Genomic DNA, 115,343 nt, shown 5'->3' with positions numbered 1-115,343 from the left:
TCCCCGCTACTAGTCGTCGTCGCCGTCAGTTATACGGCGCAACAGCCGATCGAGCCCGTCGACCGAGGTACCGGGTCCATGTCCCCGCAGGTCGCCGGGCAGCCACCCGACGCCGGAAGCCGCGTCCGGGCGGGTGGCGTCCGGGCGCGGCTGTTCTGCTAGTTCCCGGCTGGGCGCCGGGTAAACCGCGCTCAGGCGGTTCGGGCGGCGACGTAGGCGCGGAAGGCCTCGAGGATGTACGCGGCGGTGCCGTCGCCGTGCACGTCGTAGTTCTCGCGGAAGCGCGGGTCGGCGACGTACATCTCGCCGAGACCGAGCAGGTATTCGTCGGTCACGGGGCGGCTCTGGGTGCCGACGCCGAGCCAGGCGCGGTGCCTGGCGACGATCGCCTGGACGGTCTCGCCCTCGACGGGCAGGCCCGCGCCGTAGGCCTTGCCGAAGTCGGCGGCGATGTCGAGCTGGGTCTGCTGGAACGCCTTCTTCTCGGCGTCGCTCAGCGAGCGCCACCAGCGGTCGCCGCTCTCGTAGGCCTGCTTGCCCCAGCGTTCGGTGACCTCGTCCTTGTACTGGGTGTGGTCGAAGCCGTCGAAAACCTCTGCGGCCATGAGTGGTTCACCTCTTTCGGTCTTGTGCAACGTGGTCGACACCGACTCGATCTGGCGCGCGATCCGATCCTGTTGCTGCCGAAGCAGTTCCAGGTGGGTCCGCAGTGCGTCCGCGGTGTCCTGTTCCCCGGCGAGTACCTCGGCGATCACCGGAAGGCCGAGGCCGAGTTCGCGCAGCAGCAGGATGCGCTGCAGGCGGATCAGGGAGTTCTGGTCGTAGTAGCGGTAGCCGTTGGCGCCGATCCGGCTCGGTTCCAGCAGGCCGAGCTGCCCGTAGTGGCGCAGCGTGCGGCTGGTGGTGCCCGCGGCTTTCGCGAGGTCCTGGATGGCCCATTCACCCGCCATGACCTGCCCCTTTCTCGTCGGTGTCGCCAGTCTGCAAGTTGACGCTACGTCAAGGTCAACCCGGAAAGTCAGAACCCGATCTCGACCTCGACCAGTTGACGCAGGCGATGCGCGGCTGAGGTTCGCGCTGGACTCAGTGGGCCACCGGAACCCGTTGCGGCGCGGGAAGAACCGTGACCTCGGTGATGACTCCGGCCCGCGCGGGTGCCTCGGTCGGCGCGGCCACCACCGATTCCGGCGCGGGCTTCGGCGGAATCTGACCGAGCACGGTGCCGCCGAGCGCGACGGCCAGGCCGAGGATCTGCAGCGGAGTCAGCGCCTGACCGAGGGCGATCCAGCCGATCACCGCGGCCGACATCGGGCTCAGCAGACCGAGGAAGGCCACCGAGGTCGCCGGCACCCGCGAGATCCCGCGGAACCACAACCAGTAGGCCAGCGCCGTGCCGATGACACCGAGGTACAGGTAGCCACCGACGGCCTGCGCGTCCATGGCCGGCGGCGCGCCCTCGATCAGCACGGCGAGCGGCAGGATGAACAGGCCGCCCGCGGTCAGCTGCCAGCCGGTCATCGCGAGCGGACCGACACCCTCGGGACGTCCCCACTTCTTGGTCAGCACCGTGCCCGCCGACATCGATGCCGCACCGGCCAGCCCGGCGATGACTCCGATCGTGTCCAGCTCGGCATTGCCGCGCAGCACCACCAGCGACACGCCGACGACGCCGATCAGCCCGGCGATCACCTTGCGCCGGGTCGGCGCCTCGGACAGCAGGACCGCGGCGAAGCCGAGCGCGAACATCGGCGCTACCGCGCCGAGCACCCCGACGACACCGCCCGGCAGCCGGTAGGCCGCCAGGAACAGCAGCGGGAAGAACGCGCCGATATTGAGGATGCCGAGGATCGCGGCGCGACCGAGCCAGCTGCCGCGCGGCAGCACTCCGGTCAGTGCCAGCAGGACCAGACCGGCGGGCAGCGCGCGCATCAGCGCGGTGAACAGCGGCCGATCCGGGGGCAGGAATTCGGTGGTGACAGCGTAGGTGGAACCCCACACGATCGGGGTGAGAGCGGTGAGCGCGAGGGTGCCCGCGTAGCCGGTCGGGCGAGTTGCCGTCGTCATGTTCACTCCTGATTGATAATCTCAATGTTGAAATATCTACCCGGCGGGATGTCTCATCGTCAAGTAGATGAACGTTAAGATTTTCAATAGAGAGGGATACGCATGCGGGACGCCGTCGATCTGATCACCGAGCACTGGGGGGTCGAACGACCCGATGTCGACGTGTCACCGATGGCGATCGTCGGCCGGATCACCCGGCTCTCGCGTGTCCTCGAACAGGACCTCAAGCGCTTCTTCGCCGGTCACGGCCTGGAATTCTGGGAGTTCGACGTGCTCGCCACGCTGCGCCGCTCCGGCGGCGACACCGGCCTGACCGCGGGCTCGCTCAACCGGGCCGCGATGGTCACCTCCGGCGCGATCACCAACCGCATCGACCGGCTGGCGGCCAAGAATCTGGTCCGGCGGGTGCCCTCGGCCGACGACCGCCGCTCGGTCTTCGTCCAGCTCACCGACGAGGGCAGGGAGCTGGTCGACCGCCTCCTGCCCCTGCACATGGACAACGAGCAGCGCCTGCTCGCGGCACTCGGCGCCGAGGACCGCGAACAGCTCGCGGGGCTCCTGCGCACCCTGGCCATCGGCCTGGACGACATCACCCTCGACTGATTCCGGGCCGCTACTCGCCGTCGTAGATCCCCGGCGTGGTAGCCGGATCTTGCGGCCCGGCAGCGGGATTCGCCGGACCGTGCACCTGCCCGGGCGACACACCGGCTACCGGCCCTCCACCTGCGGCCGCCTGCGTCGGCGCACCCGCGGCCGCCTGCGTGCCCGGCGCGACACCCGTCGGCGCCGTACCCTCCGGCGTCGTCACCTTCGGCTGACCCGACGCCGACGGCGGCAGCTGATCCCCCACGTCCGGCACCAGCTGCAACAGCGTCGAGAAGTCGACCACCTGGGCGCCGAGCGTCTTGGTCGCCACGATGACACCGTTCGCGTACAGCCGGTACGTACCCGCCCGCTGCGGCAGCATCATCTCCGGCCCGATCGGCGCGCCGATGTTGCTGTCCGGACCGCCGATCCGCCGGTACTCGGTGTCGATCGCGGTCTCGCCGGCCAGCGCCTCGATGGTCGGATCGGGGCGAGTCGGGGCGGTGGGCGCCGTCGGCGCGGGCGCGGTTTCGACGAGGTCGCCGGGCGCGGGGCCGACGGCGAAGGTCTCGATATCGGCCGGGCGACCGCCGTCGGGCGCGGCCGAGTACTCCGTGCGCAGGATCAGGCCGTCGCGCAGCAACACGGTGCCCGCGGTCGCCGTGACGGCCTCGGTGGTGCGCGAATCCTCTTTCACCGTCCCGGGATACACCTGGCAATCGGTGGTGTCGCAGGTCTGCGCGTAGTCGTAGCGGCTCTCGGCGAGCGCGTAGGAACGGGCCGCGATCGCCTGCGCGCGCAGCGCTTCGAACGCGCCCTGGTCGGCCCAGTTCGCCTGCATCTCGGCGGGCAGCAGACCGGCGAGGTAGTCGTCGAGGTCGACCTGGTTGACGGTGCGGTACGCGCCGCCCTCCAGCGCGACACCGAGCGCGCCGCGATAGGCGGTGCCGCCGCACAGCGTCAGGTGTTCGGCGGCGGGCCTGCCCGGTCCCGGGTCGAGCGGATAGACGAACGGATCGTCGGTCGCGGCCTGCCACAGCACTTCGCCGTCGCAGCCGGTGGTCACCACGACGTTCGCGCCGCCGTCCGGCAGCGGGGTGAGGTGAGCGGCCTCGCCCGGCCCGATCATCCGGCCGGCGACCTGCGCGCCCGCGGCGGCGAAGGTGTCGAGGGTGGCGTCGTCCTGCGCCTGCAGCCGGACGCCGATGGTGGTCGGCCCGATCTGCCCGAGCTCGGCGCCCGGGTAGTAGTGGCCGAGGATCTCCTCGGCGGACCAGCCCTCCCTGGCACTGTCGAACGCGCCGACCTGGCTCATCCCGCGCCCGTGGCCCGCGCCGACGGTCGGGGTGACCTGGCCGGGCAGGATCTGCCACAGCCCGAACGCCCCGGTCAGCGCCAGTGCGGTGCCACCGACCAGCACCGGCAGCGGGGCGGTCTTGATCATCGGCACGGCGCGGCGCCGGGTGCCGCGGCGGGTACTGCGGTTGATCTTGGTGTCCGCTCTCATACTGCGCTCCCACGGTGTCGCGATTCGACCGGCGGAGCTCGCGTCGGCATGTCGTCATCGCCGAGCGGGTTCCGAAGGCTACATTCGAGCAATCACATAATCCTCAAGTTGAGGTTTAGATGTGTGACGTATGTTAACTAGTGTGGTGTGTGAGACAAGAGGAAGCAAGCATCACTTGCCGGTGATGGCCTCGACGCCGCCAAGGTTTACGAGCTCGACCCTGATTGGAGAAGGCACGTGCGATATCGAAAGCCGAAACGTTCCTACGTGCTCCCGGTGGTCACCACGCTCGCCGTCGCCGCACCCGTCGGCGCGTTCGCGCTGAGCGATTCGACCGACTACCGCAGCACCAACGAATCCCAGCTCGCGGCGGTCCCGACCCAGCTGGCCGAGGTCGCGCTGACCGCCGTCCCCGACATCACGGTCCCGCTGCGCGAACTGACCGGTCTCGACCTGCCCGATCTGCATCTGGCGGATCTGCAGATGCTGCCGCTGCCGACCTCGATTCCGGTGCCGCCGGGATTGCCCGTTCCGCCGGGCGTGGCGCTACCCACCGAGATCCCGCTCCCGGCAATCCCGACGAAGGCGCAGCCCACCACGACGACCGCCGCGCCCGCGCCCGCTCAGCAGGGCAACGCGCCGCCGCGCGCCCGCCGGTCCCGAGCACCGCGGTCCCGACGGCCCCACCCGCCGCGCCCACCACCACGACCTCGGCGGCTCCGGCCCCGATCGCCCCCGCTGCTCCGGCCGCACCCGCGACCCCAGCCCCTGCCGCACCGGCGACCACGACCCCGGCCGCACCCGCGACCACTGCCCCGGCGGGCGCACCGGTCTCCCAGAACCGCCCGGCCGGGACGAAGTTCATCGCCGATCCGGCCAATCTGGAACCCGGCACCACCCCCGAGACCCCCGCGCTGTCCCCCGGCGCGGTCGGGCCCGACCTGATCGACCAGGTCGGCGCGCAGGTCAAGGAGCTCACCCAGGACACCCCGTTCAGCATGGTCGCGGTCACCGCGCGCGACCTGGTGAACACCACCACCAAGCTGCGGGCGCGTCAGCTGGACGGCAACTGGGGCCCCTGGTACGACGCCGATCCGGTCGACACCAGGGCCACCGACCAGACCCCCGCCGACGCGCCGACCGGCACCGAGCCGATCTACGTCGGCGAGACCACCGCCGTGCAGATGCTCGTGACCCGCAAGCCGGCCGCCGGCCCCGACCACGGCGACCCGGCCCATCTCACCGAGGCCGCGCTCAAGGCCATCCTGATCAACCCCGGCCGGGCCGCGATCGACGCCGGGCTCACCGACGTCGCCGCCGCGCTGCCCGGTGGTGGCCCGAAGGTCATCACCCGCGCGCAGTGGGGTGCCGACGAGTCGATCCGCTGCGAGGAACCCACCTACGACGACGGCGTCGGCGGCATCACCGTGCACCACACGGCCGGTCGCAACGACTACAGCCGCGCGGAGTCGGCGGGCATCGTCCGCGCGATCTACGCCTACCACGCCGAGACCCTCGGCTGGTGCGACATCGGCTACAACGCCCTGGTCGACCAGTACGGCCAGATCTTCGAGGGTCGCTACGGCGGCCTGGACCGGGCGGTGCAGGGCGCGCACGCGGGCGGTTTCAACGAGAACACCGCAGGCGTGGCGCTGATGGGCAACTACGAGACCGAGACGCCGAGCAACGAGTCGATCAACGCGATCGGCAGGTTCGTCGGCTGGCGGTCCAAGATCGCGGGGATCGACCCCGAGGGCCACACCACGATGTACTCCGAGGGCACCGAGTTCACCCCGTACGCCCAGGACGAGGCGGTCGACCTGCCGACGGTGTTCGCGCACCGCGATGTCGGCAACACCGACTGCCCCGGCGACGCGGCCTACGCGCTGATGGACCGCATCCGTAGCATCGCCGCGGGCAACAGCGGCACCTACTCCTCCCCCGCGACGCCGGAACGTCCGCCGAGCCAGCAGGCCCGCGCGCCGCAGGAGCAGGGCAACATGGCCGAACTGGGCGCGCTGGTCGACAAGCTGCTCGGCCTGTCCGGCTCGAACGAGATCGCCCGGCACTGGGTGAGCCGTGGCGGCGTCGACGGTCCGCTCGGCGCGCCGCAGTCGGATCTGCTGTCCGGCGCGCAGGGCCGCCAGTACGCGAAGTTCGCCAACGGTTACATCTTCTCGGGCGAGAACGGCGCGGTCTTCGAGGTGGTCGGGGCGATCCTGGACCGCTACCTCAGCCTGGGCGGCGACTCGGGCGTGCTCGGTCTGCCGACCGGCAGCGCCTACCTCGTGCCGGATGGTCTGCGCACGGATTTCCAGAACGGATCGCTGGTGCTCAACGAGCTCACCGGCATCGTCACCACGTTCTGGAAGACCTACAACGAGACCTACAAGGCCGAGATGGAGGGCATGAACGGCACCAAGCCCGAGCAGGCGCCCGCCACCACCGCCCCGACCTCGACGGTCCCCGCGGCCCCCGGTACCCCGGCGCCGACCGAGCCGGTCGCCCCGCAGGTCCCGGCCGAACCGCAGTCCGTCCCGGTCGACCCGGCACCGGCGCAACCGCCGGTCGCCACCGAACCCGCCCCGGCCGGCTAACCCCCGGTCACGGCGAAGAACAGCCGGTGCGCCTCCACGTGAGGGCACCGGCTGTTTACGTCCGTCAGCCCCACCAGCGTTCGAGCACCATGGCGACGCCGTGGTCGACATTGCTGCCGGTGACCTCGTCGGCGGCCGCCCTGGCCTCGGGATGCGCGTTGCCCATGGCGACGCCGTGCCCGGCCATCGACAGCATCGGCACGTCGTTGGGCATGTCACCGAACGCCACGATCGAGCCCTCGTCGATGCCGACCCGCCGCGCCACCTCGACCAGCCCGGACGCCTTGGTCACCCGCGGCACCGCGATCTCGATCAGTCCGTTCTCGGTGGAGTAGGTGATCTCGGCGCGGTCGCCGACCAGCGGGGCCAGCGCGGCGCGCATGTCCGAACTGCGGGCCGAGCTGAGCCGGATCAGCATCTTGATCGCGGGCGAGTCGATGACCTCGGCATGCGAGACGACGGTGTCGTCGGGATTGAGCCAGGCGTGCTCGTAGGTCGGCGAGCTGACGAACTGCGGGGTGGCCGCGTCGTGCGCGCTGGCGCCGACCCGCTCGGTGGCCAGCCCGCAGCCGGGTAGCGCGTGCTCGGCGAGCTCGGCCAGCCAGCTGAGGGTGTCCACGTCGAGGGTGTGGCTGGACAGGACCCGATCGGTCGCGCTGTCGTAGATGACCGCGCCGTTCCCGCACACCGCGAGCGGGGCGTACCCCAATTCGCTGACCACCGGATCGATCCAGCGCGGCGGCCTGCCGGTCGCGAGCACGAAGGTGACACCGTCGGCGACCAGCGCGGCGACGGCGTCCTTGGTGCGGGCCGAGACCTTGTCGACGTCGTCGATCAGCGTGCCGTCGACGTCGGTGGCCACCAGCTTCGGTTTCGGGTGCAGGGGCGTCATCCGTTCCATCCTGCCGCACGTCGCCACGCGGGGACGGCGGACTGTCCTTATGATCAGGGCCTGATTACCCGATCCAGAGGGGACTGATGACCGGCTTCTTGTTGCGGCGCACGCTCAACTACATCGTGCTCCTGTTGCTGGCCTCGTTCCTGACGTTCAGCCTCGCATCACTGACGTTCAATCCGCTCGACAGCCTCGAGCAGCGCAATCCGCGCCCGCCGCAGTCGGTAATCGATGCCAAGGCCGAGCAACTGCACCTCGACGAGCCGATCCCCCAGCGCTATCTCAGCTGGCTCGGCGGCGTTGTGCAAGGGGATTTCGGGACGACGCTGGCCGGTCAGCCGGTGAGCGAGGAGCTGGGCAGGCGGGTGGCGGTGAGCCTGCGGCTGCTGATCCTCGGTTCGGTCATCGGCACCGTCCTCGGCGTGCTGATCGGCGCGGCGAGCGCGATCCGGCAGTACAAGTTCAGCGACTACTTCGCGACGGTGGTCTCGCTGCTGATCATCTCCACCCCGATCTTCCTGCTCGCGACCCTGCTGAAGTACGGCGCGCTGCAGATCAATACCGCCACCGGCACCCAGGTGTTCCTCTACACCGGGGAGACCTCGGCTACGCAGGTCGTCGGCCTGTGGAACCAATTCGTCGACCGCGCACAGCATCTGGTGCTGCCGACGCTGGCCCTGGTGCTCGGCGCCGCCGCCGGATACAGCCGCTACCAGCGCAACGCCATGCTCGACGTACTGCAGAGCGATTTCATCCGCACCGCCCGCGCCAAGGGCCTCTCACGCAACCACGCGCTCTACAAACACGGGCTACGGACCGCGCTGATCCCGATGGCCACCCTGTTCGCCTACAGCCTGGGCGGCCTGATCACCGGCGCCACCTTCGTGGAGAAGATCTTCGGCTGGCACGGCGTCGGTGAGTGGTTCGTCGACGGCGTCAATGCCCAGGACCTCTACATCGTCGTCACGGTCGCGACCTTCGCCGGCCTGGTCGTCCTGGTGTCGGGTCTGCTCTCCGACATCGTGCTTGCCCTGCTCGACCCGAGGGTGCGTGTCTCATGACCGAAACCGAACTCATCGCCGTCGGCGCGCCCGAGGTCGCCGCGGCGGGCCGCCGCAAGCTGGTCTGGCGCCGCTTCCTGCGCAACAAGCCCGCCGTGGTCGGCGCGGTGATCCTGCTCCTGCTGCTGATCGCCAGTTTCGCGCTGCCGCCGCTGCTGGCCTGGGACTACCAGGAGATGGACTACAAGGCGCTGCTGAAGCCGCCGAGTGCCGAGCATCCGTTCGGCACCACCCAGATCGGCCAGGACGTGCTCGCCCAGACCATGCGCGGGCTGCAGAAGTCGCTGATCATCGGCTTCTGCGTGGCGATCTTCTCCAGCCTCATCGCCTCCACCGCGGGCGCGGTGGCCGGGTTGCTCGGCGGCTGGACCGACCGGGCCATCATGTGGCTGGTCGATCTGCTGCTGGTGGTCCCCGCCTTCATCATCATCGCGATCTTCGCCCCGCGCACCAAGGGGTCCGGCTCGATCGCCATCCTGATCGTCCTGCTCAGTGTGTTCGGCTGGATGATCGCGGCGCGCATCATCCGCGGCCTGACGATGAGCCTGCGCGAGCGCGAATTCGTCCGCGCCGCACGCTATATGGGCGCGCCGACGCACAAGGTGATCATCAGCCACATCATCCCGAACATCGCCTCGATCCTGATCATCGACACCACACTGGCGGTCGGCGCGGCGATCAGCGCCGAAACCGGGCTCAGCTTCCTCGGTTTCGGTGTGCAGCCGCCCGATGTGTCGCTGGGTTCGCTGATCGCGACGGGCACCAAGTCGGCGCTGACCTATCCGTGGCTGTTCCTGTTCTCCGGTGGCCTGCTGGTCACGATCGTGCTGTGCGCCAACCTCGTCGGCGACGGCCTGCGCGACGCCTTCGACCCGGGCGCTCGCGGCGCCCGCAAGGCGCGCAAGGACATCGCGGAGCAGCAGGACGAGGCGCAGGTGGAGTCGAAGAAAGCCGAGAAGCGATGACCGCCAACACGTCTACCGCACCGCTGCTCGAGGTCACCGATCTGCGGGTCTCCTTCCCCGGTGAGGAAGGCCGCGTCGACGCGGTGCGCGGGGTGAACTACACCGTCGCCGACGGCGAGGTGCTGGCCATCGTCGGCGAGTCCGGTTCCGGCAAGTCGGTGTCCTCGCTGGCCGTGATCGGCCTGCTGCCCGAACAGGCGCGGGTGCAGGGTTCGATCCGGTTGCGCGGGCGCGAACTGCTCGGCCTCGGCGACAAGCAGATGTCGAAACTGCGCGGCTCCTCGATCAGCATGGTCTTCCAGGACCCGCTCTCGGCGCTGACCCCGGTCTACCGGGTGGGCGATCAGGTCGCCGAGGCGCTGCTCGCACACGGCACGATGCACCGCAAGGAAGCCGCCGAGCGCGCGATCGAACTGCTCGAGCTCGTCGGCATCCCCGACGCGCGGGCGCGGGCGCGGGCGTTCCCGCACGAGTTCTCCGGCGGCATGCGCCAGCGCGTGGTGATCGCCATGGCCATAGCCAACGACCCGGCGCTGATCATCTGCGACGAGCCGACCACCGCGCTCGACGTCACCGTGCAGCGGCAGATCCTCGACCTGCTGCGCAAGGCGCGCGACATCACCGGCGCGGGCGTCATCATGATCACCCACGACATGGGCATCGCCGCGACGATCGCCGACCGGGTCGCGGTCATGTACGCGGGCAAGGTCGTCGAAACCGCCCCCGTCGCCGAGCTTTTCACCGCGCCCCGGATGCCGTACACGGTGGGTCTGCTCGGTTCCATCCCGCGCATGGACGGCCCGCCGCGCCGCCCGCTGATCCCGATCGTCGGCGCGCCGCCCGCCATGCACGACCTGCCGCGCGGCTGCTCGTTCGCCCCGCGCTGCCCGGTCTCGATCGACGACTGCACCGCCGCCGAGCCGCCGCTGGAGAAGGTCGCGCCCCGGCATTCGGTCGCCTGCATCCGCACCGCCGAGATCGGCTCGGCGCAGCTGTTCGACGCCTACCGCCAGGAGATCGCCGAACCGCCGAAACCGGACGTCGCCGAGTCCGACGTCGTCCTGCGGGTCACCGACCTGGTGAAGACCTTCCCGCTCACCTCCGGTGTGGTGCTGCGCCGCAAGACCGGCGAGGTCCGCGCGGTCGACGGCATCAGCTTCGAGGTGCGCGCGGGCCGCACGCTGGCCCTGGTCGGCGAATCGGGCTCGGGCAAGTCGACCACTCTGTCGCAGATCATGGACCTGGTGCGGCCGCAGTCGGGCAGCATCGAGGTGCTCGGCAACGACGTCGCGACGCTGACCAAAGCCCGCACCCGCGAGATCCGCCGCAAGATGCAGATCGTCTTCCAGGACCCCAGCGCCTCGCTCGACCCCCGCCTGCCGATCTTCGACGCGCTGGCCGAACCGCTGCGCATCGACGGCCGCTCACGCGAGGAGGTCAACCGCCGGGTGCCCGAACTGCTGCGCCAGGTCGGCCTGCGTCCCGAGCACGCCGACCGCTACCCGGCCGACTTCTCCGGCGGCCAGAAGCAGCGCATCAGCATCGCGCGCGCCCTGGCCCTGGACCCGCAGCTGCTCGTCCTCGACGAGCCGGTCTCCTCGCTGGACGTGTCGATCCAGGCCGGTGTCCTGAATCTGCTGCGTGACCTGCAGGCCGAGCGCGGGCTGTCGTATCTGTTCGTCTCGCACGATCTGTCGGTGGTGCGCAATCTCGCCCACGACATCGCCGTCATGCTGCGCGGCAAGATCGTCGAATCCGGCCCGGCCGAACAGATCTTCGCCGATCCTCGGCACGAGTACACCCGCTCGCTGATCGCGGCCGTTCCGGAACCCGTCGTCAGCGGCTGAGCAACGCCAGGAGGCCCGCCATGAGATCCCGAGGAATGCAAGCCCGCCGTCGTGCCCGGCTGCGCTGCGCGGCCGTGGTGGTGGCGGCCGGAATGATCGTGGCGGGGTGTGGGTACGGCGACGAATCCGCGACCGGTCTCACCGACGCGCTCGGGACCACCAGCGATATCAACCCGATGGATCGGGCAGCGCTGCGCGAGGGCGGGAATCTGCGGCTGGCTACGACCAGCTACCCCGCGAACTGGAACACGCTGTCCAACGACGGCAACGACGGCGAGATCGCCGACATCCTGCGCCCGGCGATGCCGCGCTCGTTCGCGATCGACGCGGCGGGCAAGCTCACCATCGACACCGACTACTTCACCGATATCGCGCTGACCGGCACCGACCCGATGCGGGTGACGTACACGATCAACCCGAAGGCGGTGTGGTCGGACGGTTCCCCGATCACCTGGGAGGACATCGCCGCGCAGGCCAACGCGCTCAGCGGCCGGGACAAGCGCTACCTGATCGCCATCACCAACGGTTTCGAGTTCGTCGACAAGGTCGAACGCGGCGTCGACGACCGGCAGGCGATTCTCACCTTCAGCACTCCGTTCGCCGACTGGCGCGGCCAGTTCGCGGGCAACAGCTCGCTGTACCCGAAGTCGGTGACCAGCACCCCCGAGGCCTTCAACACCAGCCAGGTCGACGCGATCGGGCTCACCGCGGGCCCGTTCACGGTCACCGCCACCGACCGCGCCCAGGGCCGGATCACCCTGGGCCGCAACCCGAAATGGTGGGGCGAGCAGCCCGTCCTCGACACCATCACCTACAGCGTGCTCGATCACACGGCCTGGGTGCAGGCGCTGCAGAACAACGAACTCGACCTGGTCCGCCTGACCACCATCGACGAGGTGAAGACCGTCCGCGGCACCGAAGGACTGGTCGTCCGGCGCGCGCCCGGCAATCGCTGGCGCCACATCACCTTCAACGGCGCACCCGGCTCGATCCTCGCCGATCCCGGTGTCCGCGTGGCCATCTCGAAGGCGATCGATCGGCAGGGCATCGTCACCGCGCTGCAGAACGGCCTGGTCGAGGACCCGAAGCCGCTGAACAACCACATCTTCCTGCAGGGCCAGCAGGGCTACCAGGACAACAGCCTCGGCTTCGACCCCGAGGCCGCGGCACGGGAACTCGACGCGCTCGGCTGGGTCCGCACCGGTGACGTCCGCGAGAAGGACGGCCGCAAGCTCGTCATCCGCGACGTCATGTACAACGACCCGACCTGGGTGCAGATCGCCCAGATCATCCAGCAGAACCTCGCCGCGATCGGCGTCGGCCTGACCATCGACACCAAGCCCTCCGCCGGCTACTTCACCGACGTCATCCAGCCCGGCGATTTCGACGCCGCCCAGTTCATCTTCCAGGGCGACCCGTTCCCCCTCGCCAGCATCCGCCAGATCTACTACTACGACCCCGACGACCTGCAGGGCAACTTCGGCCGCATCGGCTCCCCCGAACTCAACGCCCTCATCGAGCGCACCATCACCGAACTCGACCCGCAGAAGTCCATCGACCTGGCCAACCAGGTGGACCGCGCGGTGTTCGAGGAGGGCCACTCCCTGCCCCTCATGCAGTCCGACGGCAGCGTCGGCGCCCGCACCACCCTTGCCAACATCGGTTCGCCGGGCTTGGCATCGTATGACTACACGAAGATCGGATTCACGAAATGACCACTGCCACCTATGCCTCCCGGCTACGCCGGTTCGGTTTTCGCGTCGCGGCGCCCGCTGTCGCATTGACCCTGGTTCTCGGTGGCTGTGGGTCCAATTCCACGGTGGAGTCACAATCGAGTTCGATCGGGGCGATCAACGACATCAACCCGCAGGAGCGCGACGCACTGCGTGACGGCGGCAATCTGCGCCTGGCGCTGACCGGCTTCCCGGAGACCTTCAACAGCCTGCACGTCGATTCCGACGGCGAGGTCAGCGATCTCACCGGATGGGCCCTGCCCGGCTCGATCAACGCCGATGCCGCAGGCAATCTGACGATCGACCACAACTACTACACCGATGTCCAGCTGACCAATACCAATCCGCAGCAGATCGTCTACACGATCAATCCCAAGGCTGTGTGGTCGGATGGATCGCCGATCACCTGGGAAGATCTGCGCGCACAGGCCGCGGTGATGAGCGGCCGCGACCCGGCGTTCAAGATCAGCCACGACCAGGGATACAGCAGCGTCGAGAAGGTCGAACGCGGCGTCGACGACCGGCAGGCGATCGTGACCTTCGCCGAGCACTACGCGGAATGGAAGGGCCTGTTCAATCCGCTGTACCCGCGTCAGCTGTTCACCTCGACCCAATCCTTCGACGACCTGTACCGCAACGAGATGCCGCTGTCGTCGGGGCCGTTCATCATCACCTCGATCGACCGCGCTCAGCAGCGAATCGTGCTGAGCCGCAATCCGAAGTGGTGGGGCGACGCCCCCAAGCTGGACACGGTCACCTTCAGTGTCCTCGCTGATGAGGCTCGCTTGACCGCCCTGCAGAACAATGAACTCGACGCCACCGGCCTGAGCGGGATCGAAGAGGTCACGACCGCGACCGGTACGCCGGGTGTCAAGGTCAGGCGCGCGCCGGCGAACAGGTACTCCCACTTCACCTTCAATGGTGCGCCGGGGTCGATCCTGTCGGATCCGAAGCTGCGGATCGCGATCTCCAAGGGCATCGACCGTCAGGCCATCGCCACGGCGACCCAGCAGGGCATCGTGACCGATCCGAGGCCGCTGAACAACCATCTGTACCTCGTCGGCCAGAAGGGCTATCAGGACAACGCGCAGTCGGTGTCCTACGACCCCGCCGAGGCCGCCCGCATGCTGGACGAACTCGGTTGGAAGCTCAACGGCGACGTGCGTGAGAAGGACGGCCGCAAGCTCGAGATCCGGGACGTGATGTACCAGGCCGACACCTGGACCCAGATGGCCCAGATCGCCCAGCAGAACCTGGCGGCGATCGGCGTGAAGCTGAAAATCGAGACCTACCCTGGCAGTGGCCTGTTCACCGAGGTGATCGACCCCGGCAATTTCGATATCGCCCAATTCGTCTGGTCCAAGAGCATTTTCCCGCTCGGCGCGCTCCCACAGATCTATGCCTACGACCCGGCCAACCCGCTGAGCAACAAGGGTCGCATCGGCTCCCCCGAATTGAATGCCCTGATCGAAGAGGTGATCGCCGAACTCGATCCGGAGAAGGCCATCGAACTGGCCAACAAGGCCGACCGGATGATCTTCGAGGAAGGCTTCTCCCTGCCCATCGTGCAGTCCGCGGGTACGGTCGCGGTGCGGGACACCCTCGCGAACTACGGTTCGCCGGGACTGGCGTCGTACGACTACACCAAGGTCGGCTTCGTCAAGTAATCACCACAGTGCCGCACTCGTGCAGCGAACATTTGGAAAGGAGCGGACCATGCGGATTCGTGCAATGACCACGCGCTTGGCCATACCCCTGGTCATCGTCAGTGTGCTCGCTGCCGGGTGCACCTCGGAGGAACCGGCGGCGGACGGGCAGGCCACGCTCGGCACGACCAACGACATCAATCCGAAGGATGTCAGTGAGCTGCGCGACGGGGGCAACCTGCGGCTGGCCATCACCTCGCTGCCGCAGAACTGGAATTCCCTGCACACCGACGGCAACGACGGTGACACCGCCTCGATTCTGCGTCCGGTGATGCCGCGCGCGTTCAAGACCGATGCCGCGGCGGAACTCTCGGTCAACACCGACTTCTTCACCGATGTCGCCTTGACCAACACCGAGCCGCAGCAGGTGACGTACACGATCAATCCCGAAGCGGTCTGGTCGGACGGTTCGCCGATCACCTGGGAGGACTTCCAGTCCCAGGCCAACGCGCTCAGTGGCAAGGACAAGTCGTTCCTGATCGCCAACAGCAGTGGCTTCGACCGGATCGAGAAGGTCGAGCGTGGCGTCGACGACCGACAGGCCGTCATCACCTTCAACAAGCACTACGCCGACTGGCGTGGCCAGTTCGCCGGCAACTCCTTCCTGCTCCCCAAGTCCGCCACGGCGACTCCGGAGGCCTTCAACAACAGCCAGGTCGACGGGCTGGGCCTGTCGTCTGGTCCGTTCGTCGTCCAGTCCGTCGACCGCGGGCAGGGTCGTGTCGTGCTCGGACGCAACCCCAAGTGGTGGGGTGCGACGCCGAAGCTGGACACGATCACCTTCAGCGTGCTCGACAGCGCGGCCTTCGTTCCCGCGCTGCTGAACAACGAGATCGACGCGGTCGGCGTGGCCAGCCTCGACAACCTGAAGTCGGTGCGCAACGCTCCCGGTGTGGCGGTCCGCCGCGCACCCGGTAACAGCTGGGGTCACTTCACCTTCAACGGCGCGCCCGGTTCGCTCCTCGCCGAGCAGGGCGTGCGGGTCGCGATTTCCAAGGCGGTCGATCGTCAGGGCATCGCGACCGCCATCCAGAACGGTCTCGTCCAGGATCCGAAGCCGCTGAACAACCACGTCTACCTGAGCGGCCAGGACGGCTACCAGGACAACAGTCTCGGTTTCGACCCGACGGCGGCGGCGAACGAGCTCGATGCCCTCGGCTGGAAACTCAACGGCGATGTGCGCGAGAAGGACGGGCGCAAGCTCGAGATCCGCGACGTGATGTACAACGACCCGACCAACATCCAGATCGGCCAGATCATCCAGCAGAATCTCGCGCAGATCGGCGTCAAGCTGAGCATCGAGACGAAGCCGGGCGCCGGCCTGTTCTCGGATGTCCTGCAGCCGGGCAACTTCGATGTGGGGCAATGGTTCTGGGCCGGTGACCCGTTCCCGCTGAGCAGCCTGACCCAGATCTACGGCTACTACCCGGACGATATCCAGGGCAACTACGGCCGGATCGGCTCGCCCGAGCTCAACGCCCTCATCGAGCAGACCATCTCCGAACTCGATCCGGTGAAGGCCAAGCAACTGGCCAATCAGGTCGACCGGAAGGTCTTCGAAGAGGGCCACTCGCTGCCGCTGTTCCAGTCCGCGGGCAATGTCGGAGTGCGCGACAACCTCGCCAACTTCGGCGCGGCGGGCCTGGCCTCCCTCGACTACACCAAGATCGGCTTCGTGAAGTAACCCGTGACCGGCCCGGCGCGCGCACTCACCTACCCCCTGCTGGTCACGTCCGGCACCATCGCGGTCATCGCCGCGCTGGTGCCGTTCGCCGATCTCGATCAGCTGAGTGCGCTCGCCGTGGTCGTGCTGGTGATTCTCGCGGTCACCACCTATCAGCTGGCGCTGGCGTTGGGCGTCCTGCCGACCGGGCTCGTCGCGACGGGGACGGTCGGGGGGCGCCGGGTCCGGCAGCAGCATCGGCTGGTCAGCCGGTCGTGGCTGGAGATCACCAGTGGGGATCGGATGGTGTGGCAGCCGGTGTTCTACGAGCCCAGCCTGTCCGCGCTGACGCCGACCGACCTGGAGTTGGCCGGCCGCACGATCCGGACCGGCGACAACCGCTTCTACCCGTCGGGCCGGGTCAGGAACACCGAGCCCGCGGGCAAGCTCATCGACAATCCCAGCCGCCCGTCCGAGGTCCCCTCATACGGCATCGCCCGCCGTCTGGTCCTCGACGTCCAGCCCGCCGTCGCCGCGCCCATCGCCGGCCTCCTGTGGGTCTACGTCATGGACGGCGGCATCCCCGCCTTCGCCGGCGCCACTGTCGCCGCCGCGGCCACCTTCACCTGGTTCTCCGCCATCCGCGGCTCCGACCCCAGCTGATCGATCACAGTGTCCCGCGATGGTCCATTCGGCCGGTCATACCGGCTGTCAGCGCATCGAGCTGTTGCAGCGACCTAACGAAGACACCCTGCATATCGCCCGCAAGCCGCACCCACAGTTGCCTGTCTGCCAGTAGCTTGCTGACTTGAACGAGTGCAGGTCGGTCGAGCAAGCTCCTGATGACCTTCCCGATGCTATGGGCACCGGCCAGTGCGACGTCGTAGTCGTACAGTTCGACAAGGTCGGCGTTGTCCTCGTACAGCTGCTCCAGCAGTGGCCCGGTACTGGTCCAATCGAGCATCGTACGAAGATCGATCGCGTCTTTCGTGCTGTCCCAATGCCGGTCGTACCACGCAACCAGCTTCAAGAGCACCTGAGCTGCGATCGACGGGATACGCACAGCAAGTCGGCCTGGTAGCAACACCGGTTGGGAGGACTGGAAAGCTTCACGAAACCCCAGGGTGTGCATGGTGAAATCGTTGGGCCAGGCGACTGTGCGGGCGGGACTCTCGATCGCACCGCACGGAATAATGTCAACCGGAACACCACCGATCTCGAAGCGATGCGCAAGCCTATCCGTACCTCTGAACGCCGCTCCGAGTCGACCGACCTCGCTCCAGTCCGCAACGACAATGGCGATATCCACGTCGCGGGTAGCACGCTCCGGCGTGGCCCCTGCGATACTGCGCGCCACCATGTTTCGTGCTGTCGCCCCGACGACGAGAAACTCGATCCCGACCCGCGTTGCCGCGGAGTCCAGTTCAAGCAAGACTGTGGTAGCAAGCGCGATCTCAGGATCGGTCGATTTCGACAAGTCGAGGGTCACTCTTCCTGATCCTTTCGGCGTGAGCGCGCTGGCGTGAATCACCGGATGTCCACATGTCGGCATAGATCAGGGTGCTCGGAACCAGTGGCTCCAGCGGCTCCGGCGGAGTCCAGAATCGCTGCCGGATCAGGACATTCGGCTGCCCGGAAGACCGGCGCCATCGCCGTTGAGCAGCCAATCTTCTCGGCAGCACACCCGAATAGAGAATGGCAGTCCTCGAGTGCAGGTCTGAATCCAGTTGCGAACCAGCTGCTTCGCCACCCAGTTGGACTTCTTCGGCTGCGAGGTCTGCCCAGGAGTCCAGCCACCACCCCGCCGCGTTATCGGTGAACTCACTCGATGCGAGCTTCGGCACAACCGTGGTAGCGAAGGACTCGGTCCAACGGTCGAGAAGCTCTCGGCCCCGCATCAACCTTCGTGCACCGTCGACCGAGACGACGTAGCCAGCGTCTTCCAGCTCGTTCACGACATTGTGCGCGGTACCCAGCGAGACCCCGCTGCGTTCCGCAACTGCGCGCAGCGGCAACTGCACGGCATCGCTCCAACTGAGGAGTGTAAACAGCACCTTCGCACCAGCCGAGCCGAAAGCACGAGGCGCACGAGCCGGCATCGGCTTCGTCGTCGGCGGCCTGGACTGGCCGACGACGAGGATGCGCATCGCCGGCCAGACAAGTGCCATGTTGCCAGCCAGGTCTACGAAATCAATATGTCGATCCCGAAGCGCCTCCGCGGCCTCGCGCGATACGTATGGAGTAACCAGGAGCAATGGCAGGTCGGTGTGCGGCAGTGCATCGGCGATCGTCGCGGTCATTCGATGGCGGATTTCGACGGCATATGTCCGGTTCCCGTAGGAACCGGCATCCAACCTCGCGATCAGGTCTGCGGCCGCGTCCGGCCGTTCGGTGAATTCCAGGACTTCGAACGCGACGCCATGCTCGTCGAGTCGCCGCATGCACTCGTCGAGGATGTTCATACCTAGGTCACGTTCATTCGGCGTGAACATGCATCAATAATGAACGCACCACGCACTCGAGGCAAGGCAACGTGCTCGAGTAACTGGTATGACCACTTGACCTCATGACCTGTTGGGTGGAGTATCTAGGCATGGCGTGGACTCCTGTTGTGAAGCGGTCGGTATCGGGTGATGTGTTCGAGCAGATCGCCGCCGAGGTGCTGGGTGGGGAGCTGGCGGCGGGGAGCACGTTGCCGAGTGAGCGGCAGCTGGCCGAGGCGCTGGGGGTTTCGCGGCCCGCTGTTCGGGAGGCGTTGCAGCGGCTGGCGGCGGCGGGGCTGGTGTCGGTGCGGCAGGGGGAAGCCACCACCGTGCTCGACTATCGGCGCAGCGCGGGGCTGGAAGTGCTGCCCCGGCTACTCCTGCGGGGCGACACCATCGATCCCGCCGTAGCGCGCAGCATTCTCGAGGCGCGGCTGCACAACGGTCCGAAGATCGCGGAGCTCGCGGCCGGTCGGGTTCGGCGAGCCCGCGCGGGCGGCACCGACCCGCTCGCCGCCGAACTGGACCTACTCCACGAATCCGTGAACGCCCTTGTCGCCGAGGCGGACCCGCTCGCCCAGCAGCGCATCGCCCTCGAATTCTGGGACCACGTCCTCGATCTGGCCGATTCGATCGCGTTCCGGCTGATGTATTCCATGCTTCGCGCCGCCTACGAACCCGCGCTGGCGGCGCTCGCGCCGATCATGTCCGCCGAGGTGGGCAATGGTGGCGCGTATCGAGACCTGGCCGCCGCGATCACCGCGGGCGAGCCGGAACGGGCCGCCGAATCCGCGCGAGCACTGCTCGGGCCGGCGACCACCGCTCTCATCCACGCCCTCGACGGGGCGTGATCCACCCGAGGAATCGCCATGAAGAATGACCGTCCGACAACGACGTCGCACGACACCGCCACGGCCGACCGGGGCCGTGATCCCGACCGCCCCACCGGATCCGGCGCGCCCCGCGCGATCCGCCGCAGCGCCACGCTGAGCGAGATGGCCCGCGAATTCGTCCGGCATCCCTCACCCTGGATGATCGCCGCGGTCTTCGTGACCGTCCTGGTGGCGCGGATCGCCGTCGGCGGCTGGCAGTTCACCGACGCGCTCGTCCCGCTGATCGTCATCGGCACGTTCCCGCTGACGGAGTGGATCATCCACGTCACGGTGCTGCACTGGCGCCCACGGCGCCTCGGTCCGCTCACCATCGACAGCGAGCTGGCCCGCAAACACCGTGCGCACCACACGGATCCGCGTGACACCCCGCTGGTGTTCATCCCGCCCAAGTCGCTGACGCTCACCATCGTCGCGCTGGTCGCGATCGGCTTGCTGGCCTTCCCCCGCCTGGGCCTCGGCCTGACCTTCCTGCTCACGATCACCACGCTGGGCCTGCTCTACGAGTGGACGCACTACCTCATCCACACCGACTACAAGCCCAAGCACGCTCCCTACCGGGCCGTGTGGCGCAACCACCGCCACCACCACTACAAGAACGAGCACTACTGGTTCACCGTCACCACCTCCGGCACCGCCGACCGCCTACTCGGCACCGCCCCGGACCCGGCGACAGTGGCCACCTCCCCAACCGCCCGTCACCTGCACGCGGGGCAACGCTAGGGACCATTCGGCGCCTGCTCACCACACCGAAGAACCCGACGCTGCGGACGGTCACAGAAGCCGCCGCAGCGTTGGGCTTTCGATTGACGCTCGAACCGCTCGACGAGCCGGGCCGAGACGCGCTGACCGCGGCCCTGACCTCTGGGCGGGTACGCGACCTCGCCGGACTGGAAGCAGCAGTCGAACAATTCGACCGCGCCGCCTGCTAGCCGACCGACCGCGGGTTGCTCGTGGCATCGCGCCGCAATCAAGACAGAAGTTTGGCGGCGATCGAGGCTGCGCGGTCGGCGGCGACCGGCGAGTTCTCACGCACCGCGGTGACGATGGCGCCGTCGATGAGCAATGCCAGCTCGGGGGCGAGGAGCTCCGGGTCGGGTTGGCCTGCGGCGGTGAGTAGTTCGGTGAGATAGGCGATGACGCGGCGCTTGTGGCGGTCGGCTACCCGGTGGGCGGGGGCGGTGGGGTCGGCGACTTCGATCATCGTGTTGATGAAGGCGCAGCCGCGGAAGTCGTTGCGGGCGAAGCGTTGCGCGAGTGCGGCGAAGACGGCCATGGGGCGCGCGGCCGGGTCGTCGACGGCTTCGACCGAGGTGCGCAGCCAGTCCAGCCAGCGGCGGTCACGGTCTTCGAGCACGGCGACGACCAGGTCGTCCTTGCTCGCGAAGTGGCGGTAGAAGGAGGCCCGGCCGACCCCGGACTCCTGGAGCAGCCGGTCGATGCCGACGGCGCGAATGCCCTCGGCGTAGAACAGCTCCTCGGCGGTGGTGAGCAACCGCTGCTTGGCCTGTGTCGCCATGCACTCACCGTACCAGAACGGAAACGATCGGTACCGAATTGGTTGACCGAGACGGAACCAGTCAGTACCGTCGCAACTCGGTACCGATCAGTACCGTTGTCGAAACGCCACTGGAGCACACCATGTCCCGACTGCCACTCCTCTCCGCCGACACCGCCGATGCCGAGCAGGGCGAACTGCTCACCGAAGTCCAGCGGCAACTGGGCCGGGTGCCGAATCTCTACGCCGCCATGGCGAACAGCCCGGCCACCCTACGGGGGTATCTGCGCCTGCGGGACGCGCTGACCGCCGGCAAGCTCGGGGCCCGGACCCGCGAGCAGCTCGCCCTGCTGATCGCCGCCGACAACGGCTGCGAATACTGCGTCTCGGCGCACACGATGCGCGCGGCGAAGATGGGTTTCACGCCCGAGGCGATCACGGCGACGCGGGCAGCAAGGGCCGAGAACCCGCACGCCGAGGCGGTGCTGCGCTTCGCGCGCGAGGTGCTGCGCACCGGCGGCCGGGTGGACGACGAGCAGTTGGCCGAGGCCAGGAACAGCGGCGTCAGCGATGCCGAACTGACCGAGGCGGTGGGCCATGTGGCATTGAACGTGCTGTCGAACTATTTCAACCATGTCGCCCGTCCCGAGCTGGACTTTCCGCTCGCCCCCACCGCACCGAAGGAGTCCCCGATGGCACCGAAATGGCGCGCCGCCGACACCGTCAGCCTGGTCGCCGGCTACACCCTGACCGACGCCGACGGGCAGCAGACCGCGACGGTGCGCGACGTGCGTGTCGCCATCGAGGGCGGCTTCGCGCACATCTCGATCAGCGGCAGCGACCTGGTGCAGGTGGTGTCGGCGCCGGCCGTCGCGCTGATCACCTACCGTCCCGAATCCTGATCCGCCGCAGCACGACATGCCCGGTCCACCACGGTGTAGGCCGGGCATTCGGCTGTCGAAATCCTTTCGGCCGAAGTCTTGACATGTTAATACCCTAGGGGGGTATGGTACCGAGCACGAGACGCTCTCCGCTCGAAAGGACGAAAGTCGTGACTACGCAATCGCAATCCACCCGGAAGTGGTGGGCGCTGGCGGTGATCGCCGCAGCGCAGTTCATGGTCATCATGGACACCTCGATCATCGGGATCGCGCTGCCGAAGATGCAGGCCGAACTCGGCTTCACCCCCGGCAATCTGACCTGGGTGTTCAACGCCTACGTGATCGCCTTCGGCGGCCTGCTGCTGCTCGGCGGCCGGCTCTCCGACCTGCTCGGCGCGCGCCGGGTCTTCGGGGCGGGCTGGCTGGTGCTGGCCGTCGGTTCGGTGATCGCCGGTGCCGCGGGCAATGTCGGCATCGAGCTGGCGGGCCGGGCGATCCAAGGTGCGGGCGCGGCGCTGATCGCGCCCTCGGCACTGACCCTGCTGATGATGTTGTTCGGCGGCTCGCCACAGGAACTCACCAAGGCGCTGGCCGTCTACGGCGCAGCGGCTCCCGCCGGTGGCACCGCGGGCGTGTTCCTGGGTGGCGTGATCACCGAATACATCAGCTGGCCTTGGGTTTTCTACATCAACGTCCCGATCGCGGTGCTCGCGCTGATCGCGGTTCCGCTGCTGATGCCCGCCGCCCCGGCGCGTAAGGGATCCATCGATATCGCCGGGTCCGTCACTGTGACAGCCGGTTTGGCGGCTGCCGTGTACGCGATCGTGCAGGCTCCCGAAGTCGGCTGGGCGTCCGGTGAGACCCTGGGCGTGCTGGCGCTGGCCGCCGCGCTGCTGGCCGGTTTCGTCGCCATCCAGTCGCGCCGCAGCGAACCGCTGATGCGGCTGAGCATCTTCCGCGCGCCGAACCTGGCCGCCGCCAACTTCGCCCAGTTCGCGCTGGCCGCCGCGTGGGTGCCGATGTGGTTCTTCCTGAACCTGTACCTGCAGCAGGTGCTCGGCTACAGCGCGTTCCCGTCGGGCGCCGCGCTGCTGCCGATGACCACCCTGATCATGCTCGGCATGGTGGTGCTGGCGCCGAAGGCCATGCAGCGCTTCGGCGCCAAGCCGATGATCGTCACCGGCCTGATCGTGCTTGGTCTCGGCCTGGGCATCATGTCGCTGGTGCGGCCGACCGGCAACTTCTGGGTCGACGTGCTGCCCGCCTCGCTGGTGGCCGCCGGCGGTATGTCGCTGGCCTTCATCCCCTCGCTCGGCACCGCCATCTCGGCGGCGCGACCGGAGGAGGGCGGCCTGGCCTCGGGCATCGTCAACGTCAGCTACCAGGTGGGCTCAGCGCTCGGCCTGGCCGCGATGACGGCGGTCGCCGCCGCGTTCGGCGCGGGCGAACTGGGCGACGCCACGGCACTGACGGACGGCTACTCGGCGGCCTTCCTCGGCGCGGGCCTACTGGCCCTGGCCGGTGCGGGCATCACCGCCGCGGTCATGCGCAGCCCGGCCCCGGCCACCGCCGACGCGACCGTTTGACAAAATACCCTAGGGGGGTATGGTAATGATTGAGATCGAGAACGAGGAGACCACCATGAGCACCACCACTGTCACCGTCACCGGCATGACCTGCGGCTGCTGCACCAACAAGGTGCGCGACAAGGTCGGCGCGCTGCCCGGCGTCACCGGCGTCGAGGTCGACCTGGCCACCGGCACGGTGGCGATCGACGGCACCGCACCCGACCGCACCGCCCTCGCCGACGCCGTCACCGCGGCCGGCTTCCAGCTCGCCGACTGAACCCGAAACGGAGCATCCCGATGAACGCAACAGGCAAGTTCGCCGGTTTCACCCTCGGCCTCGCGGCGGTCTTCGGGATCGCTCTGGCCGCCGGCGCCCTGGTCGGTCCGGAACCTTCCGAACCGGCCGGGCACGGCGAACACTCGACCGCGGCGGCGCCGTCCGCCGACCTGCCCGGCGGCCTCCTCGCCACCGATCAGGGCTACACGCTGGCCATCGACAAGCCCAACACCACGACCGCGGCGCAGGCGCCGGTGAGCTTCCGCATCCTCGACGCCACCGGCGAGCCGGTCACGAAGTACGTGACCAGCCACGACAAGGACCTGCACCTGATCGTGGTTCGGCGCGACATGGTGGGTTTCCAGCACGTGCACCCGGTGCTGGATCCGGCAGGCACCTGGTCGGTGCCGCTGAACCTGAGCCGGGGCGGTGACTACCGGGTGTTCGCCGACTTCACCCCGGCGGGCGGGTCGAACCTGACCCTCGGCGCCGACCTGCGCGTCGCGGGCAACTACGACGTGCAGGCCCTCCCGGCCCCCGCGGCCACCGCCCAGGTCGGCGAGTACACCGTGGCGCTCGATGGCACGGTCACCCCGGGTACGGCCTCGAACGTGACGCTCTCGGTGAGCCGCAACGGCACCCCGGTCACCGACCTGCAGCCCTACCTCGGCGCCTACGGCCACCTGGTGGCCCTGCGCGCCGCCGACCTCGCCTACCTGCACGTGCACCCCGAGGGCGCACCCGGCGACGGGGTCACCCCGGCCGGTCCCGGCATCGACTTCGTGGTGAACGCGCCGAGCGCGGGCGACTACCGCCTGTTCCTCGACTTCCAGCACCAAGGCGTGGTCCGCACGGCCGAGTTCACGGTGCGGGTCGCCCAGCCGGACGCCACCGGCGCGAGCAACCCGGCGCCGACGAACGCACCGGCCGAGCCCGGCCACGGGCACTGACGTAGCCCGCCGGCAATTACTCAGCAAGAATCGATACCAGGAACGAAACGGAGCACCCCATGACCACCGTGACGCAACCACCGGGCACCGGCCAGGTAGAACTGGTGATCGGTGGCATGACCTGCGCGTCCTGCGCGAACCGGATCGAGAAGAAGCTCAACAAGCTCGACGGGGTCACCGCGACGGTCAACTACGCGACCGAGAAGGCCAGGGTCGACTTCACCGGTGACGTCTCCCCGGAGGAGCTGATCGCCACCGTCGAGCAGGCCGGCTACACCGCGGCACTGCCCGCGCCGAAGCAGGCCGAGCCCACCGCGGACGAGGCCGCCGAGCCCGACCCGACCGCCTCGCTGCGAACCCGCCTGCTGGTCTCGCTGGTGCTCACCGTCCCGGTCATCGCGATGGCGATGATCCCGGCCCTGCAGTTCACCAACTGGCAGTGGCTCTCGCTCACGCTGGCCGCGCCGGTCGTCGTGTGGGGCGCGCTGCCCTTCCACCGGGCGGCGTGGACCAACCTGAAGCACGGCACCGCCACCATGGACACGCTGGTGTCGATCGGCACGCTCGCCGCCTTCGGCTGGTCGCTGTACGCCCTGTTCTGGGGTACCGCGGGCACGCCGGGGATGAAGCACCCGTTCGAGTTGACCATCGCGCGGATGGACGGCACCGGCAGCATCTACCTGGAGGCCGCGGCGGGCGTCACCACGTTCATCCTGGCCGGGCGCTACTTCGAGGCGCGGTCGAAGCGACGGGCGGGCGCTGCTCTCAAGGCGCTGCTCGAACTGGGCGCCAAGGATGTCGCGGTGTTGCGCGACGGCGTGGAGACCCGGATTCCGGTGGAGCAGCTGGCCGTCGGTGACGTGTTCATCGTGCGGCCCGGCGAGAAGATCGCCACCGACGGTGTGGTGACCGAGGGCAGCTCGGCGGTCGACGCCGCCATGCTGACCGGCGAATCGGTGCCGGTCGAGGTCGGCGCGGGCGACGCGGTGACCGGCGCGACCGTCAACGTCGGCGGGCGGCTGCTGGTGCGCGCCACCAGGATCGGCGCCGACACCCAGCTGGCCCAGATGGCCCAGCTGGTCGAGGACGCGCAGACCGGCAAGGCCAAGGCCCAGCGCCTGGCCGACAAGATCTCCGGCATCTTCGTCCCGATCGTCATCGCGCTGGCCGTGGCCACCCTCGGCTTCTGGCTCGGCACCGGCGGCGCGATCGCGGCGGCCTTCACCGCCGGCGTGGCGGTGCTGATCATCGCCTGCCCGTGCGCCCTCGGCCTGGCCACCCCGACCGCGCTGATGGTCGGCACCGGGCGCGGCGCCCAGCTCGGCATCCTGATCAAGGGACCCGAGGTGCTGGAATCGACCCGCAAGGTCGACACCATCGTGCTGGACAAGACCGGCACCGTCACCACCGGCAAGATGACCCTGCTCGACGTGCTCCCCGCCGAGGGTGAGGTCGGCAGCCGGGTACTGGAACTGGCCGGTGCGCTGGAGGATTCGTCGGAGCACCCGATCGCCCAGGCGATCGCCAAGGGCGCGCGCGACGAGTTCGGCACGCTGCGGGCGGTCGAGGGCTTCGCCAATGTCGAGGGTCTGGGTGTGCAGGGCGTCGTCGACGGGCACGCGGTGATCGTCGGCCGGGCCCGGCTGCTGGCCGACTGGTCGCAGCCGCTGCCCGAGGCGCTGGAAACCGCCATGGCGGAGGCGGAGTCGGCGGGTAAGACCGCGGTGGCGGTCGGCTGGGACGGTAAGGCGCGCGGCGTGCTCGTGGTCGCCGATGCGGTGAAATCGACCTCGGCACAGGCCATCTCGCAGTTCCGCGCGCTCGGCCTGACCCCGATCCTGCTCACCGGTGACAATGCCCGCGCGGCCCGCACCATTGGTGACGAGGTCGGCATCGACGAGGTGATCGCCGAGGTGCTGCCGCAGGACAAGGTCGACACGGTCAAGCGGTTGCAGGCCGAGGGCAAGGTCGTCGCCATGGTCGGTGACGGCGTCAACGACGCGGCCGCCCTGGCCCAGGCCGACCTCGGTCTGTCGATGGGCACCGGCACCGATGTCGCCATCGAGGCCAGCGATCTGACCCTGGTCCGCGGCGACCTGCGCGCCGCCGCCGACGCGATCCGCCTGTCCCGGCGCACCCTGGCCACCATCAAGGGCAACCTGTTCTGGGCCTTCGCCTACAACGTGGCGGCCATCCCGCTGGCGATGGCGGGTCTGCTCAACCCGATGCTGGCCGGCGCCGCCATGGCGTTCAGCTCGGTGTTCGTGGTGAGCAACAGCCTGCGGCTGCGGCGGTTCACGTCGACGGCGCGGTAGCGCGCGGTCGCGAAGAGGGGCGTCATCCGGGTTTCCGGGACGCCCCTTTCGCGGGCGAACCACCCGTCTCGGGTGAGATCGCGGGTCAGAAGATGGTCTGGCTGTTGCACAGGAACTCCGACGTGCCGCCGACGGTGTGCACGGCGACCTTGCGGTGGGGCGCGTCGTCGCAGTCGGGCAGTTGCGGCGGGATGACATTCGCGGTGGCCAGCTGGCAGCCGACGCCGAAGGAGGCGTCGACGGTGGCGTCGTCGCACGACGGCAAACCGGTGGGCGCCTGGCTGGTGCTCGAGTCCTCCCGACCCGTCGAAGGAAGAATCGATGGTAGAAGCGCATTCGTTTCCTCCGCTCAGGAAACCGTGACCCACCCGAGGTGAGCCCGTGACCACAGCTCAGTACGTCTGGTACGCCGCGTACGGCTCCAACATGCACGCCGCGCGGTTCGCCTACTACCTCGACGGTGGCACCCCGCCGGGGACGGCGCACCGCTATCCGGGCTTCCGCGATCGCACCCCACCGGCGGCGATCGCGCCGCTCACCCTGCCGGGCAGCCGGTATTTCGCCTGGCAGAGCCAGGTGTGGACCGGCGGTGTCGCCTTCTACACCGACCGCCCGGCCACCGGCTGGCCGACCGGTGTCGCGGCGCGGGGGTACCTGCTCACCGTCGGCCAGTTCGGTGATCTCCTCGCCCAGGAGATGCACCGGACGCCGAACGCCGACTTCGACCTCGCGCCCGTGCTCGCCGAGGGCTCCGTACGGCTCGGACCCGGCCGCTACGAGACCGTGCTGTGCGCCGGGGCCTTCGACGGCATACCGATTCTCACCTGCACCGCGCCCTGGCTGCCGGAAACCGTTGACCTGCGACGACCATCGGCCCGCTATGTCGCCATGATCGCCGCCGGTCTGCGCGAATCACACGGGTGGGACAGCGACCGCATCGTGGACCATCTGACCGTGCTGCCCGGCATCGCCGCCCGCTGGCACCAGCCCGACCTGCGCGCCGTTGTGCACGCCGGACCCGGCCTCGACCTGCCGGAATGACGGTCGGCGTTTCGCCGAACGGCCATCGGGTAGACAATCGAATCAGGGGAGCATGACCGTCCGGGAGCGGGTGCATGGACTGGTTCACGGCGCCGGAGTACTGGCAGGGCAGGCTGATCTTCCAGCGTGGCCTGGCGGTGATCTACGCTCTAGCGTTCCTCGGCGCCGCACTGCAATTCCGCGCGCTGCTCGGCGAGCGCGGGATGCTGCCCGTGCCGCGCTACCTGGCGCGGACCCGGTTCCGCCGGGCGCCGAGCCTGTTCCAGCTGCACTATTCGGATCGCGCCTACGCCGCCGTGGCCTGGTCAGGGGTGGTGGTGGCGATCGCGGTCGCCGTGGGGGCCGCCGATCTGGTGCCGCTGTGGGGCTCGATGGCGCTGTGGTTCGTGCTGTGGGTGCTGTATCTGTCGATCGTCAACGTCGGGCAGGCCTGGTACGCCTTCGGCTGGGAATCCCTGCTGCTCGAGGCTGGTTTTCTGGCGATCTTCCTGGGCAACGACACCGTCGCGCCGCCGCTGCTCGTGCTGTTCGCCGCGCGCTGGCTGCTGTTCCGGGTGGAGTTCGGCGCCGGGCTGATCAAGATGCGCGGCGACCGTTGCTGGCGTGACCTGACCTGCCTGTACTACCACCACGAGACCCAGCCGATGCCCGGCCCGCTGAGCTGGTTCTTCCACCATCTGCCGCGACCACTGCACCGGGTGGAGGTCGCGGCCAATCACTTCGCGCAGCTGGTGGTGCCGTTCGGGTTGTTCGCGCCGCAGCCGGTGGCGAGCGTGGCGGCGGGCATCGTCATCGTCACCCAGCTGTGGCTGGTGCTGTCCGGAAATTTCGCCTGGCTGAACTGGGTGACGCTGTTGCTGGCCACGACGGTGGTCGACGGGCGGTTCTACGCGATGCTGCCCGACGCGCCCGAGGCGCAGCCGCCACCGGCGTGGTTCACCGGCGCGGTGTTCGCCTATGTCGGGCTGGTCGTGGTGCTGAGTTATCAGCCGGTCGCCAACCTGCTCTCGTCGCGGCAGGCCATGAACGCGTCGTTCGAGCCATTGCACCTGGTCAACACCTATGGCGCGTTCGGCGACATCACCCGGGTCCGGCACGAGATCGTGCTCGAGGGCACCGATGCCACCGAGCTCACCGCGGACACGCAGTGGCGCGAGTACGAGTTCAAGGGCAAACCGGGCGACCCGCGCTGCCTGCCCCGCCAGTGGGCGCCGTACCACCTGCGCCTGGACTGGCTGATGTGGTTCGCCGCGCTGTCACCCGCCTATGCCAGAGGGTGGGCGCTGCCGCTGGCCCTGCGCCTGCTCCGCAACGACCCCGACACCCTGCGCCTGCTGCGGCACTGCCCCTTCCCCGACGCGCCGCCGCACTACCTGCGCGCCCGGCTCTACGAGTACCACTTCAGCTCACCCACGGAACTGTTCCGGCAGCGGATCTGGTGGCGGCGCAGACTGATCGGCGACTACCTGCCGCCGGTGACCTACGAGCGGATCATGCGGCGCTGAGAACGAGAAAAGCCCGGTGCGACAGTGTCGACCGGGCTCTTCGTGGAGCGGATGACGAGATTCGAACTCGCGACCCTCACCTTGGCAAGGTGATGCGCTACCAGCTGCGCTACATCCGCACGCCGTGCGAGGCCCGTTCCGGGATCACCGGGGGCTTCGTCGTGCGAGAAGGAACTCTAGCGCGTCGGCCGCGAAAAACGAAATCCGTGCGCACAGCCGACGAGCGGTAGCGGTGAGGTCAGCGCGGGGCGCGGCGGATACCGATCAGCGGCAGGACCGACGCGGCCTCGGCCAGGACCCAGGGCGCCGGTTCGAGGGTCAGCGCGCAGACGGCGGTCCAGAGCAGCGACGACCAGGCCAGATAGGTCGGTGGCGCGATCGCGCGCCGGTCGAGCCGGCCCCGCCCGGACTGCGGCACGGACAACTGCGGACCGCGCCGGTGCGGCGAGCCACTCCCCCGGTGACGACCACGGTCGCGCCACCGCCCGCGACGACCACACCGCCGACAACGACCGCCACGGCCACAACCAGCCGCGCTCCCAGCCGCGCACCCGCCTGACCCCGCCGTTAAGCGCTCACCAAGGTTCCGGAATCCCTTGCCGGGAAAGCTCTTTCCCAGTCCGGTGGTCGCCACCGGCACTGGAGAGGAACGGGATGAAGACTCTGGGACTGGTCGCGGCGGGCGTCGCCGCGACCACCGTGACCATCATGGGCGCAGGCCCGGCGCACGCGGACTTCACCGACGCGGTGGAGTTCACCGACAGCGGTGAGAACGTCGACGAGGGCGAGTTCGGCGAGTACGCGATCGATCGGAACAACCCGGGATCATGCCTGGCGGTGCAGAACCACACCGGCGGGCGGGTGACGGTGCGGCTGAATTACCCGACCAGTCAGGGCAAGTGGACCTTCGCCCACGACGACGTGGGCGTGCTGACCCGCAACAACCGCGTGGTGACCTCGCCGTCCGGACGCTGGAGCGTGCGGACCAACCCGCCGATCGTGTTCCACTGGGTCTACGACGGCAACCTGAACAACCGTAAGGGCTGCAACGGATCCTGGGTGCTGACCATGAACTGATCCGGGACTCGTCACGGCCGCGCGAAGGCGCTCCGATGATCGGCGGCCCACTCGGCGTAGCTGCGGGGCGCGCGGCCGCGGACCTCGGCGAGGTCGGCGGCCTGGTCGCGGCCGGTCTGCGGGGTGGGGCCGGTGCGGGTGTACGTGTGGCCGTGGTGTCCGGGCCACGGCCGATCACGGCCGAGGGTTGTCGGGCCGCGCGTCGAAGATCGCGGTCGTGAGTGCCCTGACCAGGGCGGTGGCTTCCGGTGGTGGCACGTCCCCGGTGATGAGGTGCCGACGTACGACGGCGAGCGGAAGGTCGAACATCGCGAACTGTGCCTGCTCGGCCGGCAGGCCCGCGTCGGTCGAAACACGTCCGACCAGGCGCTTGATTTCCCCGGCCTGCGTGTCGTGCAGCGATTCCAGCTCCCGACGCGATTCGGCCGACCACAGGTCCGGAGCGAACGCCTGCACCCCGGCGTGTAACACCGCCGCCGAGGCCGGACGCTCGCGACACCAGTCGACGATCCACTCGCCGGCTCGAATGGCGGCGGCCGATGTCGGCTCACCGCCGATGGTTCGCAGATAGCCGGCCTGGAAGTCGCGCACCGTGTGCAGCCAGACCGCGGCCAGCAGAGCGGGCCGATCGGGGAAGCGGTGGTAGACGGAGCCACTCGGCGCACCGAGCGCGCGGGCGACGGCGCTCATGGTGAGCGCGCGAGCTCCGCCTGCCGCGAACAACTCGGCGGCGGCGGCCACGAGGGCATCGACGGAATAGGTGGCGGGTCTTCCCATTGTTCTGGAGATTATGCTCTACTTCTCTTTTAGAGGGTAGTCCCTAGAAAAGGTGGTGGCAGGTGACGGAGATCAGCTTGGCTGTGGCTCAACAGGTTTTGGCGGCACAGCCCTTCAACCAGGTGGTGGGCGCCGAGTTGGCGGCGTTCGGAGACGGTGCGGCGATCCTCGAGCTGGACATCGCCGACCATCACCGCCAGCAGTTCGGATTCGTCCACGGCGGCGTTCTGGCGTATTGCGCGGACAACGCGCTCACCTTCGCCGCTGGAACGGTGTTGGGCGCGAACATCCTGACCACGGATGTGCGCATCAAGTATCTGCGCGCGGCTCGCCATGGGCGGCTCCGCACGACAGCCGTGGTGAAGACCCACAGCCGGCGGGACGCCGAGTGCACTGCGCGGATCGAGATCGTCGAGGACGACGGGACCGTGACGCTGTGCGCGACGGCTGAGGGTGCGGCACGGATTCCCGAACGCAAGGTGCTCGCCTGATCCGCGGCGTGCCACCAGACTCCGAGTCCGGCTACCGTCTCGGAGCCTGGTGACCGATCCTCCGATCAGGAGGGCGGATCGTTGCGGGCCCGCTCCGCCTTGCGGGCGAGGCGCTCGGCGGCCTCGGCGTCGTCGAGCGCGGTGGCCTCCTCCAGGGTCGGGGCGCTGCCGCCGAGGCGACGCGGGACCCAGTAGGCGCCGGGCTCGTGTTCGTAGGATTCCTGCAGGTCGGCCAGCATCTCCTGCATCGTGCTCCGGAGCTGGGCGGTCAGCTCGGCGGCCGGTTCGTGCGGCTTGATCGGGGCGCCCACGGCGATCGAGATGGGGGTGTTGGTGCGGCCGAGACGCTTCGGGAAGCCCTTGGTCCAGACGCGCTGGGCGCCCCAGATGACGATCGGGATGATCGGGACGTCGGCCTCCAGCGCCATCCGGGCGGCGCCGGACTTGAACTCCTTGATCTCGAAGCTGCGGCTGATGGTGGCCTCGGGGTAGACGCCGACCAGTTCGCCGGCGCGCAGGTATTTCACCGCCGACTTGTAGGAGTCGGCGCCCGCGGTGCGGTCCACCGGGATGTGCTTGAGGGCGCGCATGATCGGGCCGGAGACGCGGTTGTCGAACACCTCCTGCTTGGCCATGAACCTGATGTAGCGACCAGGGGTGCGCGCGGGCAGTCCCGCGTAGGTGAAGTCCATGTAGCCGGTGTGGTTGATCGCCACCACGGCACCACCGGACGCGGGGATGTTCTCCGCGCCCTTGACGGTGAACTTCAGACCTTCGAGGAAGAAGACGGTACGGGCCAGGCCGATGATCGACCGGTAGACGGGTTCCACAATTCAGCTAGCGTAGTCGCAGATCGTGCCACGGCCCAGGAATGAGGAACGTCGTAGTGGAACGCGCGCAGCCGACCCCGCCTGCTCTGCCCCGTCCCCGCCCGCACCGCGCCGTCGCGCTGGCCGCGGGACTCACCGTCACCGTGGCGTTGATCGCCGGGTGCGATTCGGTCTCGGGTATCCCCGGCGACGATCCCGCGCCGGCGGACACCAGCACCGCGACGACGACCGCACCGCCGTCGACCACCGCCGCCCAGGCGATCGCCCCCGGCGAACCCGCGCCGACCAAGGCCACCACCCCGCTGCCCGCCGACGCGCCGCAGGTCGGCGCGGTCCCCGGCAACGCCGAAGCCGTGACCGCGGTCCGCCGCTGGGCCGCCGACCTGCAGACGAGCACGCCCGCCGAACTCCAGGCCAAGTGCTGGACCATCCCGCCGCGCACGGTCACCGACATGTACGCCGACCCGCAGTCGATCCTCGCCGCGTTGAGACAGCCCGGTACCGCGACCGCCGACACCGTCACCTGGCGCAACCGCGGCACCACCGTCACCGTGGAGCGCGACGCCGTCGCGACGGGTTACGCCTGCGGCCGGGTGTTCGCGGCCGGCGTCGAGCCCGGTTACGACGAGGCCGACGCCCGCCACACCGTCCGCCGCTACCTCGCGCGCGCCACCGGCAAACCGCTCGATCCGGCCGACATCGAATCCACCCATCCGCTGACCTGCAAGGCAAGCCTCACCACCTGGGACCCCCAGGGCACCGGCAACCCCTCAGCACCCCCGCTGACCGGCGACTCGGGCAAAGTAGGCAATGTCACCTCCTATGCCGATGACGAGCTACGATCCGACCAGGTTCGCGGCGACTACCTGGCAGTTCATGTCCCGGTGACCACCTCGCCGGGGGGCACGCGGATGCGGACTTTCACCGTCGTACCGACCGCCGAGGGCTACTGCATCGGTGACGTAACGGTTTAGCCACTACCCTGGTTGGCTGGTCCGCCGGAGCAGTCAGGGCCCCAAGGCGGCAGCTTGCGTAACCACGCAGGGCCCCTGATCCGGCGAATCAGATACTGGTAGGAGGAAACAGCTCGTGCAGATCACCAGCGTCGGACACGCAGGCTTCCACATCCGAACCACGGCCGGGACGATCCTGTGCGATCCCTGGGTCAATCCCGCGTATTTCGCCTCGTGGTTCCCGTTCCCGGACAACTCCCAGCTCGATTGGGAGTCGCTCGGCGATGTCGACTACCTGTATGTCTCGCACCTGCATCGCGACCACTTCGACGCCGCGCTGCTGCGCAAGTATGTCAACAAGGACGCGACCATCCTGCTCCCCGACTACCCGGTGCCGGATCTGCGCCGGGAGCTCGAGGCGCTGGGCTTCACCAAGTTCTTCGAGACCGAGAACTCGGTCAAGCACACCGTCACCGGGCCCAAGGGTTCGCTCGACATCATGATCGTGGCGCTGCGCGCGCCCGCCGACGGCCCGATCGGCGACTCCGGCATTCTCATCTCCGACGGTGAGACCACCTGTTTCAACATGAACGACGCGCGCCCGGTGGACATGGACGTGATCCACGAGGCGTTCGGCGACATCGACGTCCATCTGCTGCAGTATTCGGGCGCCATCTGGTACCCGGCCGTGTACGACATCCCGGCCCGCACCAAGGCCAACTTCGGCAAGCAGAAGCGTCAGCGCGGCATGGACCGCGCCCGTTCCTACATCGAGCAGGTCGGCGCGACCTGGGTGGTGCCCTCGGCCGGCCCGCCGGTGTTCCTCGACGACGAGCTGCGCTTCCTCAACGACGATCGCGGCGACGAGGGCAACATCTTCCCCGACCAGATGGTGTTCCTCGAGCAGATGGAGATCCACGGCAACGCCGGCGGCATCCTGATGATCCCTGGCTCGGTCGCTGACGTGCGGGGCAAGGAACTCGACCTCGCGCACCCCTTCGATCCGGACCGGATCTTCGGCGACAAGGCCGCCTACATCGCGGAGATGGCCGAGCGGTTCGCACCGGTGCTCGCCGCCGAGAAGGCGTCCTGGGAGATCGGCGAGGGCTCGCTGCTCGAGCCGCTGCGTGAGCTATTCGAGCCGATCATGAAGCAGTCGGCGCTGATCAGCGACGGCATCGGTTACCCGGTCGGTCTGGTCATCGGCGACGAGACCGTGGTGCTGGACTTCCCGCACCGCACGGTCCGCGCGCCGATCGAGGGCGAAGGCCGCTACCGCTACGGCTTCCGGATCGCCCCCGAGCTGGTCCGCACCGTGCTGCGCGACAACGAGCCGGACTGGGTCAACACGATCTTTCTGTCGACCCGCTTCCAGGCGTGGCGCATCGGCGGCTACAACGAGTTCCTCTACACCTTCTTCAAGTGCCTCACCGACGAGCGCATCGCCTACGCCGACGGCTGGTTCTCCGAGGCCCACGACGACTCCGCCGTCACCGAACTCGACGGCTGGGAAGTCCAGCGCCGCTGCCCCCACCTCAAGGCCGACCTCTCCACATTCGGTGTGGTGGAAGGCAACAACCTCACCTGCAACCTGCACGGCTGGCAGTGGGACCTGGAATCGGGCCGCTGCAAGACCTCCAAGGGCCACGAACTGCGCTCGCGCAAGCTCTGATCAGGGCTCGGCTGCTTCCTGGCGGGCGTATTCGAGGATGCGGAGGGTTTCCACGGCGTCGCGGGGGTCGACGGGGACCGGGGTGCCGTCGAGGAGGGTCGCGGCCATGCCCGCGTAGAAGGCTGGGTAGTCGCCGGGGCGGGTAGGGAGGGGGCGGAGGTCGTCACCGGCGCCGAAGGTGCCCCACTTCTCGGGTGGGACTGTGCCCCAGGGTTTTCCGTCGCCGGGGCGGCGGCCGGCGCGCAGGTCGTCTTCCTGGGGGTCGAGGCCGTGCACGGTGTAGCCGTTCATCGAACCGAGGACTCGCAGGCGTGGCCCCAGCTGCGGGGTGACGGCGCTCATCCACAGCTGGGAACGCGTTCCGCGGGCGTGGGTGAGGGCGAGGAAGACGTCGTCGTCGGCGTTGACGCCGGGGCGGCGGCGGTCGATCTCGGCGTAGAGCTCGGTGACCGGGCCGAACAGGGTCAGCGCCTGGTCGACCAGGTGACTGCCCAGATCGAACAGGATGCCCGCGCCTTCGGCGGCGTCACCCACCTCGCGCCAGCCACCCCTGGTGACCGGACGCCAGCGTTCGAATCGCGACTCGAACCGGCGCACCTCGCCGAGTTCACCCGCCGCCAGCAGCGCGCGCACGGTCAGGAAGTCGTTGTCCCAGCGGCGATTCTGGAACACGCTCAACGCCAGTCCCGCCTCCTCGGCGGCCGTCACCACGGCGTCGGCCTCGGTGGATGTCACCGCGAACGGCTTGTCGACCACCACGGGCAGACCAGCGGCCAGCGCCCGCAGCGCCAAGGGCGCGTGGCTGCGATTGGGCGTGGCGATCACCGCCAGGTCGATCCCCGCCGGATCGGCGAACAGCGCGTCGGTGCTCGGCAGCACCCGCACGCCGGGATGCTCGGCCCGCGCCCGCGCCGCCCGTTCCTCGGACGAGGTGACCACCACCGCCACCCGCAACCGCGGATCGGCCGCGATCAGCGGCGCGTGGAACACCGACCCGGCCAGGCCGTACCCGACTACCGCTACCCCGAGCTGGTCCATCGCTGTCCCTTTCGTGGTGGGTTTCCGGGATCGAGTATGCCCCGGCGCCCGGCCTCGGGCGGGGATCTCAGCGCTTGGGCAACCTGTCCACCACGTGGCGCAGGACCTGGGTGGCGAGCCCGCAGTACTCGTCGCGGTTGCCGTCGCCGCCGTGCACGGACACCTCGACGGTTTCCTCCTCGGACTTCGGCGCGAGGTAGGCCCGGGTGCAGATCGCCTTCGAATTGCCCTGGTCGACATACATCTGGAGCCCGTCGGCAGAAATCGTGACCACCTCCTTGCCCGAGGTGTACGTGCTGGTGCGCGTCAATTTCACGCTGAGCTCCACGCGGGCATCCCACTGGCAGGTGTGCGCGTCGGCGATGGTGGGCTCGGGCGGGAGCTCGCCGATCTTCGCGGTCACGAAGTCGCGATCGAGCAGGGTGCACGGGTCGAGCAGTGCCAGCGACGACTCCGGGTACGTGGCGCGCGGCGCGTCCGTGAGGGAGCGGGCGATATTGGCGGCGACGTAATCGATGCCGTCGCACCCCTTCACCTCGCTCGGCTGCATCAGGGTGATGACGATGCCCGCCTCGTGCTCGGCGCCAGGGCTCGCGATCGCCCGCGTGCAGGCCGCCGCGCTGCCGTCGATGATCGGAACACCCTCCACGACAGTCACATTCGGCGTCAGGTACTCGTCTTCCGCACCGAGCGCCAGGCCGATGGTGTATTTGCCACCACTGGCCCGGCAACCCCACGACATCGAGGGCTGGAGCTTCAACGAGCTCGTGGCCAGCGGGGTGGGCGCGACCGGTACCGCGTCACCGAGGGCGGTGGCGAGCCACGGGCAGGCGTCGATCTGCCGCAGCTGGGCGAGCGTCAGGCCGGTGACCGGCGCCGGTGGCGTTTGCGGCCTGGTGACGACATACGTGATCCCCGCGAGGGCGAGCAGTAGCACGGCCAGCCCGCCCGCCAGTCCCCGCCGGATACGCGGAGTCGCTTCGTGCCAGCGCTGCTGGCCGGAACGCAGTGCACGCCCGCCGGTTTCGAGTGCGGCCCGGCCGAAACCCGCGAGCACCTCGGGCAGCGGCCTGGCCGATACCGGCTCCGGTGCGGCGGCGGGCGGCAGCGCGGCGAGCAAGGCCGAGACCTGATCCTGCTGGCGGCCGATGTCGTCGAGCACCGGGGCGGGCCAGGGCGCGGGTGCGGTCGACGGGCCACCGAGGTAGTCCAGGATCTGGGCGGGCGTCGGCCTGGCGGCCGGATCCTTGCGCAGGCACGCGGCGATCATCTCGAAGAGCTGTTCGGGCACCCGGCTCAGGTCGGGTTCGCGCTGGGTGATGTTGAACAGCGTGTACGGCACCGACGGCGCGGCGAACGGCGCGTTACCGGACGCGGCGAACGCGAGCACCGAGCCGAGCGCGAAGACATCCGCGGCCGGGGTGGGTGTCAGGCCGAGAGCCTGTTCGGGCGACAGGTAATCGGGGGTGCCCAGCGTGGTCACCGAGCCGGTCGACGGCGCTCCGGACCCGGGGGTGATGCCGATTTCGCCGAGCCGCCCACCGTCCCTGGCCAGCAGGACCGAATCCGACCGCAGCCGCTGGTGCACCAGCCCCGCGGCGTGCACGGTCCGCAGGGCCGCGGCCAGGGCCGCGGCCAGCGCGCGGACGGCGGGCACCGGCAGCGGACCGTGCTCGGCGACGGCGCTGTCCAGCCGGACCCCGGGCACGAACACCGAGGCGAGCCAAGGCTTCTCGGCATCGGCGTCGACATCGATCACCGTCGTATTACCGGGACCGGACACCCGCATGGCGGCAACGGCGCTGTGTCGCAGCCTGACCCGGAACTCCGGCTCGTCGACGAGTTCCGCCTGCGCCTGCTGCACCACGACCAGTGCGTTGTCCGGCCCCGCAGCGAGCACCGAGCGGAAGCCCGCCGTGGATTCGAGGGAACCGAGCACCCGGTAGCGGCCGATGGTGTCGGGTTCGCCGGGACCGCGGGGATGAATCGTCATGAGGTCGGCAACTTCGCGAGAACGGGAGCGAACAGGGTGGCGGCGGTACCGCAGAGATCGGGCGGCTGGGGCAGGAAGGACTGGAACATCGCGCGTACCTGCTCGGCCTGATCGTCTCGGGTCGGCCGGATCATGACGGTGAGCTCGCAGTAGTTCGAACCCTGGTTCTGGACGTAGATCGGGCGACCGGCGATCGTCGTGGTCGACTTGACCTTGGCACCGGCGACGTTGTCCGGCCGGATCCGATCGGTGAGGTCGAGCGAGAAGTAGCCGTCGGGTCCCGTCACGCCACAACCGTGGGTGAACCGGTTGCGTACCAGGTCACCGGTCACCGCCCGGACTGCGCCGACATCGATCAGCGCGCAGGCGTCGAGCAGCAGCACCGAGTTCGCCGGGTCGTCCCGCAGCGGCGGGTTGACAGCCAACCGCCGCACCACCGCGCTAAGCGCGCGCTCGGCCGCCGGGCAGCCGTCGCCGTCGGGCGGCTGCGCGGTCATGGTCAGCGCCATCGGCAGGCCGCTCTGGGTGATCACCGTCCGGTCGCAGATGCGGGCCTCCTTGTTGCGGCCCAGGACCGGCATCCAGTTGATGGTGGTGCCCATCCGCTGCTTGCCTCTGCGGACCTCGGAGACCGGCAGACCCGTCTCGAGGGTGAAGTACACCTTGGTGCCGGCCTGGTCGCGGTAGGAGATGCTGCATCCCGAGATCCCGTTGGGCACGAGTTCGCCCACCGCCGTGCCCACTTCGCCCAGCACCGGCGGCTTCATCAGCTCGCAGATGTCGAGCCCGCGCGTTTCCGCGTCGGTCAGCGCCAGCGGCGCGTCGTCCATCGCCACCGCGGTGCCGTCGACGCCGATCCCCCACATCGTGATCGCGCCGAGCACCAGCGCCGACACCACCGCGGCGACCAGGACCAGCCGCGACCACGACCGCTGCGGCGCGGCTTCGGACACCTGCTCGACCACGGCCGTGCCCGACGCCCAGCGCGCCGCCTCGGCCTGGCACTCGCCGATCCGCCTGCGGATGCGGACCGGCCAGACCGGTTCGGCCTCGATCGCGCTCGCCGCGTCGAGCAGCTGCTCCGGCGTCGGGCGGGCGGCCGGGTCTTTCGCCAGGCACGCGTCGACCAGCGAGCGGATCGGCTCGGGGATACCGCGGGTGTCCGGTGCGGTGTAGAGGACGTTGTAGAGGACCTGCGGGGTCGACGCCGCGTCGAACGGGCTGGCGCCGGTGGCGGCCATCGCCAGGATCGCGCCGACGGCGAATACATCGGAAGCCGGTGTGAGCGAACGACATTCGGCCTGCTCGGGCGACATGTAGGCGGGTGAACCGAGCACCGTGCCGGTCGCGGTGAGGGTGACGTCGTCCTCGAGCGCCCTGGCGATGCCGAAATCGATCACGCGCGGACCGTCGCTGGTGAGCAGCACGTTGCCCGGCTTCAGATCGCGATGTACCAGGCCGGTGCGGTGGATCTCGAGCAGCGCCATCGCCAGCCCGGTGGCCAGCAGCTTCAGCCCGCTGACCGTCAGCCTGCCGAACTCGGCGACCATGTCCTGCAGCGAGGGACCGGCGATGTACTCCGAGGCCAGCCACGGGATTTCGGCGTCGGCGTCGTGATCGACGACACCGGCGGTGTAGGCACCGGTGACCTGCTGTGAGGCGAGCACCTCGCGGCGGAATCTGGCCCGGAACTCCGGGCTGCCGGTGAACTGCCGGTGGATCTTCTTCACCGCGACCAACCGGCCGTCGGGCACCTGCCCCAGCAGCACCTGGCCCATCCCGCCCCGCCCGATCACCGCCAGCAACCGATGCCAAGCCCAGCTGTGCGGGATCGTGCGGACCCAGAGGCTTCATCGCCTGGCCTCCCGTAGTCACCGGGCGCCGCTCAGCAGCGCGTACTGCGCGACCGCCAGCTGCCGGACGTCGATCTCCTGGTTGCTGTACACGCGAACGACGAACTCGTCATGACGGATCAGGCAGGCGAATCGCCGCGCCTCGATCACCTCGAGGCTCGGGCGTGCCGCGCGGTAGCACGCGAAACCGGCGATCCCCGCGCCGTTCGGCATGGCCGTGTAATCGGCGTCGAGCAGCAGTTCCTCCTCCGACTCCGCGAAGGTGCGCGCGGCGTGCTCGTCACCGGCGCGATGCAGGAACTTGTTGTACGACACCGCGACCGCGCCGACCGAGCCCGCGGCCAGTTCACGCAGCCGCGTGGTCGGCTTGTCGAGCATGAGCGCGTAGGCCCGGGGCCCGTAGACCGCGAAATCCATCCGGTCGGGCCAGTAGTCGCCGGTCTTCACGATCCGGGTCAGCAGCTGACCGCTGTCGAGTTTCACCGCCGCGAGGTCGGTGGCAGGGGTCGGCACGAAGCTGTCGAGTTCGGCGAGCTGGGCCCGATAGGTGCGGGTGAGCAGATCGACCAGTACCTCGGGCAGCGGATCGATGACCTTCGCGAAGACCCGGATCACCAGGTTCTTCCACACCAGCCAGCTGCCGACCGTCGGCACGCCAGGGCGCCAATGGCTCAGCGCCGTGGGGAAGTCGGGGAGCGGCAGCGGCGCGTTCTCGGTGTTGGCGCCGAAGTCGGCCGCGGCCATCGCCTGCGCGGCGGCCATCGCCTGGTCCGCGTCGGGCAGCGACAGGACCGCGATCGACAGGTACTTCTCTTTCTGCTCGTTGTCCGGCTGGCCGTTGCTGCCGGTCGCACCGAAACCGGCCAGCACGTCGAACGGTTCCAGCGCGAAACGCTGCACACCGGAGAGCATGTCGAAGACGCCGCCCACCCCGACGATGACGCCGCCACCGTCGCCGACCGTCAGATCGGGGTCGACGAGATCGGCGTAGAGCACCCGCTCGCCGATGCGCACCGATTCCGCCAGCGATCCGCGCAGCCGATCCGGGGCGTCGTCGTAGTCGCCCGGCACCGGCGCCAGGGCGTAGTCACCGTGATCGGGCACGACGGCATCGTCACCGCACGCGGCGGTGAACAGGGTGAGCGACAGCAATGCCGCGAGACAACGCGACCGGTAACGCACGAACATTCCCCTCCGACCGGCGGTTACCGCCGGACCCCTCCCGAACTCTGCCGTGAAACTATCACCCGCCCCCGCGGGCCGCTACCGCGCGGGCAACCGGCCGACAGCCTGCTTCACGAGCGTATCTGCGAGAGCGCACAGCCCGGTGCTGTTCTGCTTCGGGTCGGCGGCGAGCACTTCGACCACCTCGGTGAAGGTCTGGCCGACCTTGCGGAATCGGTACAGCCGACGGCATTCGGTCGTCGAGTTCATCGACGATGTGGAGTCCTCGACCAGGATGCCGTCACCGATATCGATCAGCTCGTCTTCGGCCGAGGTCTGCTGCTGGCGTGGCTGCGAGAGCGTGATCCGCACCGGGGTGGCTCCCGGCCACTCACAGCTGTGCGCCGACTTCGCGACCGGTGTTCCGAGTGCGGCGAAGGCCGAATTGTCCACCAGTGCACAGGGATCGACCGTGGCCAGCGACTTCGCCGCGGCCGGATCGGCGCGCAGGGTCCCGAGCGAGGCGGTGAGCCGGTCGACGACGTGGTCGGCGAGGGCGCACTCGTCGCGCGCGAAGGTGTCCACCGTGATGCCCCAGCGCTCGCCCTCGATCGCGAAGGCGCAGTCGTCGCCTCGGCGGGCCACCGCGTAGCCGTTCATCACCGCCGCGCCGGAGGTGAATCCGTCGAGTGGGGCGCCGATCTCGACCGCGACCCGCGCGCCGCCGGAGCTGCCGTCACAGCCCCAGCTCGACGTCGGCTGCCAGCGCCAGGACGAGACATCGGTGGACGCTTTGACCGCCGCCGAGGCGGGCAGGATCGGGCCGAGGGCCTGCGGCAGCCAGGCGCACGTGTCGACGCCGCGCAGCTGATCGATGCTGGGGAGAGTGGCCGTCGGCGTGGCGATCGGGGGTGCCGATTCGCCACCGCGCAACACCACCGCCGTGAGCCCGGCGACAAGCACCGCGGCCACCGCCACGGCGAGGCCGAGTCGCAGTGCGGTGCGGCGTTTCCGGGGTGGTTCGGCGGCCGGTGTCGCGGTGGGTGGCCGGGGGCTCGCGAGGTCGGCCGGAATGATCTGGGTTGCTTCGGGATCCGAGGTCAGCGCCACCAGATTCCGGGTCTGATCGGCGATTTCGGTGTGGACCGGCGCGGGCCACGGGTGCGCCTGGACCGGGAGGACGCCGAGGTAGTCCAGGATCTGCGCGGGGGTGGGCCTGGCCTGGGGATCCTTGTTCAGGCAACCCGCGATCAGCTCGCGCAGCGGCGCGGGGACCTGATCGAGCTGGGGCTCGCTGTGGACGATGTTGAACAGGGTGTACGGCGCGGAGGTGGCGGCGAACGGACTCTGGCCGGTGGCCGCCATGCACAGCAGCGAACCGAGGGAGAAGACGTCGCCGGCCGAGGTCACCGGTTCGCTCATGGCCTGCTCCGGTGACATGTACGCGGGCGAGCCGACGACCGCGCCGACCTCGGTGAGCGCCCCGGCACCCACGGCCTGGGCGATGCCGAAATCGATCACCCGTGGCCCGTCGGCGGCCAGGATCACATTGGCGGGCTTGAGATCCCGGTGCACCAGGCCGGTCGCGTGGATGGAGTGCAGGGCCGAAGCGAGACCGGAGGTGAGAGTGCGCAGCGCCGGGACCGGCAGCGGGCCGAGTTCGCGGACAGCGCGGTCCAGCGGCACACCGGCGATGAATACCGAGGCCAGCCACGGTGTTTCGCCGCTGGTGTCGAAATCGACGACCGCCGCGGTGAAGGCGCCGGAGACGCGGGCGGAGATGGCGACCTCGCGTTCGAAGCGGGCCCGGAATTCGCGGTCGTCGAGCAGGTGCGCGTGGATCTGCTTGATCGCGACGAATCGTCCATCCGGGCCCGTGGCCAGCAGGACCCGCCCCATGCCGCCCGCACCGAGCACACCCCGGATCCGATATCGGCCGATCATCGCTTGCTCGCCCGGCGCCAACGGTTCGATCACTTCGGCACTCCCCCACTTCACTCCCGCCACGGCGGGCGAGCCCACCTCGATCAGGCGGCCCGGTTCGTTCGCGAGCAACCTAACACCCGCGCCGATCGGGCAGCCGTCGTGACGGCGGGCCGGTGCCGACGACGCCGCGGGCGCAGCTCGACGTCGAGTCTGGGCCGAGGCACGACCGGCGGCCCAGGCCGACCGGCCCGTCAGCGATCGGCCGAGGCCTGGGCGCGGCTGGCTACGAGTACGGCGGCAAGGACGACGAGGCAGCCGAGAACGGCTGCGGTGGAAAGTCTTCCGTCGACGGCGTCGAGGATCAGTGCGGCGACGAGCTGGCCCGCGACGGAGGTCAGGCCGAGCAGCAGGACGCCGATCAGGCCGACGGTGTAAGCGGCCAGGGCGATGAAGGCCACGCCGATCAGGCCGCCGAGATACATCCAGGGGGAGGTGGGAAATCGCTCCGGCAGACCGGTCGTGATCAGGGTGAACACGTCGAACAGGCACAGGGCCACCAGGCCGACGGCGAAGTTCACCAGGGTCGCCGAGAACGGGCCGCCCACGGCGCCGACCCGGCCGTTCACGGCCTGCTGCCAGGCCAGGCCGATTCCCGCGAGCGCGGGTATGGCGATGAGTAGCAGCGGGATGTCGGGGAGGCCGGTCACCGCGGTCGCGGTCGCGGAATGACCGCCCGCGCCGAGGAGTACGCCGCCGATGCCCAGGATCGCGCCGACTACCCGCCATCGGGTGATCGGGGTGCGGCCGACGGGGGCGAGGCCGAGCCGGTCTACGACGAGGCTGCTGAGCAGCTGGCCCGCGACCACCGCGACGGTGAACGCGGTGACGCCGATCGCGGCGATCGTGAGGCCCTGACCGGCGACGAAGAACGCTCCACACAGCCCGCCGAGCAGCTGCCACGGCCGTAACTCCCCGGCGGACACGGCAGTCCGCACCTGTGTCAGACCCACGCGCAGGTGGGGACTGACCGCGAGGGCGATCAGGAGGGCGACGAGACCGGTCGCGAAGCTGATGGTGGCGGCCGCGACGCCGTCGCCCAGCTCGGCGCCGAGTGCGCCGTTGATCCGGCCCTGCACGGCGACACCGGCGCCGATGCAGAATCCGAAGACCAATCCCAGTCCGTTGCGCCCGACCACCGTGCCCTTTCGCCAGCTCCGCCGTAGCCTTCGACAGTAGACCCGGCCCGGTGCCGTCGTCCGGAATCGTCAGGGGTGGCAACGATGTCAGAGGTCGCGGTGGTGTCGCATCCGGTGATCGGGGTGGTGCTGCGACGGCACCGGGCGGCGCTCGTCGACGGTTTCGCCGCCGAACTCGGGATCGCGGAACCGGATATGGCGCGCACGATGGTGCTCGACCATCACGGCGTGCGGCCGCGCACCGACCGGCTGGTGGAGACGTTCCGGATCGCCGATCGGGTCGATGTCAGCCACGGTCTGCTCCGCAGCGGGCTCGACTCGGCATTCGTCCGCGCGGTGGTCGGGCGGTTCCCCTATCGCGGGTTCCACGGGTTTCTGGTGCGCAGCGCGTTGCGGCACGGAGTGCGGCATCCGGCGCGACCGCTGCCGATGCTGCGGTGGTAACTAGTCCTCGACGCGCGGCGGCAACCAGCTCGGGGTGAGCAGGGCGGTCACCAGCAGCACCGTGCCGAGCAGGGCGATCGTGGTCGACATCGGCAGCCACTGGGTGGCCGCTGCGACGAAGCCGAACACCAACAGCGCCACGATCTCCGAGAGCAGCCCGGAGAACGACAGTACGGTCGCGCGAGCCGGGCCCGCGATGGCCGCCTGCAACCGCGCCCCCGCCACCACCTCGACGGCGAAGTCCACACCATAGGCGACGCCGATCCCGACGAACCCCGCCCACAACAGCACCGGCCCCACCGTGAGCGCGGCGCCCACCGCCAGCGATCCCGCGATGAAGAGCAGGCCAGCGGCGAACAGCGCCACGGCGAGCCAGCGCGCCGGGACGAGTTCGGTCCGACCGGCCAGCAGCGATCCGGCGAGCGAGCCCACCACCGTCACGCCGACCAGCAGCGCGGACGCACTGGTCGACGCGCCGCCGGACACGGCGAGCAGACCGAAGTACTCGTCGAAGGCGGTGACGCCGTACAGCAGGGCGCCCAGCAGCACGCCCCGGCGCACCCGGCGAACCCGGAACGCCTCGGCGGTGCCGGTGCGCAGCATGGTCAGGTATCGCGCCGGGCCGGTGGGCGTCTCAGCCGCAACCGCGGTGTCCGGGAGGGTGTCGTCCGGCGCGACCCCGTGGTCGGCGGGGTCGTCTGTCTCGGTGCGGGCCGCGTCTTCGATGTGGGCCGCTGCGCTACCGGCGCGGGCCGCTTCGCCGGGGGCTGTCGAGCGTGGGTGCCCGGGAGCCGCACCCGGGACCTGGTGCGGGCCGGGGGCCGGGGGTTCGTCGTCGAGGTCGTCGACGGCGGTCGCGGAGATGGCGACCGGCGCGCTCGGCAACGCCACCGCGGTCAGCGTGTGCAGCAGGGCGATGCCCACGCTGACCCAGCCGACCAGCGGATAGCCGCCGAGCGTGAAGAGCGGGGCGGCCACCAGGATCGCCACCAGCACCGTGGTTTCCTGGGCACCGCGCGCCCAGCCGATGATCGAGGCATAGGCCGACGGCTCGCCGCGGGCGACGAGGTCGTCGTAGATCAGTGCCTCGAACGTGCCCGATTCCAGCGACGACGCGACGCTCCAGATCACGAAGCCCAGGGCGAAACCGAGGAACGACGGGGCCAGCATCCACAGCGCGAAGCAGGATGCCTGCAGCAGACAGCTCAGGACAAGTAGCGCCCGGCGGGAGACGGTGTCGGCCCACGCACCCGAGGGCACCTCCAGCACGAACGCGGTCACCGACCAGAGGGCGAGCAGCAGCGAGATCTGCGCGGTGCTCAGGCCGTGATCGGCGAACAGCACGCCGTAGAGCGCGTAGATCGGCAGCAGATCGCGCGTGCCCTTGAACAGGACCGCCCGAACCGCGACACCACGCACGCCGACCGGTTCACCGGTCAAGCGCGCCACCACCGCCGCGACGCGCCGGTAGCGCTCCGAAGGTCAACAGCGGTAGATGAGCATTCGCATGCGTCCATGGTTCGCCGCGCGCGGGCGGTCCGTCAAGCGATTAGCCGAGAGGGATCCAGCCGCTCGCCGAGAGCGAATCGTCGTCGTCGGTGGTGCCGGGGCGCGCCTGAGCGTCGTTGAGGTCGTTGATCAGTTCCGAGACCGGATGCGAGTCGCTGTAGTGGTAGCCCTGGGCCAGCGCGAAGCCGAGCTCGGTGAGCACCGCCGCCTGGTATTCGGTCTCCACACCCTCGGCGATGACCTGCAGATCCAGCGACTTGCTGAGCGCGGCGATCACGCCGAGCAGCGGCGGCGCCGGTGAGTCGGAGCGGATCGCGGCGACGAAGGACTGGTCGACCTTGAGGATGTCGCTGGGGATGGTGGCCAGGCGGCTCAGCGAGGAGTAGCCGGTGCCGAAATCGTCGATGGCGATGCGCACGCCACGGTCGCGCAGGGTGTGCAGGTTGGTGATCGCGGTCTGCGATTCGGCGGCCAGCTCGCTCTCGGTGACCTCGAGGACCAGCTGGTCGGCGGGCCAGCCGCTGTCGTTGAGGATGGTCGCGACCCGCTCGGCGTAATCGGGTTCGGCCAGCTCCAGGCCGGAGACGTTGACGTTCAGGGTCAGATCCAGCGAGGCGAAGCTCTCCTGCAGGCGGGCGGCGTCGGCGCAGGCGCGGCGCAGGACCAGCTCGTCCAGGTCGGAGATGAGGTCGTACTCCTCGGCCACCCGGATCAGGCCCTCGGTGGTGACCTCCGGCTGGGCGTTGGACGACCAGCGCAGCAGCGCCTCGACACCGACGGCTTGCCCGCCGTCCTCGGACAGGCTGACGATCGGCTGATAGTGCACGTCGAGCGCGCCGCGGTCGATCGCCTCGCGCAGCTCCACCGCCAGCGGCAGCTGCCGCGACGACTCGAGCACCGTACGGTTGCGGCCGGCCTGCTTGGCCCGGTACAGGCCGACATCGGCCCGGCTGATCAGCAGCGAGCCGGACTCGCCGGGCTGCCAGGAGGTGACACCGGCCGAACAGCCCATGGTCACCGCGGCGCGCAGCTTCTCGGTGAGCAGGATCGCGGACTGCTCGGTGGTGCCGGGCAGCAGCAGCGCGAAGACGTCGCCACCGAAGCGGGCCAGTACCTGATCGGGGGCGAGCAGGTCGAGCCAGGTGTCGGCGACCCGCTGCAGCACCGCGTCCCCGGCGCGGTGGCCGAGGTGATCGTTGATCTTCTGGAAGCGGTCCAGGTCGACCAGGACCAGGGCCAGGCCCTGACCGCCGCGGCCCGCCGCATCGATCGCGGGGTTGAGCTGCTTCTCGAAACCCCGGCGGTTCAGCAGACCGGTGAGCACATCGATATCGGCGTCCGAGGCCATCCTGGTCAGGATGCCGACGACGACGCCCGCGCCGAAGGTGACACCGGCCGGGATCATGCCCGACCACCAGGGCAGCCCACGGTCGGGCAGTACCCACAGGCACAGCGCCATCGCGAAGCCGATGTGCGCCGCGGCCTGCGGCCACGCGAAGAACAGCGCGGCGTCACAGGCGACGAACACGTAGAACGAGGCCAGCGTGATGCCGCCGACCAGGTTCGGGAAGGAGTGCACCGCGATCGTCACCAGGACGGTCGCGGTCGCCAGGTAGAGGTGGTGCAGGGAGTGCGGCATCCGCGGACCCCACGCCAGCAGCGTCAGGCCGAGCACCAGCGCGACCGCCGCCGCCGTACCGACCAGCAGCCGACTACCGTCGTCACCCGGTGCGATGGCAGTGATCGTCAGGCCGAGGACACCACCGAGGACGTAGAACGCCCCCGTTGTCCTGGCCATGACCTTTGCCGTCGCCAACGCCGATGCCGCCCGCACCCGGGTTCGGGTATCGCCGCGCGCCCCGATTCCTCGCACGAGCACCAGCCTAGATGTTGTTCGGTCAGGGCGTTTGCCACATCCACCAAATGGGAGTCCAGCAAACAGTGAAGCACTCTACGGTTTGAGCACTTCGGTGCCGACGAAGGGCACCAGCGCCGCGGGCACGCGCACCGAACCGTCGGCCTGCTGGTGGTTCTCCAGGATCGCCACGATCCAGCGCGTGGTCGCCAGCGTGCCGTTCAGCGTGGCAGCGACCTGCGCTTTTCCGTTCTCGTCGCGGTAGCGGACCGAGAGTCTGCGGGCCTGGAAGGTGGTGCAGTTCGAGGTGGAGGTGAGCTCGCGGTAGGTCTGCTGGGTGGGCACCCAGGCCTCGCAGTCGAACTTGCGCGCGGCCGAGCTGCCCAGGTCGCCCGCGGCCACATCGATGACCCGGTAGGGCACATCGATCGCGGCCAGCATCTCGCGCTCCCACGCGAGCAGCCGCTGATGCTCGGCATCGGCCTGCTCGGGGGTGGTGTAGACGAACATCTCCACCTTGTCGAACTGGTGTACGCGGATGATGCCGCGGGTGTCCTTGCCGTAACTACCGGCCTCGCGGCGGAAACACGACGACCAGCCCGCGTAGCGCTTCGGGCCCGCGCTCAGGTCGAGGATCTCCTCGGCGTGGTAGCCCGCCAGCGGCACCTCCGAGGTGCCGACGAGGTACAGATCGTCGTCGGCCAGGTGGTAGACCTCCGCCGAGTGCTGACCGAGGAAGCCGGTACCGGCCATGATCTCCGGGCGCACCAGCACCGGCGGGATCATCATGGTGAAGCCGTTGGCGACGGCCTTCTGCGCGGCCAGCTGCAGCAGACCCAGCTGCAGCAGCGCGCCCGCGCCGGTGAGGAAGTAGAACCGCGAGCCCGACACCTTGGCGCCGCGCTCCATATCGATCAAGCCGAGCGACTCGCCGAGCTCGAGGTGATCCTTCGGCTCGAAGTCGAACTCCGGTGGGGTGCCGACCGTTTCGAGGACGATGTAGTCGTCCTCGCCGCCCGCGGGCGCGCCGTCCTGCACCACGTTGGAGATGGCGCGGTGCGCGGCGTCGAGGTCGGCGTCGGCCGCGTTCTGGGCGACCTCGGCTTCCTTGACCTTGGCGGACATGTCGGTCGCGGCGGCCAGCAGCGCCGGGCGCTCGTCCTTGCTCGCCTTGCCGATGACCTTGCCCATCGCCTTGTGCTCGGCCCGCAGCGTGTCGGCGGTGGCCACGGCGGCCCGGCGCGCGGCGTCGGCTTCGAGCAGGGTGTCGACGAGTGCGGGGTCCTCACCGCGGGCCCGCTGCGAGGCTCGGACGGCTTCCGGGTTCTCGCGCAGGAATCGGAGGTCGATCATGAGAAAACAGCCTAGTAGTTTACGCAACTCTTAATCCCACGGCCTATGCCTTCCGGGCCGAACAGGAGCATAGTTGCGGTGTGAGTACTACTTTCGACACCGCCGTCATCGACAACGCGCTCGCTGATCTCACACAGGGAGAAAAGACCTGGGCCGCGACCGACCTGCGCCGTCGCCGCGAGCTGCTCGAGGAACTCCATACGCTCACCGCCGCCAACGCCGAGGCGTGGGTCGCGGCGGCCCGCACCATCAAACAGCTCGCCGCCGACAGCCCGCTCGTCGGTGAGGAGTGGATGTCGGGACCGATGACGATGCTGGCGGGCGCGCAGGCGCTGGCCGAGTCGGTCGGCGCGCTCGAGCGTGGCGCGAGCCCGCTCGACGGTGTCGACCTGGGCACCGCCCCCGGCGGGCGGGTCTCGGTGCCCGCGCTGCCGCACGGCGTCTACGACAAGTTGCTGCTCAGCGGCTTCAGCGCCGACGTCTGGCTGCGCCCCGGCGTCGACGCGGCCACCGCGCGGCGCAAGGCCGGGCTGGCCCAGCTCGAACCGGCCGCGACCGGCGGCGTCGGCGCGGTGCTCGGCGCGGGCAACATCATGTCGATCGCGCCGCTGGACACCCTCTACGAGCTCTACGCCAACAATCGGGTCGTCGCGCTCAAGCTCAACCCGATCACCGATCCGCTGCTGCCGGTGTTCCAGGCGATCTTCGCGCCGTTCATCGAGCTCGGCGTGGTCCGCATCCTCACCGGCGGCGCGCCCGAGGGCGGCTACCTGGTGACCCATCCGCAGGTCGCGCACGTGCACATGACCGGCGGGGCGCCCACCCACGACGCGATCGTGTGGGGGCCGGGCGAGGCCGGCGCCGAGCGCAAGAAGACCGGCGAGCCCGCGCTGGACAAGCCGATTACCAGCGAACTCGGCGGGGTCGCGCCGTGCATCGTGGTGCCGGGCGACTGGTCGGCCGCCGACCTGAAGTTCCAGGCCGAGCATGTGGCGACCCAACGGCTGCACAACGGCGGCTACAACTGCGTCGCCGCCCAGACCGTGGTGCTCAGCGCGGACTGGCCGCTCAAGGAGGCGTTCCTCACCGAACTGCGCACGGCGATCGACAGCGCGCCCGCGCGGCCCGCCTACTACCCGGGCAGCGACGGCCGGGTGGCGGGCGCTGTGTCGGCGTACCCGGGCTCGGAGCGGGCCAACGGCCGCGTGCTGGTCGAGCACTTGCCGACCAGTGACACCCCGCTGCTGCGCACCGAGTACTTCTCCCCCGTCCTCGGGGTGGTCGAGCTGACCGGTACCGGTAACGAATTCCTCCGCAACGCGGTCGATTTCGCCAACGACGAACTGATGGGCACGCTCGGCGCCAACATCATCGCGCACCCGGCGACGATCAAGGAGCTCGGCGGCGCGCTGGACACCGCGATCGAGGACCTGCGCTACGGCACCGTCGCGCTCAACGCCTGGACCGGCCTGGCCTTCCTGACCCCGCGCGCGAGCTGGGGCGCCTTCCCCGGCCACACCCTCGACGACATCCAGAGCGGCATCGGCGTCGTACACAACGCCTTCCTGCTCGACGATGTGGAGCGCACCGTGGTCCGCGGCCCGTTCCGGCCCGCGCCGCGCGCGCTGCTGCACGGCGAATTCACCCTGAGCCCGAAGCCGCCGTGGTTCGTCAGCAACAAGACCGGCACCGGCACGGGTCACAAGCTCACCGATTTCTACGGCGACGGCAAGAAGACCCGCCTGCCCGGCATCTTCGCCTCCGCCCTGCGCGGCTGACCGAACCCGGGCCGTTCGCGGCCGTCCCGCCGGTCAGGTGCCGTTGCATAGGCGACGAAGGAGCAAGCAACGGTGCCTGACCGGCGGGACGCACGGGGCCGCGAACTACGCGGCGCCCGCGCCGCCCATAACATGGACCGCGATGTCTGATGAGCAGAGGGAACCAGCCGAGGGATCCGCGTCGCGTGGCCGCGTCCCCAGTTCGCTGCATCTGTCGGCGACGAAACTGCGGTGGGGGCTGTTGATCGCCGCCCTCGGCGCGGTGATCGCGGCGATGGTCACCATGCTGGTCACCGGCTTCGAGAACGACAAGGGACTGGAGGCGCACCAGCCCGGCTCCGAGCCCGTGGTCAGGGACAAGGAGTTCAGCAGCGCGAACGAGGGCGACTGCCTGAGCTGGACCAAGTCCGACCGCAGCGACCTGGTGAAGGTGAACTGCGAGGACAAGCACCTGTTCGAGGTGGCCGGGGTGATCGACCTCGCCGCCTACCCCGGCCGGGAGTTCGCCGGCGGCACCCGGCACCCCGATTCGCTGCGGATGACCGAGCTCAGGGACGAGCACTGCGTCCCCGCGGTGCAGCAGTACCTGGGCGGACGCTTCGATCCGCGCGGCCGGTACATGGTCAACGTGATGTCGCCGAGCCCGGCGGGCTGGCAGCACGGCGACCGCACCCTGCGCTGTGGCCTGCAGGTCGCCGCGACCTCGGCCAGCCCGGCCGCGACCGGCGCCGTCGCGAGTCAGGACCAGTCGAAGGTGCACACCACCGGCACCTGCCTCGGCATCAACCAGAACCTGCCGACCGATCCGGTCGACTGCGCCCAGCCGCACTCGGTCGAGATCGTCGGCACCGTCGACCTGGCGGCCAACTTCACCGGCGGCCCGCCCTCGGAAGCCGATCAGGACAAATACGTCGAGTCCGAATGCAGTCGGCTCTCCACCGACTATCTGGGCAGCCCCGACGCCATCCGGAACAAGACGCTCACGCTGTTCTTCGACTATCTGGAACCGACCAGTTGGCTCGCGGGCAGTCACAAACTGGATTGCTGGCTCGGAAAGGGCGCCGACCGTGAGGGATTCGCGCCGATCGTCGGCTCGGCCCGCGGGGAGATCCTGATCGACGGTCAAGCCCCGGTGCCGCCGCCGAACACCGGCCGTTCCACACCCGCCCCGCTGCCCGGCGCGGCGCCGCTGCCCCCGCAGCCGCAACCGCGGTGACCGTGTCGGAACGGATGTCGCCGGAGCGGTTCGAGGAGCTGGTCGGCGACGCGCTCGACCTGATCCCGCCCGAGCTGGCCGGGGCGATCGACAACGTGGTGGTGCTGGTCGAGGCCAGAAACGACGAGGAACCCTCGCTGCTCGGGCTCTATCACGGCATCGCGCTCACCGAGCGCGACAGCTACTACGCGGGTTCGCTGCCGGATACCGTCACCATCTATCGAGAGGCTATTCTCGACATCTGCACTACCGCCGACGAGGTGGTCGAGGAAGTAGCGATCACCGTGATCCATGAAATAGCACACTATTTCGGGATTGACGACGACCGGTTGCATGAGCTGGGATGGGGCTAGCGAAAAAGGGTGGGGAATCGATGGAACCGAACGACCCGCTCTCGCGTCCTATCACTCGTAGGGGGAATTCTCGTGGTTCCCGATAGTCGCCACCAGAAGGAGTCGGGTCATGGTCGGACACGTTCTCGTCACGCCTGAAATCGTCCTCGCCGCTGCCGCCGAGCTGGATCTGCTCGCCGAGCGCCTCGCCGTGGCCGCCGGCCTCGCCGGGCCAACCACCCATGTGCTCCCGTCCGGCGCCGAAGAGGTGTCGCTGCTCGCGGCCTCGCACTTCAACCGCGCCGCCGCCACGCACGACAGCTCCGTCGCCCAGGGCATCCTCGAGCTGCACCACGCGGCCGCGACCCTGCGCTCGCAGCTGGTCACCAACATCGGCGAGGACATCGCCCAGGGCGCGGCGATCACCGCGATCCAGGTCTAGTCGTACCCGATCCGTCGACGATCATTCATTCAGGGGAGAAACAAGCATGACCGCAGGGATCACCGGGGTCTTCTGGCTGCCGCGCATGGCAGAAGTCAACTCGACCACGCTCAACGCGGGCGCACACGCCGTTCCGATCTCGGCCGCCGCCACCTCGTGGGGCACGCTGGCCGCGGCGTGGGGTGACGCCGCCTTCACCGTCACCCGCGTGATCGCCGAGGTCGGCGTCGGCCTGCAGGGCGTCAACGGCCTCGCCGTGCTCGCCAAGCTCGCGCCGTTCGGCGCCTGGGCGGGTCAGCAGGGCATCATGGCCGCGGCCATGGGAGTCAAGGCCACCGCCAACGCCACCGCCTACACCGTGGCCTCGCTCGCGATGCCGAGCCTGCCCGAGATCGCCGCGACCAACACCGCGGTCGCCGCCTCGGCCAACCCGCCCGGCGTCGTGTCCGGCGCGTTCGAGGCGGCCGAGGTCGCCCGCACCGCCATGGATATCCGCGCCGCGCTGGTGATGGAGACCTACGAGGCCGCCACCACGGCCACCGTCACCACGCCCGGTGAGTTCTCCATGCCGCCGACGATCGCCAGTGGCGCGGGCACCGCGGCCGAGGGCGACTTCGGTGGCGACCCGCTGACCACCGCGGTCGCCGCGGCGCAGGCCTTCGTCACCAACCCGGGCGTCGTCAGCGCCGCCACCCAGGCGGCCAATGTCGCCGGTGGCGTCGTCACCAGCGGCGTCAGCACGGTCGGCAACATCGGCGCCTCGGCGATCTCGGCCGCCACCGCGTCGACCGTGCCCGCGACGACCATGGCGGCGCCCGCCATGGCGAGCCTCGGCGCCGTCGGCGCGGCGGCCGGTGTGGCCACCACGTCGGCCGGTCTGGGCAACGTCTCGCTCAGCAACGGTCAGCTGAAGCTGCCCGAGGGCTGGGGCGCACCGGCGGCCAACGCGCCCGCCGCCGCCCCGGCGGTCACCGAGTCGGTCGTGGCCCGTGCGGAGGGCGCGCCGGTGCGCAACGCGAACACCGGCGGCAACCCGCTGATGGGCAACCGCGCCAACGGTGAGGACGACGACGAGCACAACGGCGTCGACTACGGCCGTTCGGACGAGGCGTTCACCGACGGCCGGTACACGGCCGAAGGTGTGATCGGCGGCGACCTCGCCGGATCGGCCAAGTGACGGTGCTCGGGGGGAGTAGCGGGGGTTCGTTGCTGGACGCCGTCGTGCTATCGCTCGACGACATGCAGTTCCTCCTGGAGAAGCTGCAGTTCGACGAGATGCCCGTGGTGCTCGACGCCATGGGCCGATACGACAACGTCTCGACGCACGACGCCGCCATGAAGGCGGCCGAAGCCGCTCTCGCCGAGCGTGAACTGCTGTTCGGTGACGTGGTCCAGACCGAGCTGGCGGAGCGCCTGCGGGTGCTCTACCGGCCGCAGTGGATCATCGCGCTGCGCTGGGTGGTCCAGGGCCACGTCAACCGGTTCTGCCTGGCGCAGGGCGACGACCGCGCGGTCGTCGCCCTGCGCGGGCCGGAGTCCTACGTCATCGACGACGCGGGCCTCGACCTGCCGGGCGCGGTGCTGCACGCGCTCGGCCGGTCCGAAGCGCTCGAGCTGTACGGAATGAACGCGCCCACCGAGGAACTCGCACCGATCTTCGGCGACACCGGTGACGTTGCGACCACCACGGAGCGGCTGAGCAAGATCGGCAAGCCCGCCACCGACGCTCAGACCCTGGCCTCGGCGCTGGTGGAAATCCATTCCTACGCCGAGATCGTCGGCGTCGCCTACGGTGACGGCACCCGCGACATCCAGGACAACCACATCGCCGTGTTCAACACGCGCGCGGGCAGATTCATCATCACCGCCAGCGTGGCCGACGACGGCGTGAAGTGGTCGTCCATCGCGACCGGCACCAACGCGCGCCTACGCACGGCGGTGGCCGATCTCATCGAGTCGCTGCCGATCCGCACCGAGTTCCCGAGCGCAAAGGCCGACAACCCGGCCTGATCAGCCCATCGGGTCGTCGGCCGACGGCGCGGCCTCGAGCGCGAACGGCGGCGTGAACCTGCCCCAGCGCAGGCACTCCCAGCCGCCGTTCGCGGTGGGCAGCAGTTCGATGGTCTCGGTGTTGTCGAGGTGGTTGTTCGTCGTGAACGGCGGCGCCACCCCGGCCAGGGTCATCGCGACCAGGCGCATGGCGGCGCCGTGGTTCACCACGATCACATCGCTGTCGGCGTCCTCGGTCAGGAATTCCTCGCGGAGTCCGGCGAGGATCGGCACGATCCGGTCGATCACCTCGCGGCCGGACTCACCGCCGGGCGCCCTGGTATCGAGTTCGCCGCGGTGCCAGCCTCGGTAGATCTCCTGGAAGAACTCGTGCGCCGCCTGATCCGAGCGGCCGTGCAACTCGCCGACCTGCACCTCGTACAGCCCGTCGAGGATGTGCGCGGGCGCACCGGTGGCCGCCTCGATGTAGCTCGCCGTCTGCCTGGCTCGCAGCGCCTCCGACGACACCAGCACCTGCGGCGCCCGCACCAGGCCGGCACCGAAGGCTTTCGCCTGTGCCACACCACGTTCGGTGAGCGGGAGACCGGGCACCTGGGTATCCAGGATCTTCGCGACGTTGCCCTCGGTCTCGCCGTGCCGCACCAACACCAGCTTCGCGCGTGTACTCATAGGTCAGCGACCCCCTTTCGCAATTGCGTCAACCATTCTGCGGCAGGTTCGTCCGACGGGGGCGGTGTTCCGACTGCCGCGTACGCGGGCCACGAGCCGAGATAGCGGACCCGCGCCGTGCGATGCAATGCCTTCAATGTCTCCGCGACCGCCGGATCGTCGATATGGCCGACGCAGTCCAGGTAGAAGCGGTAGGTGCCCATCGCGGTCCGCGTCGGCCGCGATTCGATTCTGGTCAGATCGACACCGCGGGTGGCGAATTCGGCGAACGCGCGCATCAGCGAGCCGGGCTCGTTCGGGAGTTCGAGCACGATCGACGTGCGATCGGCGCCGGTGGCGTGCGGGGCGACTCCGGGCTTGGTCACCAGCACGAAGCGGGTGATCGCCTGCTCGTGGTCGGCGACCCCGGCGGCCAGCGTGGCCAGGCCGAGCCGCTCCCCCGCCAGCGCCGTCGACACCGCGGCGTCGGCGATGCCTGCCGCGACGTCCTCGGCGGCCGCCGCGTTGGAGGCCGAGGTGAACGGCTGCGCCTCGGGCATGTTCCGCGCCACCCACTGCCTGACCTGGGCGCCCGCCACCGGGTAGGCCGCCAGCGTGCGCACCTGCGCGAGCGTGGTGCCGGGCCGCGCGAGGATCGTGAAACTCACCTCGAGCTCGGTCTCGGCGACGATCTGCAACCGCGGTCCGAGGGCGAGGGAATCCAGCGTCGCCGGGATCGACCCTTCGACGGAACTCTCGATCGGCACGACCGCGCCGTCGACGTCACCGGACCGGATCAGATCGAGCGCCGCGCCCTGACTCGGCGCGGCGACTCGCTCGACCGGGCTGTCGAAAGCCCCCGAGTTCTCGAACTTCGCCAGAGCCATCTCGGTGAACGTCCCGGACGGCCCGAAATACGCAATACGCGGCACACAGAAAGATTAGCTGGATCGTTGTCCGAAGTCGGCCCGGCTCAGGAATCCAGCACCAGGAGAGCGTCCCGGATCGCCTGCTCATCGTCGGTTTCGATGGCCAGCAGAACAGTGCGGGTGGCTTCGACGGCCGGCGGCTTGAGCGCGGTCAGGAAATCGAGGTCGGGCGTGGTGAGGGCGGTCGGGATGTCCTCGCCGCAGAGGGCGGCGACCGTGCCCGCGACGATGGCGACGGCGCGAGGCGCGCTGGCGGTGCGCGCGACGAAACCGTGGTCGGCGTGCGCGATCCGGACCAGGAAGGCGGCCAGTTCGGCGTCGGGAATGTCGATGTCGACGATCTCGGCGGTGGCCGGCGCGCTGCCCAGTGGGCGGACCAGGCCGGCCACCAGACTGCGGCGGGCGGGGGTCGAGAGCGTGACCAGCACGGGTTCGGCGGGGGTGGGGTGGTCGGCGCCGTGGTCGTCGTGCGTCATCAGACCACCGTAGAGGCGATTCGTTCGACGATTCGCTGGGGTGTCCTCTTGCGCGAAGCCGCCCAGTAACTTAGCTTAGGTTTACCTAATCATCAGTTCGCGGAGGTTGTCATGTCGAGCCCCACCACGATCCTCGCGCCGACGACCGCCGAGCGCGTGCGCAGTGCGTGCGCCCACGCGGAGTCGGCGATGCTCGCGCTCCCCGGCATTGATCCGGTGCCGACCACGCTGCACCACCTGCGCCGCTGTGGCGACGCGGTGATCGCGGTGCCCGCCGACTCGATCGCGGCGGCGCTGGCCGCGACCGCGAACGAGACCTCGGCGGTGCTCGAGCTCACCGACCACGCGCCGCTGCCGCTGCGCGAACCGGTCCGGGCGCTGGTGTGGCTGCGCGGGTGGGTGCGGCAGGTACCGATGCAGGCCCAGCGCACGCTCGCGGTCGAGATCGCCAAGGACTACCCGCATCCGGGGCTGCTCGATGTCGGTCACGGGGTCACCCTGCTGCGGGTCGTGGTGAATTCGGCGGTGCTGGCCGACACCTCGGGCGCGGAATCGGTCGACCACGCCGACCTGCGCGCGGCCACGGCCGACCCGTTCTGCGAACTGGAGAGCGCCTGGCTCCAGCACATGGCCGAGGACCACGCCGACATCGTCGCCCAGCTCGCCCGCCACCTGCCGACCCGGCTGCGCGGCGGCCTGGTGCATCCGCTGGCCATCGACCGCTACGGCCTGACCCTGCGGGTGGAGAGCAACGAGGGCGACCACGACGTGCGCCTGCCCTTCGCCACGCCCGCCGACGACATCGACGCGCTGAGCAAGGCCGTCCGCATCCTGGCGGGCTGCCCGTTTCTGAACGGCCTGCGCCGCATCTGAATCCGGTCACGGCGCGGCGCACCGCGGCCACCCGGGCTGCCTACACTGCGCGACATGCGCGTCGATCCTCCTGACACCTCGCTCAGCGAGCGGGAACGGTTCGGTCTCCGAGTCGAGATCACCATCGTCCTGCTCGTCACCTTCGGGCTGAGCGGGATCAGCGCGGGGCTGGCCCTGCTGGACTCGGCGCTGGCACCCGGCGGGGTCGGCGGGCGCACGGTGGCGCTGAACGCCTCGCGCTCGGACAACTCGATTCTCGATCTGCTGTTCCAGCTCGTCGGCGTCACCCGGCTGCTCGCCTGGGCGGCGCTGGGCCTGTACCTGTTGTGGCGCAGCGGGATCGGGCCGCGACTGATCGGGCTGGCCAGAATCGGGCGAGCCGATGTGGGTCACGGCCTGATCCTGGCCGCGGTGATCGGCCTGCCCGGCCTCGGGCTGTATCTGATCGCGCACGCGCTCGGGGTGAGCGTCACCATCGTGCCCAGCTCGCTGACCGAGCACTGGTGGCGGCTGCCGGTGCTGATCCTGTCGGCCTGCGCGAACGCGGTCGCCGAGGAAGTGCTCGTGGTGGCCTATCTGATCACCCGGCTGCGCAAGCTCGGCTGGTCGGAGAACCGGTCGCTGGCCGCCTCGGCGCTGCTGCGCGGCAGCTATCACCTGTACCAGGGGCTCGGCGGCGGGCTCGGCAACATCGTGATGGGCGTGATCTTCGGCCGGTACTGGCAGCGCACGAATCGGCTGTGGCCGCTGATCCTGGCGCACGCGACCATCGATGCGGTCGCCTACCTGGGCTACACCGTGCTGCGCGGCCGGGTCGGCTGGCTGCCGTGAGCGGCGTGTCACGGCGAGTCTCACCACATCACCGCGTTTCGCGCTAACGCGGGCACCCGAGCGGGGTATCCAGTAGAGACCGAGCGCGCACACACCGACCCGCGCCCCCGACGATCAGTAGAGTTCGACAGTGATGAACGGCGACGATCCCCGCGATGACCCGCGTAGGCGCCGGGTGCCGCCGCCTGCAGGCCGCCCCGGTGGACCTGCCGCGGCGCCGCCCGCCGGTCGCGGCAATCCGCCGCGCCGCCCGCTGCCCCCCGGTGACGATCCGACGATCCGGCGCGGAAACCCGCAGGCCGGACGCATGCCCGCGCCCGACGAAGGTCCGACGGTGCGCTACAACCCGGCACCGCGGCGCGAGCGGCCCGCCTCGCATATCGAGCCGACCCAGGTCATGCACCGCGACGGCCGCGGCGACCAGCCGCTGGCCTATTCGCAGATGCCGCACGAGCAGGTGAACCCGCGCCGGCACGCGTCGGCGCAACGCCCGATGCCGCATCGCGAGCAGGTCAGGCACGCGCCGACACAGCGTCCGGTCCCCCACCACGACGCCGTCCCGCCCCGGCGGCGCACCCCGCCGCCCGCCGACGCGGGCGGGCACGTCCCGCCGCCGCGACGACGGCGCAAGCGTCATCCCTTCCGGTGGTTCACGGTGCTCGTCGTGCTGCTGATCGCGGGCCTGATCGCCGCGGTGATCCACCTGGACAACTCGCTGACCCGTATCCCCGCGCTCACCTCCTACAGCGACCGGATCGGCGATACACCCGGCACGAACTGGCTGCTGGTCGGTTCCGACGGCCGCGGTGACCTGTCGACCGAGCAGGAGCAGGAGCTGGCGACCGGCGGTGACACCGGCCCGGAACGCACCGACACGATCATGCTGGTGCACATCCCGTCGTCCGGGCCGACCACGATGGTCAGCCTCCCGCGCGACTCCTACGTCAGCATTCCCGGCCACGGCAAAGACAAGCTCAACGCCTCGTTCGCGTTCGGCGGCGCGCCGCTGCTGGTGCAGACGGTCGAAGAGGCCACCGGCGTACGAATCGACCACTATGCCCAGATCGGCTTCGGCGGCTTCGCCGGCGTGGTCGACGCGCTCGGCGGCATCGAGATCTGCTTGGACGAACCGATCGTCGACCCGCTGGCCGGGCTCGACCTGCCCGCGGGCTGCCAGGAACTGAGCGGCCCCGAGGCGCTGGGCTTCGTGCGCACCAGGGCGACCCCGCGCGCGGACGTCGACCGGATGAACCACCAGCGGATGTTCATGTCGGCGCTGCTGAAGAAGGCGACCAGCATGGGCACCCTGGCCAATCCGTTCGCACTGTGGCCGATGGCCACCGGCGTGGCCGGATCGCTGAAAGTCGATGACGGCGACCATATCTGGAATCTGGCCGCACTGGGCTGGGCGATGCGCGGCGACACCGTCACCACCAGCGTGCCGATCGGCGGATTCGACGACACCGACGTCGGCAACGTGCTGCTGTGGGACAAGTCGAAAGCGAGCGGTTTCTTCGACGCCCTGGCCAAGGATCAACAGATTCCCGAGGACCTGCTGACGCGGTAACGTCGTTGTATGGCCGAGGACCGATCGTTCAACGAGCTGTTGCGGGACCAGATCCGGCACGGGCTGACCGCCGCGCAGCAGTATCTGGCCGCCGCCGTGTACTTCGACGCACACCGACTACCGCAGCTGGCCGCGCAGACCTACGCCCGCTCGGCTGAGAACCGGGGCCACGCGATGCGGATGGTCCAGTATCTGCTCGACCGCGATGTCGCGGTGACGATCGGCGGACTCGACGAGCTGCGCTCGGAGTTCGATTCGCCGCGCGCCGCGATCGCCTTCCTGCTCGACCGGGAACGGACCGCCACCGCGCAGATCAGCACGCTGGCCGGGGCGGCGCGCGACGCCGAGGATTTCCTCGGCGAACGATTCGTGCAGTGGTTCCTGAAAGAGCAGGTCGCCGATGTGGCCGAGATGAGCACACTGCTCACCGTGCTGGACCGGCAGGACAATCTGTTCGACGTCGAGGAATTCATCCGGCGTGAGCTGAACGGCGCTGTCCCGGTGGACAACACGGCACCGAAAATGGCGGGCGCAGGGCAGCGCCAGTAAGGGAATACTTGGTTAGGAAATACTTCCCTCAATAAGGTTGCACTGGGATGACAACCCCTTTTGACCAGGTCTAATGTTGCGGCCATGTCGATTCATCCGGAACCCCCGCGCAGCAAATTCCACAGTCTGCTCCAAGATCAGATCCGGCATGAGTTCAACGCCGAGCATCAGTACATCGCCATTGCGGTGTGGTTCGACAACAACGACCTCCCGCAGCTGGCCAAGCGGTTCTACGCCCAGTCCGTCGAAGAACGTAACCACGCGATGATGATCGTGCAGTATTTCGTCGACCGGGACATCAGCGTGGAGATCGCGGGCATCGACGCCGCGAAGTCGAATTTCGAGACCGCCCGCGAGCCGATCGAACTGGCGCTGGCCCAGGAGAAGACGGTCACCGACCAGATCATCCGGCTGGCCAGCACGGCCCGCGAAGAGGGCGATTACCTCGGTGAGCAGTTCATGCAGTGGTTCCTGAAGGAACAGGTCGAAGAAGTCGCGCACATGACGACGCTGCTCAATATCGCCGATCGCGCCGGGTCGAACCTGTTCGATCTGGAGGCGTTCATGTGGCGCGAGCTCAGCACTCCGAAGGACACGTCGGGCGCACCGTCGGTCGCCGGCGGCGGCGTCTGAGATAGCCACCCGGATTCGGCTCGCGAACGCGAGCCGAATCCGATGTGCGCTTCACCAGCCGGAGCCGGAACCGCCCGAGCCGGTATTGGCCAGAATGGTGCCGATCACCATCTGCGCGAGACCGGCGACAGAACCGAGAAACTCCATTGTTACCTCTTTTCCACTGCGCCGATTGGCCGGCGTAGGCGTGAACCTAGCCGACCCGGCAAGTGAAAGAGGCTTATTTCATTTAGTTCAGCGTGGAAGAGTTCAGCGCAGGGTGACCTGACGCGAACGCAGCCCGTCGCGCGAACGACGCTCCTCGCTCGACATCGGGGCATCCGAGGCCAGCGCCTCGGCCAGCCGCGCACCGAATTCCCGTGCGGGCGTTTCCCATTCGGTCGGGTGCCGCTCGGGATCGAGATCGAACACCGGCACCAGCAGACCGTGCGTGCGGAACGAGCCGGCGAAGCGCGAGCCCTCGCCCATATGCAGCCCACCGCCGGCGTGCACGCGCGCCAGCGCCAGCATCAGCTTGTCCTCGTCCTCGGGACGCACCCAGCGCACGTGCGCCTTCTCGCCCGCGTCGACCCACCAGGCCGCGCCGACGCCGTCGGCACCCAGATCCAGCCGGGCCGAGGGCATGATCGCCTGCTTGGCCTGCTCGATCGTGGCCGCCACCTGCGGATCGGGGGTCACGCCCTCGGGCACCCACCAGTCGAAGTCCTGGTGCACGGTGAGCTCGAGGTCGGCGCCCGGATCGATCACGTCGGCCAGGCGCGGACCGCCCTCGACCGAATCGGCCGAGTTCAGCGACTCGCCCGGCTCGGCGGACTGGGTCCACAGGATCGCCGCGGCGATATCGGCGTTCGGGTCGGTGCCTTGGAACTGCATCTGCGTGCCGACGAAGCCGACCGGCTCGTCACCGGCGCGCACCAGCGCGGCCACCGCACCGGGCAGCACGGTCGCCAGCGTCACCTCGCGCTGCGCCGCGACACCGGGCGCCAGCTTCAAGGTCGCGGTCGCCGACGGCACGAACTCCCGCAGCGCCACCAGATCACATTCGGCAGCAAGCCCCTCGAACGGCCGCGTCACGGCCGCAGATGCCTGCTCCTGCGCCGCACGCCGCTCGGCGAGACGCTGAGCCCGATTACTGTCGGGCTTCGGACTGTTCCGCTTGCTTTTACCCACGCACGGAGTTTATGGCCGGGCGGCGCTGTCGCCGACCGCGGCCCACGGTTCTCGGCCGCCCTCGATTCCGGACTGACCGGAGGGTGCGACGAAGGAGTGCCCGCGGGGAGGGAAGAATCGAGGTCACAGGCCGCGAACACGCGGCGCCGGCCGCCGATTCACACGCCGGCCAGCAACGCCTTCGTGCGGCCCGGGTGGTTGGTGGCGACCCAGCTGACGCCCAGGTCGGCGCACAGTTTCACGTCGTCGGGATCGTCGGCGGTCCAGCAGTAGGTGGCCCGGCCCGCCGCGGCGGCCTTGTCGACGAGTTCGGGGTGTTCGCGCAGCGTCTTCACCGACGGACCGACCGCGGTGGCGCCGACGGTGGTCGCCGCGCCACCGCCGAGGAAGCGCGAGGACTCACCGAGCAGCACGGTCGGCAGCAGCGGCGCGGCGCGGCGGATCCGCCAGACCGCGGTCGCGGCGAACGACATCACCACGGCGCGGGAGTGATCAGCCGAGGCGGGTGTCGCGATGCCGAAGCGCTGCAGTTCGGCGAGCACCTTGTTCTCCACCAGGGCGCCGTAGCGCACGGGATGCTTGGTCTCGATGAACAGCTTGGTCGGCCTGCTGCGCCAGTCGAGCACCAGGCCGATCAGATCGCTGAGGGCGAGCACGCCGGACGGGGCTTCCTCGGTGCCGAAGTTCATGTCGCGCAGCTCGTCCAGGGTCAGTTCGCTGACCAGGCCGGTGGCGTCGGCGGTGCGGTCGACGGTGCGGTCGTGCACGCAGACCAGGTGACCGTCGCGGGTCAGCCGGACGTCGCACTCGACGCCGTCGGCGCCCTCTTCGAGGGCTAGCTCGTAAGCGGCGAGAGTGTGCTCGGGGCGCGCCGCGGACGCACCACGGTGCGCGACGACGAACGGCGCCCGATTGCCCTGGCTCACTTGGCCACAACCTCCTCCTGCATATTCTCGCCTGTTTCGACGGAATCCGCGCGTTCACTGTCATCCTGCCCGCTCGCGGGCGCACCGGGGCGCACCGGGGCGATGACGACCTCGGCGGGATCGGCCGCCATCACCCAGCGGTGCGCCGAGCGCGGCTCGCCCCGCAGATCACGACCCTCGAGCAGCCGCACGGTCCACAGCGTGAGCACCGCGAAACCGGCCGCGCACAGATCGCTGAACGCGGTGAACGAGACGCCGTCGGCCTCGGCCTGCAGCGTCGACGCGTCGCGCCAGAGGGTGGCGCCGACGAGGATCAGACCGCTGACCACCCAGGCCGCCCACCAGATCCGCACGGCCCGTTGAGCGCGGGGATCGGGTGCGGGCCCGAGCAGTTCGGTGAGGAAAACGCCCGGCCAGATCAGGTTCACACCGGGCACCAGGCAGCCGAGCACCAGCGCCCAGCGGCGGCGCGGATCGCGCCTGCCCTGTGCGGCGAAGGCGGCCTTGCGGGCCTCGATCAGCCAGCCGACCAGCGCGAGCGCGGTGGCGAGCGCGCACAGCGGCGCGATGACGCCGAACACCCACACCGACATGTCGGAGATCCACAGCAGCCAGTTGGGAATGAGCTTGGTGCGGTTGCGCAACAGGATGAGGTAACGGCCGTACTCGGCGCAGGCGGCGACCAGGAAGGCCAGCGCCGTCACCACGAGCAGGACATCGCGCGAGGCCGCCAGGCCCCACAGCGGCCGCGCGGCCGCGCGGGCGGGCGCGGGCGGCGGATCGAGCAGGCCCCAGCGCGGGATCTCGGTGTAGTGCGGGGTCGGGCCGAGCGGCGCCCGCTCGGTCGAAGTCGCGGCCTTGCGCGCGCGATGGTCGGGCCTGCGGGCGATCCAGCGGTAGTTGCGCTGGGCGGCGGGCGCGTCGACCTTGCCCGGCGACAGCAGCACGCCACGGCACCGCGGGCACCAGTGCATCGGCGCGCCCTGCACGGCCCATCGCGCGCCACAGCGCGCACATGGTTGCACCACCGAACTCACCCGCGCACCCCGTTCCGGACTAGTAGATCTTGGCTTCGTGCTCGCCGTCGGCGACCACCGGACGGCCGGTCTGCTGCCAGGCCACCATGCCACCCGCGACGTTCACCACCTCGTACCCGATATGGGCCAGGTACTTGACGACCTCGATCGAGCGCCCGCCCTGCCTGCAGATCACGTACACCTCGGCGTCGATGTCGATCTCGTCGATCCGGACGGGTACGTCGACCATCGGGATGTGGATCGCGCCGGGCGCGTGCCCGAGCTCCCACTCGTCGGGTTCGCGCACGTCGAGCAGCTGGGCGCCGGCGGCCGGTTCGGCGTGGTCGAACGCGGCGGGTACCGCACCCACCGGCACCGTGGGCACATCGGAGCTCGTCACGCCTCGATCCTGCCATGCCGGAAGCGGCACCGGGCGGGGCAATGCGGGGTCTGGGGATGGATCCCGGTTATCCACAGAATCCACAACTTGATCCACAGGTCTCAGCTATCGGTCAGCACACAATCGTGAGGCGGGGGCTATCAACCGAGGTGGGATGGGCGGAGTCAGCGGCGGAACGACCGATCCGGGACTCCCCTCCATGTCATCCCGGAGCGGCCGTTCGCCGCTGACGTCGGGATTCCGACCTCCCATCGGTCCCGACATCTACTTGGACGCGAGCCGGGCCGATTCGGTTCCATAAAAACGACATCCTTAGAGAAAATCCTAAATCCTGGGATCTGGGCGGGCCGATCGGTAGCCTGAGCGCATGAACGTGAGCAGGGGGCTACTCGACAGTTTCGACATCAACGGCCTGAATACCGCTTTGTCCGAATCGACCTGTCTCGGAGTAGAGGTGGACGCCGCCGCGGGGCGGCTGCAGCTCGCTCTCGAGGTGCTGACGCTACCCGCCGACGGCGAAACGCCGATCGACACCAAAGTCCTGCTCACCTTCACCGGAGTCACCCGGGTGGCCGCGTCCCTGCGCATCCAGCGCTGGGACGATATCGACGCCCGCGTCCTCCCCCTCACCCTCGAGCAGCTCGACGAGGCCATCGAGAGTTTCGGTGGCGGCGGGCTGCACGGCTGGGAATTCATCGACCTCGACGACAGCGGCTGGACCCTGTGGAGCGAGCTGCTCAGTTTCGACACCGTGCTCGACAACCGGATCGCGGCGCACGTCATCGAGTTCTCCCAGGAAGAGGGCATCGACCCGCGCGAACTCGACGTCCGCGTCTGGTTCGACCGGATCACCGTGACCGACCCGGCGGGCCGGGAGATCCCGATGGCCGAGTTCATCGCGGGTGGCAAGCGCTGGTGGGCCGCCCACGATTCCGGCGATCTGCGGGCCTCCAAGTCCGACGTCGCACCGCCGCTGTAAGCAGCACCCGCCGACACCTGGGTTTCCTCCGGCGTGATTCGAAGGGAATGCAGGGCCGACCATCCGGGGTTGCATCGAGCGGGTGTACGAATGATGGTTGGTGTGCTCGTCCGAATGGGCGCACACAGCCCGACATACGGAAAGGGACATCGTGGCCGTCTACACGCTGCCGGAACTGGACTACGACTTCGGCGCACTGGAGCCGCACATCTCCGGTCAGATCAACGAGATCCACTACACCAAGCACCACGCCGCCTACGTCGCCGGCGCCAACAAGGCGCTGGAGCAGCTCGAAGAGGCCCGCGAGAGCGGCGACCTGGCGAACATCCTGCTGCTGGAGAAGAACCTCGCGTTCCACCTGGGTGGTCACTACAACCACTCCGTCTGGTGGAAGAACCTCTCCCCCAACGGTGGCGACCAGCCCGACGGTGACCTCGCCGCGGCGATCGCCGACCAGTTCGGTTCGTTCGACAAGTTCCGCGCGCAGTTCACCGCTGCCGCGAACGGCCTGCAGGGCTCCGGCTGGGCCGTCCTGGGTTACGACACCCTGGGCCAGAAGCTGCTGACCTTCCAGCTGTACGACCAGCAGGCCAACGTGCCGACCGGCATCATCCCGCTGCTGCAGGTCGACATGTGGGAGCACGCCTTCTACCTGCAGTACAAGAACGTCAAGGCCGACTACGTGACCGCGTTCTGGAACGTCGTCAACTGGGCCGACGTGCAGGACCGCTTCGCCCGCGCGGTGTCGCAGGGCAAGGGCCTCATCTTCGGTTAAGAAGCCCTCGACGGGCCCGGACGCGGTTTTCCGCGTCCGGGCCCGTTGTCGTTTTTGCCCGGTCTGGCACTCAGTGGCACTTGTGTGCCAGATGGGTTTCGGGCTATTCCTGAGGTACCGGGCAGCGCAGCCCCCGGAAATTCGGGAGGCCATCATGACGACACATGGTCCGATCGGGATCACGCCCTTCCAGGCGCGCGGTCACCTGCAGGGATTCGTGGTTTCGGGCCGCTGGCCGGACACCACCAAGGAATGGGCGCAGGTTCTGGTGCTCGCCGTCCGGGTGGCCTCGATGCCCGGCCTGCTGGCGACCTCGACCGTGTTCGGGGTGCGCGAGGAACTGCCCGACGATCCGGAACCGGGCACGGTCGGACTGGTGCTGGCCGAGGGGCCGGTGCTGGGCGAGGAAGCGATCGAGCCCGGCCGGTTCGCCGCGCACGTGCCGCCCGCGCTGCTGATGCTGCATCCGCCGTCGGAGACCCGGCCGTCGCTGCCCGAGTGCACCGGCGCCGCCTCGGGCTGTGTGCTGTTGCCCGGCGTGCCGCATCTGGGTCTCGAGCACCGCGCGGCCTGGGCCGAGGCCGAGCTGGACGGTACGGTCACCTCGCTGGTGAGCCGGGTCGGGATGGATCTGATCAGCGATCCCGACACCGCCGTCCTGGCAATGTTGCTGGCGGCCTGAGGCTTTCGCGGGCGAGGGCTGGCGAATGCCCGGCAACGGGCGTCCACGGCACGAGAATCAGGGATACCGAACTATTCGCGCCGCACAGCCAAACTTATTGCGGCCATTGCGATTTCGCCGACAAGGAGTTGGCATACCCGCAGCTATCGGGCTAGGGTGGACAGCAGCGAAGGGGAGTAGCCCGCAATCGCACAGTCGACATACTGATCGGCGCCACATTCGGCGCGGTCCGGCTGCGTGAACCGGTCACCACCGGTGGGCGAGACCTTCGGCCACGAACCGATCCGTCGACCGGTGTGGCTGGAGGCGCACCCGTTTCTTCAGCCGCAGGCCGGAGTACCACCCTGGGAGCTGAATCCATGATCGCCACGATCCTGCTGAGCTTCGGCGTGCTCTTCCTCGCCGAGCTGGGCGACAAATCGCAGCTGATGGCGCTCACCTTCTCGCTGCGCTACCGCTGGTGGGTGGTGCTGTCCGGCATCACCGTCGCCAGCGTGGCCGTCAATCTCATCGCCGCCGGTGTCGGCCACTTCCTGGGCACCGCGCTGCCCGCGAACGCCATCGCCGTCGTCACCGCGCTCACGCTGCTGGTCGTCGGCTTGTGGACGCTGCGCGACGCCCTCGGCTCCGCCGCCGAGACCGACGACGCTCCCCCGCCCAGCACCCGCAACGCCTTCCTGGTCGTCATCTCCGCCTTCATGCTCGCCGAACTCGGCGACCGCACCATGTTCGCCGCCGCCGCCCTGGCCTCCAAGAACGGCTGGCTCGCGGTGTGGATCGGCTCGGCACTCGGCATGGTCGCCGCGGGCGCCCTCGCGATCCTGGTCGGCAAGCTCGCAGGCAAGCACCTGCCCGAACGCGGCATCGCCTTCGCCTCCGGCCTGCTGTTCCTGTTCTTCGCCGCCAAGACGATTCTCGACGCCTTCGTCCCCGGCCTCGGCGGCTGGGGTTCGACGGGCCTGGCCCTGGCCGGCCCGGCCGTGGTCGGTCTCGGCATCGGCGCCTGGCGGTTCACCCGGACCGGCAAGACCGCCGCGGCGATCGACGATCAGCCCGCGAACGCGTTGCCGTAGACGACGCCGGAGCGACGGGCCAGGTCGATCAGGGGTTCCTTCAGGGCGCGCAGGCCGGTCAGGTCGTCGGCGGCGATCTTGCCGGTGACCATGGCGCCGATGGCGGCGGCCAGGGTGGTGCAGGCGAACTGCTGCTCGTCGGTCTGGGCGCCGAGCATGGCGGCGACGACCGCGACGAAACGGCTCTGCAGTTCCATCCGCGCCTGGACCGCCGACGGGCCGACCGCGTACACCTCCATCAGGAACAGCCTGGCCGAGGCCGGATCATCGATCATGTGGTCGAAGTAGGCGGTGAGGATGGCGTCCATCCTGGTGAACGCGTCGGCGTCGGCGGTCTCGGCGATGACTTCCTGCAGCCGCTCGGCCAGCAGGCCGGAGACCCGGTCGAAGGCGGCGGCGAAGCAGTCCTCCTTGGAGCGGAACAGCTCGTAGAACGTCTCGCGCGAGACCCCCGCCCGTTTGAGCACGGCCGCCACCGGCGTGCCGACGTAGCCGCCCTCGGTCATCGCCTCGCCCATCGCGACGAGGATGCGTTCCCGCTGGGAGGCGACCACTTCTTCGCGCGAGAGGTGGTGCCGTCCGCGCGGGAGTTGGCGCAAGGTGGATGCCGAATCGCTCATCGTCGAACTCCGTGCTCGAGGTCAGGCTTGCCGTTCCATTCTGCGTGGTCGGGCAGGCTGGGTGGTGGTGAAGGGGGCGTCCTCGGTGCGCGCGATCTCGATGGCGCGAGCGACCCGGTTGCCGAGCAACCGCTGCACCAGCTGCTGAGCCAAGGGTCGCACCGGCAGCACGAGCGACACCCACCAGGGTGAGACGACGCTCTTGCGCCTGCGCGCGATCGCCCGGACCAACGCGTCCACCGCGGGACCGATCGGCGAGGTCCCGGTCAGGCTGATCTCGCGCAGGCCGGTGTGCGCCGCCGCGGTGCCGAAGCCGCGCCGGGTCATCTCGGTATCGATCTCGGCGAAGTAGCTGACGCCGACGCGCGCGCCGGTCGGGCGCAACTCGCAGCGCAGCGTTCCCGCCAGCGATTCGACCGCGGCCGCGGAGGCGCTGTAAGCGCCCGCCAGCGGCAACTGCACCGCCGTCGAGATCGACGACATCATCAGCACGTAACCGCCGGGACGGGCCAGGTGGGGCCCGGCGGCTTGCACGGCGTACGCGACGCCGAGCACGTTGACCGCGAGGGTCTCCTCCAGCACGCTCGGATCGCCGCCGATCATCGGCATCTGCTTGGCGATCCCGGCATTGGCGACGAGCACGTCGAGCCCGCCGAGTTCGCCGACCAGCGCCTCGACCACCCGGTCGACCTGGGCGCGGTCGGCGACGTCGCAGTAGCGCCACGGCGCGTCGCCGCATTCGGCCGCCACCTCGGCCAGCAGTTCCGGTTCCAGTCCGAGCAGGGCGACGTGGGCGCCCTGCGCGGCGAGCTTGCGGGCGAGTGCGGCCCCGATACCGCGAGCTGCCCCGGTGATCAGGACCTTGCGTCCGGCCACCGTCGGAGCGGCGAACGATCTCATGAACGCACGTTACCACCGGAAAACAGCCCTGTTCGCTGGTATTTTCGCAGCTGATCAGGCAGCGTCGGTAGGCGTGATGGGCACCTCACCGGAAACCCGCTAGGGTGCCAATTGACGAAGTGCCAACTAGTTGTCATGAACGAGAGGACCATCGTGGAGATTTCGGGTTCCGCCGCCATCGTCACCGGAGGCGCATCCGGCCTCGGTGCCGCCACCGCCAAGCGTCTCGCCGACGCGGGCGCCACCGTCTTCGGCCTCGACGTCCCGGCGTCGATCGAGCGTGCGGGCGACAACGTCCCCGCCGGTGTCACCCTGATCGCGGCCGACGTGACCAGCGGTGACGAGGTCGCCGCCGCGATCGCCCAGATCACCGAGGGCCCTGCCCCGCTGCGCATCGTGGTCAACTGCGCCGGCGTCGGCTGGGCCGGTCGCATCCTGTCCAAGAACGGCCCGCACGACCTGGAGCTGTTCCGCACCGTCATCACCGTCAACCTGCTCGGCACGTTCAACGTGATGCGCCTGGCCGCCGACGCCATCGCCAAGACCGAGCCGGTCGACGAGTACGGCCAGCGCGGCGTGGTCATCAACACCGCGTCGGTCGCCGCGTTCGAGGGCCAGATCGGCCAGATCGCCTACTCCGCCTCCAAGGGTGGCGTGCACGGCATGACCGTCCCCGCCGCCCGCGATCTCGCCCAGTTCGGCATCCGCGTGAACACCATCGCCCCCGGCATCATCGACACCCCGATGCTGGCCGACGGCGTCACCGAGGAGTACCGCAAGGGCCTCGAGGCCGGCGTCCCCTTCCCGTCCCGCCTGGGCCGCCCCGACGAGTACGCCCAGCTCGTCGAGTACATCGCGAGCCACGACTACCTCAACGGCGAGACCATCCGCATGGACGGCGCCCTCCGCATGGCCCCGCGCTAGGTCGCACTCTCCGGGAAACGACTGCCCGTCGCCGATTTCGGCGGCGGGCAGTTGCCGTTCAGGCCGCGGGTACCGTGCCGATGCCGAAGAGGGCTGTGGTGAACAGCGGGGTGTTCGCGCGGTAGGTGACCGTGAGGTGGTCGACGGCCGCCTCGGTGCGGCGCTGCCATTCCACCTCGCCCACTTCGTTTCTGAGGGTGGTCAGTGGAGCGCTGCTGCGAGTCATGGTGGCCCACAGGGTCGCCGCGTTCGGGAAGCTGACCTCGACCGTGTGCGGGCGAATCGTGATCGCCTCGAATCCGGCGGCGCGCATCTCGGCCTCGAACACGGCGGGGTTCTCCAGGCTGCGCGGGTTCGGTTGCGGTAGTGCGGCGTTCGGGTCGCCCGCGGTCAGGGCGCCGAACAGGGCGCGCATGAGCGAGGAGTCGACGGCGGGGGCCCAGGCGGTGACGACGGCGGTGCCGCCCGGGCGCAGGACCCGGCGCAGTTCGGCGAAGCCCTGCGGGCGGTCGGCGAAGAACATGAGACCGAACAGGGAGAAGCCTGCGTCGAATCGGCCGTCCGCGTACGGCAGAGCGTGGCCGTCGCCGACCTGCGCGGTGATGGTGGTGTGGCCGGCGAGTTCGGCTGCCGCCGTGAGGTGTTCGATCATCGGGGCCGAGATGTCGATCGCGTCGACCCGCGCGCCCTCGGCGGCGGCGGCGAGGCTGAGCAGCCCGGTCCCCGCGGCGACGTCGACGACGGCGGAATCCGGTTCGAGAGTGACGAATTCGAGTGCGCGCCGCGCGAACGGACCGAGCACGGTCCCCGCCGCCGCGGCGTAGCCCTCGGCCACCAGATCCCACGGCCGTGCCGTGACCGACGTCCCCTCCGACATGTGTACGACCGTTCCTCTCGCTCCGCGATCGATACCCGGACCAAGACTACGTTTCGCGGCCGTGCGGCGTCAGAGAGTCCGCGCGAAGGTGATCAGGGCGCGGCCGGGGCCGTTGTAGTCGGGGACCGGGCCGCTGACGGTGAACCCGAGGCTGCGGTGGAAATCGATGGAGGTGAAGTTGGCCGGAGAAGTGATGGCGGTGACCACTTTTCGGTCGTCGGCCCTGGCCAGCTCGAAGAATTCGTCGTAGAGGGTGCGGCCGAGGCCGACCTTGCGGGCGTCGGGGCGGACGCCGACGAAATGAATGTAGGCCGCGTCGGGGTCGGACGGGGAGCCGAAACCGATGAGGAAACCGGAGATTCCGTCGTCGTCGGTCGCCACCAGGCTGGTGCGGTGGAAGTGATCGAGAAACAACCTGGGCAGACTGGGGACCACGGTCGCGCCCCACCAGTGATCGACCACCCCGATCAGGCCGTCGTAGTCACCGGGCCGCGCCCGGCGGATCACATGCCCCGCCGCCATCTCTCCATAGTGCGGCTTGCGGGGCCGGTCGGCACCCGTATTCCGCAAGGCGAAGCCAGCTCGTGCGGCCGGGCGCGATGGCCGCTTCACACGAAGCGGCCATCGCGGTACCTCATACGGTGCGGGTCAGCCGGTCGGTGAGCAGCTGAGCGAACCGGGCCGGGTCCTTGAGTTCGCCGCCCTCGGCGAGAACCGCGGTGCCGTAGAGCAGTTCGGCGGTCTCGGCGAGCTCGGGCACCTTGCCCTCGTCGGCGTCGGACTTGCGCGCGTCGTAGGCATCGCGCAGGCCGGTGACCAGCGGGTGGGCCGGGTTGAGCTCGAGGATCCGCTTGGATTCCGGCAGCGCCTGACCCGAGGCGCGGTACATGCGCTCGAGCATCGGGGTGAAGTCGAAGACATCACCGACCAGGCAGGCGGGCGAGGTGGTGAGCCGGTTGGTCAGGCGCACCTCCTTGGCGACGTCGTCGAGGGTGGAGCCGAGCCAGGTGAGCAGATCGGCGAAGTCCTTGTCCTGCTGCTCGCGCAGGGCCTCGGTCTCCTTCTTCTCGTCCTCGGTCTCCAGGTCGACCTCGCCCTTGGCGATCGACTGGAACTTCTTGCCGTCGAACTCCGGCACCGAGCCGACCCACATCTCGTCGACCGGATCGGTCAGCACCAGCACCTCGCGGCCCTTGGCCTTGAACGCCTCCAGGTGCGGCGAGTTCTCCACCTGCGCACGGCTTTCGCCGGTCATGTAGTAGATCGCGTCCTGGCCCTCTGGCATCCGCTCGACGTACTGCTTCAACGTCGTGAGCTCGGACTCCGAGGCGGTCGAGGCGAACGAGGAGACCGTGAGCAGGGTTTCGCGGTTGTCGGTGTCGGAGAGCAAGCCCTCCTTGAGCACCCGGCCGAACTGCGCCCAGAACGTCTGGTACTTGGTCTGATCCTCGGCGCCCTGCAGCTCCTTGACCGTCGAGAGCACCTTCTTGACCAGGCGCTTGCGGATCATCTGGATCTGGCGGTCCTGCTGCAGGATCTCGCGGGAGACGTTGAGCGAGAGGTCCTGCGCGTCCACCACACCCTTGACGAAGCGCAGGTACTCCGGCATCAGCTCTTCGCAGTTGTCCATGATGAACACCCGGCGCACGTAGAGCTGCACGCCGCGCTTGTGCTCTCGGGTGAACAGGTCGAACGGCGCGATCGACGGGAGGAACAGCAGGGCCTGGTACTCGAAGGTGCCCTCGGCCTTCATCGGGATGATCTCGAGCGGCTCGTCCCAGGCGTGGCTGACGTGGTGGTAGAACTCCTTGTACTCCTCGTCGGAGACCTCGCCGCGCGGCCGGGTCCACAGCGCCTTCTGCGAGTTGAGGGTCTGGTCCTCGACGATGGTCTTCTCGACCTTGTCCTCGCCCTCGCCCTCCATCACCGTGCGCTCGACCTGCATGCGGATCGGCCAGGCGATGAAATCGGAGTACTTGCGGACGATCTCGCGCAGCTTCCATTCCTGCGTGTAATCGAAGAGGTGATCGTCGTCGTCGGCGGGCTTGAGCTCGAGGGTGACCGAGGTGCCCTGCGGCGCGTCGGTGCGGGTGTCGATCTCGTAGGTGGAGCTGCCGGCGGCCGCGCTCCAGCGGGTGCCCTCGGTCTCGCCGGCCTTGCGGGTGGTCAGGGTGACCTTGTCAGCGACCATGAAGGTGGAGTAGAAGCCGATGCCGAACTGGCCGATCAGCTCCTCGGCGGCGGCGTCGGACTTGGCCTCGGTGAGCTTGCGGCGCAGCTCGGCGGTGCCGGATTTGGCGAGGGTGCCGATCAGATCGATCACCTCGGCACGGGACATGCCGATGCCGTTGTCCCGGACGGTCAGGATGCGCTTGTCGGCGTCGACCTCCAGCTCGATGTGCAGGTCGGAGGTGTCGGCGACGAGGTCCTTGTCCTGGAACGTGGCCAGCTTCAGCTTGTCCAGTGCGTCGGAAGCGTTCGAGATCAGCTCCCGCAGGAACGTGTCTTTGTTGGAGTAGACCGAGTGGATCATCAGCTCCAGGAGCTGGTGGGTTTCGGCCTGGAACTCGAGGGTTTCGACGTGCTCTGTCACGCCCCCGATCGTATTACCGTCCGAAGTCGGCCAGTGAGGGAACCTCCTCGACGGCCCGCTGCGTCATCCAGTCGCGCAGCACCTGGGTGGCCCGCACGTCGTCTTCGTTGTATTCGAACAAGCGCGTGCGCTGGGACAGGTCCGATTCGGCGTCGTAGCCGACGGCCCGGCGATACCAGCCCATCGACGCCTCGCCGCCGGCCTCCGGGTCGCGCCAGCCGAAGCCGGCGACCGGGGCGATCTTCTTCAGCCCCTTGCCGTTGGGGCAGATGAACTGGTCGGTGACGGCCTGGAACATGTCGACCCACTCCGGCGAATCGACGAACGCGCGCACCTGCTCGTGCGTCGGCACGCCCGGCCTGCCCGCGAACCGGCGGGCCGACTCGTAGAGCCACTTGTCCTCGGCGGTGCGCGAATAGCAGTAGGCGGCAAAGGTTTTGCCCGCGGCGTGGGCGTCGGCCCGCACCTGCATGAGCCAGGTCCAGAATTCGCCGAAGGAACGGCCCTCGTCTTCGGTGGGCAGCGGGTCCCAGGTGACGAACGGCCGGTAGACGCCGTCGAGCAGGGTGCCCCACAGGTAGGCGCCGTCCTCCTGGTAGCTCTCCAGGTCGACGTCGACCTCCACGTCGGCGCGGCGCACGCTCACCGTGTCGAAGCGGCGCACCAGGGGCGCACCCTCGATCCAGGCGCGGGCGGTGACGACGGTCTCGGAGAACGGGCCGTGCTGCCAGTCCTCCGGGTCGTCGCCTTCCCAGGCGGCCAGCTCGTCGACGGTCTGCACGCCGTGCACGCGCAGCACGTCGGCGCGGGATCCGGGCGCGACCAGACTGACGTCACGCATCAGCGCCAGCTGCCCCTCACAACTCGGCTCGCCATCGGCGCCGCGCACCCACCACGGGCACTGCCTGCACTCGGGCACCTTCGACGGCTGGGTCGGCAGTTCGCCGCGCACCACCGCGATGCGGTCGCCGTAGCGCCGGTCGTAGTCGGCCAGGACATTGGTCAGGTCGTGCACGAGGATGCGGTCGAAGGCCAGGCCGATCGCGCCGCCGACCAGGGCGGGGCTGGCCATGCCGTGCCGCTGCAGCATCCGGTACAGGTGCGCGAGGCGCTGCTGGTCGCGCGGTTGCGGGCGCAGCTTCACATGCTTGTCGCGGCGGGGCTGCCACTGGAACAGGTCCGAGGTCAGCGGGTGGAAATCGGCCGGGTCGGGCCTGCGCGGGTCGGTGACCTTGTGGTTGACCACGATGATCGGGATATAGCCGCCGCGGTCGTCGTCGCGGAGCAGGAACTCGGCACCGCCGCGGCGGCCGGTATCGGGCTCCTGCGGCAGCAGCCCACCCCAGATTCGCGCGGCGCCGGCTGCCATGGCGGCCATCGTCGCCGCGGCCTTCTCCCCCGCGCGCAGCCGCGGCTCGATCACCACCCAGTCGGCGGGTGCGGCGGCGACCAGCTCGTCGCGGACCTTGAGGCGATGGGCGGAGGCGGCCTCGCGGCGCTGCTGGACGCCCGGATCCTCCCTGACCTCGGCGATGGCGCCCGGATGCTCGGCGTCCAGGCGCAGGCGGTGCCTGCACCCGATCAGCGAGCGCGCGTCCAGGAAGGCGATCCGGGACTCGGCGAGCCCGGAATCGGTACCTCGATCGAGCGCAGCGGAAGCGGGGGCCGGGCGATGCACCGGCCCGCCGTCGAAGTCGTCCTCGGCTGCACGCACGCAAGCAGTATGGTCCCTCCCCCCGACACAATGCCCAATCGCTACCCTCATCCCACTACGCTACGAAGTACGGCAGGCCGCTACCCCGGCACTGCCTCATGACTTGGCGAGCATGACGGAGGGCCTGATCTCATGGGGTTGTTCAGCAAGCGCAAGCGGCGGCCGAGCCGACGCGCTGAGGCGAAGGCGCTCAAACACAAAGCAGCCGTGGAGGCGAAGCTCGGCGCCAAGAACGAGCGCAAGGCCGCCAAGGCGGGCGAACGCACCACCCGGCGGGCGGCCAAGGCACAGGCCAAGACCGAGGCCAAGGTGGCCAAGGCGCAGATCGCGACCCTGCAGGCCGAGGAGAAGGCCGCCCAGAAGCTGGCGGCGAAGGCCGACCGCGAACTGTTCAGCGCGAGCCAGATCCGCAAGTACATCGGCGTCGCCCGGGTGCTGGTGCCGGTGCTCACGCCGCTGGCCTACCGTGGCGCCACCTACGTGCGCGGCCAGCTCGACGCCCGCAAGGCACAGCAGCTCGGCATCGGCCTCGACCAGCTGGGCGAGTTCAGCGGCCACGGCGCGCGCCTGCAGGCCCGCATCACCAATACCGAGAGCGCGCTCGACAAGGTCGCCGCGGACGCCCCCGGTGACACCGACACCAAGAAGTTCGTCGAGGCCGCCCGGTCCCGGCTGACCGATCTGACCGTCGCGGTGAACACCGCCGAGCAGATGCCCGCCGCGCGCCGCAAGGCCGTGCACGCGTCCATCTCCTCCGAGCTGGGTGTGCTGGAGACCGACGCGCTCGCCCGGCTCGGCGTGCGCTGATCCCGTCGTGACCACGCCGCAGCTCACCGCCCGCCTGCGCGGGGGTGGCTGCGGCGTACTCGTCGGCGCGCTGGCCGTCGCCGCGCACGGTAGCGCGGGCGGCGGCGTGCCACGGTCGGCGGATATCGCACTACTGCTGCTGGTTTCGCTCGGCGCGGGGATCATCGCGGGCGGCCTACGCGTGGGTTCTGCCGCACCGATGGCTCGGGCCGGGCTGGTGCTGCTCGGTGGGCAGTGGGCCGGGCACTTCGCCCTGTCGGCCTCGCTCGATCATCACGACGAACTGTTCCACCTGCCGAGCGCGTCGATGGTGGCCGCGCATACCATCGCCGCGTTCGCCTGTGCCGCACTGCTTCTCGTCGCGGAGCGGCTGTATCTCGTCGCTTCGAGCGTGGTCGCGGCCGTGCTCGGCGCGCCGTCGAGTGCCGTCGTCGTCCGCACGCGACGCTGGGCCGACCTGGTGCTCGCCGGGCCCGGCACCCGTCCGAAAGGCGCGCGATGTCCGCGCGCGCCGCCGCTGTCCGCCTGATTCACGACGACATCAGCATCTCTTCGGACAGAAGGCATTCCGTGCACAACTTCATCTCCCGTAGCACCAGCACCGCCGCCATCGCGGCCGGTCTGGTGCTCGCGGCCTGCGGCTCGGCGGCCGCGCACGTGACCGTCGACGCGCCGGGCGCCGCCCAGGGCAAGTACACCGTCGCCACCTTCAAGGTGCCGACCGAATCCGAGACCGCCGCCACCACCGCGCTGCGCATGACGGTGCCGAACCTGAAAAGCGTTCGCACCGAGCCGATGCCGGGCTGGACGGCCAAGGTCGAGCGCAACGACAAGGGCGAGGCCGTCGCCGTCTCCTGGACCGCCGACCCGGGCAACCCGGGCATCGGTCCCGGCCAGTTCCAGCGCTTCGTGCTCTCGCTGGGCCCGCTGCCCGCGCAGGACACGGTGACCTTCCCCGCCACGCAGACCTACAGCGACGGCAAGGTCGTCGCCTGGGATCAGCCGAGCACCGGCGGTGCCGAGCCCGAGCACCCGGCACCGTCGATCACGTTGAGCGCCAACGGCGGTGACGCGGGCAGTGACCACAAGGTCGCGTCCGGCGAGACCAGCGCGTCGGAGACCGACACGGTGGCGCGCTGGCTCGGCGGCATCGGGCTGGCTCTCGGCCTGTTCGCGGCCGCGCTCGGCCTCGGCCTCGTCTTCCGTTCGCGGAGGTCCTGATGCGGGTCGATCATCTCGTCGCCGACATCAACCGGGCGTCGCGCCTGCGCATCGGCCGCCGGGTGCTGACCGTGCTGATCGCCGGACTGTTCGCCGCGATATTCGCTGCGGGCACCGCGAGCGCGCACTCCGGCGCCGTGAGCAGCGTGCCCGAGGACGGCTCGACCGTCGAGGTCGGGCCAGCGCGCGCGAGCGTCACCTTCAACGAGGAACTGCAGCAGAACTTTCCGTCGCTGACCGTGGTCGGCCCGGACGGTCGGCTGTGGTCGAAGGGCAAGGCGCTGGTCGAGGGACGCACCGTCAGTGTGGAACTGGGCGAGCTCGGCCCGGTCGGCGAGTACACCCTCGCGTTCCGGGTCACCTCCGCCGACGGGCATCCCGTCAGCGGGACACGGCATTTCACGCTGAGCAAGGCGGGCACCGGTACACCGGGAGCCAAGCCGGGCGAGGACAAGGCCGACGGCGGCGGCGATTCCGGCGGCGGTGTGCCGGTGTGGGTGTTCATCGCCGGTGGCGTCGTGCTGTTCGGCGCGGGCCTCGCGGTCGCGCTGCTCGCCGGCCGCAAGAAGTAGCCACCCATGACGACCGGTCGCCGGGCATCCGCGACGACGCTGCGGCAGTGGCGGGTCCTGGTGCCGGTCGTGGTGGCCGCCCTGGCCGGGGTGGCGGTGGCCTGGCTGCTGCGCCGCGACGGCGGTTTCCCCTGGTCGGCGGGCGCGCGGGTGCTCGCCGACGGCGCGGGCGCGGTGGTGCTCGGGCTGGCGGCCCTGCCCCGGCTCGACGACCGGCTGCGGGTCGCCTGGCGGCCGCTGGCCGCGCTGGCCGGAGCCTGGTTCGCGGCCGAATTCGCCGTGCTGGTGGCCGAAGCCGCCGACGTGGTGGGCGTGCCGGTGACCCGGCTCGGCGCGGGCGAGTTCGGCACCTTCCTCACCAACCTCAGCGGCGGTCAGATCGGCATCGCGATCCTGTTCTGCACCGGCGCCATCACCTGCTACGCGGCATTGGCCTTCCGCAGGCCAGACTCCGCGTCGGCCGATCTGGTGCTGGTGTTCGCCGCGGTCGCGCTGGCACTGCGTCCGATCACCGGCCACATGTCCCAGCAGATGCTCGGTTCGGTGCTGGCCGCGCTGCACGCGCTGGCCGCGGCGTGCTGGCTCGGCCTGCTGCTGGCGATGGCGGTGGTGGTGCGTACCCGCGGCGGGTGGGCGCGGACGCTGCCGCGCTATTCGGCGCTGGCCGTGCCCCTGGTGCTGACGGTGGCCGCCACCGGGACGATCGACGGGCTGGTCCGGATCGGCGGGATCGAGCCGCTGTGGTCGACCGGCTACGGGCGGATCCTGCTGGCGAAGTTCGCGGTCCTGTGCGCGCTGACCGGCCTTGGCTGGTGGTGGCGGCGCAGCTGGGTGCGCCGGGCCGCCGACCACCGGGTCACCGCCGAGATCTCCCTGCGCAACGCCGCGATCGAGGTCACGGTGATGGGCCTGGCGTTCGGTCTGGCCGCGACCCTGGCCGTCACCGCGTAGACGGATCGGTCGCGGCGGACCGTTACAGTGGCCGATATGACCGAAGTGAGGATTGTCGAAGACTGCGCCGCGTCCGCTGAGACGGCGTTCGAATACGTCAACGACTACCGTAATCTGCCGCATTTCCTGTACGGCATCGAATCCTTCGTCCCGGTCACCGACCAGACCGACGGGCTCGGCGCGACCTTCGACGGCCACATGAAGCTCGGCCCTGCGTCGCTCAAGTCCAGGGTCGAGGTCGTGAAGTGGGAGAAGGGGCGCGTGATCGGCATCAAGTCGATCAAGGGATTCGAGATCATCTCGACGTTCCACTTCTATCCCAAGGGCGACGCGCTGTGCACCGTCGACGCGACCATCGAGTACTTCGTGCCCGGCGGCCTCGCGGGCAAGATGCTCGGCAAGACGATCGAGCCGTTCGTCAAGATCGCCGTGAAGCACACCACAGACAGCCTGGTCAGGGAGATCGCCAAGGCGCACCTCGAGGGCGCCTGACAGAATGCAGGCCATGACCGAATCAGCGAATGTTGTGGCCACCGCCGATCTGGCCGACGAGATCGGCCCCGAGATCCGCAGTTGTGACACCCAGTTCATCCAGTTCGGTGGCCGGGCCGCGTTCGCCGGACGGATCACCACGATCCGCTGCTTCCAGGACAACCTGCTGGTCAAGCAGACCCTGGGCGAGCCAGGCGAGGGCAAGGTCCTCGTGGTCGACGGCGGCGCGAGCGTGCACACCGCGCTCGTGGGCGACATCATCGCCGGCCGTGGCGTCGACAACGGCTGGGCCGGCGTGATCGTCAACGGCGCGGTGCGCGACTCGGCGATCCTGCGCACCCTCGACATCGGGGTGAAGGCGCTGGGCACCAACCCGCGCAAGAGCACCCAGACCGGCAGCGGCGAGAAGGACGTCACCGTCGAGTTCGGCGGCATCACCTTCGTGCCCGGCGAGATGCTCTACAGCGACCACGACGGTGTCGTGGTCCGCGCGGAGTAATTGGAGCGCTGGCGCGCTCGAGGTCGCGGCCCCTTGGTCCCGCCGTTCAGGCACCGTTGCTTGCTCCTTCGTCACGTGCGCAACGGCGCCTGAACGGCGGGACGGCCGCGACGGCCGCTTCGCGGCCTGCCCTCCTGGAGGTCGGGCTGGGTGGCTGGGATTCGGGCTCTAGTTCCCGGATACCCGCACTTTGTGGCCCGCCAGCACGACGACGTCGCCCACCTGCAGTTGCCTGCCGCGGCGCAGCTCCACCTCGTCGTTGACCCGGACCAGACCCTGGGCGATCACCGTCTTGGCCTCGGAGCCCGAATCGATCAGGTTGGCCAGTTTCAGGAATTGCCCGAGCTTGATGACCTCGTCATCGATCGGCACATCGACTGGTTCCGACATGGGCTAATACTTACCCTCCGGCGAAAATCCGGTCGCAACCGGCCCCACTACCGGGCCGCGTGACGAACACGCCGCAGCGTCCGCCACACCGATCCGGCCCGGGTGCACGCACACTGGATCGGTGACCACCACGCAGGCCGAGCAACACCCCGTCGTCGAGGCTCCGCCGGGCCGCGCCACCGTTCCGCATCGTGGGCACGGCAGGCTGGCCGAGGTACCGCACATCACCGGGCTGGTCCTTGGCGGCTTCGCGGTGCTGCTGTTCTTGTGGAGTCTCTCGCCCGCGCTGCGCTACCTGACGCAGGTGCCGCGGCGCTATGTGGACACCTATTACTTCGACGCTCCCGACACCAGCCTGGTGTGGGCGGTGGTCGTCGCGCTGCTGGCCGGGGCGATCGCCAGCCGCAAACGCGTCGCGTGGTGGCTGCTGGTGGTGTACCTGCTGCTCTACGCGGTGTCCAACATCCTGGACTTCGTCGCCGACGACGACATCGACGCGCTGGTGGCCTGCATCGTGCACGTCGTCGTCATCGGCATCCTGATCGCGGCGCGCAAGGAGTTCTACACCCAGGTCCGGCCGGGAGCGCTGTGGAAGGCGATCGGCGTGCTGATCGCCGGGCTGGCGCTGGGCTGCCTGATCGGCTGGGGGCTGGTGGAACTCGCGCCCGGCACCCTCCCCGAGGGCGTGCAGCGGCCGCTGTGGGCGGTCTACCGGGTGACCGCGGCGGTGCTGGTGAACAATGAGCACTTCGACGGGCACCCGCGGCCGTGGGTCAACTTCCTGCTCGGCCTGTTCGGCGCGATCGCCCTGCTCGCCGCGGTGGTGGTGCTGCTGCGGTCGCGCCGCGCCGACAACGCGATGACCGGGCTGGACGAGTCGGCGATCCGCGGACTGCTCGCGGCGAGCGATGTCGAGGACTCGCTGGGCTACTTCGCCACCCGCCGCGACAAGGCGGTGGTGTTCGCGCCGAACGGCAAGGCGGCCATCACCTATCGCGTCGAGCTGGGCGTGAGCCTGGCCAGCGGCGATCCGATCGGGCCGAAACAGGCCTGGCCACAAGCCATCCGCGCCTGGCTGGAGGAGGCCGACCGGTTCGGCTGGGCGCCCGCGGTGATGGGCGCGAGCGAGATCGGCGCGACCGCCTACCGCAACGCGGGTCTCGCGGCCCTGCGCCTCGGCGACGAGGCGATCCTCGACACCCGCACCTTCTCGCTGGCCGGGCCGGAGATGAAACAGGTGCGCCAGGCGGCGAACCGGCTGCGCAAGAACGGTTTCGGGGTCCGGGTGCGCAGGCATCGCGACATCCCCGCCGCCGAGTTCGCCGACGTCGTCGCCCGCGCCGACGCCTGGCGCGACACCGAGACCGAACGCGGCTTCTCGATGGCGCTCGGCCGCCTCGGCGACCCGCTCGACGGCGACTGCCTGCTGGTCGAAGCCGTCGACCACGACGATCGGGTGCACGCCATGCTCTCGTTCGTCCCGTGGGGCCGCACCGGTGTCTCGCTGGAACTCATGCGCCGCGACCCGCAGAGCCCCAACGGCGTGATGGAGCTGATGATCTCCCAGCTCGCGCTGAACTCCGACCAGTACGGCATCACCAAGATCTCGCTGAACTTCGCGGTGTTCCGTTCGGTGTTCGAGGAGGGCGGCCGGATCGGCGCCGGCCCGATCCTGCGCGCGTGGCGCGGTGTGCTGCTGTTCTTCTCGCGCTGGTGGCAGCTCGAGGCGCTGTACCGGTCGAACGTGAAGTACCACCCGCGCTGGGTGCCGCGATTCTTCCTGTACGAGGAGCGCAGGCAGCTGCCCCGGGTGGCGACCGCCAGCGGCCTGGCCGAGGGCTTCCTGCCACGCATCGGCAAGGAACCCGACGCGGCCGTGCACACCGGCACGCAGACGGCGGTACCGGCGAGCGTCACCGGCCTGCACGCCGACGGCAGCGCGCCGGACGCGCCGGAGGGCGAGGACGCCGAGCAGGGACCGCGCAGGCCCGAGCAGGTCCGCGTCCGGATGGACAAGCTGGACCGGCTCACCGCCGCCGGCGTCGACTCCTACCCGGTGGCCTACCCGCCGACGCACACCATCGCCGCCGCCCGCGCCTGCCCCAAGGGCACCACGGTGCGGGTGGCGGGCAGGCTGCTGCGCATCCGCGACTACGGCGGGGTGATCTTCGCGGTGGTGCGCGACTGGACCGATGAGATCCAGCTCGTCATCGACCGGGAGCGGGTCGGCGCCGACCGCAGCGCCGAATTCACCGAGTTCTTCGACCTGGGCGATCTCATCGAGGTCAGCGGGCAGCTCGGCACGAGCCGCAGCGGCGAGCTCTCGCTGCTCGCCGCCGACTGGCGGATGAACGGCAAGTGCCTGCATCCGCTGCCCGACAAGTGGCGTGGCCTTGCCGATTCCGAGGCCAAGGTCCGGCAGCGCTACGTCGACATGGCGATCAACCCGGAGACCCGCGAGGTGATGGCCAAGCGCAGCGCGGTACTGCATTCGCTGCGCGACTCGCTGTTCAACTGGGGCTTCCTCGAGGTCGAGACGCCGATCCTGCAGCAGGTGCACGGCGGCGCCAACGCAACCCCGTTCCGCACCCACATCAACGCCTACGACCTCGACCTGTACCTGCGCATCGCGCCCGAGCTGTACCTCAAGCGGCTGTGTGTCGGCGGCATGGAGAAGGTGTTCGAGCTCGGCCGCACCTTCCGCAACGAGGGCGTCGACTTCAGCCACAATCCCGAGTTCACGATCCTGGAAGCCTATGAGGCGCACAGTGATTACCTGCGGATGATGCAGCTGTGCCGACGGCTGATCCAGGACGCGGCGATCGCGGCCAACGGCGCCGAGGTGGCGCTGCGCCCGAACGACGACGGCGGTTTCGACGCCGTCGACATCTCCGGTGAGTGGCGGGTGAAGACGGTGCACGGCGCCGTCTCGGAGGCGATCGGCACCGAGATCACCACCCGCACCGAGCTCGCCCGCCTGCGCGAGCTGTGCGACGAGGCGGGCATCGCCTACCAGCACGGCTGGGACACCGGCCAGGTGGTGCTGGAGATGTACGAGCACCTGGTGGAATCGCAGACCACCGACCCCACCTTCTACCTCGACTTCCCCACCTCGGTCTCACCGCTGACCCGCTCGCACCGCAGCATCGCCGGCGTCACCGAGCGCTGGGACCTGGTCGCCTGGGGCGTCGAATTGGGCACCGCCTACAGCGAGCTCACCGACCCGGTCGAGCAGCGGCGCAGGCTCACCGAACAGTCGATGCTGGCGGCGGGCGGCGATCCGGAGGCGATGGAACTCGACGAGGACTTCCTGCAGGCGCTCGAGCACGCGATGCCGCCCACCGGTGGCCTCGGCATGGGCGTGGACCGGGTGGTCATGTTGATCACCGGCCGCAGCATCCGTGAGACGCTGCCTTTCCCCTTGGTGAAACCGCGCTGATTTCGGGTACACCGTTACTCGTGTAAACGAAACGTGGCCTCGCCGCGATCAACAACTACTCCGGGACGCTCCGCGAGGCTTTCGCACCGAAAGCCACACGCACGGCGCTAGTCTCGGAGTTCCGGCACCGGGAGGATGCCGGGCCAACGACACATCGGGATGGGACTACATGTATCTGGATCTGCTGACCACGGCCGCCCTCGTCGACCCGCACATGCTCACGAGCAGCTTCGACACCCTGGCGAGTTCGGACACGGTCAACACCGCGCTGGAGCTGGCCGCCAAGAAGAAAAAGAAGAGCAGCTCCGGCCTGATCATCGGCGGCATCTGCTGCCTGCTGATCGTCGTGCTCATCATCGGTGGCATCTATCTACTCAAGAACAAGAAGAAGGACAACGGTCAGCCGCCCGCCCAGCCGCCGTACGGCGGTCCCCAGGGTGGTCAGCCGCCGTACGGTCAGCCGCCCTACGGCCAGCCCTGACCTGATCGAGGAACTCGCGGCGATATCCTCGCCCGATGACGAGGCATCCCCGCGAGTCCTCGAACGAACGGCTCGCCCACGGGCTGTCCGCGACCGGCGTCGCGGGCCTGTTCCTGCTGCTGCGCCTGTTCGCGGTCACCGATTACGACTGGAACGCCGCGTTCTCGCTGCTGGGCACGCTCGGGATCGGCGATGTCGCCACCATGGTGGTCGGCACGCTGATGGCCAGCCCGCTGCTCGGCGGGATCGCCCTGTCGGTGTTGTTGCCGGAGGCGGTGATCCATCAGATCCGGCTCGGCAGGCCGAGCTGGACCAACGCGGGCAATCTGACCTGGCTGATCGTGATCGGTGTGTTCACCGGCGCGCTGGTGTGGACCCACCGGGTGTGGTGGGTGCTCGCCGTCGCCGGTGTGCTCGGCCTCGTGCTGTTCGGGCTGCTGCGGGCGGGCAAGCGGAATCCGGAGGGCGCGAGGTTCGCGCACTGGTTCGTCGGCAGTTCCGCGCTGATCGTCACCCTCGCCGCGCTGATCCTGGCCGCGACCGTCCAGGTGCCGTGGGTCTCGCGCGAGCACATCCAGACGAAGAACGGTCTCGTCGACGGCTATGTGATGGAGAATCCGCCCGGCTTCCTGAAGGTGCTGCTCGAGGACGGCCGGGAGATCGTCATCATCGACACCGCCGATGTGACCGGTCGCGAGGAGATCGACCCGGAGCCGTGAGACCGCCCGGCGCGGCGATACGGCAGAGTGTGTGAGCGTGCAGCTCATTCTCGTGCGTCACGCCCAGCCCGAACGCGTCATCGGGGCCACTACCGCCGCCGACCCCGGCCTGACCGACATCGGCGGGCAACAGGCCGACCGCGTCCCCGCCGCGCTCGCCGCCCACGAGATCGCCAGGATCGTCAGCAGCCCCCAGCGCCGGGCCCGCGACACCGCGGCCCCCACCGCCACCGCGCGTGAGCTGCCCGTCGAGATCATCGACGACCTCGCCGAGTACGACCGCGACCTGCCCGCCTACATCCCCATCGAAGACGCCAAGACCGACTTCGCCGACGCCTACGCCCGGATCAAGGCCGGCCTGCTGCCCGAGCAGATCGACGGCCCCGCCTTCACCGCCCGCGTCCTCACCGCGATCGACGGCCTGGTCGCCGCCGCGGCCCCGACCGACACCGTCATCGCCTTCGCCCACGGCGGCGTGGTCAACGTGCTGCTGGCCGACATCCTCGGCCTGGACCGCCCACTGACCTTCCCGATCGACTACTGCTCGGTGACCCGAATCCTGTACTCGCGCACCGGCTCCCGCACCGCGGCCACCATCAACGAAAACGGCCACGTCTGGGACCTACTGCCGGCCCGCCTCTCCGCGAATTCGGCGGGCCGCCCGGGAGCTCGATAGTTCGTAGTCGGGCCGGCGGCAGGCGCGTGTGGGCTGAGAGGCGGCTGGGGAGTTACCCATGTCCGCACCTGATCAGTCGGTTACCGCAGCCTTGACCGAAAAGGGGCCGGGTACGCGACATCCGCGTACCCGGCCCCTGCACCAAAACTTCGAGCCTGCTGGCCGACCCAGCCCCCACGCCCCGACCCCGGAGGGGCAGGCCGCCGACCCGTGCGCGCCAGCGCTCCACAAACGCAACCACCACGCCCCGACCCCGAGGAGGGGCAGGCCGACGAAGTCGGCCGTCGGCGGCCGTCCCGCCGATCAGGCGCCGTGGCGCAAGCGACGAAGGAGCAAGCCACGGTGCCTGACCGGCGGGACACAAGGGGCCGCCGACTCGAGCGCGCCAGCGCTCCAACAACTCCGCCGACTCGAGCGCGCCAGCGCTCCAAAAACTCAAGCCTGCTGAGCGATCCAGTTGTGCATCCAGGTGATGGCGGTCTGGCCGCCGCCTACCGGGTAGCTGCCGTAGAGGGTGTGGGCCTGGGAGCGGTAGAAGCGCTCCAGGTCCTTGGCGCGCTGCTGGTTGGCCGCGTCGGAGAGCTGGGCCTGCAGGGTCGGGACGCCGCCGTGGGCCATCAGGTCGTTGACGATGGCGCCCGCCTCGATCTGGTAGCGCCACAGGTTGGCGGGGTTGGCGTCCGAGCTCTGCGCGAGGAAGCCGGCGAAGCGGGTGACGAAGTCGTCGGTGGCGGTGGCGCAGTACAGGTCGTCGACGGCGCAGATGGTGCGCACGCGGTCGCTGATCCAGCCGAAGCCACCGGGCCGCGCGCCACCGGCGCCCGCGCCCGCGGCGAACGGGCCGACCTGCACATCGGTCGGCGAACGGCGCGGATCGGAGATCAGGCCGACGGCCTTGACCTTGCCCGGCGCGACCGGGCTGACGCCGGTGCCGATTTCGGCGGCGAGGTCGCCCGCCGCGTCGGCGCCCTGGCTGTAGCCGACCAGCGCGATATCGGTGTCGCCGCACGCGGCGAGCTTGGCGGTGATCAGTCCGCGCGCGGCGTCGACCGCCTGCTTCTTGGACTGACCGTAGACGTCGCCTTCCCACGGGAACGCGGTGGCGGCGTAGGTGACGTAGTCGACGTCGGTATTGCGGGGCAGGCCGTTGGTGACGCCGGAGAGCATGCCGGGGCCGGGGGCCTTGTCGTGGCCGGTTTCCCAGGTACCCGGGATCGCGACGACATAGAGACTCGGGCAGCCCGGCGCCGCCGCCGCACTCGTGCTGCCGACCATGATGCCGGTGGTCATCGCCGCGGCCGCGCCCAGCGCCGCGACAACCTTCTTCAACTGCATACCGCTCCAGTCCAACCTTGCTCGATGCAGAGCAATCCCCGATAAGTCCCTGTCAAGATGGGTGAACCCGGCAATTGTCCATGCTGTGCCTCACCCAGACCTCGCCGCGAATCACAATAGGCGGGCGAGCGCGCTGATGCCACACGACGACTCGTCCTTGTCCGATTTCCGACAGTCGACTTCGACACAGGGGTGCGCGGGATGTCGGCGGCCACTTCGAGTCGCCGACATATTCATCCGCCGTTGGGGTAACTCACACCTCCAGGTCTTCCTCGATGCCCTTGAGGCGGTGGCGGGCCAGGGCCAGATTGGATCGGCCGCGATCGAGCGCGAGGTAGAGGAACAGGCCCTTGGACTTGCGGCCGGTCATCGGGCGGATGACGTGGTACTGGCCGCCGAGGGTGATGAGCACGTCCTCGATCTCCTCGTTGAGGCCGAGCTGTTCGATGGTGCGCATCTTCGCGCGGATCACCTCGGTATTGCCCGCCGCGGCCACCTGCAAATCGAGCGACTTACTGCTGCTGAGCATTCCGAGCGCCATACCGCTGCTGTAGTCGACGACGGCGGCGCCTATCGCGCCGTCGATCACCATCATGTCCTTCAGTGCCAGGTCCATGTTCGACATGTCGTGCCTTTCAATCGGTTTCTTCCTCGGATTGCGCCGCCGCCAGATGTTCGGCGATAGCGCGCGCCACCGGCCGCGACTCCAGGTGGAGCCGGCCGACGTTCACTTCCGGGCCCGCGAGCACGGTCAGCGAGGTGTAACCGGCGGCGTAGATCACCACCTGCCCCTCGGTGCCGAGCACGACGACCTCGTTGAACCCGCCGCCGTGCGCCGTGGTCGCGAGCCGATACGACAGCGACAACTGCGCGGCCGCCATCGCGGCCATGCCGGTGGGTTCGATGTGCGGGGGTAGGTCGTGTTCGATCAGCAGCCCGTCACTGGAGGCCACCACCGAACCGGTCAGGCGGGGGACGCGCTCCCGCAACGACTTCAGTTCGGCCAGCACGGCCGTATTCCGTTCGGGTACCGGCATCGTCACCTTCGTCCTTCCCCTCCATTCACCGAGCAGTTTCTTCCGCACGGTCACGCAAGCTCCTCCAACGCCGCCCTGAGCCGGATGAGTACCTCGCGGTCGACCTGTCGCCAGCGCTCGGGTTCGTACGGTGCTGCACCGGTTCGGTTTCCGCGATGCCGGGCGGTTGCGGTCGCTTCCTCGTCGACCGCGTGCCGACCGGTTCGCTCGCCCGTCCCCGCGTGCACCGGGCGGGGTGGACGAGCCGTTCCCCCGCCACCGAGCGCGGGCGGGACCCGCTTCGGTAGCGCGGGCACGCCTGTGATCGGCGCCTCCGGTGCCGAATGCCGGTGGCGCCCGGTGTCTTCGACGGGCGCGGGCGCAAGGGCGAGGTGCCGCCCGGCCGGCGACGACTGCCGGACGTCGGGGGCACGCTCGGGCGCCTCGGCCGCCGCGAGATCGGGTTCCTGGATCAGCCCCGCGGTGGTGAGGTCGCGCACGGCGACCAGGCAGCCGTAGGTGGTCCGGCCCAGGTCGCGGGCGATCTCGGCGATGCTGCGCCGCTCGTCGGCGGCGGCGAGCACCTCGGCCTGGCCGCCGGTGAGCACCACGCGATGGCGGCGCGCCCGGCGCGCGGGGATCACCGGCACCGCGCCGACCAGGTCGGCGGGCCACGGACCCCACTCCGAGTCACTGCGCCGGGCGCATTCGTGCAGGAGCGTGTGGGGCGCCACCCGGCACACGGGGGCGAGCCAATGTTCGGGCGCGGGCAGGAATTCCGGCTCTGCGGCGGAGGCGAGCAGGAAGAAGGCGGCGTCGAACACCGACAGCAGCGCCAGGGTTTCCAATCGCGGCCGATGCAGTAACGGGCCGGGATCGCCCGCGCCCGCCCGGCGCCAGTCCTCGGCGGTGGCCACGCCCGCCTCGACCACCAGCCGGTCCAAGCCGATCGTGCGCCTGCACCCGGCCGAGGCGATCGCGCCGCGCGCCAGATGGAATTCACCGTCGCCGGCCCGCAATACGCCGGTCGAACCCTGTTCCTCGAGCCGGTGCAATTCCTCGGCGAGAGCCGAGCTCATCGATCGCCGCCCGTCAGTTCTTCGAGCGCGCCACGGAGCTGATACCTGGCCATGCCGAGATTGCCGGTGTCACCGTCGAAGACGACGTGCACGAACAGCCTGCCGTCGAAATCGCCCTCGATCAGGTGCAACAGGTGGAAGCCGCCGGTGCGGCAGACGACGATCTCGGTGATGTCGTCGTCGGTGCGTCCGGTCGCCAGCGCCGAACAGCCGAGCGCGGCCCGCACCACATCCGTGGTGCCCGCCGCATCCTCGTGTTCGTCGACGAGGTCGTGCACTCCAGCGGCGGCGATCGCCAAACCGCTGGCCCCATCCACCAGTGTCACGCTGCACGCACCGGGAATATCCATGATGCGTTCAAGGCAGCCGTCGAGAGAATTCACACGCCCTGGCCTGTCATCGAGAGGTTATCGGAACGTGACGCTATACCTCCCGGCAAATTCCCGCATGTCGAACGCCGGAAAATTGCTGTGGCCCATAATGTTTGCTGAGGGTTGCTGGAAAACCGCTCGGTATCAATACTTTTGGGTAACTTCACGCCGATTCGCTGCCGGGCCGATAAACCCGGTGCTCAACCGCTATTTGCCGCCCGGCGACCATCTCGCGAACATCACGAACAGAACGCGACGAATCCACGAACCGCACCCGGTTCGCTCGCGGGATCCCGCGACACGCCGATCAGCCCGCCGCGCGGCGGTACCAGGATTCGGCCTCGCGATGCGCGCCCTGGGATTCCAGGAGCGCGGCGAGGTTGGCCATAGCGCGCGGGTGGCCGAGATCGGCGGCGCGGCGGAAGCAGCGACGGGCCTCGGTGAGAGCACCGCGGTGCCGCAGCAGCATGCCGAGATTGTTGACGGCGTCGATGTCGCCGTTGTCGGCGGCGTCGCGGTACCAGGCCTCGGCGTCGTCGAGGCGGTCCTGGTCCTCGCACAGGCGGGCGAGGTTGTACATCGCGTCGACATTGCCTGCGAAAGCAGCGTGGTGGTACCAGGTTTCGGCGCCACGCCGGTCACCGCACTGGTAGAGCAGGGTGGCCAGGTTGTACATGGCGTTGACGTTGCCCGCCGCCGCGGCCCGCCGGTACCACGACTCCGCCTCGTCGAACTCGCCGAGCTTGTCCAGCAGCACGGCCAGGTTGTTCATCGCGCGGGTGTGGCCGGCGGCGGCCGCCCGGCGGAACCAGTGCTCGGCGGCGTCGAAATCGCTGTGGTCGTAGTAGATGTTGGCGAGATTGTGCATGGCGGTACCGTCACCGCGCTCCGCGGCGCGATGCAGGCTCGCCATCGTTCCCGGCGGTAACGGCACAGCTCCCCCTCGGATCATCACCGGTTACACATCGATAACGGAAGTGTATGTGCTGCACCGGAGATCAGCCACGTCGTTTGCTCGGGTACCGAACTCCTTGTGGGCGAACGGCGTTCAGTCCCCTACGCATACCCTCGGCAAACAACGAAGGCGCCCGCGGACTCTCGAAGTCCGCGGGCGCCTTGGTGGTTCGTGCGTCAGCGCTGAGCGACAGCGGTCGGCGGGATCGGCGCGGGCAGCGCGGTCTCGCCTTCCAGGAACTTGTCCACCGCGGACGCCGCGGCGCGGCCCTCGGCGATCGCCCACACGATGAGCGACTGGCCACGGCCCATATCGCCGGCGACGAAGACGCCGGGGATGTTGGTGGCCCAGTTCTTGTCCCGCTGCACGTTGCCGCGGCCGTCGTAGCCGACGCCGAGGTCGGTCAGCAGGCCCGGCTTCTGCGGGCCGACGAAGCCCATGGCCAGCAGCACCAGGTCGGCCTCGAGGGTGAAGTCGGTGCCTTCGACCTTCTCGAACCGGCCGTTGGCCATCTTGACCTCGTGCGCCTCGAGACCGGTGACCTTGCCGTCCTTACCGACGAAACGCTCGGTGTTCACGGAGAACACGCGCTCGCCGCCCTCCTCGTGCGCCGAGGAGACCCGGTACATGAGGGGGTAGGTCGGCCACGGGGTGGAACCGGCGCGCTCCTCCGGCGGACGCGGCATGATCTCGAACTGGTGGACCGACTCGGCACCGTGGCGGTGCGAGGTGCCCAGGCAGTCGGCGCCGGTGTCGCCACCACCGATGATGACGACCTTCTTGCCCTTCGCGTGGATGGGCGGCAGGCCGTTCTCGTCGGTGATGTCGTCGCCGAGCTGGACGCGGTTGGACAGCGGCAGGAACTCCATCGCCTGGTGGATGCCGTCGAGCTCGCGGCCCGGGATCGGCAGGTCACGGGCGATGGTGGCGCCACCGGCGAGCACGATCGCGTCGAAACGCTCCCGCAGCTCCTCGGCGGTGATGTCGACACCGACGTTGACGCCCGCCTTGAAGATGGTGCCTTCGGCTTCCATCTGCGCGAGGCGACGGTCGATGACCGACTTCTCCATCTTGAATTCCGGGATGCCGTAGCGCATCAGGCCGCCGATGCGGTCATCGCGCTCGAACACGGTCACGGTGTGGCCGGCCCTGGTCAGCTGCTGGGCGGCGGCCAGACCGGCCGGGCCCGAACCGACGACGGCGACCTTCTTGCCGGTCAGGCGGGTCGGGTACACCGGGGTGACCCAGCCCTCGTCGAAGGCGTTCTCGATGAGCTCGACCTCGACCTGCTTGATGGTGACCGGCTGCTGGTTGATGCCGAGCACGCAGGACGCCTCACACGGAGCCGGGCACAGGCGGCCGGTGAACTCCGGGAAGTTGTTCGTGGCGTGCAGGCGGTCGATGCCCTCGCGCCAGGCACCCTTGTACACCAGGTCGTTCCACTCGGGGATCAGGTTCCCCAGCGGACAGCCGTTGTGGCAGAAGGGGATACCGCAGTCCATGCAGCGGCTGGCCTGCTTCTGCAGGGTGTCGTGCGAGAACTTGTCCTCGTAGACCTCTTTCCAGTCGAGCAGTCGCAGCTCGACCGGACGACGGGTCGGGAGTTCCCGCGAGGTGTGCTTCAAAAATCCCTGTGGGTCAGCCACGAGCCGCCCCCGAGTGATTCCAGCGCTTCGTCCACGTCATCTTCAAAACTCCTTGGCTACCCACGAGCGGCCTCCATGATCGCTTCGTCCACGTCCTTGCCGCTCTTCTCAGCTTCGGAGATGGCGAGCAAAACCTTCTTGTATTCGCGGGGCATGACCTTCACGAAGTGGTTCACCTGCTGGGACCAGTCGCTCAGGATGCGTTCGGCGACAGCCGAACCCGTTTCGTCGCGGTGGGTGGTGATGATGTCGCGCAGCCAGGTGAAGTCGTCACCGGAGAGCTGCTCGATCGCCTCGGCCTGATCCGGGTTGACGCGCGCGGGGAACGTGCCCTCCGGGTCGTAGACGAACGCGACACCACCGGACATACCGGCGCCGAAGTTGCGGCCGGTCGCACCGAGGATGACCACCCGGCCACCGGTCATGTACTCGAGCGCGTGGTCGCCCACACCCTCGACGACCGCGGTGGCGCCGGAGTTGCGCACGGCGAACCGCTCACCCGCGACACCGTTGATCAGGATCCGGCCGCTGGTCGCGCCGAACATGATCACGTTGCCCGCGATGATGTTGTCCTCGGCCACGAACGACTCCGGCGCGTTGAGCGCGGGACGGACCACGATGTGGCCACCCGAGAGACCCTTGCCGACGTAGTCGTTGGCGTCACCCTGCACGCGCAGCGTGATGCCGGCCGGGACGAACGCGCCGAAGCTGTTGCCCGCCGAACCGTTGAAGGTGATGTCGATGGTGTTGTCGGGCAGGCCCGCGCCACCGTAGAGCTTGGTCACCTCGTGGCCGAGCATGGTGCCGACCGTGCGGTTCACGTTGGTGATCTTGGTTTCGATCTTGACCGCCTGGCCACGCTCGAGCGCGTCGACGCTCTGCGCGATCAGCTCGTTGTCCAGCGCCTTGTCCAGACCGTGGTCCTGGGTGCCGGTGCAGCGGGTGTCCTGGTTCATGAACGCCGTCTCCGGCATGTCCAGGATCGGCGACAGGTCCAGCTTGGCGGCCTTGAAGTGCGCCTTGGCCTTGCTGGTGTCGAGCAGGTCGACGCGGCCGATGGCCTCGTCGAGCGTGCGGAAGCCCAGCTCGGCGAGCAGCTCACGCACCTCCTCGGCGATGAACAGCATGAAGTTCTCGACGAACTCCGGCTTGCCGGAGAAGCGCTCGCGCAGCACCGGGTTCTGGGTCGCGATGCCGACCGGGCAGGTGTCGAGGTGGCACACGCGCATCATGATGCAGCCCGAGACGACCAGCGGAGCGGTCGCGAAACCGAACTCCTCGGCGCCGAGCAGGGCGGCGATCATCACGTCGCGGCCGGTCTTCATCTGACCGTCGACCTGGACCACGATGCGGTCACGCAGGCCGTTGAGCAGCAGGGTCTGCTGGGTCTCGGCCAGGCCGAGCTCCCAGGGGCCACCCGCGTGCTTGAGCGAGGTGAGCGGCGAGGCGCCGGTGCCGCCGTCGTGGCCCGAGATGAGCACGACGTCGGCGTGCGCCTTGGACACACCGGTGGCGACGGTGCCGACACCCGGCTCCGCGACAAGTTTCACGTGAATCCGCGCCTGCGGGTTCGCGTTCTTCAGATCGTGGATCAGCTGCGCCAGGTCCTCGATCGAGTAGATGTCGTGGTGCGGCGGCGGGGAGATCAGGCCGACGCCCGGCGTGGAGTGCCGCACCTCGGCGACCCACGGGTACACCTTGTGCGCGGGCAGCTGGCCGCCCTCGCCCGGCTTGGCGCCCTGGGCCATCTTGATCTGGATGTCGGTGGCGTTGGTCAGGTAGTGCGCGGTGACGCCGAAGCGGCCCGACGCGACCTGCTTGATCGCCGAACGACGCCAGTCGCCGTTCTCCTCGACCTCGAAGCGGGCCGGGCTCTCGCCGCCCTCACCGGAGTTCGAGCGGGCGCCGAGACGGTTCATCGCGATCGCCAGGGTCTCGTGCGACTCGGCCGAGATGGAGCCGTAGCTCATCGCGCCGGTCGAGAACCGCTTGACGATCTCGGCGGCCGACTCGACCTCGTCGATCGAGATGGGCTCGCGCTGGCCGGTCTTGAACTTGAACAGGCCGCGCAGCGCCGCCAGCCGCTCGGACTGGTCGTCGACCAGCTTGGTGTACTCCTTGAAGATCGAGTACTGACCGCTGCGGGTCGCGTGCTGCAGCTTGAACACTGTGTCCGGGTTGAACAGGTGGTACTCGCCCTCACGGCGCCACTGGTACTCGCCGCCGACCTCGAGCTCGCGGTGCGCGCGCTCGTTGCGGTTCTCCAGGAACGCGGTGCGGTGGCGGATGGCCACCTCTTCGGCGATCTCGTCCAGGCCGATGCCGCCCAGCGGCGAGCGCAGGCCGGTGAAGTACTCGTCGACCAGGTCCTGCGCCAGGCCGATGACCTGGTACAGCTGGGCGCCGTTGTAGGAGGCCAGGGTGGAGATGCCCATCTTGGACATCACCTTGAGCACGCCGTTGCTGGCCGCGGTGCAGTAGTTCGCGACGGCCTTGCGGAAGTCGGCGGCCAGGTCACCGGTCGAGCCGGGGACCTGCAGCGAGCCGCGCTCGAGCATGTCCTCGATGGTCTCGAAAGCCATGTACGGGTTGATCGCGGCGGCGCCGAAACCGACCAGCATCGCCATGTGGTGCACCTCGCGGGCGTCACCGGCCTCGACGACCAGGCCGACCATGGTGCGGGTGCGCTCGCGCACCAGGTGGTGGTGCACCGAGGAGGTGAGCAGCAGCGACGGGATCGGCGCCAGCTTCTCGTTGGACTCGCGGTCGGACAGCACGATGATCCGCGCGCCGCCGTCGATGGCCGCCGACACCTGGGTGTTGATCGCGGCCAGGGCCTTGCGCATGCCCTCGCCGCCCTTGGCGACCGGGTACAGACCGCGCACGACCACCGAGCGAAGCTCGGGGTGGCTGCCGTCGTCGTTGATGTGGACCAGCTTGGCCAGCTCGTCGTTGTCGAGGATCGGCTGCTCGAGCGCGATCTGCTTGCACGACTCGGGGCCGGGGTGCAGCAGGTCGGCCTCGGGGCCGATGTTGCGCTTGAGGCTGGTGACGACCTTCTCCCGGATAGCGTCCAGCGGCGGGTTGGTGACCTGCGCGAACAGCTGGGAGAAGTAGTCGAACAGCAGGCGCGACCGGTTCGACAGCACCGCGATCGGGGTGTCGGTACCCATCGAGCCCAGTGCCTCGCCGCCGGTCTTGGCCATCGGCGTGATCAGCAGGTTCAGGTCCTCGGTGGTGTAACCGAAGATCTGCTGACGGATCAGCACGCGGTCGTGCGACATGTGCACGTGCGGGCGGTCGGGCAGGTCGGCAAGGCGGCTCACGCCGGCGTCGAGCCACTCCTGGTACGGCTGCGCGGCGGCCAGCTCGGACTTGAGCTCGTCGTCGGTGACGATGCGGCCAGCCTCGGTGTCGACCAGGAACATCTTGCCCGGCTGCAGGCGGATCTTCTGGACCACGGTGGAGGGGTCGATGTCGAGGACGCCGACCTCGGAGGCGAGCACGACCAGGCCGTCCTCGGTCACCCAGATGCGACCGGGGCGCAGGCCGTTGCGGTCGAGCACGGCACCGATCTTCTTGCCGTCGGAGAAGCAGACGGCGGCGGGGCCGTCCCAGGGCTCCATCAGCATCGAGTGGTACTCGTAGAACGCCCGGCGCTGCGGGTCCATGTTCTCGTTGCGTTCCCAGGCCTCGGGAATCATCATCAGGATCGCGTGGTGCAGGTCGCGACCACCGAGGTGCAGCAGTTCCAGCACCTCGTCGAAGCGCGCGGTGTCACTGGCCCCCGGCGTACAGACGGGGAAGATCTTCTGCAGGCGGTTCTTGCCCGCCTCGTCCTTGCCGAACACGTCCGAACGCAGCAGCGCCTCACGCGCGCGCATCCAGTTCTCGTTACCGGTGACGGTGTTGATCTCACCGTTGTGGGCGACCCGGCGGAACGGGTGCGCCAGCGGCCACGAGGGGAAGGTGTTGGTGGAGAAGCGCGAGTGCACGATGCCGATGGCCGACTCGACGCGCTCGTCCTGCAGGTCCAGGTAGAACGCGCGCAGCTGCGGCGTGGTGAACATGCCCTTGTAGATGAAGGTCTCGCCGGACAGGCTCGGGAAGTACACCGATTCCTTGCCGACGGTGCCCTCACCGGGGCCTGCCTTGCCGAGCTCGTGCTCGATCCGCTTGCGGATGACGTAGGCGCGACGCTCCAGGTCCATGCCGGAGAGCTGCTCGGCGGAGTTCTTGGGCGAGCCGATGAAGATCTGCCGGAAGGTCGGCATGGCATCGCGGGCCAGGGCGCCCAGCGACGACTCGTCGATCGGCACCTCGCGCCAGCCGAGCACGGCCATGCCCTCTTCGGTGACGATCTTGTCCACGCCGTAGGCGGCACGCGCGGCTTCACGACGGGCCTGGGGCAGGAAGGCGATGCCGGTCGCGTAGGAGCCGACCGGAGGCAACTCGAAGTCGACGATCGCGCGGAAGAACTTGTCCGGAAGCTGGATCAGGATGCCCGCGCCGTCGCCGGAGTTCGGCTCCGCGCCCGCGGCACCGCGGTGTTCCAGGTTCAGCAGGGCCGTGATGGCCTTGTCGACGATGTCTCGACTGCGTCGTCCGTGCATGTCGGCGACGAATGCGACGCCGCAGGCGTCGTGCTCGAATGCCGGATCGTAGAGCCCGGTGGCACCGGGTGACCTGTGGCCAGGAAGTTGCGTCATGCCTCTGCCTTCAAGAAAGTCGGCTGTCGATGAATCGGCCGCCCGTTGAGTTGGGCCCTTCGTCGTTTCGCCTCCGTCAAGACTGCGTCCGTACGATCCGAAACCAGCGACGATGATGGTTTGCGGCGTGCAGTCACGTCTCCAGTTGTCCACCCGCTTCGTTGACGTAGTGGGTGCTCAGAGGTAACGGAACGCTTACACATCCCTTACCTCCGCGCGGGGGTTCACCCGCTACTCTTGGCCCGGTTTCACCGGACCTCGAAACAGGTGGTTGTGCCGAACAGGGTGCGTTCGGCGTAAGAGCAAACGATAAGTCAGACCGCAGACCCAACCAACTAAGGTCGTACTAAGAAACCTGTCTAGCTGGGGTTTGTAACGGCGGCATGCTTCGTCGCGCGCGTCGTCCAGTGTAAAGCAGAGCGGGGGCCGGATCGATCCCGCATAACCCACGCCGACCTGCGCGAACACCGTGACGAAGCAGGCCCGAAACACCCGTCGGCGCGGGGCCGAAAGCTGAACTCACCTGTACCGCAGCAGGATTCCCAGACAATGCCCAGGTCAAACCTGCGCGCTCCGCTAACCGGGACAGGACCGGTGAGATATTTCCGACAGCGGCTCCGACGTGGCATCGCAGTAATCCAACCGTATGGTCTGTATCAAGATTGTGCGACACAGCACACCCCTGGCTAATTCTGGAACAGTGGCGTTCGCCACAGAGGGGGGTCTACCAACCGGTAGGTACGGATCGCCGGGGTCGACACGCCGGGGCCGGCCTGGGCATCGAGCCGCGCGGCCCGGTCGCACCGATGCCGGGCCGGCACTACTGTGAGGCTGACCACAGGGGGGTCCTCGACACTCGGTGTGTCGGGTCGCTGCCTGTCACGCTGACACAACGAATCCATGACAGTTTCGCCATGCCCAGTGGAGCGCACGACCCGGGGAGAACCTATGACCGGCACACTCACCTGGCTCGGCGGAGGCCTCGCCTCACCCCGGCGCCGGGATCCCGAAACGGGCTCCGACCTGGCCTACAACCATGAACAGGGCGGTTACGTCGTCACCGGTGCCGCCGTGCTGTTGTTCGCCGCGGTCGCGGGGATCGTCACCGCCGCTGCCCTCGCCGCCGCCGACGGAATCGGCGCGTTCGCCGTCGTCGCGCTCGCGCTGGTCGTCGCGGTGGCCGCCGCCGCGCTCGGTCGCGCGCTGGCCACCACCAGGCCCGGCGCCACCGACCGGGCCGCCACCGCCGCCCGGATCGGCGTCGGCGTGCTGGCCGGCGTGCTCGTCGCCGAGCTGGCCTCGACTGTGCTGCTCGGCGGCACCGTCGACCGGGAACTGGACGTGCGGGCACTGGCGAGCGCCGAGAACGCGCCGGGCGTCGTCACCGCGCGGGCCGAGTTCGACCGGGCGAGCGCCGACCGGGCCGCCCTGGACGTGAGCATCGCCGAGGCGCAGGCCGATATCGACCGCGCGCTGGTCGTCGCCCGGTGTGAGTACAACCCGACGCCGGAGTGCCCGCAGACCAGGATCACCGGCGTCCCCGGCCGTGGTCCCGAGGCCCAGACGGCCAATGACATGCTCGACGACTCCCGCAAGCAGCTCGCCACCGCGCAGGCCCGCACCGATCAGCTCGACCAGCAGGTCCGCACCGAGACCGCCGAGCTGGCCGCCGCCCGCGCCACCGCGTTCGCCGAGGCCGACCGCGGGCTCGGCGCCCGCTGGCTGGCCATGAACGGCTACACCGCCGACCACGCCGGAGCCGCCGCGCTGCGTCTGCTCATCCTGCTGGCCGGTGTCCTGCTCGCCCTGCTGCCCCTGCTGCTGCGCTGGTGGCGCGGGGAGACTTCGCTGGACCGCCGGGTCGACGCCGCAGAGGTCGCCGACCGGGCCCAGCGCGCGGCCGACGCCGCGATCGCGGTGAAGCGGGCCGAGGTGCGCACCGAAGCCGCCGCTTTGCGCGCCGACCACGAACTCACCGCGGCGCGCCTGGCCATCGAGGCCGACACCGTCATCGATCGAGAACGCCAGCGCACCAGGATCATCGCCGCCATCGGCGGCTTCGAGCTCGGGATCACCGAGCCGCATCGAAAGGACGACTCCGTGGCTCTGGAGCCGAACGTCTCCCCGCAGCAGCTGCCCGCCGGGTACCTACCCCACGCGCTGCCCACCGCCGCGCCGCAAGCCGGTTCGCTCGTGCCCGCCCAGCCGGTGGCCACCGCCGCCGCGCCCGCGCAGGCGCCGACCGGGGGCGGCGGGCTCGAGCTGCCGATCATCGGCACCGTGCCGTTCACCGACACCGCCGCCCGCTGGATCCGCCCGCTGGTGCCGTCCTTCGTCGCCAACGCGATCGACTCGGCCACGCACCCGCTGCGCACCGCCCGGCAGGCGTTCGAGGAGGTCGAGGAGGTCACCTTCACGCTACGCCGCAGCCGCAAGGTCACCGTCGACACCCAGGATTCGCAGGCTCAGCAGCAGCAGATGATGGTGCCGCCCGGCTACCAGCTGCCGGGTCAGCCTGCGCAGGGGTACCTGCCCGCGGGGTACCCCCAGCAGGGCGCGCCGCAGTACAACCCGTACGCCCAGCAGATCGCCTCGACCGTCGTCGACGCGCCGTCGACCCGGTACCACCCGGACCCGCGCCAGTACCAGGCCGCGCCGACCTACACCGCGCTCCCGGCCGGTCAGGGCAACACCCTGCCGACCGCGGACGGGTACGGGGAACTCCCGGGCGGCAACGCCAACGAGCTCCCCGGCGGCGGTCAGCGTCAGCTGCCGCCCGCCCGCTGATCACCAGGTCGGCGACAGGTTCCTGCACGGCCGTCCACCCACCGCCATCCACCACACGGCCCGCGGAAGGCAAGCCACCGTGGGGCCGGCTCGATACCGGCCCCACCGTGGACTCATGCGCGGGTGTTCTTCGTCCGCACCGCGCTGACGGCCGCGAACAACAGCACCGCGACGATGCCGAGCACCGTCAGGTGGATACCGCTGACGAATGCCTGGTTCGCCGAGGACAAGAACTCCTGCGCCACCGCGGCGGGTAGCTCCCTCGCGACCTCGACCGCGCCGCTGAGCGAACCGGATGCCGTCGCCACCGCGTCGTCCGGCAGCAGCGACAGGTCGAGGCCACGGCGGAAGATCGCCATCACGGTGCTGCCGAGCAGGGCGACACCCAGCGCGAGACCGGTCTCGTAAGCGGTCTCCGAGATCGCCGCCGCCGCGCCCGCGCGTTCCTCCGGCGCCGAGCCGACGACCAGGTCGGCGGCCACGGTCATGGCCACACCGGCACCGAGGCCGATGCCGACGAAACCGAGCACGAACGCCTTCGCGCCACTGTCCGCGTCGACCAGGAGGAAGGCCGTCGCACCGAACGCCGTCACCACCAGCGCGCCGGCCAGCACGACCGCCGCGCGCCAGCGCCGCACCAGCCAGGCCGCCGCGAGCGAACCGAACACGCTGGCCGCGAGGCCGGGCAGCATCAGCAGACCCGCTTCCAGCGGCGAGCGCCCGAGCACGAGCTGCAGGTACTGCGAGCCGAAGAACAGCACACCGGCCAGCGCGAACACCGCGAGCAGGTTGGTGAACACCGCGACGCGGAACCGGGGCAGCGCGAACAGCCGCAGATCCAGCATCGGATCGGCCAGGCGACGCTGCCTGCGCACGAACAGCACGCCCGCGAGCACGCCGGCCAGGCCGACCAGGAGCGCGCCCACCGTCGGGCCGTGCGCGGCGGTTTCCTTCACCGCGTAGACCACCGGAACCAGCGCGAGCATCGACAACACCGCACTGAGCACGTCGAACCGGCCCGGATTCGGGTCCCGCGATTCGGGGATGAGCAGCGGCGCGAGCGCCAGCAGCACCAGCATGACCGGCAGGTTCACCAGGAACACCGAGCCCCACCAGAAGTGCTCGAGCAGCCAGCCGCCGACCAGCGGACCGGCCGCGGCGCCACCACCGGCCATCGCGCTCCACACGCCGATCGCCAGGGTGCGCTGCCGCGCGTCCTGGAACATCGACCGGATCAGGCCCAGCGTGGCGGGCATCAGCGTGGCACCGGCGACACCCTGCAACACGCGCGCCGCGATGAGCATCTCGGGCGAGACAGCCCAGGCGGCCAGCGCCGAGGCGATGCCGAAGCCGACGGCGCCGATCAGCAGCAGCCTGCGCCTGCCGATCCGGTCGCCGAGGTTGCCCATCACGACCAGCAGGCCGGCGAGCACGAACGAGTAGACGTCGATGATCCAGAGCAGCTGCGGGGTGCTCGGGGCGAGGTCGGCGCTGATCGCGGGCACGGCCAGGTCGAGCACGGTCGCGTCGACGGCGAGCAGCAGCAGGGCTAGGGCCAGCACACCGAGACCCGCCCACTCGCGCGCGGTGGCGCGCGGCGGGGCGGATGCGGTGGCGACGGGGGTGTTCATCGGTTCTCGACTTTCTGAGTTGGTAAACCGTCCAGACGGTACAGTAACAGAGAAACCGTCCAGACGGTACAGTGATCGCCGTGAGCCCCGGCACCCGCGATCGCATCCTCGACGCCCTGGAGACCCTGCTGCTCGAACGCGGCGCGGCCCAGATGACCCTCGACAACGTCGCCGCCGCGGCGGGCGTGTCCAAGGGCGGGCTGCTCTATCACTTCAAGAGCAAGGACGCCCTGCTCGTCGGCCTGGTCGAACGACTCGGCGAGCGCGCGAGCACGCAGCTCGCGGAGATGCGGGCCAACGGCACCCCGGTCGCCGAGTGGTACCTGCAGACGCCCGACCCCACCACCCAGGCCGACGCCGTCGAACTCGCGCTGTACCGCTCCCTGCTGGCGACCATGCGCACCATCGACGCCTCGGCAAGCAGTGAACCCGACGCGGTGCAGTCGGCCCTGGACGGCGTGATGACCGCGTGGTCGGACGGCCTGGACGACGAGGTCGACGATCCCGTCCGCGCCGACAACATCCGCCTGGTCGGCGACGGCGTCTACCTGCGCGCGCTGCTCGGCCTGCCGCCACTCGATCCCGACCGCTACCGCGCCGTCGTCGATCGGCTGCTCGAGCGCTGAGCACACCATTTTCAGTGGACATGTGTACTCCGAACCGATTTCCAGCCGAACGGTACGCACACGACGGCGGCGGGCGCCGGAAAATAGACCACTGACTGCTCATATAGCGGAACATTTCGACCAGTGACCTGAGCTACACATTGCCGCAAAGCGCCATCCTCGGTTTACAGTGCGAGAGTGATCCAGCGCAACGGACCGAAGCGCGCGGCGCCGTGGGGCTCACCGCTGCTCGGTCCGGCCGAGGAGAAGTCGTCCATCCGGCGGGTCCGCGTGCAGCTGCTGCTGACCGTGCCGTTGCTCGTGGCCAACCTGATCGGCATCACGATGATCGTGGTGCTCGCCGGCTTCGTGCTGCCCGGCCCGACCGTCTTCACCGGGCAACTGCTGCTGATCAATGTCGTCTTCACGCCGCTGTGCGCGGTCCTCGCGCTGGCGATCGGCACCGTGTGGGGCACCGTGGCCGGCCTGCGCACCATGCGCTGGGCCACCGACCCCGACCACGTGCCGACCCCACCCGAGCAGCGCGTGGCGGTCTCGGCGCCGCGCTGGATGGTGTTGCAGCAGGCGGTGCTGTGGTCGCTGGCGCTGGTCACGCTGACGATCGTCTACGGCGTGGCCGATCCAGCGCTGATCCCGAAGGTCGGTCTGTCGATCGGCGCCGCGGGCATCGTGGTGTGCGCCAACAGCTATCTGATCGTGGAGTTCGCGCTGCGGCCGGTGACCGCGCGGGTGCTGCAGGCCGACCCACATCGGCGCCGCGGCATCGGCGTGTTCGGCCGGACCATGCTGTCGTGGCTGGTCGGCGTCGGTATCCCGGTGGCGTTGTCGATGATCGTCGCGGTGTGGGCGCTGGCCGATCCCGCGGTGAGCAAGGCCAGGCTGGCGGTCTGCGTGCTCAGTCTGGGCGGCTCGGCGCTGCTGTTCGGGATGCTGCTGATGGCCCAGGTCGTCGCGGCGACGGTTGCCCCGATCAAGGGGGTGCGCCAGGCATTGCGCCGGGTGGAGGACGGCGATCTCGACACCGAGATCACCCTCTACGACGGCACCGAGCTCGGCGACCTGCAGAGCGGTTTCAACCGGATGGTGCACGGCCTGCGCGAGCGCGCGATGATCGAGGACCTGTTCGGCAAGCACGTCGGCCACGACGTCGCGATGGCCGCGATCGCCTCCCAGCCCGTACTCGGCGGCACCGAGACCGAGGCCGCCGCCCTGTTCATCGACATCATCGGCTCGACGACCATGGCCGCCACCCGCCCCGCCCCCGAGATCGTCGGCATCCTCAACCGCTTCTTTGACATCGTGGTCGACGAGGTGGAACGCCACGGCGGCCTGCTCAACAAGTTCGAGGGCGACGCCGCCCTGGCCGTCTTCGGCACCCCCGCTCCCCTACCCGACCTGGCGGGCTCGGCCCTGTCCTGCGGCCGCGCCATCCAGCGCCGACTACGCGACGCCTCCGACCTGAACGCGGGCATCGGCGTCGCCGCGGGCCGGGTCGTCGCGGGCAATGTCGGCACCCACAACCGCTACGAGTTCACCGTCATCGGCGACGCCGTCAACGAAGCGGCCCGCCTGTGCGAGCTGTCGAAGAACTACGACGAACGCCTCCTCAGCTCGGCCACCACCCTCGCGGGCGCCGCCGAATCCGAGGCCGCCCACTGGGACCTGGGCGAAACAGTCACCCTCCGAGGCAGACTCACCCCCACCCACCTGGCCCTCCCCAAACCATCAGGACAAACCCTGAACCCGACCGCCGCGAACACACAGTCGTCCGACGCGCACTGATCCATCCCGACAGCACCGTCGGCCTGACCCGACCGACACGCACCGACCTCGAGGAGGGCAGGCCGACGCAGTCAGCCGTCGGCGGCCGTCCAGCCGGTCAGGCGCCGGGGCGCAAGCGACGAAGAAGCAGGCCACAGTGCCTGACCGGCAGACCCGAAGGGCCGCCGACCCGAGCGCACCAGCGCTCCAAAACCCATACCTGCTGGTGGGACCTGCCCCGCGCATCCCTTCCCACACCCGCCCCCGACCGATCAACCCGACCCCGCACGCCCCGATCTCGAGGAGGGGCAGGCCGACGAAGTCGGCCGTCGGCGGCCGTCCCGTCGGTCAGGCGCCGTGGCGCAAGCGACGAAGGAGCAAGCCACGGTGCCTGACCGGCGGGACCGAAAGGGCCGCCGACTCGAGCGCGCCAGCGCTCCAACTAAACTGCCCACGTGCGTCCCGCCGTCGAAGCGGTCGGCGCCGTCGGGGCGGGAACCGATCCGGCACCGGCGTCCGCGCCGTCGCCGCACTCTCCGCCGACGGTACTGATCCGGCCCCTGCGTTTCCGCGAACTGCTCGACGAGCCGTTCGCCCTGATCCAGGCCCATATCCGGGCGCTGGCGGCACTCGGCGGCAGCGCGCTCGTGCTGGCCGTGCTCGGCGTGCTCGGGGTGACCGGCCTGGTCTCGCACCTGACCGACGGTTCCGACGCGGGTACGGCGTGGGCGGCGATCCTGGCCACGGCGGCCTTCCTCTGGCTGCTGCGCCTGGTGCTGCGCGGCGCGACCGTGGCGATCGCGCTCGCCGACTTCGGCGGGGTGCGCTTCGGCGCGATCGCCGGGCTGCGGGCGGCCGCCCGGCGCGCGGGTCCGCTGGTGCTCGCGCAGATCATGTTCTCGCTCACCGGCATCGGTGTGCTGCTGGTCGGCAGTCTGCTGATCATCACCTATCCGCTGGCGCTGCTCTGGTTGTCGAATGTGCGGGCGCGGCGGTTCGTCGCCGAGCCGGTGATCGTGGGCGAACACGCCGGATTCGGGGCGGCCGTCGCCCGGTCGAAGGAGCTGGTGCAGGGCGCCGATTGGACCGTGGCCGGGTTGTGGCTCACCCAGCGGGTCATCTTCGCCGTCCTCGCGGTGCCCGCGTTCGGTGTGCCGTTCTATCTGTCCGACTTCTCCGGCACCCATCGCTGGGCCTTCATCACGCTGCTGGTCGGCGGGCTGCTGCTGGTGGTGACGGTCAGCGAGATCGTCGAGGCGACCAGCCGCGCCGTCTGCTACATCGACCGGCGGTGCGCCCGCGAGGGCATGGACATCCGGATACCAGGTGAGACCCGATGACCGGCAATCACTTTCCCGGGCCCGAACATCACGGCCAACCGCTGGAACCGTCTCGCGCGACGCCGCACAACGCGGCGCCGCCATCACCACGCCTCGGCGCCGCCGCCGATCATCGCGCCGCCGCCGAGCAGGCCGCGCATCGCCGTGACTACGACAGCGCGCTGCGGGAACGATTCCGTGCCGTGCTGCGCGCCCTCGAACAGGGCGGCACCCTGCCGGTCCGGCGCTCGCGCACCGCGCAGGAGACCGCCGACGACGCGACCACCGCGCTCCCGCTGGAACAGTCCACCGAATTGCACCCGGCGGCACGCAGTTTCGACGAGGTCGTCTACGGCGGCCGCGCCGCCACCGAGGACGAGTACCGCAGGCTCGAATACGCCGACCGGTACTCCCAGTCCGCGCCGCCGCCGGTCGCCGAGCCGGTCGAACTCGAGATCACCGAGCGCGAGCCCAAGCGCCGCAGGCAACTTCCGCCGCTGCCCGCGCTGCTGCGCAGTCCCAAGTTCTGGGCGACGCTGGCGGCAGTGCTGGCGCTGAGCCTGCTGCTGTACGCCACGATGCAGTCGTGCGGCGCACCCGACGCGCCGCCACCACCAGACCTTCCCGACATGCCGGATCCGCCCGATCCGCCCGATGATTCGGACTACGACCCCGACTTCGGCGCGGGCAAGGACTCGATCTTCACCAGCCTGCCCGCCTGGCTGGCCTTCGGCGGGCTGCAGTTCCTGATCGCCTTCGGCGTGCTGATGTGGTGGCGTGGCCGCAGGCGCGGCGCGCTGGTCGGCGAACCGCGACCGGTCGAGGTCGCCGCGAACGAACTGCTCGCGGGCCAGGCCGGCCTGTACCGTCGCTCCGGCGATGTCGAACACGTGGCCCGGACGCTGCGCACGGCGACGCTGCGCCGGATCCGGCCGCGCCTGGGCTCCCGCGATCTGACCGACGATCAGCTCGTCGACACCGCGGCGGCCCGCCTCGGCGTGCCCGCCCAGCAGATCGGCACCGTCCTGTTCGGCCCGGTGCCGGACGAGACGACCCTGTATTACGTTGCCGCACACCTCGAATGGATCGAGACGGAGCTCGGATGACCGACAACACTGTCCTGCAGAAATCGCCGAGCGCGGCGGAAGCCGGTGCGGCGCTGGCCGCCCTGCGCACCGAGATCGGCAAGGCCGTGGTCGGTAACGACCAGGCCGTGCTGTACCTGGTGCTCGCGCTGCTGTGCCGCGGCCACGTGCTGCTGGAAGGCGTTCCCGGCGTGGCGAAGACGCTGCTGGTCCGCGCGCTGGCCACCTCGCTGGCGCTCGACCACGCCCGGGTGCAGTTCACCCCCGATCTGATGCCGGGCGATGTCACCGGTTCGCAGATCTACGACCCGCATTCGGCCGAGTTCACCTTCCGCCACGGCCCGGTGTTCACCAACCTGCTGCTGGCCGACGAGATCAACCGCACCCCGCCGAAGACGCAGTCCTCGCTGCTGGAATCGATGGAGGAGCGCCAGGTCTCGGTCGACGGTCAGCCGCGGCCGCTGCCGGATCCGTTCGTCGTCGTCGCGACCCAGAACCCGATCGAGCAGGAGGGCACCTACCCGCTGCCCGAGGCCCAGCTCGACCGGTTCCTGTTCAAGGTCGACATCCGGCTGCCCGACCGCGACGACGAGTTCCGCATCCTGCAGCGGCACGCGAGCGGCTTCGATCCGCGTGACCTCGGCGCCGCCGGGCTGCGTCCGGTGGCCGGTCCCGAGCACATCGCCGCCGCCCGCGCCGCGATCGCGCAGGTGACGGTGAGTCCCGAGGTGCTGGCCTACATCGTCGACCTGTGCCGCGCCACGCGCAGCTCCCCCGCCGTCGCGCACGGCGCCTCCACCCGCGGCGCGACCGCGCTGCTGGCGGCCGCGCGCGCGTTGGCGTGGTTGAACGGGCGCGGCTACGTCACCCCCGACGACGTGAAGACCGTGGCGGTCGCGGTGCTGCGGCACCGGCTGCAGTTGCGGCCCGAGGCCGAGCTGGACGGGGTGAGCACCGAGGGTGTGCTCTCGTCGTTGCTGGTCTCGGTGCCGGTTCCGGTGTAGCGGCGTGGTCGTCACAGGCCGGTTCGCGCTGCTCGCTGCGATCGCGGGCGCGCTGGTGATGTTGCTGGCCCCGTCGTGGGTGGGCGTGGTCGGTGCCAGTATCGCGCTGCTCGCGCTCGCCGTATTCGATATCGCCCTGACCGCGCGGGCCGACGCGCTCACCCTCACCCGTGATCCGCTGACGGTGGTGCGGCTCGGCCGGGCGACCGAGGTCGAACTCGTCGTCACCAATACCGGCACGACCACGGTGCGCGGCATGGTGTGGGACGCCTGGCCCGACAGCGCGCGGGCCGATCACCGCACCCACCGCCTCGACCTGGCGCCGCGCACCCGCATCCGGCTGCGCACCGGTCTCATCCCCACCTATCGCGGCGATCGGGTGGCCGGGCCCGTCACCGTGCGGCTGCTCGGTCCGCTCGGGCTGGCGGGCAGGCAGGCGCGCGTCGACGTACCAGCCAGGGTGCGCGCGCTGCCGCCGTTCCGCAGTGAACGGCTGCTGCGGTCGAAGGTGAAGCGGCTGCACCATCTCGAGGGCCGCAATGTCGCGAACACCCGCGGGCAGGGCACCGAGTTCGATTCGTTCCGCGAGTACGTGGCCGGCGACGACGTGCGCAGCATCGACTGGCGCGCCACCGCACGCGCCGCCGACGTCCTCGTGCGCACCTGGCGGCCCGAACGCAATCGGCATGTGCTGATGGTGCTCGACACCGGCCGGGCCGGTGCGGGCCGCGTCGGCGATGGCACGCGACTGGATTCCTCGATCGAGGCGGCGCTGCTGCTCGGCGGTCTGGCCGCGGCTGCCGGTGACACCGTCGACCTGCTCGCCTACGACCGGCGCGTACGGGCCGAGGTGACCGGCGCGGGCGGCCATCAGCTGCCGCTCAAACTTATGCACACCCTCGCGGGGGTGACGCCACAGCTTGTGGATACCGACACCACCGGCCTGGTGCGGACCGTGATCTCCCGGGTCCGCAGGCGGGCGCTCATCGTGTGGTTCACCAGTCTGGACGGGCCGACGGTCACCGAGCACCTGCTGCCCGCGTTGCCCACGCTCACCAAGCGGCACCGGGTCCTGATCGTCTCGGTCACCGACCCGGATATCGCCGCTGCCGCCCGTGATCGCTCCACCGCGGGCGCCGTCTACACCGCGGCGGCGGCCGAAACCGTGCTGGCGGAGCGGGCGCTCGTGCAGGAGTCACTGCGCAGGCGCGGGGTCGCGGTGGTCGCGGCAGCGCCGGACCAGCTGCCGGAAGCGCTCGCCGACGAGTACCTGGAGCTGAAACAGTCCGGCTCCCTGTGAGTTGTGGACAACTGGAGTTGTCCACCGACGCTCACAGTCCATCCACCGGTTGACCAACAGGTTGTGCACAGGGCTGGGTCGTCCACAGGTTCAGACGCGCGAAACCTGCTGTCGCCGAGCCAGAACCGCGCCGAGGACGTGGTACGGCGGATACCCCGTCGGCACCGGGCGCTGCACGGCGGCGCAGACCGCCGTCACCAACTGGGCGCCGAGGTGGTGCTGCGCGGCCGGGGTGAGCGTGCGCAACCTGGTCAGATACTGGCGGACGGCACCGGCCAGCTCGTCGGACAGGCCGCTCGGATCGAGCTGGGACGCCCAGCCGCTCAACCACGGCGGGGCGACGGCGAGCGCGGGCATCGGCAGGCTCTGCCGGGTGTGCACAACCACCGTTCCGGCGAGCACGTCGCCGACCCGCCTGGCATCGCGCGAGCACAGTGAGCTGATCACCGCGACCGCGCCGAAGGCGCCGAGCATCCAGAAATCCACGATGGCGCCGGCCAGGCCGCGGGTCAGCGCGTGCCGGAAGTCGATCGGTCCCGCGTCGGCGCGCACCACACGCAGCCCGAACGCCAGCTTGCCGAGGGACCGCCCGCGCGAGACCGTCTCGCTGCACACCGGATAGACCATGAGCACCGTCACCAGCGTGACCACCCCGGTGACGTCGTACCAGGCCGAGTCGGCGTCGGCCGCGATCAGCGCCAGCACCGCGCCGTAGGCGAGCATGAACGCGAGGGCGAGCTGGATGCACAGATCGAGCAGAAAAGCGCCCGCACGGCTGGGGATGCGCGCGATCGGGAGCTCTAGCGCCACCGCTTCGCCGGTGGTGAATTCAGCCATGTGGCTAGCATTCCCGATATGGACACCGATGCCTACAGCTGGGCGCATCAACGGTCGTGGCATCGGTTGGATCAGCTGGTCCGCCAGCGCACACTGTCCGGCGCCGAGGCCGACGAACTCGTCCGGTTGTACCGGGCGGCTTCGCAACAGCTTGCGAAGATCCAGGGCCAGTCCGCCGATCCCGATCTCGTCGCGGGGCTCAGCGCGCTGCTCGCCCGGGCCAGGGGGCGGGTGCTGGCGGCCCGGTCGCAGCCGTGGCGCGAGGTCGGCCGGTTCTTCACCCGGCACTTTCCCGCGGCTGTGTATCGGGCGTGGCCGTGGTGGGTGGGGGTAACCGCGATCTGCCTCGCCGTCGCCGCGGTGATCGCGGTGCTTGTGGACAACTCCGCGGCGGCCCGGCGAGCACTGGGGATACCGGAGGGCGACCTCGATATCGTCACCGGACCTGGGGGAAAGTTCGAGACCTACTACACCGAGCACCCCAACGACGCCTTCGCCGCCCAGGTGTGGACACACAATTCGCTGGTGTCGGCGATCGCGTTGTTCACCGGCGTGCTGATCCTGCCCGCTGTGTATGCCCTGTTCATGAACGCGCTGAATCTGGGGATAACCGGTGGATTGATGGCCGACGCCGTCCGGCTCGAATCGTTCTTCGGCTTCATCCTCCCGCACGGCACGCTGGAGCTGACGGCGCTGTTCGTCGCGGGCGGGGTGGGGTTGAAGCTGGGGTGGACGCTGGTCGACCCCGGCCGCCGCAGCCGCGCGGCCGCGATGGCGCGGCAGGGCAAGGTGACCGCGACGGTGGCGCTCGGCCTGGTGGCAGTGCTGCTGGTGTGCGGCCTGCTGGAGGGCTTCGTGACGCCGAGCCCGCTGCCCGCACCCGTGCGGATCGCGTTCGGATTCGCCGCCGAGGCGGCGTTCCTGTTCTACGTATTCGGCATCGGTCGCCGGGTGGCCGACGAGCAGGACGCCGAAGCAGCGCTTCCTGTCGCCCTGCCCGACCCCGCCGACCGCTGGCTGACACCGACCGCAAAGACGCTGGACCGGGCCTGAACTCGCATCTGCACGTGCATTTGAACGGCAGGCAACTCTGAGCACACCTCGCCGAAACGGCGCCGGGCAATCGCCAGCTACGCGAGGTTACGAGATGGTGTCGAACTCCCCCATTTGAGTTCCGCTGGCCGCAGCGAGTCGGGCTCGAGCTGCGGCCAGCGTTACCGTCAACTGTACACAATCGTTATGCCCATGCAACCCCCAACGCGCAGGTCGGGGGTACTGATTGCGAACCAGCAAACATCTGTGAAGGCACCGATTTTCACAGTCTCAGCTAACTTCCGGCGCTACCCTGAAGCCGCTCTCGTCCGCACCGGGAATTCACCTGCGGCAAACCTTCGAAAGCGAGCCACCCACCTCTCGGCACCGCGCCGCGCGCGTATTCCCGACGATTGCCGATGATCTTGCAGACGTGCTTGCATAGCCGATCACCTGCGGATTCGACAACAGAATTTCAATTTGCCCGACGCGAATCGCCGTAAAAGAGACTCCAAGTTTGTTTACAGGGCTGCAAACAAGATCAGCACCTAGCAATCAGGCGGTAGCACCTGTCACGAGGCCTTAATTTGGACAAACGACCGGTTGCGAACCGTCCGCCGAACGGCGTGAAACCGGCAGCAGAACGCCCCGGATTCGGCTTGGTCAGAGCAGTGTGATCTTCGCCTCACCAGGGGCGGTGGTGGTGCTCAGCTGACGGGTTTCGGGTCGGAGTCACCGACCCCGCCTACGATGAGCCCATGCCCGGGGTCAAGGATCGCCTGCTCACGACCATCGCCGATCAGCTCGGCAATCCGCACGGAACGCTCGGTAGGGGTGTCGCTTTCGTTCTCAACCGTGGCAACAGGCGCGCCATCGCCGCCGCGGTAGACGCGACAGGGGTGACCGCGGGCGCGACGGTCGCCGATATCGGCTTCGGCGGCGGCGTCGGGCTGACGCTGCTGCTCGACCGGGTCGGGCCCGAAGGTGTGGTGCACGGCGTCGAACCCTCCGCCGACATGCTCGCCCGCGCCCGCTCCGCGGTCGCCGCGGACGGGCGGCTCGTCCTCGCCGGGGGCACCCTCGCCGCCCTGCCGCTGCCGGACGCGAGCCTGGACGCGGCGATCACCGTCAACACCATCTACTTCCTCGATGATCTGCCCGCCGCCTGCGCGGAGCTGGCGCGCGTCCTGCGACCGGGCGGCGTGGCGGTGATCGGGATCGGCGATCCCGACGCGATGGCCAAGATGCCTTTCACGCCCTATGGATTCACCCTGCGGCCAGTCGCCGACGTCGTCGCGGCGCTGGCCGCAGCCGGCCTGACGGTCGAGCAGCGGTCGCTGCCGAATCCGCCGATTCCGCATCATCTGCTGATCGCCCGCAAGGGCTGATCCGCCCTCGCGAGAAGATCGGCGATTCCGGCCGTCCGCAGCCTTGACCGACCGGTCGGTCATGGCTACCGTCGGCACATGGGGCTTGTCGAGACACTGACCGTTCCCACGCCGTTCGGCGACATCGCGGTGCACTTGCGCGGCCGGTCGCCCGAGGCGGCGCCGGGATTGCTCCTGCTGCACGCCAATCCGGGTGATCACCGCGATTACGACGAGATCGTGCCCGCGCTCGCGCCCGACTGGGCGATCGCGGCGGTCGACTGGCCCGGCTCCGGCGCGTCGACCGTGCGCGATCCGGAGCTGATCACCATCGACGCGCTCGCCGAGGTGGGTGTTCTTGTCACCGAAGCGTTGTCGGCGCACGGATTCGGCGCGCTCACGGTGATCGGCAACAGCGCGGGCGGATACGCCGCGGTGCGATTGGCCGAGCGCGCGCCGGCGCTGGTGCGTGGGCTCGTGCTCGTGCAGCCGGCCGGGTTCGCGCCGCTGAACGTGATCACCAGGGGCTACTTCCATCTCGTCGCGAGCCGCGCGGTCGCGGGCAGATATATCGTGCCGAACGCGCGGATGTATCTGGGCCCGCTGCATCGCGGCGGGGTGCGGGCCATCTTCGACCGGGCCGCGGCGGTGCCGGGCGATCCTGCGCGGCTCGCCGTATATCGCAGTCTCTGGCGCAGTTTCGACGATCCGCGGTTCGACCTGCCCTCGACCGGGCCCCTGCTGGCCGGTGTGCCGGTTCAGGTGGTGTGGGGACGCAACGATCCGACGAATCCGTGGCTGCTGAATCGACGCGGCGTGTCCGTCGCGCTGCCGCACGCCACGGTGTCGGTGCTCGCCACCCGGCACGAACCGTTCGCCGAGGCCCCCGGCCTCTTCCTCGACACGGTGCGGGATTTCCTGACCGTCTGTGCTGGAGTGGCGCCATGAGATCGGCCGAGCCAGGACGACGCGCCCTGCTGGCGGCGGGCCGCACCCTGCTGTCCACCGAGGACCTGACCAGACTGTCGGTCAACGCGATCGCCGCCGGGGCGAACATGGCCAAGGGCAGCTTCTATCAGCACTGGCCCAGCCGCGAGGCCTACTTCGTCGACCTGCACCGTGCCTTCCACGACCACCTCGACGACCTGGTCACCGCCGCCATCGCCGACCTCGCGCCCGGCGAACCCCGCCTCACCGCGGGCATCACCGCCTACCTCGACGGCTGCTTGGCCGACCCCGCGACCAAGGGCCTGCTCGTCCAGGCCCGCACCGACGCGGGCCTGTCCCCCGAGGTCGCCACCCGCAACGCCACCGCCGCCACCCTCGTCACCGCCGACCTCACCGCCATGGGCTGGCACGACCCCGCCCCGATCGCCACCCTCCTGGTAGCCGCTATCGCCGAAACCGCCCTCCGGGAACTCACCGAGTCCGCGCCACTCCCCACCCTCCGTGGGGCTCTCCTGCGCCTCGTCCGCCGCTGACAGAACTCCCCGGAAAACGACTAAAGGCCCGATCCCGGGGGATCGAGCCTTTAGTCTTTGTGGGCGAAGGGGGACTTGAACCCCCACGTCCTTACGGACACTGGCACCTGAAGCCAGCGCGTCTGCCATTCCGCCACTCGCCCGAGCGACTGGAAAAATCTAACATGCCTCGGCGAGGAAAATAAAATCGACCCTCTGACCTGCGGCGATGCGAGCGGATTCGGCTCGGGAACCGGGGTGGTTCGCCGGGAGTTACAGGGTTGGAGGATCGTGGATATCATGCAAGGAACGTGGTCGGGTCCGGACACGCCGTAACCAGCGTGTCGACCTGGTCGGACACGCGCACCGAAGGGAGGGCTGTGATGGGCATCGTGTCGAGATTCGAGCGTCGCTTACAGGGCGCCGTCGGTGATGTGTTCGCGAGGGCGTTCGGCGGCAGCGTCGTTCCCCAGGAGGTGGAGGCCGCGCTGCAGCGCGAAGCCGCAGATCAGGTCCAGGATCTGGGCGGTGGGCACAAGCTCGCGCCGAACAGTTACGTGATCACGATCAACGAATCCGATCACGGAAAACTCGATGCCGATCACGACCTCACGACCAAGGCGTTCGCCAAACATCTGCAGGATTACATCCGCGAGCAGGGCTGGCAGACCTACGGCGAAG

At 69.4% G+C, this 115,343-nt stretch carries 107 protein-coding genes and 2 tRNA genes (1 of these 109 running past the window's edge); 63 read left to right on the top strand and 46 right to left on the bottom strand.

Annotation, left to right across the window (positions count from 1 at the left end):
- Positions 1–191 precede the first annotated feature (191 nt).
- A complete protein-coding gene (locus NV348_RS16970) occupies positions 192–950 on the bottom strand; it encodes a MerR family transcriptional regulator (RefSeq protein WP_447147752.1) in 759 nt (252 codons plus the stop codon).
- Positions 951–1,083: 133 nt separating this feature from the next.
- The gene (locus NV348_RS16965; RefSeq protein ID WP_447147751.1) at positions 1,084–2,064 is read right to left on the bottom strand and encodes an EamA family transporter; all 981 of its coding nucleotides are present in this window, start codon (positions 2,062–2,064) and stop codon (positions 1,084–1,086) included.
- Between the two features lie 102 nt (positions 2,065–2,166).
- On the opposite strand from NV348_RS16965, the gene NV348_RS16960 reads away from it, so the two are divergent.
- Positions 2,167–2,667: a MarR family winged helix-turn-helix transcriptional regulator gene (locus NV348_RS16960; protein WP_447147750.1), complete on the top strand. Its 501-nt coding sequence runs from the start codon at positions 2,167–2,169 to the stop codon at positions 2,665–2,667.
- Positions 2,668–2,677: 10 nt separating this feature from the next.
- Here NV348_RS16960 and NV348_RS16955 read toward each other — a convergent pair whose 3' ends face one another.
- On the bottom strand, positions 2,678–4,156 hold the full coding sequence (locus NV348_RS16955) for a SpoIID/LytB domain-containing protein (RefSeq protein WP_447147749.1): 1,479 nt from the start codon (positions 4,154–4,156) through the stop codon (positions 2,678–2,680).
- A gap of 237 nt (positions 4,157–4,393) precedes the next feature.
- On the opposite strand from NV348_RS16955, the gene NV348_RS16950 reads away from it, so the two are divergent.
- Both NV348_RS16950 and NV348_RS16945 read left to right on the top strand, forming a co-directional pair.
- Complete coding sequence (locus NV348_RS16950) at positions 4,394–5,101, top strand: hypothetical protein (RefSeq protein WP_447147748.1); 708 nt, start codon at positions 4,394–4,396, stop codon at positions 5,099–5,101.
- Complete coding sequence (locus tag NV348_RS16945) at positions 5,020–6,753, top strand: N-acetylmuramoyl-L-alanine amidase (protein ID WP_495885081.1); 1,734 nt, start codon at positions 5,020–5,022, stop codon at positions 6,751–6,753. Before NV348_RS16950 ends, NV348_RS16945 begins: the two co-directional genes overlap by 82 nt.
- A gap of 64 nt (positions 6,754–6,817) precedes the next feature.
- Here the strand turns inward: NV348_RS16945 and NV348_RS16940 are convergent, their stop codons facing one another.
- Positions 6,818–7,645 (bottom strand): HAD family hydrolase, encoded by an 828-nt coding sequence (locus NV348_RS16940; protein ID WP_447147746.1) that lies wholly within the window; start codon positions 7,643–7,645, stop codon positions 6,818–6,820.
- 86 nt (positions 7,646–7,731) lie between these two features.
- Here NV348_RS16940 and NV348_RS16935 point away from each other — a divergent pair, with 86 nt between their 5' ends.
- The 7 genes from NV348_RS16935 to NV348_RS16905 are packed head-to-tail and all read left to right on the top strand — an operon-like array spanning position 7,732 to position 17,286.
- Entirely contained in the window at positions 7,732–8,709 is a 978-nt protein-coding gene (locus NV348_RS16935) for an ABC transporter permease (protein ID WP_447147745.1), read from the top strand.
- Positions 8,706–9,674 (top strand): ABC transporter permease, encoded by a 969-nt coding sequence (locus NV348_RS16930; protein WP_447147744.1) that lies wholly within the window; start codon positions 8,706–8,708, stop codon positions 9,672–9,674. The genes NV348_RS16935 and NV348_RS16930 overlap by 4 nt, the downstream gene beginning before the upstream one ends.
- Positions 9,671–11,521 (top strand): ABC transporter ATP-binding protein, encoded by a 1,851-nt coding sequence (locus NV348_RS16925; RefSeq protein ID WP_447147743.1) that lies wholly within the window; start codon positions 9,671–9,673, stop codon positions 11,519–11,521. Before NV348_RS16930 ends, NV348_RS16925 begins: the two co-directional genes overlap by 4 nt.
- Before the next feature lie 20 nt (positions 11,522–11,541).
- Positions 11,542–13,236 (top strand): ABC transporter family substrate-binding protein, encoded by a 1,695-nt coding sequence (locus NV348_RS16920; protein WP_447147742.1) that lies wholly within the window; start codon positions 11,542–11,544, stop codon positions 13,234–13,236.
- Complete coding sequence (locus tag NV348_RS16915; protein ID WP_447147741.1) at positions 13,233–14,921, top strand: ABC transporter family substrate-binding protein; 1,689 nt, start codon at positions 13,233–13,235, stop codon at positions 14,919–14,921. The genes NV348_RS16920 and NV348_RS16915 overlap by 4 nt, the downstream gene beginning before the upstream one ends.
- Positions 14,922–14,970: 49 nt before the next feature.
- A complete protein-coding gene (locus NV348_RS16910) occupies positions 14,971–16,644 on the top strand; it encodes an ABC transporter family substrate-binding protein (protein WP_447147740.1) in 1,674 nt (557 codons plus the stop codon).
- Positions 16,645–16,647: 3 nt separating this feature from the next.
- The gene (locus NV348_RS16905) at positions 16,648–17,286 is read left to right on the top strand and encodes a hypothetical protein (RefSeq protein WP_447147739.1); all 639 of its coding nucleotides are present in this window, start codon (positions 16,648–16,650) and stop codon (positions 17,284–17,286) included.
- Positions 17,287–17,290: 4 nt separating this feature from the next.
- Here NV348_RS16905 and NV348_RS16900 read toward each other — a convergent pair whose 3' ends face one another.
- Together NV348_RS16900 and NV348_RS16895 are read right to left on the bottom strand one after the other, a co-directional pair.
- Positions 17,291–18,112 carry a hypothetical protein gene (locus tag NV348_RS16900; RefSeq protein ID WP_447147738.1) on the bottom strand — a complete coding sequence of 274 codons (822 nt, stop codon included), beginning with the start codon at positions 18,110–18,112 and terminating at the stop codon, positions 17,291–17,293.
- Positions 18,078–19,085, bottom strand: a complete 1,008-nt coding sequence (locus tag NV348_RS16895; RefSeq protein ID WP_447147737.1) for a type IV toxin-antitoxin system AbiEi family antitoxin — start codon at positions 19,083–19,085, stop codon at positions 18,078–18,080. The genes NV348_RS16900 and NV348_RS16895 overlap by 35 nt, the downstream gene beginning before the upstream one ends.
- Positions 19,086–19,216: 131 nt before the next feature.
- Here NV348_RS16895 and NV348_RS16890 point away from each other — a divergent pair, with 131 nt between their 5' ends.
- Both NV348_RS16890 and NV348_RS16885 read left to right on the top strand, forming a co-directional pair.
- On the top strand, positions 19,217–19,957 hold the full coding sequence (locus NV348_RS16890) for a FadR/GntR family transcriptional regulator (RefSeq protein ID WP_447147736.1): 741 nt from the start codon (positions 19,217–19,219) through the stop codon (positions 19,955–19,957).
- Positions 19,958–20,101: 144 nt separating this feature from the next.
- Positions 20,102–20,719, top strand: coding sequence for a sterol desaturase family protein (locus NV348_RS16885; protein ID WP_447151064.1), 618 nt, complete (start codon positions 20,102–20,104; stop codon positions 20,717–20,719).
- 247 nt (positions 20,720–20,966) lie between these two features.
- Here the strand turns inward: NV348_RS16885 and NV348_RS16880 are convergent, their stop codons facing one another.
- Positions 20,967–21,515, bottom strand: coding sequence for a TetR/AcrR family transcriptional regulator (locus NV348_RS16880; protein ID WP_447147735.1), 549 nt, complete (start codon positions 21,513–21,515; stop codon positions 20,967–20,969).
- A 122-nt stretch (positions 21,516–21,637) separates the two neighbouring features.
- On the opposite strand from NV348_RS16880, the gene NV348_RS16875 reads away from it, so the two are divergent.
- From NV348_RS16875 to NV348_RS16855, 5 genes are all read left to right on the top strand, one after another.
- On the top strand, positions 21,638–22,396 hold the full coding sequence (locus tag NV348_RS16875) for a carboxymuconolactone decarboxylase family protein (protein ID WP_447147734.1): 759 nt from the start codon (positions 21,638–21,640) through the stop codon (positions 22,394–22,396).
- 149 nt (positions 22,397–22,545) lie between these two features.
- The gene (locus tag NV348_RS16870; RefSeq protein WP_447147733.1) at positions 22,546–23,961 is read left to right on the top strand and encodes an MFS transporter; all 1,416 of its coding nucleotides are present in this window, start codon (positions 22,546–22,548) and stop codon (positions 23,959–23,961) included.
- Between the two features lie 55 nt (positions 23,962–24,016).
- Entirely contained in the window at positions 24,017–24,220 is a 204-nt protein-coding gene (locus NV348_RS16865) for a heavy-metal-associated domain-containing protein (protein ID WP_358095282.1), read from the top strand.
- 20 nt (positions 24,221–24,240) lie between these two features.
- Complete coding sequence (locus NV348_RS16860; protein WP_447147732.1) at positions 24,241–25,170, top strand: DUF8832 domain-containing protein; 930 nt, start codon at positions 24,241–24,243, stop codon at positions 25,168–25,170.
- A gap of 59 nt (positions 25,171–25,229) precedes the next feature.
- Positions 25,230–27,485: a heavy metal translocating P-type ATPase gene (locus NV348_RS16855; RefSeq protein WP_447147731.1), complete on the top strand. Its 2,256-nt coding sequence runs from the start codon at positions 25,230–25,232 to the stop codon at positions 27,483–27,485.
- A gap of 85 nt (positions 27,486–27,570) precedes the next feature.
- On the opposite strand, the gene NV348_RS16850 is transcribed toward NV348_RS16855, so the two are convergent.
- Positions 27,571–27,750, bottom strand: coding sequence for a hypothetical protein (locus NV348_RS16850; RefSeq protein ID WP_447147730.1), 180 nt, complete (start codon positions 27,748–27,750; stop codon positions 27,571–27,573).
- Positions 27,751–27,866: 116 nt separating this feature from the next.
- On the opposite strand from NV348_RS16850, the gene NV348_RS16845 reads away from it, so the two are divergent.
- Both NV348_RS16845 and NV348_RS16840 read left to right on the top strand, forming a co-directional pair.
- The gene (locus tag NV348_RS16845) at positions 27,867–28,526 is read left to right on the top strand and encodes a histone deacetylase (RefSeq protein ID WP_447147729.1); all 660 of its coding nucleotides are present in this window, start codon (positions 27,867–27,869) and stop codon (positions 28,524–28,526) included.
- 74 nt (positions 28,527–28,600) lie between these two features.
- A complete protein-coding gene (locus NV348_RS16840) occupies positions 28,601–30,031 on the top strand; it encodes a lipase maturation factor family protein (RefSeq protein ID WP_447147728.1) in 1,431 nt (476 codons plus the stop codon).
- A gap of 43 nt (positions 30,032–30,074) precedes the next feature.
- Here the strand turns inward: NV348_RS16840 and NV348_RS16835 are convergent.
- A tRNA-Gly gene (locus NV348_RS16835) sits at positions 30,075–30,150 on the bottom strand.
- A gap of 119 nt (positions 30,151–30,269) precedes the next feature.
- Positions 30,270–30,455: a hypothetical protein gene (locus NV348_RS16830; protein ID WP_447147727.1), complete on the bottom strand. Its 186-nt coding sequence runs from the start codon at positions 30,453–30,455 to the stop codon at positions 30,270–30,272.
- Positions 30,456–30,685: 230 nt separating this feature from the next.
- Here NV348_RS16830 and NV348_RS16825 point away from each other — a divergent pair, with 230 nt between their 5' ends.
- Entirely contained in the window at positions 30,686–31,108 is a 423-nt protein-coding gene (locus NV348_RS16825) for a hypothetical protein (RefSeq protein ID WP_447147726.1), read from the top strand.
- A gap of 174 nt (positions 31,109–31,282) precedes the next feature.
- Here the strand turns inward: NV348_RS16825 and NV348_RS16820 are convergent, their stop codons facing one another.
- Positions 31,283–31,885, bottom strand: a complete 603-nt coding sequence (locus NV348_RS16820; RefSeq protein ID WP_447147725.1) for a TetR/AcrR family transcriptional regulator — start codon at positions 31,883–31,885, stop codon at positions 31,283–31,285.
- A gap of 62 nt (positions 31,886–31,947) precedes the next feature.
- On the opposite strand from NV348_RS16820, the gene NV348_RS16815 reads away from it, so the two are divergent.
- Positions 31,948–32,376: a PaaI family thioesterase gene (locus tag NV348_RS16815; protein ID WP_447147724.1), complete on the top strand. Its 429-nt coding sequence runs from the start codon at positions 31,948–31,950 to the stop codon at positions 32,374–32,376.
- A 65-nt stretch (positions 32,377–32,441) separates the two neighbouring features.
- On the opposite strand, the gene NV348_RS16810 is transcribed toward NV348_RS16815, so the two are convergent.
- Entirely contained in the window at positions 32,442–33,206 is a 765-nt protein-coding gene (locus tag NV348_RS16810) for a lysophospholipid acyltransferase family protein (RefSeq protein WP_447147723.1), read from the bottom strand.
- 41 nt (positions 33,207–33,247) lie between these two features.
- Between NV348_RS16810 and NV348_RS16805 the strand changes: the two genes are divergently transcribed.
- Positions 33,248–34,180: a hypothetical protein gene (locus NV348_RS16805; RefSeq protein ID WP_447147722.1), complete on the top strand. Its 933-nt coding sequence runs from the start codon at positions 33,248–33,250 to the stop codon at positions 34,178–34,180.
- A 115-nt stretch (positions 34,181–34,295) separates the two neighbouring features.
- Complete coding sequence (locus NV348_RS16800; protein WP_447147721.1) at positions 34,296–35,831, top strand: Rieske 2Fe-2S domain-containing protein; 1,536 nt, start codon at positions 34,296–34,298, stop codon at positions 35,829–35,831.
- Here the strand turns inward: NV348_RS16800 and NV348_RS16795 are convergent, their stop codons facing one another.
- The 6 genes from NV348_RS16795 to NV348_RS16770 form a co-directional block, all read right to left on the bottom strand.
- A complete protein-coding gene (locus tag NV348_RS16795) occupies positions 35,832–36,869 on the bottom strand; it encodes a Gfo/Idh/MocA family protein (RefSeq protein WP_447147720.1) in 1,038 nt (345 codons plus the stop codon). It lies immediately after the preceding gene.
- Between the two features lie 67 nt (positions 36,870–36,936).
- Entirely contained in the window at positions 36,937–38,862 is a 1,926-nt protein-coding gene (locus tag NV348_RS16790; protein ID WP_447147719.1) for a protein kinase domain-containing protein, read from the bottom strand.
- A complete protein-coding gene (locus tag NV348_RS16785) occupies positions 38,859–40,658 on the bottom strand; it encodes a serine/threonine-protein kinase (protein WP_447147718.1) in 1,800 nt (599 codons plus the stop codon). Before NV348_RS16785 ends, NV348_RS16790 begins: the two co-directional genes overlap by 4 nt.
- A gap of 75 nt (positions 40,659–40,733) precedes the next feature.
- Positions 40,734–41,897: a DUF7373 family lipoprotein gene (locus NV348_RS16780; protein WP_447147717.1), complete on the bottom strand. Its 1,164-nt coding sequence runs from the start codon at positions 41,895–41,897 to the stop codon at positions 40,734–40,736.
- Between the two features lie 81 nt (positions 41,898–41,978).
- On the bottom strand, positions 41,979–43,856 hold the full coding sequence (locus NV348_RS16775; protein ID WP_447147716.1) for a serine/threonine-protein kinase: 1,878 nt from the start codon (positions 43,854–43,856) through the stop codon (positions 41,979–41,981).
- 200 nt (positions 43,857–44,056) lie between these two features.
- A complete protein-coding gene (locus NV348_RS16770; RefSeq protein WP_447147715.1) occupies positions 44,057–44,977 on the bottom strand; it encodes a DMT family transporter in 921 nt (306 codons plus the stop codon).
- A 108-nt stretch (positions 44,978–45,085) separates the two neighbouring features.
- Between NV348_RS16770 and NV348_RS16765 the strand changes: the two genes are divergently transcribed.
- Complete coding sequence (locus tag NV348_RS16765; RefSeq protein WP_447147714.1) at positions 45,086–45,445, top strand: hypothetical protein; 360 nt, start codon at positions 45,086–45,088, stop codon at positions 45,443–45,445.
- On the opposite strand, the gene NV348_RS16760 is transcribed toward NV348_RS16765, so the two are convergent.
- The 3 genes from NV348_RS16760 to serS all read right to left on the bottom strand — a co-directional run bounded on the left by NV348_RS16760 (position 45,446) and on the right by serS (position 50,162).
- A complete protein-coding gene (locus tag NV348_RS16760; protein WP_447147713.1) occupies positions 45,446–46,894 on the bottom strand; it encodes an MFS transporter in 1,449 nt (482 codons plus the stop codon).
- 100 nt (positions 46,895–46,994) lie between these two features.
- Entirely contained in the window at positions 46,995–48,827 is a 1,833-nt protein-coding gene (locus NV348_RS16755) for a putative bifunctional diguanylate cyclase/phosphodiesterase (RefSeq protein ID WP_447147712.1), read from the bottom strand.
- Positions 48,828–48,905: 78 nt separating this feature from the next.
- Positions 48,906–50,162 (bottom strand): serine--tRNA ligase, encoded by a 1,257-nt coding sequence (gene serS / locus NV348_RS16750; protein ID WP_447147711.1) that lies wholly within the window; start codon positions 50,160–50,162, stop codon positions 48,906–48,908.
- An 80-nt stretch (positions 50,163–50,242) separates the two neighbouring features.
- Here serS and NV348_RS16745 point away from each other — a divergent pair, with 80 nt between their 5' ends.
- From NV348_RS16745 to NV348_RS16720, 6 genes are all read left to right on the top strand, one after another.
- Positions 50,243–51,940, top strand: a complete 1,698-nt coding sequence (locus NV348_RS16745; RefSeq protein WP_447147710.1) for an aldehyde dehydrogenase family protein — start codon at positions 50,243–50,245, stop codon at positions 51,938–51,940.
- A gap of 142 nt (positions 51,941–52,082) precedes the next feature.
- Positions 52,083–53,156 carry a septum formation family protein gene (locus NV348_RS16740; RefSeq protein ID WP_447147709.1) on the top strand — a complete coding sequence of 358 codons (1,074 nt, stop codon included), beginning with the start codon at positions 52,083–52,085 and terminating at the stop codon, positions 53,154–53,156.
- Positions 53,157–53,170: 14 nt separating this feature from the next.
- Positions 53,171–53,509, top strand: coding sequence for a metallopeptidase family protein (locus NV348_RS16735; protein WP_447147708.1), 339 nt, complete (start codon positions 53,171–53,173; stop codon positions 53,507–53,509).
- A gap of 109 nt (positions 53,510–53,618) precedes the next feature.
- On the top strand, positions 53,619–53,930 hold the full coding sequence (locus tag NV348_RS16730) for a PE family protein (protein WP_355283715.1): 312 nt from the start codon (positions 53,619–53,621) through the stop codon (positions 53,928–53,930).
- A gap of 46 nt (positions 53,931–53,976) precedes the next feature.
- Positions 53,977–55,107, top strand: a complete 1,131-nt coding sequence (locus NV348_RS16725; RefSeq protein ID WP_447147707.1) for a PPE family protein — start codon at positions 53,977–53,979, stop codon at positions 55,105–55,107.
- Complete coding sequence (locus NV348_RS16720; RefSeq protein ID WP_447147706.1) at positions 55,104–55,940, top strand: ESX secretion-associated protein EspG; 837 nt, start codon at positions 55,104–55,106, stop codon at positions 55,938–55,940. Before NV348_RS16725 ends, NV348_RS16720 begins: the two co-directional genes overlap by 4 nt.
- Here the strand turns inward: NV348_RS16720 and NV348_RS16715 are convergent, their stop codons facing one another.
- Genes NV348_RS16715 through NV348_RS16705 form a run of 3 tightly spaced genes read right to left on the bottom strand, consistent with a single transcriptional unit; the run spans position 55,941 to position 57,993 of the window.
- Positions 55,941–56,609, bottom strand: a complete 669-nt coding sequence (locus NV348_RS16715; protein ID WP_447147705.1) for a histidine phosphatase family protein — start codon at positions 56,607–56,609, stop codon at positions 55,941–55,943.
- Positions 56,606–57,520 carry a prephenate dehydratase gene (pheA, locus tag NV348_RS16710; RefSeq protein WP_447147704.1) on the bottom strand — a complete coding sequence of 305 codons (915 nt, stop codon included), beginning with the start codon at positions 57,518–57,520 and terminating at the stop codon, positions 56,606–56,608. The genes NV348_RS16715 and pheA overlap by 4 nt, the downstream gene beginning before the upstream one ends.
- A 41-nt stretch (positions 57,521–57,561) precedes the next feature.
- Positions 57,562–57,993 carry a hypothetical protein gene (locus NV348_RS16705; RefSeq protein WP_447147703.1) on the bottom strand — a complete coding sequence of 144 codons (432 nt, stop codon included), beginning with the start codon at positions 57,991–57,993 and terminating at the stop codon, positions 57,562–57,564.
- A gap of 111 nt (positions 57,994–58,104) precedes the next feature.
- Here NV348_RS16705 and NV348_RS16700 point away from each other — a divergent pair, with 111 nt between their 5' ends.
- The 5 genes from NV348_RS16700 (at position 58,105) to NV348_RS16680 (ending at position 62,446) form a co-directional block, all read left to right on the top strand.
- Positions 58,105–58,866: a DUF2470 domain-containing protein gene (locus tag NV348_RS16700; RefSeq protein ID WP_447147702.1), complete on the top strand. Its 762-nt coding sequence runs from the start codon at positions 58,105–58,107 to the stop codon at positions 58,864–58,866.
- A gap of 54 nt (positions 58,867–58,920) precedes the next feature.
- The gene (locus NV348_RS16695; RefSeq protein ID WP_447147701.1) at positions 58,921–59,697 is read left to right on the top strand and encodes a CPBP family intramembrane glutamic endopeptidase; all 777 of its coding nucleotides are present in this window, start codon (positions 58,921–58,923) and stop codon (positions 59,695–59,697) included.
- Between the two features lie 133 nt (positions 59,698–59,830).
- A complete protein-coding gene (locus NV348_RS16690) occupies positions 59,831–61,264 on the top strand; it encodes an LCP family protein (RefSeq protein ID WP_447151063.1) in 1,434 nt (477 codons plus the stop codon).
- Positions 61,265–61,273: 9 nt separating this feature from the next.
- Entirely contained in the window at positions 61,274–61,813 is a 540-nt protein-coding gene (locus tag NV348_RS16685; protein WP_447147700.1) for a ferritin, read from the top strand.
- Between the two features lie 84 nt (positions 61,814–61,897).
- Entirely contained in the window at positions 61,898–62,446 is a 549-nt protein-coding gene (locus tag NV348_RS16680) for a ferritin (RefSeq protein WP_447147699.1), read from the top strand.
- A 249-nt stretch (positions 62,447–62,695) separates the two neighbouring features.
- On the opposite strand, the gene NV348_RS16675 is transcribed toward NV348_RS16680, so the two are convergent.
- From NV348_RS16675 to NV348_RS16660, 4 genes are all read right to left on the bottom strand, one after another.
- Positions 62,696–63,616 carry a DUF5926 family protein gene (locus tag NV348_RS16675; RefSeq protein ID WP_447147698.1) on the bottom strand — a complete coding sequence of 307 codons (921 nt, stop codon included), beginning with the start codon at positions 63,614–63,616 and terminating at the stop codon, positions 62,696–62,698.
- A 158-nt stretch (positions 63,617–63,774) separates the two neighbouring features.
- Positions 63,775–64,542 carry a glycerophosphodiester phosphodiesterase gene (locus tag NV348_RS16670; RefSeq protein WP_447147697.1) on the bottom strand — a complete coding sequence of 256 codons (768 nt, stop codon included), beginning with the start codon at positions 64,540–64,542 and terminating at the stop codon, positions 63,775–63,777.
- Positions 64,539–65,579 (bottom strand): DUF4328 domain-containing protein, encoded by a 1,041-nt coding sequence (locus NV348_RS16665; protein WP_447147696.1) that lies wholly within the window; start codon positions 65,577–65,579, stop codon positions 64,539–64,541. Before NV348_RS16665 ends, NV348_RS16670 begins: the two co-directional genes overlap by 4 nt.
- Positions 65,580–65,598: 19 nt before the next feature.
- Entirely contained in the window at positions 65,599–65,958 is a 360-nt protein-coding gene (locus tag NV348_RS16660) for a rhodanese-like domain-containing protein (RefSeq protein WP_447147695.1), read from the bottom strand.
- A 367-nt stretch (positions 65,959–66,325) separates the two neighbouring features.
- Here NV348_RS16660 and NV348_RS16655 point away from each other — a divergent pair, with 367 nt between their 5' ends.
- The 4 genes from NV348_RS16655 (at position 66,326) to NV348_RS16640 (ending at position 69,467) form a co-directional block, all read left to right on the top strand.
- Positions 66,326–66,937 carry a hypothetical protein gene (locus NV348_RS16655; protein ID WP_447147694.1) on the top strand — a complete coding sequence of 204 codons (612 nt, stop codon included), beginning with the start codon at positions 66,326–66,328 and terminating at the stop codon, positions 66,935–66,937.
- A 151-nt stretch (positions 66,938–67,088) separates the two neighbouring features.
- Positions 67,089–67,712: a superoxide dismutase gene (locus tag NV348_RS16650; RefSeq protein ID WP_355283756.1), complete on the top strand. Its 624-nt coding sequence runs from the start codon at positions 67,089–67,091 to the stop codon at positions 67,710–67,712.
- A 154-nt stretch (positions 67,713–67,866) separates the two neighbouring features.
- Positions 67,867–68,394, top strand: coding sequence for a peptidase (locus NV348_RS16645; RefSeq protein WP_447147693.1), 528 nt, complete (start codon positions 67,867–67,869; stop codon positions 68,392–68,394).
- Positions 68,395–68,753: 359 nt separating this feature from the next.
- The gene (locus NV348_RS16640) at positions 68,754–69,467 is read left to right on the top strand and encodes a TMEM165/GDT1 family protein (RefSeq protein WP_447147692.1); all 714 of its coding nucleotides are present in this window, start codon (positions 68,754–68,756) and stop codon (positions 69,465–69,467) included.
- On the opposite strand, the gene NV348_RS16635 is transcribed toward NV348_RS16640, so the two are convergent.
- Together NV348_RS16635 and NV348_RS16630 are read right to left on the bottom strand one after the other, a co-directional pair.
- Positions 69,443–70,087, bottom strand: coding sequence for a TetR/AcrR family transcriptional regulator (locus NV348_RS16635; protein ID WP_447147691.1), 645 nt, complete (start codon positions 70,085–70,087; stop codon positions 69,443–69,445). The genes NV348_RS16640 and NV348_RS16635 overlap by 25 nt on opposite strands.
- Positions 70,088–70,108: 21 nt before the next feature.
- Complete coding sequence (locus tag NV348_RS16630) at positions 70,109–70,987, bottom strand: SDR family NAD(P)-dependent oxidoreductase (RefSeq protein WP_447147690.1); 879 nt, start codon at positions 70,985–70,987, stop codon at positions 70,109–70,111.
- Between the two features lie 153 nt (positions 70,988–71,140).
- On the opposite strand from NV348_RS16630, the gene NV348_RS16625 reads away from it, so the two are divergent.
- The gene (locus NV348_RS16625) at positions 71,141–71,911 is read left to right on the top strand and encodes an SDR family NAD(P)-dependent oxidoreductase (protein ID WP_447151062.1); all 771 of its coding nucleotides are present in this window, start codon (positions 71,141–71,143) and stop codon (positions 71,909–71,911) included.
- Positions 71,912–71,969: 58 nt separating this feature from the next.
- On the opposite strand, the gene NV348_RS16620 is transcribed toward NV348_RS16625, so the two are convergent.
- The 4 genes from NV348_RS16620 to NV348_RS16605 all read right to left on the bottom strand — a co-directional run bounded on the left by NV348_RS16620 (position 71,970) and on the right by NV348_RS16605 (position 76,990).
- The gene (locus NV348_RS16620) at positions 71,970–72,788 is read right to left on the bottom strand and encodes a class I SAM-dependent methyltransferase (protein ID WP_447147689.1); all 819 of its coding nucleotides are present in this window, start codon (positions 72,786–72,788) and stop codon (positions 71,970–71,972) included.
- 69 nt (positions 72,789–72,857) lie between these two features.
- Positions 72,858–73,310, bottom strand: a complete 453-nt coding sequence (locus tag NV348_RS16615) for a GNAT family N-acetyltransferase (RefSeq protein WP_447147688.1) — start codon at positions 73,308–73,310, stop codon at positions 72,858–72,860.
- A 112-nt stretch (positions 73,311–73,422) separates the two neighbouring features.
- The gene (gene htpG, locus NV348_RS16610) at positions 73,423–75,381 is read right to left on the bottom strand and encodes a molecular chaperone HtpG (RefSeq protein WP_447147687.1); all 1,959 of its coding nucleotides are present in this window, start codon (positions 75,379–75,381) and stop codon (positions 73,423–73,425) included.
- 13 nt (positions 75,382–75,394) lie between these two features.
- Entirely contained in the window at positions 75,395–76,990 is a 1,596-nt protein-coding gene (locus NV348_RS16605) for a TM0106 family RecB-like putative nuclease (RefSeq protein WP_447151061.1), read from the bottom strand.
- Positions 76,991–77,227: 237 nt separating this feature from the next.
- Between NV348_RS16605 and NV348_RS16600 the strand changes: the two genes are divergently transcribed.
- Genes NV348_RS16600 through rraA form a run of 7 tightly spaced genes read left to right on the top strand, consistent with a single transcriptional unit; the run spans position 77,228 to position 81,637 of the window.
- Positions 77,228–77,902 carry a DUF6474 family protein gene (locus NV348_RS16600; protein ID WP_447147686.1) on the top strand — a complete coding sequence of 225 codons (675 nt, stop codon included), beginning with the start codon at positions 77,228–77,230 and terminating at the stop codon, positions 77,900–77,902.
- Between the two features lie 7 nt (positions 77,903–77,909).
- On the top strand, positions 77,910–78,431 hold the full coding sequence (locus NV348_RS16595; RefSeq protein ID WP_447147685.1) for a hypothetical protein: 522 nt from the start codon (positions 77,910–77,912) through the stop codon (positions 78,429–78,431).
- A 41-nt stretch (positions 78,432–78,472) separates the two neighbouring features.
- The gene (locus tag NV348_RS16590; RefSeq protein WP_447151060.1) at positions 78,473–79,123 is read left to right on the top strand and encodes a YcnI family copper-binding membrane protein; all 651 of its coding nucleotides are present in this window, start codon (positions 78,473–78,475) and stop codon (positions 79,121–79,123) included.
- Complete coding sequence (locus NV348_RS16585) at positions 79,123–79,695, top strand: copper resistance CopC family protein (protein ID WP_447147684.1); 573 nt, start codon at positions 79,123–79,125, stop codon at positions 79,693–79,695. The genes NV348_RS16590 and NV348_RS16585 overlap by 1 nt, the downstream gene beginning before the upstream one ends.
- A 6-nt stretch (positions 79,696–79,701) precedes the next feature.
- On the top strand, positions 79,702–80,646 hold the full coding sequence (locus NV348_RS16580) for a CopD family protein (RefSeq protein ID WP_447147683.1): 945 nt from the start codon (positions 79,702–79,704) through the stop codon (positions 80,644–80,646).
- Positions 80,647–80,682: 36 nt separating this feature from the next.
- Positions 80,683–81,138 (top strand): SRPBCC family protein, encoded by a 456-nt coding sequence (locus tag NV348_RS16575; protein ID WP_447147682.1) that lies wholly within the window; start codon positions 80,683–80,685, stop codon positions 81,136–81,138.
- Positions 81,139–81,151: 13 nt separating this feature from the next.
- Entirely contained in the window at positions 81,152–81,637 is a 486-nt protein-coding gene (gene rraA / locus NV348_RS16570) for a ribonuclease E activity regulator RraA (RefSeq protein ID WP_316573110.1), read from the top strand.
- 168 nt (positions 81,638–81,805) lie between these two features.
- On the opposite strand, the gene NV348_RS16565 is transcribed toward rraA, so the two are convergent.
- Positions 81,806–82,027, bottom strand: coding sequence for an RNA-binding S4 domain-containing protein (locus NV348_RS16565; RefSeq protein WP_218716112.1), 222 nt, complete (start codon positions 82,025–82,027; stop codon positions 81,806–81,808).
- Positions 82,028–82,148: 121 nt separating this feature from the next.
- Between NV348_RS16565 and lysX the strand changes: the two genes are divergently transcribed.
- The 4 genes from lysX to NV348_RS16545 all read left to right on the top strand — a co-directional run bounded on the left by lysX (position 82,149) and on the right by NV348_RS16545 (position 87,342).
- Positions 82,149–85,466: a bifunctional lysylphosphatidylglycerol synthetase/lysine--tRNA ligase LysX gene (lysX, locus tag NV348_RS16560; protein WP_447147681.1), complete on the top strand. Its 3,318-nt coding sequence runs from the start codon at positions 82,149–82,151 to the stop codon at positions 85,464–85,466.
- A gap of 169 nt (positions 85,467–85,635) precedes the next feature.
- The gene (locus NV348_RS16555; RefSeq protein WP_447147680.1) at positions 85,636–85,947 is read left to right on the top strand and encodes a hypothetical protein; all 312 of its coding nucleotides are present in this window, start codon (positions 85,636–85,638) and stop codon (positions 85,945–85,947) included.
- Between the two features lie 35 nt (positions 85,948–85,982).
- Positions 85,983–86,666 (top strand): hypothetical protein, encoded by a 684-nt coding sequence (locus NV348_RS16550; RefSeq protein WP_447147679.1) that lies wholly within the window; start codon positions 85,983–85,985, stop codon positions 86,664–86,666.
- Positions 86,667–86,703: 37 nt separating this feature from the next.
- A complete protein-coding gene (locus NV348_RS16545; protein WP_447147678.1) occupies positions 86,704–87,342 on the top strand; it encodes a histidine phosphatase family protein in 639 nt (212 codons plus the stop codon).
- Between the two features lie 435 nt (positions 87,343–87,777).
- Here the strand turns inward: NV348_RS16545 and NV348_RS16540 are convergent, their stop codons facing one another.
- From NV348_RS16540 to gltB, 8 genes are all read right to left on the bottom strand, one after another.
- On the bottom strand, positions 87,778–88,677 hold the full coding sequence (locus NV348_RS16540; RefSeq protein ID WP_447147677.1) for a cutinase family protein: 900 nt from the start codon (positions 88,675–88,677) through the stop codon (positions 87,778–87,780).
- 253 nt (positions 88,678–88,930) lie between these two features.
- On the bottom strand, positions 88,931–89,302 hold the full coding sequence (locus tag NV348_RS16535) for a hypothetical protein (protein ID WP_447147676.1): 372 nt from the start codon (positions 89,300–89,302) through the stop codon (positions 88,931–88,933).
- A gap of 10 nt (positions 89,303–89,312) precedes the next feature.
- Entirely contained in the window at positions 89,313–89,768 is a 456-nt protein-coding gene (locus NV348_RS16530; protein ID WP_447147675.1) for a roadblock/LC7 domain-containing protein, read from the bottom strand.
- Complete coding sequence (locus tag NV348_RS16525; RefSeq protein WP_447147674.1) at positions 89,765–90,772, bottom strand: hypothetical protein; 1,008 nt, start codon at positions 90,770–90,772, stop codon at positions 89,765–89,767. The genes NV348_RS16530 and NV348_RS16525 overlap by 4 nt, the downstream gene beginning before the upstream one ends.
- Complete coding sequence (locus tag NV348_RS16520; protein ID WP_447147673.1) at positions 90,769–91,089, bottom strand: hypothetical protein; 321 nt, start codon at positions 91,087–91,089, stop codon at positions 90,769–90,771. The genes NV348_RS16525 and NV348_RS16520 overlap by 4 nt, the downstream gene beginning before the upstream one ends.
- A gap of 361 nt (positions 91,090–91,450) precedes the next feature.
- Positions 91,451–92,056, bottom strand: a complete 606-nt coding sequence (locus NV348_RS16515) for a tetratricopeptide repeat protein (protein ID WP_218716106.1) — start codon at positions 92,054–92,056, stop codon at positions 91,451–91,453.
- Between the two features lie 218 nt (positions 92,057–92,274).
- Positions 92,275–93,744, bottom strand: coding sequence for a glutamate synthase subunit beta (locus NV348_RS16510; RefSeq protein WP_447147672.1), 1,470 nt, complete (start codon positions 93,742–93,744; stop codon positions 92,275–92,277).
- Between the two features lie 56 nt (positions 93,745–93,800).
- Positions 93,801–98,453, bottom strand: coding sequence for a glutamate synthase large subunit (gltB, locus tag NV348_RS16505; RefSeq protein ID WP_447147671.1), 4,653 nt, complete (start codon positions 98,451–98,453; stop codon positions 93,801–93,803).
- Between the two features lie 948 nt (positions 98,454–99,401).
- On the opposite strand from gltB, the gene NV348_RS16500 reads away from it, so the two are divergent.
- On the top strand, positions 99,402–101,240 hold the full coding sequence (locus tag NV348_RS16500) for a DUF4407 domain-containing protein (RefSeq protein ID WP_447147670.1): 1,839 nt from the start codon (positions 99,402–99,404) through the stop codon (positions 101,238–101,240).
- A gap of 113 nt (positions 101,241–101,353) precedes the next feature.
- On the opposite strand, the gene NV348_RS16495 is transcribed toward NV348_RS16500, so the two are convergent.
- Complete coding sequence (locus tag NV348_RS16495; protein WP_447147669.1) at positions 101,354–102,871, bottom strand: MFS transporter; 1,518 nt, start codon at positions 102,869–102,871, stop codon at positions 101,354–101,356.
- A gap of 80 nt (positions 102,872–102,951) precedes the next feature.
- Between NV348_RS16495 and NV348_RS16490 the strand changes: the two genes are divergently transcribed.
- The 6 genes from NV348_RS16490 (at position 102,952) to NV348_RS16465 (ending at position 109,966) form a co-directional block, all read left to right on the top strand.
- Positions 102,952–103,497, top strand: a complete 546-nt coding sequence (locus NV348_RS16490) for a TetR/AcrR family transcriptional regulator (RefSeq protein ID WP_447147668.1) — start codon at positions 102,952–102,954, stop codon at positions 103,495–103,497.
- Positions 103,498–103,674: 177 nt separating this feature from the next.
- On the top strand, positions 103,675–105,279 hold the full coding sequence (locus NV348_RS16485; protein ID WP_447147667.1) for an adenylate/guanylate cyclase domain-containing protein: 1,605 nt from the start codon (positions 103,675–103,677) through the stop codon (positions 105,277–105,279).
- Positions 105,280–105,713: 434 nt separating this feature from the next.
- Entirely contained in the window at positions 105,714–106,598 is an 885-nt protein-coding gene (locus NV348_RS16480) for a hypothetical protein (protein ID WP_447147666.1), read from the top strand.
- The gene (locus tag NV348_RS16475; RefSeq protein ID WP_447147665.1) at positions 106,595–107,683 is read left to right on the top strand and encodes a DUF4129 domain-containing protein; all 1,089 of its coding nucleotides are present in this window, start codon (positions 106,595–106,597) and stop codon (positions 107,681–107,683) included. Before NV348_RS16480 ends, NV348_RS16475 begins: the two co-directional genes overlap by 4 nt.
- Positions 107,680–108,666: an AAA family ATPase gene (locus NV348_RS16470; RefSeq protein ID WP_447147664.1), complete on the top strand. Its 987-nt coding sequence runs from the start codon at positions 107,680–107,682 to the stop codon at positions 108,664–108,666. Before NV348_RS16475 ends, NV348_RS16470 begins: the two co-directional genes overlap by 4 nt.
- Before the next feature lie 4 nt (positions 108,667–108,670).
- Positions 108,671–109,966 (top strand): DUF58 domain-containing protein, encoded by a 1,296-nt coding sequence (locus NV348_RS16465; RefSeq protein WP_447147663.1) that lies wholly within the window; start codon positions 108,671–108,673, stop codon positions 109,964–109,966.
- A 90-nt stretch (positions 109,967–110,056) separates the two neighbouring features.
- Here NV348_RS16465 and NV348_RS16460 read toward each other — a convergent pair whose 3' ends face one another.
- Positions 110,057–110,803, bottom strand: coding sequence for an RDD family protein (locus NV348_RS16460; RefSeq protein WP_447147662.1), 747 nt, complete (start codon positions 110,801–110,803; stop codon positions 110,057–110,059).
- Positions 110,804–110,821: 18 nt separating this feature from the next.
- Between NV348_RS16460 and NV348_RS16455 the strand changes: the two genes are divergently transcribed.
- From NV348_RS16455 to NV348_RS16440, 4 genes are all read left to right on the top strand, one after another.
- Positions 110,822–111,856 carry a stage II sporulation protein M gene (locus tag NV348_RS16455; protein WP_447147661.1) on the top strand — a complete coding sequence of 345 codons (1,035 nt, stop codon included), beginning with the start codon at positions 110,822–110,824 and terminating at the stop codon, positions 111,854–111,856.
- A gap of 737 nt (positions 111,857–112,593) precedes the next feature.
- Entirely contained in the window at positions 112,594–113,223 is a 630-nt protein-coding gene (locus tag NV348_RS16450) for a methyltransferase domain-containing protein (protein ID WP_447147660.1), read from the top strand.
- 78 nt (positions 113,224–113,301) lie between these two features.
- Entirely contained in the window at positions 113,302–114,150 is an 849-nt protein-coding gene (locus NV348_RS16445; RefSeq protein WP_447147659.1) for an alpha/beta fold hydrolase, read from the top strand.
- The gene (locus NV348_RS16440; protein WP_447147658.1) at positions 114,147–114,683 is read left to right on the top strand and encodes a TetR/AcrR family transcriptional regulator; all 537 of its coding nucleotides are present in this window, start codon (positions 114,147–114,149) and stop codon (positions 114,681–114,683) included. The genes NV348_RS16445 and NV348_RS16440 overlap by 4 nt, the downstream gene beginning before the upstream one ends.
- Before the next feature lie 60 nt (positions 114,684–114,743).
- Here NV348_RS16440 and NV348_RS16435 read toward each other — a convergent pair.
- Positions 114,744–114,826: transfer RNA gene (locus NV348_RS16435), tRNA-Leu, on the bottom strand.
- Between the two features lie 219 nt (positions 114,827–115,045).
- On the opposite strand from NV348_RS16435, the gene NV348_RS16430 reads away from it, so the two are divergent.
- On the top strand, positions 115,046–115,343 hold the 5' end (the start) of the coding sequence (locus NV348_RS16430; RefSeq protein WP_447147657.1) for an FHA domain-containing protein. It continues 1,118 nt past the right edge of the window; 298 of the gene's 1,416 nt are visible here — the first part of the coding sequence; the start codon lies at positions 115,046–115,048; its stop codon lies off the right edge, out of view.

This window comes from Nocardia fodinahabitans (assembly GCF_052983615.1).
The sequence above is the reverse complement of the archived record's forward strand: the minus strand, read 5'-3'. Positions and strand labels throughout refer to the sequence as shown.

Excerpts from the sequence above, each read along its gene's own strand:
- NV348_RS16970 (WP_447147752.1), bottom strand. The coding sequence starts at position 950 with ATGGCGGGTGAATGGGCCATCCAGGACCTCGCGAAAGCCGCGGGCACC.
- NV348_RS16965 (WP_447147751.1), bottom strand. The coding sequence starts at position 2,064 with ATGACGACGGCAACTCGCCCGACCGGCTACGCGGGCACCCTCGCGCTC.
- NV348_RS16960 (WP_447147750.1), top strand. The coding sequence starts at position 2,167 with ATGCGGGACGCCGTCGATCTGATCACCGAGCACTGGGGGGTCGAACGA.
- NV348_RS16955 (WP_447147749.1), bottom strand. The coding sequence starts at position 4,156 with ATGAGAGCGGACACCAAGATCAACCGCAGTACCCGCCGCGGCACCCGG.
- NV348_RS16940 (WP_447147746.1), bottom strand. The coding sequence starts at position 7,645 with ATGACGCCCCTGCACCCGAAACCGAAGCTGGTGGCCACCGACGTCGAC.
- NV348_RS16935 (WP_447147745.1), top strand. The coding sequence starts at position 7,732 with ATGACCGGCTTCTTGTTGCGGCGCACGCTCAACTACATCGTGCTCCTG.
- NV348_RS16930 (WP_447147744.1), top strand. The coding sequence starts at position 8,706 with ATGACCGAAACCGAACTCATCGCCGTCGGCGCGCCCGAGGTCGCCGCG.
- NV348_RS16925 (WP_447147743.1), top strand. The coding sequence starts at position 9,671 with ATGACCGCCAACACGTCTACCGCACCGCTGCTCGAGGTCACCGATCTG.
- NV348_RS16920 (WP_447147742.1), top strand. The coding sequence starts at position 11,542 with ATGAGATCCCGAGGAATGCAAGCCCGCCGTCGTGCCCGGCTGCGCTGC.
- NV348_RS16915 (WP_447147741.1), top strand. The coding sequence starts at position 13,233 with ATGACCACTGCCACCTATGCCTCCCGGCTACGCCGGTTCGGTTTTCGC.
- NV348_RS16910 (WP_447147740.1), top strand. The coding sequence starts at position 14,971 with ATGCGGATTCGTGCAATGACCACGCGCTTGGCCATACCCCTGGTCATC.
- NV348_RS16895 (WP_447147737.1), bottom strand. The coding sequence starts at position 19,085 with ATGAACATCCTCGACGAGTGCATGCGGCGACTCGACGAGCATGGCGTC.
- NV348_RS16890 (WP_447147736.1), top strand. The coding sequence starts at position 19,217 with ATGGCGTGGACTCCTGTTGTGAAGCGGTCGGTATCGGGTGATGTGTTC.
- NV348_RS16885 (WP_447151064.1), top strand. The coding sequence starts at position 20,102 with ATGGCCCGCGAATTCGTCCGGCATCCCTCACCCTGGATGATCGCCGCG.
- NV348_RS16880 (WP_447147735.1), bottom strand. The coding sequence starts at position 21,515 with ATGGCGACACAGGCCAAGCAGCGGTTGCTCACCACCGCCGAGGAGCTG.
- NV348_RS16875 (WP_447147734.1), top strand. The coding sequence starts at position 21,638 with ATGTCCCGACTGCCACTCCTCTCCGCCGACACCGCCGATGCCGAGCAG.
- NV348_RS16865 (WP_358095282.1), top strand. The coding sequence starts at position 24,017 with ATGAGCACCACCACTGTCACCGTCACCGGCATGACCTGCGGCTGCTGC.
- NV348_RS16860 (WP_447147732.1), top strand. The coding sequence starts at position 24,241 with ATGAACGCAACAGGCAAGTTCGCCGGTTTCACCCTCGGCCTCGCGGCG.
- NV348_RS16855 (WP_447147731.1), top strand. The coding sequence starts at position 25,230 with ATGACCACCGTGACGCAACCACCGGGCACCGGCCAGGTAGAACTGGTG.
- NV348_RS16840 (WP_447147728.1), top strand. The coding sequence starts at position 28,601 with ATGGACTGGTTCACGGCGCCGGAGTACTGGCAGGGCAGGCTGATCTTC.
- NV348_RS16825 (WP_447147726.1), top strand. The coding sequence starts at position 30,686 with ATGAAGACTCTGGGACTGGTCGCGGCGGGCGTCGCCGCGACCACCGTG.
- NV348_RS16820 (WP_447147725.1), bottom strand. The coding sequence starts at position 31,885 with ATGGGAAGACCCGCCACCTATTCCGTCGATGCCCTCGTGGCCGCCGCC.
- NV348_RS16805 (WP_447147722.1), top strand. The coding sequence starts at position 33,248 with ATGAGGAACGTCGTAGTGGAACGCGCGCAGCCGACCCCGCCTGCTCTG.
- NV348_RS16795 (WP_447147720.1), bottom strand. The coding sequence starts at position 36,869 with ATGGACCAGCTCGGGGTAGCGGTAGTCGGGTACGGCCTGGCCGGGTCG.
- NV348_RS16790 (WP_447147719.1), bottom strand. The coding sequence starts at position 38,862 with ATGACGATTCATCCCCGCGGTCCCGGCGAACCCGACACCATCGGCCGC.
- NV348_RS16765 (WP_447147714.1), top strand. The coding sequence starts at position 45,086 with ATGTCAGAGGTCGCGGTGGTGTCGCATCCGGTGATCGGGGTGGTGCTG.
- serS (WP_447147711.1), bottom strand. The coding sequence starts at position 50,162 with ATGATCGACCTCCGATTCCTGCGCGAGAACCCGGAAGCCGTCCGAGCC.
- NV348_RS16740 (WP_447147709.1), top strand. The coding sequence starts at position 52,083 with ATGTCTGATGAGCAGAGGGAACCAGCCGAGGGATCCGCGTCGCGTGGC.
- NV348_RS16735 (WP_447147708.1), top strand. The coding sequence starts at position 53,171 with ATGTCGCCGGAGCGGTTCGAGGAGCTGGTCGGCGACGCGCTCGACCTG.
- NV348_RS16730 (WP_355283715.1), top strand. The coding sequence starts at position 53,619 with ATGGTCGGACACGTTCTCGTCACGCCTGAAATCGTCCTCGCCGCTGCC.
- NV348_RS16725 (WP_447147707.1), top strand. The coding sequence starts at position 53,977 with ATGACCGCAGGGATCACCGGGGTCTTCTGGCTGCCGCGCATGGCAGAA.
- NV348_RS16715 (WP_447147705.1), bottom strand. The coding sequence starts at position 56,609 with ATGAGTACACGCGCGAAGCTGGTGTTGGTGCGGCACGGCGAGACCGAG.
- NV348_RS16705 (WP_447147703.1), bottom strand. The coding sequence starts at position 57,993 with ATGACGCACGACGACCACGGCGCCGACCACCCCACCCCCGCCGAACCC.
- NV348_RS16700 (WP_447147702.1), top strand. The coding sequence starts at position 58,105 with ATGTCGAGCCCCACCACGATCCTCGCGCCGACGACCGCCGAGCGCGTG.
- NV348_RS16695 (WP_447147701.1), top strand. The coding sequence starts at position 58,921 with ATGCGCGTCGATCCTCCTGACACCTCGCTCAGCGAGCGGGAACGGTTC.
- NV348_RS16690 (WP_447151063.1), top strand. The coding sequence starts at position 59,831 with ATGAACGGCGACGATCCCCGCGATGACCCGCGTAGGCGCCGGGTGCCG.
- NV348_RS16685 (WP_447147700.1), top strand. The coding sequence starts at position 61,274 with ATGGCCGAGGACCGATCGTTCAACGAGCTGTTGCGGGACCAGATCCGG.
- NV348_RS16680 (WP_447147699.1), top strand. The coding sequence starts at position 61,898 with ATGTCGATTCATCCGGAACCCCCGCGCAGCAAATTCCACAGTCTGCTC.
- NV348_RS16655 (WP_447147694.1), top strand. The coding sequence starts at position 66,326 with ATGAACGTGAGCAGGGGGCTACTCGACAGTTTCGACATCAACGGCCTG.
- NV348_RS16645 (WP_447147693.1), top strand. The coding sequence starts at position 67,867 with ATGACGACACATGGTCCGATCGGGATCACGCCCTTCCAGGCGCGCGGT.
- NV348_RS16640 (WP_447147692.1), top strand. The coding sequence starts at position 68,754 with ATGATCGCCACGATCCTGCTGAGCTTCGGCGTGCTCTTCCTCGCCGAG.
- NV348_RS16635 (WP_447147691.1), bottom strand. The coding sequence starts at position 70,087 with ATGAGCGATTCGGCATCCACCTTGCGCCAACTCCCGCGCGGACGGCAC.
- NV348_RS16630 (WP_447147690.1), bottom strand. The coding sequence starts at position 70,987 with ATGAGATCGTTCGCCGCTCCGACGGTGGCCGGACGCAAGGTCCTGATC.
- NV348_RS16620 (WP_447147689.1), bottom strand. The coding sequence starts at position 72,788 with ATGTCGGAGGGGACGTCGGTCACGGCACGGCCGTGGGATCTGGTGGCC.
- NV348_RS16615 (WP_447147688.1), bottom strand. The coding sequence starts at position 73,310 with ATGGCGGCGGGGCATGTGATCCGCCGGGCGCGGCCCGGTGACTACGAC.
- NV348_RS16600 (WP_447147686.1), top strand. The coding sequence starts at position 77,228 with ATGGGGTTGTTCAGCAAGCGCAAGCGGCGGCCGAGCCGACGCGCTGAG.
- NV348_RS16585 (WP_447147684.1), top strand. The coding sequence starts at position 79,123 with ATGCGGGTCGATCATCTCGTCGCCGACATCAACCGGGCGTCGCGCCTG.
- NV348_RS16580 (WP_447147683.1), top strand. The coding sequence starts at position 79,702 with ATGACGACCGGTCGCCGGGCATCCGCGACGACGCTGCGGCAGTGGCGG.
- NV348_RS16575 (WP_447147682.1), top strand. The coding sequence starts at position 80,683 with ATGACCGAAGTGAGGATTGTCGAAGACTGCGCCGCGTCCGCTGAGACG.
- rraA (WP_316573110.1), top strand. The coding sequence starts at position 81,152 with ATGACCGAATCAGCGAATGTTGTGGCCACCGCCGATCTGGCCGACGAG.
- NV348_RS16565 (WP_218716112.1), bottom strand. The coding sequence starts at position 82,027 with ATGTCGGAACCAGTCGATGTGCCGATCGATGACGAGGTCATCAAGCTC.
- NV348_RS16555 (WP_447147680.1), top strand. The coding sequence starts at position 85,636 with ATGTATCTGGATCTGCTGACCACGGCCGCCCTCGTCGACCCGCACATG.
- NV348_RS16550 (WP_447147679.1), top strand. The coding sequence starts at position 85,983 with ATGACGAGGCATCCCCGCGAGTCCTCGAACGAACGGCTCGCCCACGGG.
- NV348_RS16540 (WP_447147677.1), bottom strand. The coding sequence starts at position 88,677 with ATGCAGTTGAAGAAGGTTGTCGCGGCGCTGGGCGCGGCCGCGGCGATG.
- NV348_RS16535 (WP_447147676.1), bottom strand. The coding sequence starts at position 89,302 with ATGTCGAACATGGACCTGGCACTGAAGGACATGATGGTGATCGACGGC.
- NV348_RS16525 (WP_447147674.1), bottom strand. The coding sequence starts at position 90,772 with ATGAGCTCGGCTCTCGCCGAGGAATTGCACCGGCTCGAGGAACAGGGT.
- NV348_RS16515 (WP_218716106.1), bottom strand. The coding sequence starts at position 92,056 with ATGGCGAGCCTGCATCGCGCCGCGGAGCGCGGTGACGGTACCGCCATG.
- gltB (WP_447147671.1), bottom strand. The coding sequence starts at position 98,453 with ATGACGCAACTTCCTGGCCACAGGTCACCCGGTGCCACCGGGCTCTAC.
- NV348_RS16500 (WP_447147670.1), top strand. The coding sequence starts at position 99,402 with ATGACCGGCACACTCACCTGGCTCGGCGGAGGCCTCGCCTCACCCCGG.
- NV348_RS16495 (WP_447147669.1), bottom strand. The coding sequence starts at position 102,871 with ATGAACACCCCCGTCGCCACCGCATCCGCCCCGCCGCGCGCCACCGCG.
- NV348_RS16475 (WP_447147665.1), top strand. The coding sequence starts at position 106,595 with ATGACCGGCAATCACTTTCCCGGGCCCGAACATCACGGCCAACCGCTG.
- NV348_RS16470 (WP_447147664.1), top strand. The coding sequence starts at position 107,680 with ATGACCGACAACACTGTCCTGCAGAAATCGCCGAGCGCGGCGGAAGCC.
- NV348_RS16460 (WP_447147662.1), bottom strand. The coding sequence starts at position 110,803 with ATGGCTGAATTCACCACCGGCGAAGCGGTGGCGCTAGAGCTCCCGATC.
- NV348_RS16455 (WP_447147661.1), top strand. The coding sequence starts at position 110,822 with ATGGACACCGATGCCTACAGCTGGGCGCATCAACGGTCGTGGCATCGG.
- NV348_RS16450 (WP_447147660.1), top strand. The coding sequence starts at position 112,594 with ATGCCCGGGGTCAAGGATCGCCTGCTCACGACCATCGCCGATCAGCTC.
- NV348_RS16445 (WP_447147659.1), top strand. The coding sequence starts at position 113,302 with ATGGGGCTTGTCGAGACACTGACCGTTCCCACGCCGTTCGGCGACATC.
- NV348_RS16440 (WP_447147658.1), top strand. The coding sequence starts at position 114,147 with ATGAGATCGGCCGAGCCAGGACGACGCGCCCTGCTGGCGGCGGGCCGC.